This window comes from Algoriphagus sp. PAP.12 (assembly GCF_026652115.1).
Lineage (GTDB): Bacteria > Bacteroidota > Bacteroidia > Cytophagales > Cyclobacteriaceae > Algoriphagus.
Genome location: NZ_JAPPSQ010000001.1, coordinates 230687 through 346029 on the forward strand (window position 1 = coordinate 230687; position 115343 = coordinate 346029).

Annotated in this window: 104 protein-coding genes (2 of these 104 running past the window's edge); 42 read left to right on the forward strand and 62 right to left on the reverse strand. The window is 39.2% G+C overall.

The genetic code is table 11. The features are described from left to right. Both gltB and O0V13_RS00915 read left to right on the forward strand, forming a co-directional pair. A protein-coding gene (gene gltB / locus O0V13_RS00910) for a glutamate synthase large subunit (RefSeq protein WP_268033113.1) crosses the window boundary here: on the forward strand, positions 1 to 682 show its final stretch. The gene continues 3809 nt to the left of window position 1, outside the view; 682 of the gene's 4491 nt are visible here — the last part of the coding sequence; its start codon lies beyond the left edge, outside the window; it ends in the stop codon at positions 680 to 682. 1 nt (position 683) lies between these two features. Continuing rightward, positions 684 to 2162, forward strand: coding sequence for a glutamate synthase subunit beta (locus O0V13_RS00915; protein WP_268033114.1), 1479 nt, complete (start codon positions 684 to 686; stop codon positions 2160 to 2162). A 103-nt stretch (positions 2163 to 2265) separates the two neighbouring features. On the opposite strand, the gene O0V13_RS00920 is transcribed toward O0V13_RS00915, so the two are convergent. Next, on the reverse strand, positions 2266 to 2712 hold the full coding sequence (locus tag O0V13_RS00920) for a Spy/CpxP family protein refolding chaperone (protein WP_268033115.1): 447 nt from the start codon (positions 2710 to 2712) through the stop codon (positions 2266 to 2268). An 82-nt stretch (positions 2713 to 2794) separates the two neighbouring features. Continuing rightward, on the reverse strand, positions 2795 to 4123 hold the full coding sequence (locus tag O0V13_RS00925; RefSeq protein WP_268033116.1) for an NAD(P)/FAD-dependent oxidoreductase: 1329 nt from the start codon (positions 4121 to 4123) through the stop codon (positions 2795 to 2797). 145 nt (positions 4124 to 4268) lie between these two features. On the opposite strand from O0V13_RS00925, the gene O0V13_RS00930 reads away from it, so the two are divergent. Both O0V13_RS00930 and yjjX read left to right on the forward strand, forming a co-directional pair. Further along, positions 4269 to 4979, forward strand: coding sequence for a YebC/PmpR family DNA-binding transcriptional regulator (locus tag O0V13_RS00930; protein WP_268033117.1), 711 nt, complete (start codon positions 4269 to 4271; stop codon positions 4977 to 4979). A gap of 25 nt (positions 4980 to 5004) precedes the next feature. Beyond that, positions 5005 to 5571, forward strand: a complete 567-nt coding sequence (gene yjjX / locus O0V13_RS00935) for an inosine/xanthosine triphosphatase (RefSeq protein WP_268033118.1) — start codon at positions 5005 to 5007, stop codon at positions 5569 to 5571. A 204-nt stretch (positions 5572 to 5775) separates the two neighbouring features. On the opposite strand, the gene O0V13_RS00940 is transcribed toward yjjX, so the two are convergent. Next, a complete protein-coding gene (locus O0V13_RS00940) occupies positions 5776 to 6759 on the reverse strand; it encodes an NTPase (RefSeq protein WP_268033119.1) in 984 nt (327 codons plus the stop codon). A gap of 68 nt (positions 6760 to 6827) precedes the next feature. Here O0V13_RS00940 and O0V13_RS00945 point away from each other — a divergent pair, with 68 nt between their 5' ends. Continuing rightward, a complete protein-coding gene (locus O0V13_RS00945) occupies positions 6828 to 7754 on the forward strand; it encodes a M28 family peptidase (RefSeq protein ID WP_268033120.1) in 927 nt (308 codons plus the stop codon). Positions 7755 to 7868: 114 nt separating this feature from the next. Beyond that, complete coding sequence (locus O0V13_RS00950; protein WP_268033121.1) at positions 7869 to 9596, forward strand: chloride channel protein; 1728 nt, start codon at positions 7869 to 7871, stop codon at positions 9594 to 9596. Between the two features lie 426 nt (positions 9597 to 10022). On the opposite strand, the gene mtgA is transcribed toward O0V13_RS00950, so the two are convergent. From mtgA to O0V13_RS00975, 5 genes are all read right to left on the reverse strand, one after another. Next, positions 10023 to 10718: a monofunctional biosynthetic peptidoglycan transglycosylase gene (gene mtgA / locus O0V13_RS00955; RefSeq protein WP_268033582.1), complete on the reverse strand. Its 696-nt coding sequence runs from the start codon at positions 10716 to 10718 to the stop codon at positions 10023 to 10025. Further along, positions 10718 to 11518, reverse strand: coding sequence for a class I SAM-dependent methyltransferase (locus O0V13_RS00960; RefSeq protein ID WP_268033122.1), 801 nt, complete (start codon positions 11516 to 11518; stop codon positions 10718 to 10720). Before O0V13_RS00960 ends, mtgA begins: the two co-directional genes overlap by 1 nt. Before the next feature lie 67 nt (positions 11519 to 11585). After that, positions 11586 to 13511 (reverse strand): DUF3857 domain-containing protein, encoded by a 1926-nt coding sequence (locus O0V13_RS00965; protein WP_268033123.1) that lies wholly within the window; start codon positions 13509 to 13511, stop codon positions 11586 to 11588. Positions 13512 to 13517: 6 nt separating this feature from the next. Then, positions 13518 to 15455, reverse strand: coding sequence for a DUF3857 domain-containing protein (locus tag O0V13_RS00970; RefSeq protein ID WP_268033124.1), 1938 nt, complete (start codon positions 15453 to 15455; stop codon positions 13518 to 13520). 4 nt (positions 15456 to 15459) lie between these two features. After that, complete coding sequence (locus tag O0V13_RS00975) at positions 15460 to 17292, reverse strand: transglutaminase domain-containing protein (protein ID WP_268033125.1); 1833 nt, start codon at positions 17290 to 17292, stop codon at positions 15460 to 15462. Positions 17293 to 17517: 225 nt separating this feature from the next. On the opposite strand from O0V13_RS00975, the gene O0V13_RS00980 reads away from it, so the two are divergent. Next, complete coding sequence (locus O0V13_RS00980) at positions 17518 to 17982, forward strand: MaoC family dehydratase (RefSeq protein ID WP_268033126.1); 465 nt, start codon at positions 17518 to 17520, stop codon at positions 17980 to 17982. Here O0V13_RS00980 and O0V13_RS00985 read toward each other — a convergent pair. Both O0V13_RS00985 and O0V13_RS00990 read right to left on the reverse strand, forming a co-directional pair. Next, positions 17979 to 18707, reverse strand: coding sequence for a tRNA threonylcarbamoyladenosine dehydratase (locus O0V13_RS00985; RefSeq protein ID WP_268033127.1), 729 nt, complete (start codon positions 18705 to 18707; stop codon positions 17979 to 17981). The genes O0V13_RS00980 and O0V13_RS00985 overlap by 4 nt on opposite strands. After that, the gene (locus O0V13_RS00990) at positions 18704 to 19351 is read right to left on the reverse strand and encodes a TatD family hydrolase (protein WP_268033128.1); all 648 of its coding nucleotides are present in this window, start codon (positions 19349 to 19351) and stop codon (positions 18704 to 18706) included. Before O0V13_RS00990 ends, O0V13_RS00985 begins: the two co-directional genes overlap by 4 nt. Before the next feature lie 160 nt (positions 19352 to 19511). On the opposite strand from O0V13_RS00990, the gene O0V13_RS00995 reads away from it, so the two are divergent. Beyond that, a complete protein-coding gene (locus O0V13_RS00995) occupies positions 19512 to 20669 on the forward strand; it encodes a hypothetical protein (protein ID WP_268033129.1) in 1158 nt (385 codons plus the stop codon). An 806-nt stretch (positions 20670 to 21475) separates the two neighbouring features. Here the strand turns inward: O0V13_RS00995 and O0V13_RS01000 are convergent. From O0V13_RS01000 to O0V13_RS01015, 4 genes are all read right to left on the reverse strand, one after another. Further along, the gene (locus tag O0V13_RS01000) at positions 21476 to 23914 is read right to left on the reverse strand and encodes an outer membrane beta-barrel protein (protein WP_268033130.1); all 2439 of its coding nucleotides are present in this window, start codon (positions 23912 to 23914) and stop codon (positions 21476 to 21478) included. Between the two features lie 258 nt (positions 23915 to 24172). Then, positions 24173 to 24799, reverse strand: coding sequence for a superoxide dismutase (locus tag O0V13_RS01005; protein ID WP_268033131.1), 627 nt, complete (start codon positions 24797 to 24799; stop codon positions 24173 to 24175). A gap of 103 nt (positions 24800 to 24902) precedes the next feature. Further along, positions 24903 to 25346 (reverse strand): nucleoside deaminase, encoded by a 444-nt coding sequence (locus O0V13_RS01010; protein WP_268033132.1) that lies wholly within the window; start codon positions 25344 to 25346, stop codon positions 24903 to 24905. A 70-nt stretch (positions 25347 to 25416) separates the two neighbouring features. Then, positions 25417 to 26550, reverse strand: coding sequence for a hypothetical protein (locus O0V13_RS01015; protein ID WP_268033133.1), 1134 nt, complete (start codon positions 26548 to 26550; stop codon positions 25417 to 25419). Positions 26551 to 26788: 238 nt separating this feature from the next. Between O0V13_RS01015 and O0V13_RS01020 the strand changes: the two genes are divergently transcribed. Continuing rightward, positions 26789 to 27898 (forward strand): Na/Pi symporter, encoded by a 1110-nt coding sequence (locus O0V13_RS01020; protein WP_268033134.1) that lies wholly within the window; start codon positions 26789 to 26791, stop codon positions 27896 to 27898. Between the two features lie 4 nt (positions 27899 to 27902). On the opposite strand, the gene deoC is transcribed toward O0V13_RS01020, so the two are convergent. Together deoC and O0V13_RS01030 are read right to left on the reverse strand one after the other, a co-directional pair. Then, complete coding sequence (deoC, locus tag O0V13_RS01025; protein WP_268033135.1) at positions 27903 to 28565, reverse strand: deoxyribose-phosphate aldolase; 663 nt, start codon at positions 28563 to 28565, stop codon at positions 27903 to 27905. Next, complete coding sequence (locus tag O0V13_RS01030) at positions 28558 to 29766, reverse strand: NAD(P)-dependent oxidoreductase (RefSeq protein WP_268033136.1); 1209 nt, start codon at positions 29764 to 29766, stop codon at positions 28558 to 28560. The genes deoC and O0V13_RS01030 overlap by 8 nt, the downstream gene beginning before the upstream one ends. Positions 29767 to 29795: 29 nt before the next feature. Between O0V13_RS01030 and O0V13_RS01035 the strand changes: the two genes are divergently transcribed. After that, entirely contained in the window at positions 29796 to 30377 is a 582-nt protein-coding gene (locus O0V13_RS01035) for a methyltransferase family protein (RefSeq protein ID WP_268033137.1), read from the forward strand. A gap of 43 nt (positions 30378 to 30420) precedes the next feature. Here the strand turns inward: O0V13_RS01035 and O0V13_RS01040 are convergent, their stop codons facing one another. From O0V13_RS01040 to O0V13_RS01070, 7 genes are all read right to left on the reverse strand, one after another. After that, complete coding sequence (locus tag O0V13_RS01040; protein WP_326492693.1) at positions 30421 to 30978, reverse strand: FKBP-type peptidyl-prolyl cis-trans isomerase; 558 nt, start codon at positions 30976 to 30978, stop codon at positions 30421 to 30423. Further along, positions 30978 to 31532, reverse strand: a complete 555-nt coding sequence (locus tag O0V13_RS01045) for an FKBP-type peptidyl-prolyl cis-trans isomerase (RefSeq protein ID WP_268033138.1) — start codon at positions 31530 to 31532, stop codon at positions 30978 to 30980. Before O0V13_RS01045 ends, O0V13_RS01040 begins: the two co-directional genes overlap by 1 nt. A 20-nt stretch (positions 31533 to 31552) precedes the next feature. Next, complete coding sequence (locus tag O0V13_RS01050) at positions 31553 to 32479, reverse strand: FKBP-type peptidyl-prolyl cis-trans isomerase (protein WP_268033139.1); 927 nt, start codon at positions 32477 to 32479, stop codon at positions 31553 to 31555. A 40-nt stretch (positions 32480 to 32519) separates the two neighbouring features. Further along, positions 32520 to 33554 (reverse strand): DHH family phosphoesterase, encoded by a 1035-nt coding sequence (locus tag O0V13_RS01055; protein WP_268033140.1) that lies wholly within the window; start codon positions 33552 to 33554, stop codon positions 32520 to 32522. Positions 33555 to 33720: 166 nt separating this feature from the next. Then, complete coding sequence (locus O0V13_RS01060; protein ID WP_268033141.1) at positions 33721 to 34152, reverse strand: c-type cytochrome; 432 nt, start codon at positions 34150 to 34152, stop codon at positions 33721 to 33723. Between the two features lie 41 nt (positions 34153 to 34193). Next, complete coding sequence (locus O0V13_RS01065; protein WP_268033142.1) at positions 34194 to 35123, reverse strand: carbon-nitrogen hydrolase family protein; 930 nt, start codon at positions 35121 to 35123, stop codon at positions 34194 to 34196. A 325-nt stretch (positions 35124 to 35448) separates the two neighbouring features. Beyond that, positions 35449 to 35769, reverse strand: a complete 321-nt coding sequence (locus O0V13_RS01070) for an MmcQ/YjbR family DNA-binding protein (protein ID WP_268033143.1) — start codon at positions 35767 to 35769, stop codon at positions 35449 to 35451. Positions 35770 to 35937: 168 nt separating this feature from the next. Between O0V13_RS01070 and O0V13_RS01075 the strand changes: the two genes are divergently transcribed. After that, complete coding sequence (locus O0V13_RS01075; protein ID WP_268033144.1) at positions 35938 to 36360, forward strand: nucleoside-diphosphate kinase; 423 nt, start codon at positions 35938 to 35940, stop codon at positions 36358 to 36360. 120 nt (positions 36361 to 36480) lie between these two features. Next, positions 36481 to 37383 carry a sugar phosphate isomerase/epimerase family protein gene (locus tag O0V13_RS01080; protein ID WP_268033145.1) on the forward strand — a complete coding sequence of 301 codons (903 nt, stop codon included), beginning with the start codon at positions 36481 to 36483 and terminating at the stop codon, positions 37381 to 37383. A gap of 474 nt (positions 37384 to 37857) precedes the next feature. Here O0V13_RS01080 and moaA read toward each other — a convergent pair whose 3' ends face one another. From moaA to O0V13_RS01135, 11 genes are all read right to left on the reverse strand, one after another. After that, positions 37858 to 38874, reverse strand: coding sequence for a GTP 3',8-cyclase MoaA (gene moaA / locus O0V13_RS01085; protein WP_268033146.1), 1017 nt, complete (start codon positions 38872 to 38874; stop codon positions 37858 to 37860). After that, the gene (gene moaCB / locus O0V13_RS01090) at positions 38858 to 39775 is read right to left on the reverse strand and encodes a bifunctional molybdenum cofactor biosynthesis protein MoaC/MoaB (protein WP_268033147.1); all 918 of its coding nucleotides are present in this window, start codon (positions 39773 to 39775) and stop codon (positions 38858 to 38860) included. Before moaCB ends, moaA begins: the two co-directional genes overlap by 17 nt. Before the next feature lie 115 nt (positions 39776 to 39890). Next, positions 39891 to 40319, reverse strand: coding sequence for a molybdenum cofactor biosynthesis protein MoaE (locus O0V13_RS01095; RefSeq protein WP_026956224.1), 429 nt, complete (start codon positions 40317 to 40319; stop codon positions 39891 to 39893). Beyond that, positions 40300 to 41331 carry a HesA/MoeB/ThiF family protein gene (locus tag O0V13_RS01100; RefSeq protein ID WP_268033148.1) on the reverse strand — a complete coding sequence of 344 codons (1032 nt, stop codon included), beginning with the start codon at positions 41329 to 41331 and terminating at the stop codon, positions 40300 to 40302. Before O0V13_RS01100 ends, O0V13_RS01095 begins: the two co-directional genes overlap by 20 nt. Next, on the reverse strand, positions 41332 to 41568 hold the full coding sequence (locus O0V13_RS01105) for a MoaD/ThiS family protein (protein ID WP_268033149.1): 237 nt from the start codon (positions 41566 to 41568) through the stop codon (positions 41332 to 41334). Between the two features lie 79 nt (positions 41569 to 41647). Continuing rightward, on the reverse strand, positions 41648 to 42319 hold the full coding sequence (gene mobA, locus O0V13_RS01110) for a molybdenum cofactor guanylyltransferase (protein WP_326492695.1): 672 nt from the start codon (positions 42317 to 42319) through the stop codon (positions 41648 to 41650). Next, positions 42240 to 43412, reverse strand: coding sequence for a molybdopterin molybdotransferase MoeA (locus tag O0V13_RS01115; RefSeq protein WP_268033150.1), 1173 nt, complete (start codon positions 43410 to 43412; stop codon positions 42240 to 42242). Before O0V13_RS01115 ends, mobA begins: the two co-directional genes overlap by 80 nt. A 140-nt stretch (positions 43413 to 43552) precedes the next feature. Further along, positions 43553 to 44374 carry a TPM domain-containing protein gene (locus O0V13_RS01120; protein WP_268033151.1) on the reverse strand — a complete coding sequence of 274 codons (822 nt, stop codon included), beginning with the start codon at positions 44372 to 44374 and terminating at the stop codon, positions 43553 to 43555. Then, positions 44352 to 44789, reverse strand: coding sequence for a TPM domain-containing protein (locus O0V13_RS01125; RefSeq protein WP_268033152.1), 438 nt, complete (start codon positions 44787 to 44789; stop codon positions 44352 to 44354). Before O0V13_RS01125 ends, O0V13_RS01120 begins: the two co-directional genes overlap by 23 nt. A gap of 5 nt (positions 44790 to 44794) precedes the next feature. Then, positions 44795 to 45385, reverse strand: a complete 591-nt coding sequence (locus O0V13_RS01130; protein ID WP_268033153.1) for a LemA family protein — start codon at positions 45383 to 45385, stop codon at positions 44795 to 44797. Between the two features lie 108 nt (positions 45386 to 45493). Continuing rightward, on the reverse strand, positions 45494 to 46747 hold the full coding sequence (locus O0V13_RS01135) for an aspartyl protease family protein (protein WP_268033154.1): 1254 nt from the start codon (positions 46745 to 46747) through the stop codon (positions 45494 to 45496). Positions 46748 to 46954: 207 nt separating this feature from the next. On the opposite strand from O0V13_RS01135, the gene O0V13_RS01140 reads away from it, so the two are divergent. After that, on the forward strand, positions 46955 to 47425 hold the full coding sequence (locus O0V13_RS01140; RefSeq protein WP_073571278.1) for a Fur family transcriptional regulator: 471 nt from the start codon (positions 46955 to 46957) through the stop codon (positions 47423 to 47425). A 1-nt stretch (position 47426) separates the two neighbouring features. On the opposite strand, the gene O0V13_RS01145 is transcribed toward O0V13_RS01140, so the two are convergent. Continuing rightward, positions 47427 to 47861: an SRPBCC family protein gene (locus O0V13_RS01145; RefSeq protein ID WP_268033155.1), complete on the reverse strand. Its 435-nt coding sequence runs from the start codon at positions 47859 to 47861 to the stop codon at positions 47427 to 47429. A gap of 2 nt (positions 47862 to 47863) precedes the next feature. Next, entirely contained in the window at positions 47864 to 48478 is a 615-nt protein-coding gene (locus tag O0V13_RS01150; RefSeq protein ID WP_268033156.1) for a cytochrome c oxidase subunit 3, read from the reverse strand. A gap of 117 nt (positions 48479 to 48595) precedes the next feature. On the opposite strand from O0V13_RS01150, the gene mfd reads away from it, so the two are divergent. Further along, on the forward strand, positions 48596 to 51949 hold the full coding sequence (gene mfd, locus O0V13_RS01155; RefSeq protein ID WP_268033157.1) for a transcription-repair coupling factor: 3354 nt from the start codon (positions 48596 to 48598) through the stop codon (positions 51947 to 51949). A gap of 178 nt (positions 51950 to 52127) precedes the next feature. Beyond that, positions 52128 to 53351 (forward strand): gliding motility lipoprotein GldJ, encoded by a 1224-nt coding sequence (gene gldJ / locus O0V13_RS01160; RefSeq protein ID WP_268033158.1) that lies wholly within the window; start codon positions 52128 to 52130, stop codon positions 53349 to 53351. Between the two features lie 230 nt (positions 53352 to 53581). Here gldJ and O0V13_RS01165 read toward each other — a convergent pair whose 3' ends face one another. Next, the gene (locus tag O0V13_RS01165) at positions 53582 to 54151 is read right to left on the reverse strand and encodes an outer membrane beta-barrel protein (protein WP_268033159.1); all 570 of its coding nucleotides are present in this window, start codon (positions 54149 to 54151) and stop codon (positions 53582 to 53584) included. 272 nt (positions 54152 to 54423) lie between these two features. Between O0V13_RS01165 and O0V13_RS01170 the strand changes: the two genes are divergently transcribed. Further along, positions 54424 to 56859: a S9 family peptidase gene (locus tag O0V13_RS01170; protein ID WP_268033160.1), complete on the forward strand. Its 2436-nt coding sequence runs from the start codon at positions 54424 to 54426 to the stop codon at positions 56857 to 56859. Between the two features lie 46 nt (positions 56860 to 56905). Here the strand turns inward: O0V13_RS01170 and O0V13_RS01175 are convergent, their stop codons facing one another. Then, complete coding sequence (locus tag O0V13_RS01175; RefSeq protein WP_268033161.1) at positions 56906 to 58099, reverse strand: AAA family ATPase; 1194 nt, start codon at positions 58097 to 58099, stop codon at positions 56906 to 56908. 145 nt (positions 58100 to 58244) lie between these two features. Then, positions 58245 to 59027: an undecaprenyl-diphosphate phosphatase gene (locus O0V13_RS01180; RefSeq protein ID WP_268033162.1), complete on the reverse strand. Its 783-nt coding sequence runs from the start codon at positions 59025 to 59027 to the stop codon at positions 58245 to 58247. 284 nt (positions 59028 to 59311) lie between these two features. Between O0V13_RS01180 and O0V13_RS01185 the strand changes: the two genes are divergently transcribed. Both O0V13_RS01185 and O0V13_RS01190 read left to right on the forward strand, forming a co-directional pair. Beyond that, positions 59312 to 61207: a mucoidy inhibitor MuiA family protein gene (locus O0V13_RS01185; RefSeq protein ID WP_268033163.1), complete on the forward strand. Its 1896-nt coding sequence runs from the start codon at positions 59312 to 59314 to the stop codon at positions 61205 to 61207. Between the two features lie 9 nt (positions 61208 to 61216). Beyond that, positions 61217 to 61927, forward strand: a complete 711-nt coding sequence (locus O0V13_RS01190; RefSeq protein WP_268033164.1) for a DUF4328 domain-containing protein — start codon at positions 61217 to 61219, stop codon at positions 61925 to 61927. 38 nt (positions 61928 to 61965) lie between these two features. Here O0V13_RS01190 and O0V13_RS01195 read toward each other — a convergent pair whose 3' ends face one another. From O0V13_RS01195 to O0V13_RS01205, 3 genes are read right to left on the reverse strand one after another with little or no spacing between them, the layout of a single operon-like run. Then, positions 61966 to 62487, reverse strand: a complete 522-nt coding sequence (locus O0V13_RS01195) for a hypothetical protein (protein WP_268033165.1) — start codon at positions 62485 to 62487, stop codon at positions 61966 to 61968. 44 nt (positions 62488 to 62531) lie between these two features. Next, the gene (locus O0V13_RS01200) at positions 62532 to 62819 is read right to left on the reverse strand and encodes a winged helix-turn-helix domain-containing protein (RefSeq protein ID WP_268033166.1); all 288 of its coding nucleotides are present in this window, start codon (positions 62817 to 62819) and stop codon (positions 62532 to 62534) included. Further along, positions 62806 to 63381, reverse strand: a complete 576-nt coding sequence (locus O0V13_RS01205) for a hypothetical protein (RefSeq protein ID WP_268033167.1) — start codon at positions 63379 to 63381, stop codon at positions 62806 to 62808. The genes O0V13_RS01200 and O0V13_RS01205 overlap by 14 nt, the downstream gene beginning before the upstream one ends. A 130-nt stretch (positions 63382 to 63511) precedes the next feature. On the opposite strand from O0V13_RS01205, the gene O0V13_RS01210 reads away from it, so the two are divergent. Together O0V13_RS01210 and O0V13_RS01215 are read left to right on the forward strand one after the other, a co-directional pair. After that, a complete protein-coding gene (locus O0V13_RS01210; RefSeq protein ID WP_268033168.1) occupies positions 63512 to 64120 on the forward strand; it encodes an energy transducer TonB in 609 nt (202 codons plus the stop codon). 250 nt (positions 64121 to 64370) lie between these two features. After that, a complete protein-coding gene (locus tag O0V13_RS01215) occupies positions 64371 to 65861 on the forward strand; it encodes a BCCT family transporter (protein WP_268033585.1) in 1491 nt (496 codons plus the stop codon). 71 nt (positions 65862 to 65932) lie between these two features. Here O0V13_RS01215 and betA read toward each other — a convergent pair whose 3' ends face one another. From betA to O0V13_RS01240, 5 genes are all read right to left on the reverse strand, one after another. After that, positions 65933 to 67573, reverse strand: coding sequence for a choline dehydrogenase (gene betA / locus O0V13_RS01220; RefSeq protein WP_268033169.1), 1641 nt, complete (start codon positions 67571 to 67573; stop codon positions 65933 to 65935). A gap of 63 nt (positions 67574 to 67636) precedes the next feature. Further along, complete coding sequence (locus O0V13_RS01225; protein WP_268033170.1) at positions 67637 to 68887, reverse strand: alkaline phosphatase family protein; 1251 nt, start codon at positions 68885 to 68887, stop codon at positions 67637 to 67639. A 67-nt stretch (positions 68888 to 68954) separates the two neighbouring features. Next, a complete protein-coding gene (locus O0V13_RS01230) occupies positions 68955 to 70745 on the reverse strand; it encodes a RagB/SusD family nutrient uptake outer membrane protein (protein WP_268033171.1) in 1791 nt (596 codons plus the stop codon). Between the two features lie 17 nt (positions 70746 to 70762). Further along, positions 70763 to 73996: a SusC/RagA family TonB-linked outer membrane protein gene (locus O0V13_RS01235; protein ID WP_268033172.1), complete on the reverse strand. Its 3234-nt coding sequence runs from the start codon at positions 73994 to 73996 to the stop codon at positions 70763 to 70765. A 365-nt stretch (positions 73997 to 74361) separates the two neighbouring features. Then, entirely contained in the window at positions 74362 to 75258 is an 897-nt protein-coding gene (locus O0V13_RS01240; protein WP_268033173.1) for a metallophosphoesterase family protein, read from the reverse strand. Between the two features lie 161 nt (positions 75259 to 75419). Here O0V13_RS01240 and O0V13_RS01245 point away from each other — a divergent pair, with 161 nt between their 5' ends. The 5 genes from O0V13_RS01245 to O0V13_RS01265 all read left to right on the forward strand — a co-directional run bounded on the left by O0V13_RS01245 (position 75420) and on the right by O0V13_RS01265 (position 78278). Beyond that, a complete protein-coding gene (locus O0V13_RS01245) occupies positions 75420 to 76004 on the forward strand; it encodes a TetR family transcriptional regulator (RefSeq protein ID WP_268033174.1) in 585 nt (194 codons plus the stop codon). A gap of 122 nt (positions 76005 to 76126) precedes the next feature. Beyond that, the gene (locus O0V13_RS01250; RefSeq protein WP_268033175.1) at positions 76127 to 76579 is read left to right on the forward strand and encodes a DUF1569 domain-containing protein; all 453 of its coding nucleotides are present in this window, start codon (positions 76127 to 76129) and stop codon (positions 76577 to 76579) included. Beyond that, positions 76576 to 76944 (forward strand): glyoxalase, encoded by a 369-nt coding sequence (locus tag O0V13_RS01255; RefSeq protein ID WP_268033176.1) that lies wholly within the window; start codon positions 76576 to 76578, stop codon positions 76942 to 76944. Before O0V13_RS01250 ends, O0V13_RS01255 begins: the two co-directional genes overlap by 4 nt. Positions 76945 to 77047: 103 nt before the next feature. Further along, the gene (locus O0V13_RS01260; protein WP_268033177.1) at positions 77048 to 77659 is read left to right on the forward strand and encodes a hypothetical protein; all 612 of its coding nucleotides are present in this window, start codon (positions 77048 to 77050) and stop codon (positions 77657 to 77659) included. Positions 77660 to 77777: 118 nt separating this feature from the next. Further along, complete coding sequence (locus O0V13_RS01265) at positions 77778 to 78278, forward strand: copper resistance protein NlpE (protein WP_268033178.1); 501 nt, start codon at positions 77778 to 77780, stop codon at positions 78276 to 78278. Here the strand turns inward: O0V13_RS01265 and O0V13_RS01270 are convergent, their stop codons facing one another. Further along, on the reverse strand, positions 78279 to 79211 hold the full coding sequence (locus O0V13_RS01270; RefSeq protein WP_268033179.1) for a hydrogen peroxide-inducible genes activator: 933 nt from the start codon (positions 79209 to 79211) through the stop codon (positions 78279 to 78281). A gap of 188 nt (positions 79212 to 79399) precedes the next feature. Between O0V13_RS01270 and O0V13_RS01275 the strand changes: the two genes are divergently transcribed. Both O0V13_RS01275 and O0V13_RS01280 read left to right on the forward strand, forming a co-directional pair. Continuing rightward, entirely contained in the window at positions 79400 to 80701 is a 1302-nt protein-coding gene (locus O0V13_RS01275) for a Gfo/Idh/MocA family protein (protein WP_268033180.1), read from the forward strand. Between the two features lie 93 nt (positions 80702 to 80794). Next, a complete protein-coding gene (locus tag O0V13_RS01280; RefSeq protein ID WP_268033181.1) occupies positions 80795 to 81238 on the forward strand; it encodes a MarR family winged helix-turn-helix transcriptional regulator in 444 nt (147 codons plus the stop codon). On the opposite strand, the gene O0V13_RS01285 is transcribed toward O0V13_RS01280, so the two are convergent. Beyond that, the gene (locus tag O0V13_RS01285; RefSeq protein ID WP_268033182.1) at positions 81239 to 82213 is read right to left on the reverse strand and encodes an NADPH:quinone oxidoreductase family protein; all 975 of its coding nucleotides are present in this window, start codon (positions 82211 to 82213) and stop codon (positions 81239 to 81241) included. A gap of 99 nt (positions 82214 to 82312) precedes the next feature. On the opposite strand from O0V13_RS01285, the gene O0V13_RS01290 reads away from it, so the two are divergent. Together O0V13_RS01290 and O0V13_RS01295 are read left to right on the forward strand one after the other, a co-directional pair. Further along, positions 82313 to 83701, forward strand: a complete 1389-nt coding sequence (locus tag O0V13_RS01290) for a dipeptidase (RefSeq protein WP_268033183.1) — start codon at positions 82313 to 82315, stop codon at positions 83699 to 83701. A gap of 92 nt (positions 83702 to 83793) precedes the next feature. Continuing rightward, positions 83794 to 85890: a protein-disulfide reductase DsbD family protein gene (locus O0V13_RS01295; RefSeq protein WP_268033184.1), complete on the forward strand. Its 2097-nt coding sequence runs from the start codon at positions 83794 to 83796 to the stop codon at positions 85888 to 85890. Here O0V13_RS01295 and O0V13_RS01300 read toward each other — a convergent pair. The 3 genes from O0V13_RS01300 to O0V13_RS01310 are packed head-to-tail and all read right to left on the reverse strand — an operon-like array spanning position 85887 to position 88667. Next, positions 85887 to 86915 (reverse strand): serine hydrolase domain-containing protein, encoded by a 1029-nt coding sequence (locus O0V13_RS01300; protein ID WP_268033185.1) that lies wholly within the window; start codon positions 86913 to 86915, stop codon positions 85887 to 85889. The two genes, O0V13_RS01295 and O0V13_RS01300, sit on opposite strands and share 4 nt — an antisense overlap. Positions 86916 to 86970: 55 nt before the next feature. After that, positions 86971 to 88068 (reverse strand): acyltransferase family protein, encoded by a 1098-nt coding sequence (locus tag O0V13_RS01305; RefSeq protein ID WP_268033186.1) that lies wholly within the window; start codon positions 88066 to 88068, stop codon positions 86971 to 86973. A gap of 26 nt (positions 88069 to 88094) precedes the next feature. Beyond that, the gene (locus tag O0V13_RS01310; protein ID WP_268033187.1) at positions 88095 to 88667 is read right to left on the reverse strand and encodes an ankyrin repeat domain-containing protein; all 573 of its coding nucleotides are present in this window, start codon (positions 88665 to 88667) and stop codon (positions 88095 to 88097) included. Between the two features lie 236 nt (positions 88668 to 88903). Here O0V13_RS01310 and O0V13_RS01315 point away from each other — a divergent pair, with 236 nt between their 5' ends. After that, positions 88904 to 90970, forward strand: a complete 2067-nt coding sequence (locus O0V13_RS01315) for a helix-turn-helix domain-containing protein (protein ID WP_268033188.1) — start codon at positions 88904 to 88906, stop codon at positions 90968 to 90970. Positions 90971 to 91031: 61 nt separating this feature from the next. On the opposite strand, the gene O0V13_RS01320 is transcribed toward O0V13_RS01315, so the two are convergent. From O0V13_RS01320 to O0V13_RS01335, 4 genes are all read right to left on the reverse strand, one after another. Next, positions 91032 to 91787 carry a COG4705 family protein gene (locus O0V13_RS01320; RefSeq protein WP_268033189.1) on the reverse strand — a complete coding sequence of 252 codons (756 nt, stop codon included), beginning with the start codon at positions 91785 to 91787 and terminating at the stop codon, positions 91032 to 91034. A gap of 115 nt (positions 91788 to 91902) precedes the next feature. Next, entirely contained in the window at positions 91903 to 93120 is a 1218-nt protein-coding gene (locus O0V13_RS01325) for a glycoside hydrolase family 18 protein (RefSeq protein WP_268033190.1), read from the reverse strand. Between the two features lie 172 nt (positions 93121 to 93292). Continuing rightward, entirely contained in the window at positions 93293 to 94051 is a 759-nt protein-coding gene (locus O0V13_RS01330) for a TMEM175 family protein (protein WP_268033191.1), read from the reverse strand. Between the two features lie 26 nt (positions 94052 to 94077). Next, a complete protein-coding gene (locus O0V13_RS01335; protein WP_268033192.1) occupies positions 94078 to 94500 on the reverse strand; it encodes a hypothetical protein in 423 nt (140 codons plus the stop codon). Between the two features lie 212 nt (positions 94501 to 94712). Between O0V13_RS01335 and O0V13_RS01340 the strand changes: the two genes are divergently transcribed. Beyond that, positions 94713 to 95804, forward strand: a complete 1092-nt coding sequence (locus O0V13_RS01340; protein ID WP_268033193.1) for a sensor histidine kinase — start codon at positions 94713 to 94715, stop codon at positions 95802 to 95804. Continuing rightward, on the forward strand, positions 95801 to 96490 hold the full coding sequence (locus O0V13_RS01345; protein WP_268033194.1) for a LytR/AlgR family response regulator transcription factor: 690 nt from the start codon (positions 95801 to 95803) through the stop codon (positions 96488 to 96490). Before O0V13_RS01340 ends, O0V13_RS01345 begins: the two co-directional genes overlap by 4 nt. 138 nt (positions 96491 to 96628) lie before the next feature. On the opposite strand, the gene O0V13_RS01350 is transcribed toward O0V13_RS01345, so the two are convergent. Then, entirely contained in the window at positions 96629 to 97867 is a 1239-nt protein-coding gene (locus tag O0V13_RS01350; protein WP_268033195.1) for a M20/M25/M40 family metallo-hydrolase, read from the reverse strand. Positions 97868 to 97939: 72 nt separating this feature from the next. On the opposite strand from O0V13_RS01350, the gene O0V13_RS01355 reads away from it, so the two are divergent. From O0V13_RS01355 to O0V13_RS01400, 10 genes are all read left to right on the forward strand, one after another. Continuing rightward, entirely contained in the window at positions 97940 to 99052 is a 1113-nt protein-coding gene (locus tag O0V13_RS01355) for a TolB family protein (RefSeq protein ID WP_268033196.1), read from the forward strand. A gap of 177 nt (positions 99053 to 99229) precedes the next feature. Beyond that, complete coding sequence (locus O0V13_RS01360) at positions 99230 to 99832, forward strand: TetR/AcrR family transcriptional regulator (RefSeq protein ID WP_268033197.1); 603 nt, start codon at positions 99230 to 99232, stop codon at positions 99830 to 99832. Positions 99833 to 99868: 36 nt separating this feature from the next. Next, on the forward strand, positions 99869 to 101161 hold the full coding sequence (locus O0V13_RS01365) for a TolC family protein (RefSeq protein ID WP_268033198.1): 1293 nt from the start codon (positions 99869 to 99871) through the stop codon (positions 101159 to 101161). 12 nt (positions 101162 to 101173) lie between these two features. Beyond that, positions 101174 to 102073, forward strand: a complete 900-nt coding sequence (locus O0V13_RS01370; protein ID WP_268033199.1) for an HlyD family secretion protein — start codon at positions 101174 to 101176, stop codon at positions 102071 to 102073. Between the two features lie 2 nt (positions 102074 to 102075). Further along, entirely contained in the window at positions 102076 to 102996 is a 921-nt protein-coding gene (locus O0V13_RS01375; RefSeq protein WP_268033200.1) for an ABC transporter ATP-binding protein, read from the forward strand. After that, the gene (locus O0V13_RS01380) at positions 102989 to 103732 is read left to right on the forward strand and encodes an ABC transporter ATP-binding protein (protein ID WP_268033201.1); all 744 of its coding nucleotides are present in this window, start codon (positions 102989 to 102991) and stop codon (positions 103730 to 103732) included. Before O0V13_RS01375 ends, O0V13_RS01380 begins: the two co-directional genes overlap by 8 nt. Before the next feature lies 1 nt (position 103733). Continuing rightward, the gene (locus O0V13_RS01385; protein ID WP_268033202.1) at positions 103734 to 104840 is read left to right on the forward strand and encodes an ABC transporter permease; all 1107 of its coding nucleotides are present in this window, start codon (positions 103734 to 103736) and stop codon (positions 104838 to 104840) included. Continuing rightward, positions 104837 to 105958 carry an ABC transporter permease gene (locus O0V13_RS01390; protein WP_268033203.1) on the forward strand — a complete coding sequence of 374 codons (1122 nt, stop codon included), beginning with the start codon at positions 104837 to 104839 and terminating at the stop codon, positions 105956 to 105958. The genes O0V13_RS01385 and O0V13_RS01390 overlap by 4 nt, the downstream gene beginning before the upstream one ends. 116 nt (positions 105959 to 106074) lie before the next feature. Beyond that, a complete protein-coding gene (locus tag O0V13_RS01395) occupies positions 106075 to 106998 on the forward strand; it encodes a mechanosensitive ion channel family protein (RefSeq protein ID WP_268033204.1) in 924 nt (307 codons plus the stop codon). Next, a complete protein-coding gene (locus O0V13_RS01400; RefSeq protein WP_268033205.1) occupies positions 106995 to 108074 on the forward strand; it encodes a porin in 1080 nt (359 codons plus the stop codon). The genes O0V13_RS01395 and O0V13_RS01400 overlap by 4 nt, the downstream gene beginning before the upstream one ends. Here O0V13_RS01400 and O0V13_RS01405 read toward each other — a convergent pair. The 5 genes from O0V13_RS01405 to lysA form a co-directional block, all read right to left on the reverse strand. Next, positions 108071 to 109600 (reverse strand): cryptochrome/photolyase family protein, encoded by a 1530-nt coding sequence (locus O0V13_RS01405; RefSeq protein WP_268033206.1) that lies wholly within the window; start codon positions 109598 to 109600, stop codon positions 108071 to 108073. The two genes, O0V13_RS01400 and O0V13_RS01405, sit on opposite strands and share 4 nt — an antisense overlap. A 48-nt stretch (positions 109601 to 109648) precedes the next feature. Next, complete coding sequence (locus O0V13_RS01410; protein WP_268033207.1) at positions 109649 to 110674, reverse strand: PorP/SprF family type IX secretion system membrane protein; 1026 nt, start codon at positions 110672 to 110674, stop codon at positions 109649 to 109651. Positions 110675 to 110677: 3 nt separating this feature from the next. Beyond that, positions 110678 to 112726: a gliding motility-associated C-terminal domain-containing protein gene (locus O0V13_RS01415; protein WP_268033208.1), complete on the reverse strand. Its 2049-nt coding sequence runs from the start codon at positions 112724 to 112726 to the stop codon at positions 110678 to 110680. A gap of 402 nt (positions 112727 to 113128) precedes the next feature. Beyond that, the gene (locus tag O0V13_RS01420) at positions 113129 to 114163 is read right to left on the reverse strand and encodes a PorP/SprF family type IX secretion system membrane protein (protein ID WP_268033209.1); all 1035 of its coding nucleotides are present in this window, start codon (positions 114161 to 114163) and stop codon (positions 113129 to 113131) included. Positions 114164 to 114374: 211 nt separating this feature from the next. Beyond that, positions 114375 to 115343, reverse strand: the 3' portion of a protein-coding gene (gene lysA / locus O0V13_RS01425; protein WP_268033210.1) for a diaminopimelate decarboxylase. It continues 264 nt past the right edge of the window; only the last 969 of its 1233 coding nucleotides appear in the window; its start codon lies off the right edge, out of view — the gene reads right to left on this strand; the stop codon is at positions 114375 to 114377.

Sequence of the window (115343 nt, forward strand, 5' to 3'; positions counted from 1 at the left end):
TGAAATCTCCAAGATTTATGGAAGTATAGGTCTTCCTGATGATACAGTCAAATTCAAATTCAACGGATCCGCAGGCCAAACTTTTGGTGGATTCTTGACCAAAGGTGTTAGCTTCGAATTGGAAGGTGAGGCAAATGATTACTTCGGAAAAGGCCTTTCTGGCGGTAGACTTTCCATCTACCCTAGTAGAAATGCCAAGTTTAAACCAGAAGAAAACATCATCATCGGTAACGTAGCATTCTACGGAGCTACTTCTGGTGAGGCCTATATCAATGGTAAAGGTGGTGAAAGATTCTGCGTGAGAAACTCAGGTGTACAAACTGTAGTCGAGGGTATCGGAGACCATGGTTGTGAATACATGACTGGAGGAATGGTAGTCAATTTGGGAGAAATCGGAAGAAACTTCGCAGCCGGTATGAGCGGTGGTATCGCATATATTTTGAATGACTTTATCACCGAAATCAACCCTGAACTAGTGGATGTAGATCCTCTGACAGAGGAAGATTACTCCACCATCAAATCTTTCATTAAGCGACATGTGAAGCTAACTGAAAGTAAACTCGGTCAGGAATATTTGAATGACTGGGAAAAAGCAAAACTCAAATTCATCAAAGTAATCCCAAGAGATTACAAGGCAGTTTTGAAGAAAAGAGCGTTAGAACAATCTAAATCATTGGTGTAAGATGGGAGCGAAAGAAGGATTTATTCAATTTAAAAGAGAAACTCCGGTAAGTCGAGATCCAAAACAAAGAGTTGGAGATTACCAAGAGATATATGAACCGTTTGGTGACGAGAAATTAAACAATCAGGCAGCTAGATGCATGGATTGTGGTATTCCTTTTTGCCACAATGGATGCCCTTTGGGAAATGTGATCCCTGAATTCAATGATGCGGTCTATCAAAAAGACTGGATTCAGGCAATTCAGATATTGAGAAGCACCAACAACTTCCCTGAATTCACTGGTAGGATTTGTCCTGCTCCATGTGAGGCAAGTTGCGTCTTAGGTATCAACAAAGATCCTGTTGCGATTGAGTTGATTGAGAAAAACATTGCTGAAAAAGCTTATGAATTAGGCTTGATTGCTCCAAATCCTCCAAAAACAAGAACTAATAAGTCTGTGGCGGTCATCGGTGCAGGTCCTGCAGGATTGGCAGCAGCGGACCAATTGAACCAAGCCGGACATGAGGTGACTGTCTTTGAAAAGGACGCTAAACCAGGAGGGCTTCTTCGCTATGGAATCCCTGATTTCAAATTGGAAAAATGGGTAATTGATAGAAGATTAGACTTGATGAAGCAAGAAGGTGTCATCTTCTCTTGCGGAACCGAGATTGGATTCAATATCAAAGCTGAGAATATTCTTAAAAACTTCGATGCTGTGGTCCTTTCTACAGGTGCTCAACAGCCTAGAGGCCTGAATATCAAAGGAGCTGACTTGAAAGGGGTTCATTTTGCGATGGAATTCCTAGGAAAGCAGAACCAGGTAGTAAGTGGTGAAATCGAAGAAAACCCCATTTCAGCAAAAGGAAAGCATGTAATTGTAATTGGTGGTGGTGATACAGGTAGTGACTGTATTGGAACTTCTAACCGTCACGGGGCAAGTTCAATCACTCAATTGGAGTTGTTGCCAAAACCTCCAAAACAAAGAACTACTCTTAATCCTTGGCCTGAATGGCCAATGACATTGAAGACATCCAGCTCTCACGAAGAAGGAGCAGAAAGAATGTTCTCAATTTTAACAAAAGAGTTTATTGGAAATGAAGCCGGAGAAGTAACCGGTTTGAAGTTGGTCGATATCGAGTGGAAAGCAAATGAGGGTCGAATGACCTTCGAAGAAGTTGCGGGAACAGAAAGAGTAGTTCCTTGTGACTTAGCCTTCCTAGCAATTGGATATTTAGGGCCAGCACAAAATGGATTACTGGAAGCATTTGGTGCAGAAACTATGGAAAACTCTCTTCCAAAGTCTAAAAATTACCAAAGCACAAATTCCAAGGTATTTCTAGCAGGAGATATGCGGAGAGGACAATCGCTGGTAGTATGGGCAATATCTGAAGGCCGTGAGGCTGCAGTTAAGGTGGATGAATTCCTGATGGGATCCTCTACTTTACCTCAAAAAGATGAGTCCTTCTATCATGTGGAGGAGCATATCGCGGGTATTGAGTGAGCTATTGCTCAGCAAAATCCAATAGTATCCCTGTTTAGTTGAAAAGCCTGCGATAAACGGAAAGCCATCCCTCTCGGGGGATGGTTTTCTCATTTATTGTGGTTTAGTTTCCTCCTCTTCTCTTACGGAAATCTTCTCTGCTGTGCACCTCTCCTCTTGGGCCTCTTCTAGATCTTCCTTGATCTTTCAATTCCACCCATTTTTCTTTTTGTTCAGGAGTCAATATTTCAGCAATTTTTGAATCTTGTTCTTTCATTTCAGCTCTACGAGCATCCATTTCTGCCTTTCTGGCTTCCATCTCTGCTTTTTTAGCTTCCATCTCTGCTTTTTTAGCTTCCATTTCCGCTTCTCTTTTTTTGGCATACTCCAAATTGATTGCAAGAATTTTTGCCTTTTGCTCTTCATTCAATTCAAGTTTCTCAGCCATCCTATCAGTCATCATTTTGGCTCTTGTTTCCGGATCTGGTTTTTCTTTAGTCTTCATATCTTGTGCAAAGGCACCCATACCCACAAACACCAATAAAGCGGCAGTTACCATCCATTTTTTCATAGTCATTTCGTTTTAGTTTACTGTTATTAGACCTAGATCGACTATGAGAGTTTAAAAGAAGCTTGTTAACAAAGCTTAATTTTTATTTCTCTTCAATGAGCTCTTTCCTTTCGGATTCCCTGACATATTTAGGTTTGATCAGCAATCTCAAGCTTGGATCAAAACTTAGGTAGTTCCAAGACCAATCCATAAAAATGAAGACCTTGTTTTTCACTCCCAAAATCGCCATCAAGTGAACAAATAACCAGGTCAACCAAGCGAAGAATCCTTGAAACTTGAAAAACGGAAGATCTACTACTGCCAACTTCCTTCCGATTGTAGCCATAGAACCTAAATCTTTATATTTAAATGGCTTCGGAGCTCGTCCATTATGAATTTCAACCAAGTTTTTCCCTAGATTTTTAGCTTGCTGTAGCGCCACCTGAGCCACTTGAGGATGACCTCTGGGATGTTCTTCATCCTCAATGAGACTTATATCACCCAAAGCGTAAACATGTTTTAAACTACGGATTTCAGAAAATTCATTTACATAAATTCGACCATTTCGAGCATAAAGATCTTCACTGAATCCTTCAATACGATTGGGTTTGATACCAGCAGCCCAAAGCAAGGTCTCCGTTTCAATCGGTTCTTTTCCTTCCAAAAACACCTGTTTCCCATCGTAATCACTCACTTTGGTATTTAGCATCACTTCCACACCTAAATCCTCCAAATATTTCAAAGAATGAGATCTTGCCTCATCCGACATAGGAGCTAAAACAGCTGGCCCTGCTTCTATCAGAACTATTTTCATGTTTTTGAAACTTAACTCAGGATAGTCTTTCGGAAGTACCGTATTTCTCAAATCAGCCATTGCACCTGCCAATTCTACACCTGTTGGACCACCACCAACGATCACCACATTCATCAATGCCCTCCTATTTTCAGGCTTTTCAATGTTAATCGCCTTTTCATAATTATGGATAATCTTATTTCGGATATACAAGGCTTCCGAAACAGTCTTCATCGGAGAAGCGAAATATTCAATGTTTTTAGCCCCAAAATAATTAGTGTCAGCTCCCATCGCTAAAACCAGATAGTCATAGTCCAAGTAGCCCGCCTCAGTAAAAATCTTCTTTCTATCCGTATCCACTGATTGTACTTCGGTCATCCTGAAAATGACATTTTTCGAATTATGGAAAATTTTCCTCAGTGGAAAACTGATAGCGCTTGGTTCCAAACCAGCAGTTGCGACTTGATAAAATAGGGGCTGAAATTGATGGTAATTGTTTTTGTCCAAGAGTATAACCTGAAAAGGCTTCTTATTGAGATCTCTGGCAAGTTTTAATCCTCCAAAGCCTCCACCAATTATTATAACTCTAGGAAGATTGGATTCTGGAATATTAGGAATTGATTTGAGGGACTGGTCCATGATAGAAAAGTTTTTTATTAGAACACGAATTCCAAATCAAAAGGTCCATAAAACTTTTATAAAACTCCACCTGCAACTCAAATAATTGTCCTCTCCCTAAAACCAAAAGATTTCTTATTTTTACAGCCTTAAATAGAGTAGATCCATGGGAAGAGCATTTGAATTCAGAAAAGAGCGAAAATTCAAAAGATGGGACAAGATGTCCAAGGTCTTTACCAAACTAGGTAAGGAAATCGTAATGGCAGTGAAAGCAGGAGGACCCGATCCTACTTCAAATGCCAAACTGAGAACCATCATCCAAAATGCGAAAGGTGCTCAAATGCCGAAGGATCGTATTGAAGCGGCTATCAAAAGGGCATCAAATAAAGATGAGAAAGACTATGAAGAGATCGTTTATGAGGGATATGGCCCAAATGGAATCGCAGTGATCGTAGAAACCTCCACTGATAATATCAACAGAACTGTAGCCAATGTAAGATCCTATTTCACCAAAGCTGGTGGATCTTTGGGAACTTCTGGCTCAGTAAGTTTCATGTTCGACCACAAAGCAGTTTTTAGATTTACAAAAGGTGAAGGGCATGATTTGGAAGAATTAGAGTTGGAACTGATAGATTTCGGATTGACAGATATCGATGAAAACGAGGGAGAAATTTTCGTTTACACCGAATTTGAAGATTTCGGAACCATGCAAAAAGCTTTGGAAGAAATGGGCATTGAAGTGATCTCTGCTGACTTTCAAAGATTCCCAACAACTCTTACCGAGCTTACTGAAGAGCAAGAAGAAGTCATCAACAAGATGGTAGAGAAGATGGAGGAGGATGATGACGTAAACAACGTATATACCAATATGGCCTAAGCTTTAGCTTAGGCTCTTTTTTTTCATGAATTTTAGAAAACGACAAAATTTTACTGACTCTGAAAAAGAGTTGATTATCGTAGGTAGCAAAAATCCTGTTAAAATAAATAGTACAGAAGATGCATTTACTTTAGCATTCACTAAAGGTTTTCATATCAATGGTGTATCTGCAGCCTCCGGAGTCCCAGATCAACCTATGGGAGATACGGAAACGCTTGAAGGTGCTAAAAACAGAGCTATTAATGCAAAAAAAACATTCCCAGAGGCCAATTATTGGGTAGGTATTGAGGGTGGTTTGGAAGAAGACTCAAATGGCATGACTGCATTTGCATGGATCTATATTTTAGATCAAAACAACTTTTTTGGACAGGCTAAAACCGGGTCATTTTATATCCCAAAACCCATAGCTGAGCTAGTAAAATCAGGAATGGAGCTTGGACATGCTGATGATCATTTCTATTCTCAAGAAAACTCTAAACAACAAGGTGGTTCGGTGGGAATTCTCACCGGAGGCAAGCTTGACCGAAGAGATTATTATTCACAGGCAATTTTGCTTGCTTTGATCCCATTTTTGAACAAAAAGCATTATTGAATGAGATTATTTTAATATTATTTTTAATTAAGCACATTTTATTTGAAAAAATTTTTGAAAGTATTGGATAATTCAAAAAAAGTCGACTTTTTACGAAATATTTATTTCACAGACAAAAAACTGTAGATCATATAAGAAAAAAGTAAAAGTTGCTATAATCACCCCTAATTTTAAATAGTGACTAAACCTCCCCAAAAGGGAGGTTTACTTTTTTAAATTTGTGATAAAATTTCTCAAAGAAACTCTCCAATCCGGATCTGCATCCCACTCAGGTCCAATATATAATTCATCCCTGACAATCAGCCGAATGTAGTACTTTACAACAGTCTGATTTTCAGACGGATTTGCTTCCACCCCCATGCTTCTTTTCAAATCTGCTTCTCTTCCTTCCACCTTGACGAGAAGAAATTGAACTTTGTCTTTAATCAATTCCTCATCTGATCTTGCCTCTGTAAGCCACGCAACATCATTTGGGTAGTTTCCATTCAAAATACTCTCAATTTGACTTTTCTGTGCTTTCTGCTCAGCTAAAATCGCCTCGGCTGATTTTCCATATAAATCATATCTGAAATAACTGATCAAACCAGTTTGAGCGCTAGATCCTTCGATAGGAACCCCCAACTTAAACATTTCTAAATTCAGAGGATTTCTCGGTAGAAATCGATTTGCGGAGGCATTTTGGGCGGCCTCATTTGCCACATTACCGGGAAATTCAGGCACATCAATTACCAAAAGATTTTGGCTTGGCCGGCTCTCCCCCAAAGCTGCAAACTGATCCGCTGCTTCTTCAATTGAACTGCCCTGAATACCATATAGTGAGGTAGAATTGATCAGCTTACCTGTTCCTGAAAATTCTCCCACATGAATACCTCCCCCATTTCTTTGTCTTGTTACAAAAATGATATTCTTAATCAGTCTTTGTGAGAATGCTTTGGCATAGCTAGTCTGAACTTCCTCTGATAAAGCTACTTGTTCTAGTTCGTAATATGCCACAGGATCGGCTCCAGCTGCTACCAAATCCAAATGAACAGAGTCTGCAACAGCCTTCCAATCCATAACTGGTCTAGCTCCAGGATCAGCAGATACCAGAACAATTGATTTCCCATTGAAAAAGGATTCTGGCAACCCTCCTTGAGAAAATCCAAATACTGGAACTACTAGAATGACTATTAAAAAGAAATATTTCATAGATGAAATGAACGAAAGAAGCTTACTTAGTAAATTCAGACTTTAAATAACGAAATTTTCATCAGCTCATGCATCTAAGAATCAAACTTCTGACAGCATTCCTATTCATCATTGTCACTTTTCAAGCTTTTTCTCAATCTGTTGATGATAGAAAACTAATCAAACACATCGCTTATCTCTCTGCTGATGAATTGAAAGGAAGAAAGACCGGAACCGAAGAAAACGAGATAGCACGAAAATATATCGTAGAGGAATTTAAGAATATGGGCTTAAATACTTTTTACCCAGAATTTACTGAAGAGTTTAGATTTCAAAGCCGAAGAGAAGGAAAGACTTTGATTGGAAAAAATGTAATTGGCTTTGTTCCTGGAACAGAATCCAAAAAAATCATCGTGGTTACAGCGCATTTTGACCATGTGGGTATCGGAAAAGCCAATGCCGAAGGTGATTCTATTTTCAATGGTGCTGATGACAATGCCTCAGGAACCGCAGCATTACTTGAAATGGCAAAATACTTTTCCCAAAATCCATCCAAACACAGCATCCTATTCGCCGCTTTAGATGGAGAAGAGATGGGCCTACAGGGTGCAAAAGCTTTGGTTTCAGATTTTCCCTTTGAACTGGATCAAATTGCCTTGAACATCAATATGGATATGATTTCCCGAAATGAAAAGGGCGAGCTTTATGTGTCTGGCACCTATCATCACCCCGAATTGAGAGCGATACTAGAAGAAGCATCAAAAGGGAAGAAACCTCATTTAAAATTTGGGCATGATCTACCTGGCACTGGAAGTGATGATTGGACAAAATCCTCAGACCATGGGGCATTTTTTGAAAAAGGAATTCCTCATATCTACTTTGGTGTCGAGGATCATGAAGATTACCACAAGCAATCAGATGAATTTAAAAATATTGATCCCGAGTTTTTAATTGATGCGACCAACCTAATTCTTTCCTGTATCCTAAGAATTGACGAAGTTCTTCTAAAAGAATAGGATATTCTTTTTCCTTTGAGTAAGAGCTTATTTACTTTGTAAATAATTGAGAAACCACAGGCTTTGGGAAAAAACGACTTCATAACACGGATCCTTATCTGGAGATTAAGACACATGAGCAATCAAGCGTTTATTTTGATTCTCAGTGGGATTATAGGAGTTCTTTCTGGGCTAGCAGCTGTCATTCTCAAGCAGGGAGTCCATGCAATCCAAAAATTCCTGACAGAGGGGTTTTATGTGGAGTATGCTAACTTCATGTACATTATCTATCCCATCATAGGGATATCAGCTGCCTATTTAATTGGAAAATTCGTTTTTAAAGACATCGGAGGTCACGGTATTCCTGATATATTATTTAATATTTCCAAAAAGCAAAGCATTATTGCTAGGGTAAAAACCTATAGCCGGGTATTCACCTCGGCTTTGACAGTTGGGTTTGGAGGATCTGTAGGTTTGGAAGCACCAATGCTTGTAACTGGTTCCGCCATTGGCTCGAACATGGGGCTTTTAGTCCATCTTAATTCCAAAAAAAGAACTTTGCTAATAGGATGTGGTGCAGCTGGTGCTATTTCGGCGATTTTTGGAGCACCTATTGGAGCAGTGATATTCGCAGTCGAAGTTATCCTGATGGAGGTTAGCACAGCGAGCTTTATCCCTCTGCTCATGGCTTCTGTTACAGGCTCCATGACATCGATGATTTTGATCGGAAATGATTCTGTTTTCAATTTCGAATTGGTAGATAAATTCAGAGCAGCACATATGCCTTATTATTTGATTTTAGGTATATTTTGTGGGATTGTATCGCTATATTTCAGTAAGGCGGTCATGTTTACCGAAAAAATCATGGAAGGTCTGGAGAGTCAAACTATCCGGATTTTATACGGTGGGGCACTGCTTGGTTTTATGCTCTTTTTTTTCCCGCCTATTTATGGAGAAGGTTACGATACACTAAATCTGTTGATTGAAGGAAACTCCAGTCAGTTATTGGACAAAAGCCCATTTTTTTCTGCAATAGAAAACCCGTATCTGATTCTGATATTTTTAGGCCTTATCATTCTTTTTAAACCTGTAGCTTCAGCTTTAACTTTAAGTGCAGGTGGTTCGGGCGGTATTTTTGCACCATCTCTTTACGTGGGAGGTATCGTAGGATTCTTGTTTGCCTATGCAAAGAATATGTTCGGTTTCCACATTCCTCTTCCATTGGCTCACTTCACTTTGGTAGCCATGTGCGGAGTCATGTCTGGGGTTCAACATTCACCATTGTCTGCCATATTCTTAATTGCTGAAATTACAGGTGGGTACGAGCTTTTTGTCCCTTTGATGTTTGTTTCAGCTATTTCCTTTTCTACCAAATCCTATTACCAAAAAGACAGCTTGTACATGATGCAGCTAAAAGAAAAAGGAAAACAGCTGCCAGAAACAAAAGACCAAGAGCTTTTAGATCTTATCAGCATTTCACATGTGATCGAAAGGGATCTGCTTCCTATTCATCCTGATTCCAAATTGAAAGACTTGATTGACTTGGTGAAAATCTCAAAAAGAAACATCTTTCCAGTGGTGGATGAAAATAAAGCCCTCCGGGGGATTATCACCTTGGATGACATTCGGGATATCATGTTTGATCCAGAGAAGCAAGATACAGTTACAATTCGAAGCTTGATGCACAGCCCTCCAGAAATCCTATTTTCCACAGAAAATATGCAAAAGGCTATGGAGAAGTTTGAAAAATCCGGAGCCTGGAATCTCCCAGTTGTGGAAGATGGACACTATTTAGGCTTCGTATCTAAGTCTCGGATCTTCAATTCTTACCGCAAAAGATTGATCCGTCAAAAGCAAGATTAGGTGATTTTAAAAGAAAATTTGGAATTTGAAATTATCCACTTTTTCCCACAGATTTTTTGATAAATAATTTAAGTTAGCCACAATTATCCACAAATCTACACTTTACAATTTTATGATAACCAGTTGATTTACTGCTATTTAAATGATGTGAAAAAAATAATGTGGATAAATAATTGATTTTGTGGATAAAAAAATCTTGCATTTTTTAATCCTCATTTAGAGCCAAAAAACAGCGATTTTTAACTTTTAGGTAATCTTCGATAAAGATTTAATAACATCAATTTTAAACGGGTTTTATCAACCGAGAACAAATATTATTTGGACACCGGCATTTCTTACAGGATTTTCACAAAATAGAAAAGGAGAAAACTTAGGATTATGCCCTAAAATTGAAAATAATCCTATTTCACATAAAAAAATCACATACTAATTACCCCATTCCAAAGGACTTAGATTATTCATCTGCTTCATAATCCAAGCTTGTCTTTGCCTATTATAGTTTGTAGGACGAGTTGGCGACCATCGAATTGGATTTGGGAGAACTGCAGCAATCATGGCAGCCTCTGCTCGTGAAAGATTTGCAGCTGGCTTTTTATAAAACTCCTGGGAAGCGGCTTCAATTCCATAAATCCCATCCCCCATCTCAATGACATTGAGATAAACTTCCATAATCCTTTCCTTAGACCAAATAAGCTCAACTAGAACAGTAAAATAGGCTTCCAGACCTTTTCTTAAATAATTTCTCCCTTGCCATAGGAAGACATTTTTCACAGTTTGCTGAGTGATTGTACTAGCCCCCTTTATATTTTTGCCCTGTTGGTTACCTTCCCAGGCCTTTTTCATGGCCTCAAAATCAAAACCACTATGCTCAAGAAATTTCTGGTCTTCTGAAGCATAGACTGCCTGAGGTGCATTCTTCGAAATTTCTTCCATGGACACCCAATCCTTCTTCAACTTAATCTTTCGATCCTCATCTGCCGCTTGCTCAACCAATCTAATGACCATCAAAGGCGTAATTGGAACCGGTACAAAACGATATATAATGACCAAACCAATTGAAAGAGCAAAAAACCAAAGAAGAACTTTCAGTAAAAATCGAAAAATCCGACGAACGAATTTCATCATGGTTTTTTAGCTTTAGCTTGAATGAATTGATAGTACAAAACTCCCTCAGGGTGTTTTGTTATCTTGTCCAAATCCTGTTCCATTTCCAAAACTTCCTCTCTGGAGATCAAACCTTCTTCAATAATAGCTTCTGCTCCACTTTTCATTAACCCTTTCCAATAGGTACAAATTTTCTGCAATTCATGTGGTTGAGTTTGGTCTAAATGAAATCCACCTCTGTGAAGTTCAATATTTGAAAATCCAGCTTCCTTCAAAAGATTCCCCAATTTAAGCCCCACATCAGGATCTCCCCCTAGACTACGCTGGTAGTCATTAAATACTTTATAATATTTACTTAATCCCGGTAGTTGCGGATAGTAGTGGAAGCTAGAATTGAAAACTTCAGTAAGGAAAATCACTCCTTCTCTCGACAAATTTTCAAAGGCTTTGGATAGGACCGCCAGTGGATCGCTCAAGTGCTCCAATACCCAACAGACAAATACCCCATCCACCTCTTTCTTCAATTCAAGCTTTGAGGCATCCTGATTTAAAAAATGAATTTTTCGATCTATGAATTGGGTTAGATTATGCTTAGCTTTTTTGACCTGCTTCTTTTCTATTTCGACACAGGACAACTCGATATCCGGGTAAAGAGAAAGAAGAATATGGCTTTGAGCACCTACACCGGAGCCTATTTCGAGCACATGGTTGCATTCAGAAAAATCAATCCATGGATAAATCAAGGGAGCCAAAACTCCGGCTTGGTCCAAAAGCCTCTCTTGCTCCTCAGGGATATATCCATGAATGTATTTAGCCATCTTTTTTGCTTCTAAATTATCACAAAAAAAGGGACAATAATGCCAAGGTGTAAAAATGTGAGGTATTTCATGGATTAGTATCTTTCCGCAGGATAACCGGTAAGTTAAGCTGGACCGAAATAGACTCCATAATAAACTTCAAGTCTTGATATTCTGAAGCAGAAAATGTAAATGCCGTCATCTCTATCCTCGAGGAGAATTTAAGCTCTTTTTCCCCCAAGATAGACTGATAAGTAAACTTAACTTTCTTGGAAGGGATAGTCAATGTCATGGGTTCGGGATAATCATCCACAACAAAACCCTCTGGAATGGGAATCGTCACATTAATATTTTCAAATGACGGGAATTCATAATCCACAGGCAGCAGCCTAGATTCTTGTGTAAATGGATTTGTGATATATTCAGAATATTGAAATGGCCTGACGGAAATCAGGTTGGGTTCTTCTGAGATAAGTTTAGAATTAAAGCTTAAAGTGACACTTCTTTTAGAGGAAAGTTCATCCACTAGCGAGAAATTTTCAATTTCTCCATATTCTATTCTGTTATCTTTTTTCCAAACCACTTCATCAGCTTTTAGGCCTTCTAATAACTTTCCAAATTTTAATGCCTCATGATCAAAAAGCTTAATCTGATTTTTATACGAGAATCCAGATGAGTCATTCCAATCCAAATTGATATTTTGGATGCTTCCCGATCGGAATTGATGCTGAAGCGCTTCTAATCGACCCTTGTCTTTTTCCAGAATAAATCCTCTGTCGACAAGTTTATTGTGAGACAAAAGCCCAAAAGGTGTGATCGAGTCACTAGCGTCCAACAAATAATCTTTGCCCTCAATTTTAGCTTTTACAATGCCTGACTGAAATTGGTTTATAAAAGGCACCTCTATTAGTTGGCTTCTCCCTCTGAATCTATCATTGATCAAGACCAAATAAGCCGCTATTCCTTGCCTTCTGAGTAAATAGACGAGCAATAAGTTTTTGTCAATCGAATTCCCTTCTTTCTTCTGGAGAAGCGCATTTATTGAATAAAATGGTTCGAGCCAATATGATCTTATCAATTCGATATTGTTTGAAACGTATTCGAAAATGGTTTTTGCCTGATCTAATTTGGAAAGTGAATCCAATTCCAAATTTGGAAATTCCGGGATAGTTTCTGGATCATTATGAATATAGCTATCCACTTCTTCAATCTCAAACCAACGGTTTGCCAGCTGATTCCAGTTGGAATAAACCATCTCAGACTCTTCCAATTTGTCAGGATTGACATACTCACTCGAGTATAGATATCCATCCACACGTTCTTGATAGTTTACTAAATTCCCCACAAACGGTTCATTAGGCAAAGAGGGCACCTCCTCCCTTTCCCATGAAAAAAGATTTTTTTTAGCGTTAACTTGAGCTGCATCGGCTACCTTTTTTCCTTGTTGGATCATTTGATATTGAAAAAAGTCTGGAGCTTTAAAAGTAAATTTACTTACCAAAGCAGGGTAGGTGCCTTGAAAACTCCAACCTTCCAGAATCCCATATTGGTGGTCAATTTTCTTATAGGTATATTCTATGATACTTCCTTTTTTTACATGTGGGAAGATCAATCGAATTTCAAATTGGCCATTTCCAAGGTTTACTTCTTTAATATTCTCCTTGGTTAGCAACTCAGAAATCCTTCGGCCATTTTCAAGATAGGAAACCTGAGCTACTACCTTCACGATGTCCTCTACGAGGGATTTTCCGCGATAAAAAGGAATGATAATATCTCCAAAGTTTTCTACATTATCATCTAAAACTTTATATCTGAAATGGAAATTTGTATGAAGACCATTAACCATAAAGTAACTATTGGCCTCTTCCCATAAAGTCACGATCCGGGCATCAGGCTCAAAATGCACCTGCTCCAACTCAAGCTCCTCGTTTGAATAGTGCCCAAATTCAACTTGGGCTGAAAGCTCCAGATTCCAAAATCCGAATAAAACAAAAGCAAAAATTACCTTTTGCATCTCCCTTTAAGGTTTAGCATTTTTTTTGAAAATCACCGGAGCATTTAATTTGGAAGCAATTGATTCCATTAGAAACTTCAGGTCCCCATACAATTTGGGATCGATAATTGGATCTTTGACCTCTATCCTTGCAATAATATTCAACGATCCATCGATTACTGTAGGACTATAGCTAAAACTTATCTGGCCACTTGAAATGGTCATCTTTTCTTCCAGTGGATAATCATCTATTTCATATCCAGGGGGAGTTTTTATTTTGGCATTGTAAGTTTCAACAAATGCAAAATCAAAATCTACCGGAAACACTCGGTATTCTTGAGTAAAAGGATTCTGGGCAAATGAAGAAAAGGAAAACGGAGAAACCTGAATCCATTCATCTTTTACCTTTTCTTTACTGGTAACCGTGAATTCGGTAGACAGGTAGTTTTTTTCTTTCAGAGCATTGTCAATTTTCACATTTGAATAAAGAAAATCATCGTCTTTTCCAAAGAGATTTTCCAAAGGCTCATTCCTATCAATCAATGGTTTACTCGCTCTGGCTATTTTAAGTCCTTCATAAAAATAGGTTCGCATCGTATTTCTAATCTCCAATTTTCCCTCCTCTGATAGTTGTACATCAGACATCAAAATGGAATTAGAGTTATGTTTTATTTTTATGGCAACCAGCTCACTATTATCCTTGGCTAAAAGTAATCCCCCTTTGACGTGCTTTTCCAATCCTACATATCCAAAAGGAGCTAGGGGATCACTCAGATCAAGGTAAACTGGTTCTCCATCCAATTGAGCTAAAAGTATAATTTCATTGAATTGATTCATGAATGGAAAGGGAACCAGCTCATTTCGGCCATTCCCTTTGGAACCAATCAATAGAGGAGAACATTCAATCCCAATGGATTTTAGAACGCCCATTAAGGCCAAGTTCAATTCTTCAGGTGTCCCTTTTTTGGTTTTTAAAAGTTGAGAGATGGTTTGCTCTGGCCAGAAACCTTGAAAATCACTGATGCTGAAATTATTCTGAAAAAAGTAATACGCTTTTTTTGCTTTTTCTTTTTCTGAAGCTCCTGAGAGATCCAAGTCCAAGGTTTCTTTTTCCAATGGATTAGATCTAAAGAATCCCATTTCCTGAAAATCTTCAAGCACTCTATTTCCCACTTCTTGCCAAGTGCTCAATACATCGATCCACTCACTCCCACTAGTATAAGCGCCCGAAGAATATTTTTGATATCGAGAAAGTTGAAACTCTACTCTTTCGCGATAATCAATATAATTCTTCATAAAAGGCTCACCACATAAGGAATGAAGATCTCGCAAAACCCATCCGTAAGTCCCATTGTTGGCTGTTTTCTCAGCAGTTGTGAAATATTTGACTCCTTGGCCGATCAATTTATAATCATAATAGGGAACCATTGTGATTTCGTAGGAACTTCCCAATGTTGGGATATCATTTTGGAAACTCCATCCATCTAAAATCCCAATATTTTTGTCTGTTTTCTTATAGGAATATTCCAAAATGGTCCCTACCTGGACATTTGGGAACGTGATCCTAATTTCTTTCCAACCATTTGGCAAGTCAACTTCGAAAATATTTTCCTTCGCAACTTCTTCAATTGAAGGTGTTCCTGAAGGAAAGTTGATTGAAAAGGCTTTGATCCCATTGATGTTTTCTGTCCGATCTGTGCCTACGTAAAATGGAATTTTTATAGTCCCTTGAGATTTTCCAGATTCTTTTAGAATTTTAATTCGGCTAAAAATTGTAGTCTCTAATAGATTACTATTGAAGCGGGATTGCCCTTGCTCCCAAAGGATAACTGCATCAGCTTCTTTTTCAAAAGAGACTTCAGTCAGGTTGATTTCTTCTTTGGAAAAAACTCCCATTTTCACCTTTTGTCCAAAAACAGATCCCAGTGTGAAAAAAAACAGGACAGGTAAAAAGCGCAATTTCATAGATTTATTTAGTTAGGGAGTTGGACTTATTGAAATAATAACTTCTCTGGGTTGTTTGATTGATCCTTTTTAAAAATTCTTGCTTCGATTCCTCACTCAATTCCTCCCTTATCAAAAATTTGATTGATCGATTTACTTCTAATTTCCCCTCTTTGAGTTGGTGGGTGAGCTGAATATCAAAATCAGGATCAGTCACATGGATATCACCAGTTTCTAGTTCGGGAACTACTCCTGGAGGCAAGGAGATCACATAGGTTTCTTCCAAGTCCAAGGTCCTATTATCCACCATCTGTTCTGTGATTTTTTCAAAGAATGGCTTTAATAGCATTCTTTTGGCTGTGGACTGGGCAAACCTAGAAATATGCCCTTGCAGCTCTAATCGAGACACAGGAATAGAATCTAAGCTTTCCACATTCAATTCAAAATCTTCTATGATCAGACCTGAGATTGGTAAATTTTTATTAAAAAAATCCTTTTGCTGACGACTATCCCGAGAAGATTGAAGGAGTAACATCTCCTCCACAAAATTCCCTTTCATCTCCCTCACGGAATGGAGTGTAGCATTGCCTTGGGGATCTAAGTCAATTCTATTCAAACTTGCTATTTTATTCCACTGATCGGAATTGTATGCGGGAGTTTGTGTGATATATGCTCCCCCTTCCTGGATCACCAAAACATCTCTACCTTTGGTGAATTCTCCCAAATACCCCGCTGGCAAAATGTTGGAGGTACATTCTAACCAAATCGGACTTACCTCTGTTGGGACCTGAAGAATCACATGATTAAATTGATTACTCGGAAAGTCAACTTGCATTTCACTTTTGCTTTCCCCTGCCAATACAAGAGTGTAATTGGCTGGAATCCCAACTACCTCGAGCATACTTTTCATCAGGTTAGTCAGAGCCTTACAATCTCCATAAGAATATTTAAGTACTTCCTCTGCCGTCATCGTTTGCCAGCCACCTATTCCTAGTTGAATACTTACATAGCGATAGTTTTGTTGGAGATAGGAATAAAGGATGGAAACTCTTTCATACAAATCATCTACACCTTCAACCAATTGGAGCACTTGATTCTTAAACTCTTCAGGCAATTCACCTCTCCCCTGGTTGATAGCAGATTGCCAGGCTCCAAATCCTGCCCAATTATCCATAGTCCCACGGAATCCTTCCATAGAGAACTCCCTTGGTGCGATTAATAGCCGATGAACATCCTTGATATCAAATCCACTTCCCAGAATAGGAAGATCTCTTTCTGTCCAAGATAGTTTGGTAAAGCCATCGGAGAGCTCTTCCTTTTCACTTTTCCCAAGTAGGTTTATTTCTTTGAATCGGATCCCGGCAGATTTTGGATATATTACCTCTAATGTAGACTCTTCTACCTTCTGATATAAATAATGAACGGGAACCCATTCTGGAAAGTAATAATTACTCTTATGATAGGATTCTGACCGAATTTTTATTAAAACTGGAAATTGCTGGGTTTTCACCCGATAGTATTTGCGGCGATTATCTTCAAAAACAGAGGTGTTCGATACTATAGCAACATCCGACATGTCCCGCATTCTTGCCTTTTCAAGAGTCTTTCCTGAGACCGGATCTATGACCTGCAAATTAAAATCTTTGACCTCAATTAATTTATCATAAGACAAAGAGGTGAAAGCATGATCCAAACCTTCTTTATTGAGGATTTGAAGTTGTTTTTCGACTTGAATCGTATATCCAAAATCCTCTTTGACAGCGTAGATAATTTTTTCTTTGAGAACGGAATGATGGGGTAATACTGGCTCTTTATTAATAGTATCCGGATGGACAAAAACCTCAAAAAAAAGTAACACAGCGAGCAGGGAATTTACCATGTAAAAGAGTCGATATTTTCGAACGAATGTAGATATAAGTTTTATGAAACCTAATGATTTCGAAAAAATAATTTTTTAGGAATTTCAAGTGCAAATCCCTGCATTTCAAAGAGCTGAGAAAATGAAAAATAGAGGCTAGTTATTTTATTTGTATATCCAAAATAAACTTCCCTATTTGAAATCTTAAAAAAAAACCCAAATCTAATGAACCCCGTAGTCATCAGAAGTTTCGAGGATTTCGAAAAATACAATGGAAAGGAAATTGGCACTTCCGATTATTTTAATATCTCCCAAGATAGAATCAATCTTTTTGGTGATGCGACCAATGATCACCAATGGATACATACTGATCCCGAGCGTGCAAAATCCGAAGGTGCATTCGGAAACACCATCGCACATGGCTATTTGACTTTGAGTATTGTCCCCTTCCTTTGGGAGCAAATCGTCAAGGTGGAAAACCTAAAAATGATGATCAATTATGGCATCGAATCCTTACGCTTTGCACAAGCTGTCACAGTAGACAGTGAAGTTCGTCTGCATGCTAAACTTAAGAACATTGCAAACTTAAGAGGAACCGTGAAGGCTGAAGTTGAAGTGAAACTTGAAATCAAAGACCAAAGGAAACCGGCTTTCGCCGGCGTCCTGGTATTTCTATACCACTTCAATTAATTAGAAGCCAGCAAGTCATTGACCACAGTCGCAGCACAAGAGCATCCAAATGCTGCTGGCAAAAAGGACATCGTCCCGTAGGCTGACTTCTTAAAATTTGACCCATCAGTCATCATCAAGCTTTCTTTGATGATTCTCTCTGAAGAAAATACAGCTTTGAATCCGGAATAGATTTTTCGGTTTCGAAGCCTCTTTCTTATCAACCTAGCCAACTTACATTCATAGGTTTCCGAGATATCTACCACTTTTATTTGAGTAGGATCGACTTTTCCTCCCGCACCCATCGAACTCACCAATGGGAAATTTCTCTTATAGGCTCCCTCAATCAAATGTAGCTTTGGTGAAAAGCTATCGATGCAATCCACGACATAATCAAACTCGTTGCCCTCTAATAATTCAGTCATGGCACCGGGATCCAAAAATTGCTTAATCGTATGGACTTTCAGATTCGGATTGATGGATAGCAATCTTTCCTCCATCCATTCTGCTTTCGACTGCCCTACATTTTTCTGAGTTGCAGGAAGCTGCCTATTGCAATTGGTCACATCAACAATATCTCCATCGATGATGGTCATTTCACCCACTCCAGACCTGCAGATAAATTCTGATGCAAAGGATCCTACTCCCCCTAATCCAACTACCAAAACATGTTTTTTGGAAAGCTTTTCCAACCCTTCCCTTCCAGTAATCAATTCAGTCCTACTAAGCCAAGCAAATTCACTCATTCTATTTTTCTACTTGATATTTTGTTCCAATTATTTCTAACCTGCAGAGTCAATTCCTCTTCAGAAAGCTGCAAAATTACGGAAGCAGATTTATAAATGGAATCAATAGATAGTTGTGAATCATCAGTTTCAAAAAAAACACGATCGATTGGACATTTTTTAAGCCAATGGGAAGCATTGGAATCTGATTTTAAAATTGCTTTACCAAAAGAAAAACTAATCGGAAAATCTAAAACCTGCTCAGCCATGTGAGATTTCAAATTGAATCCATGCCAAATGATTTGAGGTACTCTTACTTCTGATTTTAAATATTCCAATAGGAGATCGTGACCTTTTACTAGATGAAGAATCAAAGGAATCTGGAGCTCGTATGCCAACTTTGCGTGCTCGTAAAAAACCTTCCTTTGAAGATCTAAATCTGGCCCCCAAAGCCTATCAAATCCCGATTCACCAATAGCAAGGCAGTTTGAAAGTGAAGAAAACTCTTTTACCCGCACAAATTCTTTCTCCCATTCCTCATTCAAGTTCCACGGGTGAATCCCTACTGAAAAATAAGAATCGGGTTTTGGATCTTCCTGTTCAGCAAGATTGTGAATGGATCTTTTAAGAAGGCTATGATGGGTATGAAAATCGAAAAATGTCATATGCAAATATGTGAAAAATGAATTCCCTATATTCATTGATCAATTGAATTTACTTTAGTTAAAGCTCTTTTAGGACGTCCTATATTTTTCAATTCTTGCGACTAACAAATAGAGCTTTAATTAATTTTTGAATTTCTTTTTTAATCCTAAACCAACGAACATGAAATCAAGAATCTTCTTCCTGTTATCATTACTTATCGCTGCTTCCTGCTCTTCTCCCGAGTCTAATCAAGAAAATGTGCTCCCTGATCTGGAATTACAAATTCAAGATTCGATCCGAGTGGATTACATAGGCCTTCTCAATTTGATGGATGTCAGCCCTAATCAAAAGAAAATTCTCCTTTTTGATCCACAAAAGATGCAGTTTGTTATTTCGGATTTTGAAGGGAAAATCACTTCTGAATTCAAAAAAGAAAGAGATGCGCCGGATGGCTTTGGCTTTTATCCAATGGCTGCTGGCAAATTCAATGACTCTGGAAATATTGACATTGTCTCCCCTCAAGGAGTTTTTGAATATGATTTTGAAGGAAATCTAATCTCTAGCAGTAAAGTCCCACGAGACGAGCAACTTCCTTTTAGCGGAAGGTTTGATGCTATGAAGGAGATCCAGTTTGTCGATGATAAAATCCTTCTTTCCGGATTGATTGCAAGAGGTGAATTCAACAAAACTGAGCCTGAGTTTTATGATAATTTCCTTCAGTTGGTGTGGGCTGATCCTGCAACTGGAAAGTTTCAACAGTTTTTGCATTTGGATTCTGCCAGTATTTTCCAAAACAATATGTCCCATGAACCGGGGACACTCTCAGCTAATTTTGCTGTAAATGGTGATCAACTTTTTGTAATTACAGGCTCGGATCCATTTTTGAATATCCATGAAATCGATTCTCCCTACCAAAAGCGGGCTAGAATCCCTCTTGATCTTCCTGATTACAAACTCAACACAGGTGAGGACCCAAAAAAGGCTGATCCACAGGCTATCTCCTTTGATCCAAGTTTTGGAATTATCAATAAAATGACAAAGCTGGACAACATGCTTTTCATATCATATGAAAATGGCTATGACGACTTGGATGCTTTAGCTTATCAGGAAATCAAATCCCAAGATGAGTGGCGAGAATTCAATGAACGAATTGGCAAAAAATATAAAACACACTTTCTCATTCTAGATCTGGAAGGCAACAAATTGGCAGATTTTGAATCTCCTGATCAATTGAATAAGGTATTTGTAAGTAGAGAGGGCAGCTTATGGTTTATTTCCAAACCAAATCCTGATGTCGAGGAGGACTTTGTGGAGGTTTATAAAGTGGATGTAAATTAGTTTTTATCAGCTTTTCCAACGCCGTCCTAATTCCCTTTGTTTATCAGTGCCGGATGACCGATGAACGATGACCGAAGTTCGCATGCCCAGAACTTCAGCCAATGATAAATAATTTTGAGGAGTAGTTAATTCAGGAAATCCTGAAATAACCCAATTATAGAAATAGGACTACATCGTTTTTTTATTTCCGCCCTTTTTCCTTTAGGTGAAAAAGGACCATTCCCGACAGCTGCCTTAGGGACCACCGCTGTCCATTTTTGGGTTAAAATCAATTTTCTCCCCACACGTCGGCAAACTCCTCAATTTTGCATAGATTCTTGTCTAAACATGAAGTTTGTGGAAGCAAAATTTTCGTCAGACAAGCCTCCTAATTGCCATTACTCACAATTGTTTTCATAACACGCAAAATTGGAAGGTGGGTCCAGACTAAAATTGATGTTCTTTCCTTTATTTAAAGTAGCCTGTTCTTCCATAATCTGAAATTTTCCCAAGACTTCAAAAGGCCTATTTACTTTGAAGTGGCTGGTGCCGGATTGAGGTCAACAAGCGTAAAGAAAATCGGCTAGTTCCAAACTTGTTCGGAAATCCGGCGATTTTTAGCGTTTGACCCAAACCGGCAGAAAATGTCCGAAGGCATTTTCAAGCCAATTCAGGCAAAAGATCCCGATTTTTATCGCGGATTTGGGACTTTTGGTCTTTCAAAAGTCCCACAATAAATTAAACAGGTTATCTCATTTTATAGTCGAAGAATATTTAGTAATCAAACTAACAAATGAGTGTCTTTAATGAGGCCTCTTTTTGCCTTTTTAGTTTAATCTATCTCTTTCTTCAGTACTTCCGGTATTCTTACTAACTCGGAAGCTTTCTCCTTTGGAGAACCTGTATCGAAGTGTGAATCGAACTCCTTGATTACTTCTATATTGTCTAAAGGATGTATCTATATCTGCAAAATCAACTTTTGCACGAATCACCTGAGTTCTGAAAAGATCAGTTCCATTCACTGCGATAGTCAATTTATCCTTCATAATAGACTTGGTCACACCTGCATCTACCCATCCAAAACCTTCGATTTCTCCCTGACCCCAAATTTGAGGTCCTAGGTACATACCGATCAATTCCAATTTGAAGCCTTTTGGAAGGTTAATGTTATGCTGAGTTCTGACCATAAAAGAAGTCTGAGCATTATCTAGATAATCATCCCCAATTTGAGACTTGTATCTGTTATAATTCACTTGAAGCATGTTGGTTGTTCCCCACCATTCTCTCAACTGAACTGGCACGATCGCTCTGAAATTGGCATTTCTGGTTTTATCAAAATTATCTGTAAAGGTAGTAGTAGTCCTTTCTTCATCATCCTGGATGAATACTTGCATAAAGGCGTCAGTGGTCTCACTATAACCCAAAGTGAATTGATACATCCCTTTCACCACATGATTCATCTCAAAATTGTTGGAATATTGAGGAGTCAAATTCGGGTTACCAGTTTCAGTCGTCAATGGATCGATGTAATACACAAATGGATTCAACAATCTATAATTAGGACGGGTGATTCTTCTATTCGCATTGTATACGATCTGGTAGTTATCGCTTACTTTTTGTTGTATGAAAGCACTCGGGAAAAGATTGAAATACTTTTGAGTATTGATCTGATCCAAAGTCACAGAGTTTCCTTCAATATTGGAATGCTCACCTCTAAAACCTGCTTGGTAGCTCAATTTGTCAGAAATTTTTCCTTTATAAGAAACATATCCAGCCAATACATTTTCATGGTAAATAAAGTGATTGCTATTTGGTGTTGGCTCAAAAGGTCCATCCTCTACTGCCAAAGTCAAATCCAGGTTATTGTCTGACTTCACCCAAGAACCTTTCACACCTGTTTCCAAAGTTCCCTTGCCGATAGGTTTTACCAAGTCTACTTTCGCAGTAAAGATGTTGTAATACATATCATTGAGGGTATTTAACTTTTCACGTTGGAGATCGGCCTGATTTTCTCCATTCCAATTTTTAGTAGTGAGCAGGGACTCACTATTGGAATTCATTCTGGTAAAGTCAAAATCCGAAGTCAGTTTGGTCCCCAATGTATCCAAATTCCCTCCGTAGTGAAGGTTTGCAAAGAATCTGTTTCCACCCCCTTTGGAATCATTATATGAGTCCAAATAGGATGTCCCTACTACTCCCGGAGTAGTAATCTCGGTAAAAGATGGATTCGTGGTTTTATTATCAAAGTCAGAAGCCTGCACATTCAAACCAATGTTGTGATTTTCATTGATTTCGTAATTGGTCGCTCCATTGAAGAATAAGTTTTTATTTCTCTGTTTGATATCGGATTCCTGCATGAAATTGGACACCCCTTCAGCCACATCAAAATTTCTCTCGATTTCAAGTTCATTCAAGTTAGCGTAATGATTGTAGTTCAAATCCGCATTGCTAGACCATTTTCCTTTTTTCACATTCAATGAAACTCCTGCAATTGGAGCCCAGAAACCATTATACTGACCACCGGCCTGTACGTTTCCAAACATGCCATCAACCGTATTTTTCTTCAATCTGATATTGATCACACCTGCAGAACCTTCCGCATCAAATCTGGCAGATGGATTATTGATCACTTCGATGCTTTTGATATTTTCTGCAGGCATTGCACGTAGGAAATTAGCCAAATCATTTGCAGACATGTAGGTCTGACGATCATTGATCATCACAACGACTCCAGCTCTTCCATTCAGGTTGATGATTCCATCCTGGTCTACATAGATTCCTGGAGATCTACCGATCACATCCAAAGCATTGGATCCTTCAGCCATCACGGTTCCTTCCACATTAACCACAGTCTTATCAGGTTCGATGATGATCTCAGGACGGGTTGATTTGACAGTGACTTCATCCAAGCCAGTCATTTCATCTTCTACCTGAACAGACCCCATGTCTTTGATAGTCCCAGGGGTCAATTCAAATGAGTCAGATGTGAAAGTGGAGAAACCAATAGAGGAAACAACCAACTGGACTTTGGCAGTTTTCACGGATTCGATCACAAATGCTCCATCCTCATCAGATACGGCTCCATCAACCAGACCGCTTCCTTCAACAGCGATCAAAGCCACATTGGCAAAAGGAACAGGTGTACCAGATTGGTCCACTACTTTTCCTGATATTCGGCTCACTTCCTTGGGAGCTCCAATCGCAAGGTTACTTAAGCCAAGCAAGTAGATGAATAGGGTTAAAAATAAATAGTTGGCAGTTCTCATTTCTTAATTGCGTGTTTATCTGTGCCACCTAAAGAAAATGAAATGCCATGAATCGAAAAGCCCTCAAAAAAGCACTAAAAGGGCATTTTTCATCAATGCCAAAAAAGGATGTGTCCATCAATGGACACTTTTTGACTTAGGAACGGACATCAATTTTTTGAAATATTTCTATTCAAACATCAAATATGTCCGATTCCATTTTGGATTAAACACAAAAAAACCCGGACAATTGCCCGGGTTCATTTATCGAAGTTTTATTTAAACATCCAAATCGAAATGCTTGATAGCTTCTTGATATCTTCTCTCTACTTCTGTCCAGTTTACCACGTTCCAGAAAGCAGAAATATAGTCAGGTCTTCTGTTTTGGTAATGCAGGTAGTATGCATGCTCCCAAACATCCAATCCTAATACAGGAATACCTTTTATTTCAGAAATATCCATCATAGGGTTATCTTGGTTTGCAGAAGAAACTACTTCTAAAGTACCCGCTGCAGTCACTAATAGCCAAGCCCAACCAGAACCGAATCTAGTTGCAGCAGCTTGATTGAAGACATCCTTGAAAGCATCAAAATTGCCGAATTTATTATCAATAGCACCTAAGATATCTCCTACCGGAGCTCCGCCGCCATTTGGAGACAAAATTGTCCAGAACAAGCTATGGTTGTAATGTCCACCACCGTTGTTTCTTACAGCTACATTTTTACCAGCTACTTGCAACAACTCGGTAAGAGATTTGCCTGCTAGGTCAGTTCCTTCAATAGCCTTATTTAGGTTATTTACATAGCCTTGATGGTGCTTAGTATAGTGGATTTCCATTGTACGAGCATCAAAGTTCGGCTCTAATGCATCAAAAGCATAAGGTAAGGATGGGAGTTCAAAAGCCATCGTTTATAAAATTTATAGGTTAAACATTGAATTAAAATTCCTACTCAATCTTTCATCAAAACCATAGGAAGATCGAAAAGGTTCTTGAAAACCCAATTTCCTATTATTTTCTTAATTTTTTAAAAAACTCATTCAAAAGCTCTTCGGATTGTTGAGCCAAAACCCCAGTTTGAAGCTGGGTCTTGGGATGAAGAATTGAAGAGTCAAGTTGTCTAAACCCACGTCTGGGATCCGAAGCTCCAAAAATAACAGTTCCAATTTGAGACCAAAAAAGAGCCCCACCACACATGGTACAGGGCTCCAAAGTCACGTATAATTTACAATCTGGAAGATATTTGGCTCCCATGTAATTAGCCGCTGCAGTGATCGCGATCATTTCTGCATGTGCCGTCACATCATTGAGCTTCTCTGTTTGATTATAGGCTCTTGCGATGATTCTGTTTTTGGAAACGATCACGGCCCCAACAGGAATTTCACCCTCTTCAAAAGCAATCCTAGCCTGCTTGAGGGCTTCGTTCATAAAATATTCGTCAGAGAAAAGCTCCATTCAATCGTATTTGTAAAAAGGCTTGAAATTGTATTTTCAAGCCTTTTCATTTTTATTAAATATTCTGGGATTACCTGAAGTAATCCAAAATCTCGTTTCTGACTCCCTCATTGATAATGACTGCCAAAACCAAAGAAACTACCAAACCAATGGTGGCTTTGAAGACATCATTTCTCGCCAAAACAAATGCTCTGTATCTCCAAGCACCTTTTTTCTTGGCTTTACCATGCTTACCAATAGCAATCGCCAGCTCTCTACCCCCTAGCAAACCGATAAATACCCAGGTGGTACTCATAGGAACATGGCTGTAAAGTTTGAAATAGAACAGAATGATAGCGTATACAAAATCTACAATCGTGGCAGCTCTTACGTCTGTTACATTGGATTTTTCATTAACAATACCTTGAATTCTATCACCCTTTAAATAGAAAAGGAATCCTAATCCAATAAAGACGAATCCAGCGTAAACGATAAATTCGACAAGGTCCAATTGACGTGGAAGGAAAACGGCGATGTTTGCTGCATCCTGCATGATCCATACAGACCATAGAGTTCCAGATGTGATCCACTGCAATACAATCCAGTATGGTTTGGCTTTACCTTTTAGGTAATTTTGAACAAATCGCTCCAATACAAACCATACCACCATTGCAATTCCAAATGCAAGCAAATAGCCTACAAAACTTTTGAACATCACATCTACGATAGTTCCTGCTTTGTAGGTGAAAACATTAAGCAAAAGGAAAGTCGTAGAAACAGGCATTCTCAGCCTGGTCATGATCAACAATACGATCGGAGCAGCCAACTGAAGGAAAACAAAGCTTTCTGGGGCCTTTTCAAGACCCTTGGTAGTCAATCTCTGATAACTAACATCTCCATCTAAGGTCATCCAGCTGTAGGTAACTGTACCTACAAAGATCAACCCCATGAATAACCACAACCAATACCATTTCCTATTTTGATTGGAAGCAATGAAAGTACCGATTGTCTGAATACTATCATTAGCAATAGCAGAGTAGGCAGCCAAGGCAAACCCAAACCACATCGCGGCATAAGTATAAGGAGTAACGATTGCGGCAATGGAAATTAGGACGCAGATAATAATGAGAAATGATTTCTCTTTTTTGGTAAAGTCAAACAGGGAATAGGCTGTTTTTGAAAGCTTTTCCTGGTTGATATTTTGGTCTATATTTTTCTTAGCCATGAATTTAGACTTATGGGCAACGCGACAAAATTAAATAAGTTATTCGGCCTTCTATGTTAAGAAATTGTTAACTCAATACAAAAGATTCTTTTTAAGCATAATCCCCTCTTGTATTTCGTAAAAAAATTTCAAATTTTGCCCAATTATTGCATTAAAATTTGGATTCTCTGAAAAAATTAATCACCAAAAGTCCAGTTAAAAGGCTTTAAAAGTCCAAATACAATACGTTTATTCATTTATGGAGAGTCTGGTACAAGAATCTAAACAGCCGAATAAGACCAAAAGCTATCTTTTGATGCTTTTTGCCCTATTCCTGTTTATTTTTTCTATTGACCTCCTTACAGTCTCGTTGAGTCATATGAATAATTCTGTGGCTCAAGATCTTTTTCAAGCAACTAGGAATCCATTCATATCCCTGTTCATCGGCTTGTTGATGACAGCTCTCATCCAAAGTAGCTCCACTGTAACTGCCAGTGTAGTGGCAGTGGTAGCAGCAGGGAATATGAGCTTGGATCAAGCAGTTCCTATGGTCATGGGTGCAAACATCGGTACGACCTTGACCAGTACATTGGTGTCATTCTCCTATATCATGAAGAAAAAGGAGTTTAAGCGAGCCCTTTCTGCAGGTGTGGTTCATGATATTTTCAATATTATGACTGTATTGATCTTATTGCCACTGGAATTGAACTTCCGCCTTTTGTCGGGATCAGCGATCAAGTTGGCACACTTCTTTGCCCCAGACGATAACTTTACAGGACCAGTTGTATACAATAAAGTATTTACCAGGCCTTTTACGGAATGGATTAGTGATACCATCAATATTCCATTTGTCACCACTATCCTTGCTGTATTCATAGTTTTTGCGGCCATCAAGATTCTTGCAACATCGGTTTACAAAGCATTTGTATCTGATAGCTTCAAAGAGATCAGCAATATGATCTTTAAGAAAACCTGGCTTTCTTTTATTTATGGGGTCTTCTTCACCGCGGCAGTACAATCAAGTACAGTGACCACCTCTTTAGTAGTACCATTGGTCGCTACCAAAAAAGTTACTCTGAAGAAAGCATTTCCTTTTATTGTTGGAGCAAATATAGGTACCACAATCACAGCTGCATTGGCGGCTATTTATAAAAGTGAAGCTGCCATTGCATTAGCTATTGCTCATTTCCTTTTCAATACGATTGGTGCCTTAATAATTCTCTCCTTTCCTCAATTGAGAATTTTGCCTGTAAGGCTTGCGATCTATATGGGTAAAAAATCTGTCAAATCAAGATTTTTGGGATTTGCTTATATCCTCTTGACCTTCTTCATTATCCCTTTCTTACTGATCTATTTCACCCAGGATTAAAAGCTTATTGGCTATTTCTCCAAGCATCCATCAGGGCTTTTGCCGAACTTGTTCCGATTCGATCTGCTCCAGCACGAATCAGCTCAATAGCAAAATCCAATGTCTTGATCCCTCCACTTGCCTTGATTCCAGTCTGAGAACTCAAGGTTTTTCTCATTAATTGAATATCCTCTACTTTCGCTCCGCTAGGTGCGTAGCCTGTGGATGTTTTTACAAAATCAGCTCCAGCATCCTGACAGATTAAGCAAGCTTCCTGGATTTGCTTAGGACTCAAATAGGCTGTTTCAATAATAACTTTCAGAATTCTTTCCTCTTCGTGGCATAGTTTGGCGATTTGTGCAATTTCAATCTTGGGCCAATTCATACCTGAATGGTAGGCCGTTTGGGACCAAACTAAGTCCAATTCATCAGCTCCATTTTTGATCGCCTCTTTCGTCTCAGCTACTTTGCAGGCAGTATCCTCAAAACCAAAAGGAAAACCTATAACAGTCACTGTCTGGATATCCTCATCTTTAAGCTCTCTAGCCACTTTTTTGACCCAAAAAGAAGGAACACATACTCCAATGAACTGCTCCATGATCGCATCTTTCACAAGCTGATCGACATCCTCACCAGTCATGGTTGGTCTCAAAACAGTAGATTCCAAATATCTATTGAAATTATTCATGAGGATAAACGTAGTCTGTTAAATGCATAAACTCCAAAGTCAAATCTCCATCTCTTGCAATGGTAGCCCTTTCCAAAATTGGTGCCGGCTCCTCCAATAGTGCCGGAATCACCCATTGGATTAATTGGTTTCCAAAGTCTTTGCTGGCCTCCCTCGGAAGTTCACATGGCAAATTATCTATCGCCATTACCGAAATGCTGCTTTGCATTCCAAAGGCATCAATTTCAGTCAAGGTTTGCCTATCAACATCATATACTGGTGACAAAATAGTCGAAGCTCTTGAAGTAGTCGGTACAGACCCATTGATATCACAAGTCACATCAGCTATGACTGAAATCCCAAAATCATCCGATTGAATATCTTTTAATTCAAACAAACGAGGTGCATTCGGATCCCAATAGGCTGCAGCAATCAACATCTCACCTTCCTCGGCAAATTTGAGAAAATGACTTTCATATTTTTCAGGACTTGCATAAAACTCATCTTTATCAAAGCCTCCGTCGGTTTTCCTTCTATTGAAATCTTCAGACTTCAGCTGCACAAAAACCGGCTCATCAAAATACTGATGGAGAAAATCCTCTTTCCCAACTTCCTTTATGCCTAATGCTTGAAGAATTTCCTTTGCTCCATTTCCTACTCTTCCAGATCCATTCAGGATAATTTTGATCGGAGGAAGTTGAACTTTCTGAAGTTCATGCTTCATTTCAGCCAAATCGAAGCATTCATTGGCTCTTTTCAATTCAAATAGTCCTGTTTTTTGACCATAGGTCCACATGGCATTATAAGCTCCAACCACTCCGGCCCAGCGCCCAAAGGCTACAACTCGTGAACCTGAATCATTTTTCAGGACTTCGTAGTCGATCAATCGGATATTCTTTTCCAAGACAGATTGCAAAAGCCCTCTATTATACGCTTGTCTTTTGATCGTATGAGAAAAGAAAAAATAGGTTTTTTCTGGAATCAAGTTGGAAATAGGCACTTCTTTTACCCCAAAGAGGATATCGCATCCCGAAATATCAGAAATCACTTCTATTCCTTTTTCTTCATATTCTTCATCACTGAAACAACGAATAGGACTGGACTCTACATAAAACTTCAATTGGCCTTCAAATTTTTGATTCAAAGCCTGCAATTGATCAGGTGTAAATGGGCTTCTTTTGTCAGGTGGATTTTTTCCTTCGCGGATAATTCCGATTTTCATAAAAATTCCTCGCTTCAGGGTTTCAAAACATGAACGATTACATCATTCTCGCACTATGCTGGTCCTTATTTTACGCAGTTCATAGCGCAATGGCTGCCTCCAAGTTAAAAAGAATTTTGAAGGGGAAATTAGGTCAACGCATGAAATGGTACAGACTTTTTTACAGTTTGTTATCAATTCTGCTTTTAATGGGAATAGGGCTAGTTTCTTTAAAAATCCCAACTCAAAAGATTCTTTCAGAAAGTCAATTTCTTCTGTACTTCGGATACTTGTTTGCCACTTTTGGGACCATCATTATGGTAAAAAGTTCCAAAGGATGGTCTTTGAAAAGCTTTTTGGGAATTAAACCGACTGACAAAAACAAATCATTGTTTCAATCAGGATGGTACGCCAGAGTAAGGCATCCTTTATACCTAGGATTAGCAATGATATTCTTAGGATACTTCCTCGTATCAGGCACAGGTGCAGCATTGACCCATTTTGTTTGTTTGGTACTTTATCTACCAATTGGGATTTATTTCGAAGAGCAGAATCTAGTAGATCAATTCGGTCATGATTATTTAAAATACCAAAAGAAAGTGCCTACATTTTTTCCAAAGCTTAAAAAATAAAAAAAGGGCCGAAGCCCTTTTTTTATTTCTCAGAATTTGAAGATCAATCGATTCCTCTAAACTCCACATCAAATCGGAGGACCGAATTGGCAGGAATTTTAGCATTACTTGTTTGATCTCTATAAGCATAAGGTGATGGAATCAAAAGAACAGCCTTCGATCCCGGTCTCAACCTTCTGAATCCTATATTCCATCCTTGAATGACTGAGCTTATGTCAAGAGTAAACTGGTAAATCGAATAATTTCTTCCTTCCACATAAATATCATTCTCTCTAGCTACTTGCTCATAAGAAGTATCAAATACAGAACCATCCGAAATCAAAGAACCAGTATAGTCTGTATAAATAACAGTACCATAAGTAGGTCTTGATCCTGCTCCTTCTTCCTGAACAATCACCACGATGCCGCTAGGATCATGGATTCGATACAATGAATCGATTTCGGCAACTGCCAAATAATCAGCAATCTTCACACTATCCTCAGCCAAATGACCTACTGCATCGTAAGTTGGCCCCACATTGTAAGGATTGTTGGGTTCGCATGCAGCAAAAACTACAGCAATTCCCAAAAAGAATAGAAGGTATTTCGTCAAATTCATCATTATTGGGTTGCTTTTTTCAGCTCGACAAAATCTATTTTAAATATAATAGGTGAATTGGAAGGAACGCTACCATCATTGCTTCCGCCTGTGCCATAGGCAAATGCAGATGGCATAATCACGGTGGCAACATCACCTTCAGCCATCATGGAAACTCCAAGCTGAAAACCATAAATCAGCGAATTATTTCCTTGAAGAAATTGAATTGGAACGTAATTTCTATTTGAGTTGTAAATATCATTTGCTATTGCCACTGAATCTATTGAGGTATCGAATACCTTATTAGTCAACAGCATGCCAATGTAATCCGTCTTTAGGGTATCCAAATATTGAGCTGTATCTCCACTATTTGAAACACTCTCCCAAAATATATGAAACCCGGCATCATCATCATGAAACTCTTGAACTGCATCAATTGGATTTTCTGCAATATAAGCATCAATGGCCTCTATATCACGAAGCAAAATAGATTGATAAGTTGAGTCCTCATCTATACATGCAAAAAGGGATACGGATGCAAAAAGGACTAAGAATAAAGATGATAATCTGGATTTCATGTTGGTTTAGTATTTAGTTATTATTTCTGAACGTCTGTGACTTCCACATCAAAGATCAGAATGGCATTAGGACCGATCAATCCGCCTGCTCCATTCTCACCATAACCCAAAGGTGAAGGAATCAAGAATTTAGCTTTGGATCCTTTTTTCAATAGCATCAAGCCTTCATCCCATCCAGGAATCACCTGACCCATTCCTACATTTACAGGAAGTGGCTCATAAGGTCTCTGTGGATTATATCTATCATTGTCTTTTGCAATCTGCTCATAGGATGTGTCGAATAAAGTCCCGTCGATCAAGTAACCAGCATAGTTTACATTCATGGTGGTTCCTGGAGTCACTGCATCGCCAGTTCCTGGCTCTTCGATCACGTAATACAATCCGTTTTCTGTTTTCTGAACATCCAAGCCATTAGCAGCTGCATATTCTTCAATTTTCTTCCCGTCTTCTACTAGAAGAGCTTTTGCTCTTTCTGCTCTTTTAGCATTTTCAGCCTCTTCAGCCTTAGAGAAATAGTCCATCAAAGCTTCCTGAGTCATGATGTCAATTGCTCCGATTCTGATTTTCAACTGATCCTCAGCATTTAAGAATGGTGGGAAGTTTGGACCGAAAATCACTTGAGCAGTAGATTCAAAATTGATGGAATCGCCTTTTCTCAAAGCCATGAAAATCTCATCCATGCCATTATTGACCGGAGTAGAATCATTAGCCATCAAATAACCTGGCACAGGTTGAGTTGATGTAGAGTATATCACTGAGTCATCAGCATTGATGATGTCCAAATGATAAAGCAAAAACTCTCCATTGGCAGGCTTTTCTGAGCCTTCTTTGATATAGGTGTACTCGATACCGTCCTTTTCAGTGACTTTGGTCTTGTTACAAGAAGACAATACACTTGCTCCAGCGAGCACTACAAGGGCGGCCAAAAGGCTTTTTTTATTTTTCATAAAGGTTAGGTGGTTTTACTTCTATTGTGAATGCTTGAAATCAATCTGCAGAAACTGCTTCTCCCACGAACAATTCATCTTGATGCTCCTCAACCAACGATTCAAATCGCTCGATCGTATCCTTCAAAGTTTGCTCGGATTTACCGCCAGCGGCATTCTTGTGTCCACCTCCGTTGAAGTAGGACGCAGCGAATTTATTAACCGCTACTTCGCTGGAGGATCTAAATGAAATTTTTATTCCATCTTCACGCTCAGAGAAGAGTGCAGCCAGTTTGATACCGTCCAAAGATAGTGCATAATTGACCAATCCTTCGGTATCCCCGGTGCGGCTTTGATATTTTTTAAGATCTTTTTTGCTGATGGCAAAATAGGCTGTGTGCAGGTCTTCCAAGACTACCAGTCTACGGCTAATGGCGAAGCCAATAAACTTCAATCTATTGACAGAATTGGAATCATAAATCCAGTTGGCGATCTGAGAAGGGTTGGCTCCGATCTCGATCAATTCTGCTACTACCAAGTGAACATTTTTGGTGGTATTAGGATGTCTAAATCCACCTGTATCAGTCATGATTCCAGCGTAAAGGCACTCTGCAATATCCTTGTCGATTAAATCCTTGTCGCCGAGCTTGACGATCAATTCATAAATCAATTCACATGTCGCGGCAGCTTCAGTACTCCAGTATAGGAAGTCAGCAAAATTCTCTGGATCTTGGTGGTGATCAATGTTGACAATGTAGGCATCCGACTCGCGGATCATTTCACCCAATTCATTGACCCTACTCAGACCTGAAAAGTCCAAACAGAAAATCACATCTGCCTCATTCAATGCGGCGCTTGCTTTTTTCCGTTGATCTTCTCTGCTAAAGTCTAATACAGAATCATTTCCTTCCATCCAGTTTAAGAATGAAGGATAATCGGTAGGAGTTACCACTGTCACCTCATGGCCTTTTTTGATCAGATAATTAGCTAGTCCTAGTGAGGACCCCAAAGCATCTGCATCAGGCTTTACATGGGTAGTGATAAATATTTTTTTGGGTGAAGAGAGTTCTTTTTTAAATGTGGCTATTGCTTCCATTCTTAATTTTCAACGGCTCAATGGCTCTAGTAGTCCGCAAAGGTCAGGATTTTTTTTACAATTCCCAACTTGTGCATTTCCTTGAAAATGAATGAAATAGCTGAATCATCCAAGAATCTTAGTTGATAAGTCCCAAAGAAATCCATCTACGGAAAGTATCAATGACCTATCTCACGTCCAATGAAAGGATATAAATAATCATTTTCTCTGCATCAATTTGGCGAAGTTTGGGATGAGCTCTCATCACGGGTGTACCCCAAGTTCCTGATCCTCCACTGATTATTTTTCTGGCTAAAAATTCCACATAGATTTGATTCGATGGATACCTCCTTGCAATGTCCAAAAATGAGGGCCCAGTGGCATCCTGATCCACTTCATGGCATTCATAACAATCAGAGTAGGATATCAAGACTTTCCCTTTCTTGATCTTTGCAGAATCCAATGGTTCATTCTCTCCAGGGACAATAAAAAACTCCTCAACGGACTCCTTTTCATTGTCTGCAACCCTTTCTTCTTTGGGAGATGACTTACAACAAACAAAAAGTCCCAAAGGAATCAAAAAAACTATGCAACTCTTCAGTTTTAATCTAAAATCCACTGACCCCAAGCTTTAAAATGAATGAACGATTTTGACATTTCTCAAAGCTTTATAGTAGATGGTTGGTCTATGACTTCCAGTTTGAACACATCCTTTCTGGCATAGTGCCCCACCACATCAAAGTCTAATTTGCTTTTTGCCAAGTCAGAAAAGTCCAGGTCCGCCACTAAAAGCCCTTCCTCATTCCAAAGAGGTCCTGCCAATATTTCCCCCAATGGAGAAATTATCACACTTCCTCCAGCACACATCACTTCGGGTTCTGATTCGAGGTCTGATTGATACTTTTCGGGGTAATCCGACTTTCGCACAAATTGGTTGGATGCCAAAACAAAGCACCTTCCCTCCAAGGCAATGTGCTGCATGGTGCTTTGCCAAGATTCTCTGGAATCTGCAGTGGGAGCCAAATAGATCTCCACTCCTTTTTGATACATGGCCATCCTTGCCAATGGCATATAATTCTCCCAACAAATCAACCCTCCGATCTTTCCGATTTTCGTATCAAAGCTTACCAAAGTACTTCCGTCACTTTCTGCCCAGACATATCTCTCCAAGCCAGTTGGCTTCAGCTTTCGATGCTTTCCAATCAATTCTCCATTTTCATTGAAATAAAGTAAGGTGCAATACAATGATCCTCCAATCGACTCCTTCTCTGTTACTCCCAAAGCAACCATCAAATTTGCTTTTTTTATCGCTTCGCCGATCTTCTGAATATGTGGAGAAGATGTTTCGATACTGTTTTCCCAATAGTCTAGCCACTGTTCACGACTTTTATCGGATCTTTTCCCCACTACCGCATCAAAATCAATCCCTCTGGGATAGCATGGAATAAATGACTCGGGAAACAAAAGCATTTCACAACCTACCTTAGCTGCCTTTTCTATCCAAGAGATGATGATTTCCACTGTATTTTCAATGTCAAAAAGGGCCGGAGTAGCCTGAACAACCCCTACCTTAATTTTTTGCAGACTCATAATAATCTGATTTGGGAACAAGCTGAATATAATCAATGATTCTGTTATTCAATTCTGGTCAATCATACATTTCCTCAATACAATTGGGAAATAAACACTCATCACCCTCCATAGTTTTTACATTCCTTCTCTAGCTTTTTTTTTAGTATTATTCAGAAATTTTCTGAATTAACTATGAATAAACCCTGTATTAACCCTAAAGAAAGCTAAGAAAAACCTAAGCTTTGCTATGGATTTTATTTTATCGAAAGCAGCTTAAAACCTAATTTTCTTTTGTCAAAAATTATAAAATCAATTAGAGTTCAAAGGGAGGCTTGGGACGAATTCACTTCTTCCCAATCACTGCTTCATAAGCTGAAAGCAATGCTTCTTGAAGTATCTCTTTTTCCAAAAAACTTAACTCAAAAGTGGTAGCTCCTTTTTCACCCCATTTATTGGGAACAGGATAAATATGGACAGAATCCAGGGAACAGAACTCCTGTTGTTCTTCAGGACTGAGAAAAATATTGCAGGTATGGTCCTTCTCCAGATAGGTGGCAAACATTCTTTTCCCAGTGACTTTGAAACCTGTCCGGTCAAAATGAGGCTTTTGCTCTGCACCTAGAAAAGAAAGTGCCATATGAAAAAATGTGCCTTTTGAGATCATTATTGCTTTGGAATTGGATTCATCAAATTAGAAGGAAAAGTCCTTAAAATCTTAAATATCAAACTGAAAATGAATCAAATACCAGTTAATTCTTAATAATTCCTCGGAATAGAGCAGGGTTTACTCTATTTTTGCGGCCGAATTTAAATCAGTGTAAACTCAATTAACATGGCAGGAAACAGAACATTCACCATGATCAAGCCTGATGCTTTCGAAGCGGGCAACTCTGGAGCAATCCTAAAAATGATCGAAGAAGCAGGCTTCAAAATCGTAGCAATGAAGGCTACTCAATTGACTCCTGAATTGGCAGGAAAATTCTATGAAGTACATAAAGAGAGACCTTTCTACAAAGATCTTTGTGCTTACATGTCTTCTGGACCTATCATCGCTGCTATCTTGGAAAAAGATAACGCAGTAGAAGATTTCAGAACTTTGATCGGTGCTACCAACCCTGAAAATGCAGCTGAAGGTACAATCCGTAAAATCTTCGCTAAGTCTATCGAAGCAAATGCTGTTCACGGATCTGATTCTGACGAAAATGCAGCTATCGAAGGAAGCTTCTACTTCTCTCAAACTGAAAGAGTAAGATAATTTTCTTCAATTTAATATTATGAAAGCACTCCAATTGGGGTGCTTTTTTTGTTTTAAATCTTCCTTCCAGTATTTTGATTTCAGATAATAACCTAGAGCACACCCAAAATCGACGCAAACATGGATATGAAAAGAAGGGATTTATTACGGGGTCTTAGCCTAGCTTCAATTTTTCTAGGATCCAGCAAGCTTATCGCAAGCACTTTTGAAAAACCATTTACTTCCCCTCGACTCCAGTTTAGCGTCAATGCCTATTCTTTCAATTCATTGCTTAGCAGTGGTGAAATGACATTTTTTGATATGATGGACTTTGCGGCCGACTTAGGGTTAAATGCGGTAGACTTGACAGGTTATTATTTTGCTGACTATCCAAAAGTCCCAGATGATCAAACGCTATTTCAGCTAAAGAAGAAGGCTTTGGAATTGGGCTTGAATATTCCATGGACTGGGATTCGGAACAACTTTGTAAGTCCAGATAAGGCCTCCCGAAAAGCGGATATCGAAATGATCAGCAATTGGCTGCAGGTGTCGTCCAAATTGGGAGCATCTATTATGCGGATTTATCCAGGAAGAGGAGAGCATGAAGGCTTTTCCAGAGAAGAGGTAAAAAAATGGATGGTGGAAGACTTTAAGAAATGTGCTGAAAATGCTCAAGAACTAGGTGTGATTGCAGCGATGCAGCACCACAATGATTTTTTATTCGAAGCGGATGAGGTGATTGATATTTTGAAAAAAGTAGATTCCGAATGGTTTGGTTTAATTCTGGATATTGGGAGTTTGAGACAAGGAGATCCATATCAGGAAATCGCCAAATTGGCTCCCTACGCAAATTATTGGTTTATCAAGGAGCTGGTCTATGTGGATGAAGTCGCCGAACCGGTGAATATGAAAAAGATTGCTGCCATTTTAAAAGACATCAATTATACCGGATACATTTCCTTCGAAAGCTTAACTGAAGGAGATCCAAAACAAATAGTAAGTTCTATGTTCAATGAATTTAAGACTGCTTATGAGGAGCTTTAGACTGGTAATTCAGGATTTGAAATTTTGAGCTTATATCTTGGTTTGAAATCCAGGTTTTTGACTAGAGATAAAATATCTTCCGATCAAGCATTGAGATTACAAATCTCCAAAAACAAAGTGTCGGAACTTTAAGTGATAAATTAGTTCTGCATTTGTCAAATCGATGGGAAATACCAAATGACGTAGAAAAGTAAGTTTTAGCAGGAGATAAAAGCTGTGTTTATGGTAGAGAAAATTTTGAAAAAGAACACCTCTCCAGAAAAACAAATCCAACTTGGGAGCATATTGTCAATGATATTAGAATTAATGGAGTTGATAATATTGCTCTTTGTTGTACTTCATGTAATGCTAGTAAGGGTTCTAAACTACTAGAAATCTGGTTCGAAAGTTCCTATTGTAAGGGTAGGAATATTAATAAGGAAACCGTATCTGAAGTTGTAAGAAATGCAATTCTCAACCCTCCTACATTATAAATCACCCCCCAATCGCAATCATGCTACGATTATCAGAATGGAGTTCAGGATCAGCCAATTTTTCAAGATTATCCATACCCGCGCGAACAGCCTTTTTCTTGAAAATAGACTCCAAAATCAGCTTTTCCACATCTTCTCCTGCTCTCAAAGCCGTCAGCAAATCGGTTTCCTGATTGGAAAACAAACAGTTCTTGATACGACCATTGGCCGTCAAACGAATTCGATTGCAGGTCCCGCAAAATGGATTGGTCACAGAAGAGATCACCCCAAAGTCTCCCTGGAAGCCTTTGATCTTAAATTTTCGAGCAGTCAGATTATCCTCATCCGGAAGGGAAATCAAGTTCTCTGAGCCAAATTCTGACCCTACAGCACCCAACACTTCTTTTTCGGAAACCATCTTCGATCGATCCCATTTATTCCCATCAAAGGGCATGAACTCTATAAATCTGGCTGAAATAGGTAAGTCCTTCGTGAAATCCACAAAATCGACCACCTCATCATCATTGAGGCCTTTCATCAGAACGATATTCAGCTTGACATCAAATCCCTCACGGATAAATAGATCCAAATTATCCAAGGTCTTTTGATAGCCTGATCTTCTGGTGATTTCTTTGAATCTCTCCTCTTTGAGCGTATCCAGACTGAAATTGACTTTCCTCAGTCCATGTTTTTGAAAAATTGGTAAAAATCGATCTGCCAATATTCCATTGGTCGTGATGGACAAATCCACCCCCAATCCAGAAAGTTTCTCTAAAATATCCTCAAAATCCTTTCGTAATAAAGGCTCTCCTCCCGTCAATCGGATTTTCTTTACTCCCATATCCACGAAGGTTTTTGCCAAACTGCCAATCTCATCTGCACTCATCAAGAACTTGGAAGGAGTCAAAGGAATCCCCTCCTCCGGCATACAATACTTGCAGCGCAGATTGCATTTCTCAATCAGAGAAATCCGGAGATAGTCATGTTTCCTCCCAAATTGATCTTTGAGCACTTGAAGATTTTCAGTCTGTTGCTTCATGTCGGGCTCCTTTTAAGATTCTAAATACATGTAGCAAATGCGGGAATACCGCATCCATGGATTCTTTGGCGCCATTGGTTGAGCCTGGCAATGCCAAAACCAAACTATCTCCGATCGTACCGGCAACTGATCTGGAAAGCATGGCATAAGGCATAATTTTCTGACCATAGCTTCGGATGGCTTCCTCGATTCCCGGTATTCTTCTTTCCAATAAAGGTTCCAAAGCTTCCGGAGTCACATCCCGCATGGATAGACCCGTTCCTCCGGTAAATATCACCAGCTGATTGGAATCAATCAGACCCAAAGCCTTTTGACGAATCAGATCCAATTCGTCCGGAATGATTTCATAAGAAGAAACCTCCACGTCCATGGATTTCAACTTATCCACAATCGCCTTGCCTGCTGCATCTTCTTTGATTCCTTTGGAAACAGAATCCGAGCAAACCACAACGGCGGCTTGAATGCTTTTGGGATTCTGATTTTTGAAACTGCTTTTTCCACCTTTCTTCTCTACCAAACCCACTTCACGGATGACAATTCCCTTATCAATCGGCTTGAGCATATCATACATGGTCAAAGCAATCACAGATGCTCCATGCATAGCTTCTACCTCTACTCCAGTTTTGTAAACAGTTTTGACCGTAATAAAAATATGGATCTCCAAACCTTGGATATCATATTCCACAGCGGTGTATTCGATAGGGAGGGGATGGCAATCGGGGATGGTGATATGGGTGTTTTTGACGGCAAAAAGCCCAGCCACTTTCGCCATTTCGAAGACATTCCCTTTGGGAACCTGATTTTCGATGACAGCCGTAATGGTTTCAGGCTTACTGACCTGAACAATTGCCTTTGCCTTTGCAACTCGAAGCGTTGTTATTTTATGCGTAATATCTACCATTTCAAATTCTTAAAACTTTTCCTCCATCCTCACTCTTCTTCCATCTTTTTCAGCTTTCTACCTTTATCTTTCAGACTTCACTATCTTCCTACTGCGACTGATCCCTGACCACTTCCTAACTATTCACCTTCCACTGGCTTTCCTCATTTTCGAAAATCTCCTTTCCAAAAATCGGAACTTCGGTTTTCACCTGATTTACCAGCCATTCGGTCGCTTCGTAGACTTGCTTTCTTCTCGGCGCAGATACGAAAACAAAAATGCATACTCCACCAACGGCTACATTTCCCAAGCTATGATAAATATGAAGACAGGTTAAATCAAACTTTTCAAAAGCCGCCTCCCGGATTTCATGGGCTTTTTCAAGAGCCATTTCCTCATAGGCCGTAAATTCTATGGCACTGACTTTTTTGCCATCCACTTCGTCTGCACGCACCTGGCCCAAAAAAATATTATGGGCTCCAATGCTATGTTTGGATTGATGTTTGGCAATCGAATCAGCTATAAACTCAGAAGGAATCGCTCCTTCAAGAAAGATCTTCTTCATGATTTTGTAAATATTCTAAATCCTTGGCTCCTCCACTCATCAAGCTCAAGTTCTGAAAACCTTTTTCGAAAAGCAATTTCGCCGCCTTTCGAGCTCTCATTCCTGATTGACAAAATACCAAGATTGATTGTTTCGGATCCAGTTTTTCTAAGTCCTTTTCCAATCTGGAAAGCGGAATCTGGATATAATTTTCAAGTTTGATTTCAGGCTCCTCACCGATTTCCCGCACATCCAAAAGCATCATTTGCTTTTCCGGCACTTCCTCTGCGGAAAAAAACTCAAAGTCCGGTTCAATTTTAGCCTTTTGGGAAGCTTCTACCTTACTAAATTCAAATATTTGCTGTTCATTTCGAAGCAAATCATACAAGAGCAATTTACCAGAAAGGACTTCTCCAATTTCAAGGATAATTTTTATGGCTTCATTGGCCTGAATCATCCCGATCAAACCAACCGTCGTTCCCATCACTCCGGCCTCTTCGCAATTGGGAACTTTTTGGTCTTTCTCCGGGAATATATCCCGATAGGTCGGACCGCCTTTGTAATTGAAAACAGAAACTTGCCCCTGAAACTGATAGATCGACCCGTATATAAAGGGCTTGTCCAGTGCCACACAGGTATCATTGATGGTATAGCGCACAAAGAAATTGTCGGTAGCATCGATGATCAAATCATAGCCTGAGATGATTTCAACAGCATTTTTCTGAGTTAAATATTCTTCAAAAACCCGAATTTGAATGTGGGGATTATTTTGTTGAAGGATGGAAGCCGACTCTCTCGCTTTGCTATTCCCAATTTTATTGGAGGCATACAATACTTGCCGATGCAAATTACTCTCCTCAATCCGGTCGCCATCCACAATTCCAACTTCACCAATCCCTGCAGCCACCAAATAGGGTAAAACCGCACAACCCAATCCTCCTGCACCGATTACCAGCACTTTGCTTTTCAGCAGTTTCTCCTGCCCAATATTTCCAACTTGCGGAAGGGTGATTTGTCTGAGGTAACGATCCATTTATCCTCCGGAAAAAGGTGGTAAAAAGGCTACTTCATCTCCTTCCTCCAGCTGAAGCTTAGAAAAATCAGACACCAATTTTTTATTCACAGCCACCTGATAAGAAAGGTCTCCCAATTGGTATTTGGATGAAATTTCGCTCAAAATCTCAGAAAATGGTTTTTCACCCACATCGATTTTCTCCTCCTCTTTTGAGGTGGCCTCGGCGATCATTCCAAAATATTTGACTTGAATCATGATTTCTGATTTTTACTCAATTTACGAAAGGAATTACATCCAATGAAAATTGGAACTTCCTCAGACTTCGAAAAATAATTTACGAGTCCAATTGGTTTTTGTTAAGCACTTCCAAGTCAGAGGGAGTATTAACGTTAGACAGATAAATAACCTCCGAAGAAGAGGCTTGAATTTGTAAAGTATCCAATGAATCAACCAATTTTTTGAGTTTTAGTTTGTCTTCAATTACTGCCTTTTCAAAATGGATAGCAAGGCTTTTTCTATAACAGGCGATCAATGGAAAATCATTTTCTCCATCTGAAAAGAAAACCACGTCAGCTTTAGAGTTTCTGCTTTTTGAAATTAATTTATTCAATAATTCACGTCTGATCAAAGGAATATCACAGCTCAAAATCATCACCCATTCAGTGTCTGAATGACATAATGCAGTATATACTCCTCCAACAGGCCCTTTGTCTGGACTTAAATCTGGAATAAGAGTCCGCCCAAATTCCTGATAAATTTCTTTATCAGTTATCAAAAAAACAGGAGATGCATTGATGGGAATTTCATCCAAAATTCTGGACAAAAAGGACTTTCCTTTAAATTTTACAAGCCCCTTTTCCCTACCCATCCGAGAACTCTTTCCTCCACAGAGGATATAGGTCGATATTGAATTTTTCTTCAAGAAATTACAGGGAAAATGGAATATAAAATACCTCCTCTCCATCATGAACCTCTTTGACTTCATGCGGAACGAATAAGAATGCATTACTCTTTGTAAAGGATACCAGCATACTGGAGGCTTGCTTAGGATAGATTTCGAGAATTCCCCCAGACTCACGAGATTGAAGAAATAGAGCCTTTTCAAATTTATTGACAAACCCTCCTTTCAATTTCCCCTTTTTTAGTTTGATATCTATAGCGGAGGCACCGTTCATTTTACGAATGGCTGCTAAGACATAAATCAAAAAACAGGTTAATGAGGAGGCAGGATTTCCGGGCAAAGCAAAAACTTGAGTTTCGCCTTTTTTTCCATACCAAAGAGGTTTTCCAGGTTTTTGATTGACTTTATAGAAAATCTCTTTAGCTCCGTTTTTCTCCAAAGCCTCTTTGACAAAATCATAATCTCCAACAGAAATACCGCCGGATAACAAAAGCATATCAGATTCGAGCCCTTCTTTTACTGCTTGGAAGGTTTCTTCTCTGTCATCCACCACATGAAAATCAAAAATTAATTCTGCATTTTCTAACGCCAATGCAGCCTTGAGCATACTTCGGTTACTTTCATAAACCGATCCAGGCTTTAGAACTGATCCAGGTTCTTGAAGTTCATTTCCCGTTACAATCAATGAAATTTTTGGCTTCCGGATCACATTTACTTCTGATATTCCAAGACCAGCCAAGAAACCTACTATTGCTGCGTTGATTTGTGTACCTTTTTTCAACACGACTTCTCCCTCCTTTATTTGCTCCCCAATGGGTCTAACATTGGTTCCTTTTACAGGCATTTTGGTGATTTTGATCTGATCGCCAATTCTGTCTACATGCTCTTGCATGATCACAGTATCAGCTTGGTCTGGAACTCGAGAACCTGTAAATATTCGGATAGCTTCTTTTTCCTTTATGGAAAATTCCACGTTATCACCGGCTTTGCTTTCCCCGATTACATCCAAAACTTCTCCAAATCCATGACGAAAGGCATAACCATCCATGGCAGATTGACGAAAAGGTGGAAGAGAGATCGGTGCTTTTAAATCAAAGGCCAGAGTCATTCCATGTGATTCCAAAAGAGTGACTTTAATCGCCTCCAAAGGCGTCGTATTTTTATCTATGAGTGATAATGCGTTGAAAACTGAAATCATAAATAAGTATACATAGACCGAGGTAGAATTCCATATTAGTAGCCAACAGATTTTATCATAAACAAAAAAAGCCTGAAATCTTCTAGATCTCAGGCTCTTCTGTTTTCAGTTTTTTCACTTAAACTAAACGACTTTTTATTTTACCAGCTTCCGCCAGCTCCACCGCCTCCGAAGCTTCCGCCTCCAAAGCCGCCGAAACCACCTCCGCCGCCTCCACCGAAGCCGCCAAAACCTCCCCCACCGGAGAAGTCTCCGTATTTTCCTCGGCCACCGCCACCTTTCAGCATATTAGCGAGCATAATGGAGGTCCACAAATCAATCCCGCCACTGCGGCCTCCCATGTGGTTATCATTGTCATTTCGGTTTTTTAACAATGGCAAGATCACAAAGATGAAGATGAAGAGTAGGAAGATAAAAATAGCTCCTCCGCCATTTCCATCAGATTCAATATCCTCGGCTTTGTATTCACCAGAAGCCAATTTGATAATCATATCAGTGGCCTGATCCAAGCCTTGATAATAGGCCTCCATCTTGAAATTGGGAACGATGATGCTATTTACAATCCTATTTGCCAAAGCATCAGGAACCACACCTTCCATTCCATATCCCGTTGCGATAAAGACTTTTCGATCATTCATGGCAGCCAGGATCAAAATCCCATTGTCATTTTCTCCGCCACCGATTCCCCATTGATCTCCTAGTTGAAAGGCATAATCCGAAATATCATATTGTCCCACAGAGCGGATCAATACAACAGCGATCTGCGTGGATGTGCTATCATTATAGGCCACCAACTTTTGTTCCAATCTTGCTACTTCATTTGCGCTCAGAGTTTGCGAGAAGTCGTTGACCAATTTGGGGGGATTGGGTGCCGGCGGGAAGTCCTGCGCAAACAGAGAAGTCCCGATAAAGAAGAAGAATAGAAATATTGAAAGGATCTTAGGATCCGAATGAAATTTCATCTGGTAGTTCATTTTCGTCTGCTTCCCCTTGATAAGGAAAATGAGTTGATAAGGCCTCACCTGCTTGGTGAATCCCATCGATCAGACCTTGAGTGAATTTCCCCTCTTTGAAAAGGGAAGCCATATGGTTTTTGATATTTTCCCAGAAATCCTCAGGTACTACCCGATTGATCCCTCCATCTCCCAAAATGGCAAATTTCTTGTCTCCAACAGCGAGGTAAAATAAAACCCCATTTCGGTCTTTGGTTTGGTACATTTTCAGGGTTTCAAAAACCTCAGCGGCACGATCTAAAACGTCGATTTTGCATTGGTTTTCGATATGAACCTGAATTTCCCCAGAAGTAGTGACTTCGGCAGATTTGATCGCATTGACGATTTGATCTTTTTCTGCCGAAGTGAATAATTTCTCAGCCATAACTCTTAGAATTGAACCGAAGGAGCATTCTCTGCTCCTTCAGAAGCTTTGAAAGTTCCTTTCGTCTCAAAACCATACCAGCCCGCAAACAAGTTGTTAGGGAATGTCCTCAACTGAGTATTGTATGCTACAACTTCTTGGTTGAAGTTTCTTCTCGCTACCGCAATTCTGTTTTCAGTACCTTCCAATTGAGCTTGTAGGTCCAAGAAGTTTTGATTTGCCTTCAGATCAGGATATCTCTCCACAGTCACCAATAGTCTGCTCAATGCACCGGAAAGTTGGTCTTGCGCCTGTTGGAACTGCTCAATATTTTCAGGAGTCAAGTTGGTTGGATCAATCGTCATTGAAGTTGCTTTGGATCTAGCCTCAATCACACCTGTCAATGTCTCCTGCTCAAAATCAGCATATCCTTTCACCGTATTGACCAAGTTAGGGATCAAATCAGCTCTTCTTTGATATTGAGTCTCCACTTCTGCCCATTGGCCATTTACTTGCTCTTCGGATTGTACAAAAGTGTTGTAGGTTCCTACGGCTTTGGTATACACGAAAATGCCAAGTACTCCTAAAATTAAAATTGGGATAAGTAGTTTCTTCATTTTTTAAAATTGGTTTTCAAACTGAATTATTCACGGAATAAGTCCTGAATAGGTTTTCATTTCCGAAAAATCAAAAATAGGGAATTTTTAAGGAAGGGCCTTGCTGATTTAGATTTGCTTTTCAAGGAGGAGGCGGTATTTGAAATCCTCATATTTACTCAAATCATCATCGAAGTAACGCCGCACCTCCAGTTCAATCACCTTTCCTTCTTCGGACCGAAACAACTTGGCTATATCCGACAATTCCCAAATCAAAGTTGGAATTTTATTGATACTTAAGATTTCATCATTTACCTGAATCCCTACGAACTGGGCTGGAGAATCATCTCTAACTCCTGCGACATAAAACCTCTTTTCATCAGTTGGGATTTTCCGGATATTCAATCCACTCATATCATATTCGTATGGATTGTAAAAATTGTCGCCTTTTCGGATCATTACTCGTTTGCGGGGATAGTCCAAAATCAAGCGAGTCCTGCCCAAAACCTCAGACCCTAAACTTCCCATTCTACCAGTTTCTTTCAAAATGTAGCTAAAAGCAGTCTCCTCAGGATAAGAAGTCAAAACTTGTTGTTGTTTTAGGCTTCCCAATTTTAGCCAATCCACTCTCCCAATATATCCACGCAAAACACCTCCCAAACTTTGTCCCAATTCCGCCTCAATAAATAAAGGAGGCATTTCTATTTGATCACTGGTCTCTCTATTCAGCAAAAGACCATGATTCGCCCCAGTATCAATTAGAAGCTTTGACTCCAAAAGTGGCCCATCTTTTTGCTTTATTTTAGCATTGATATAAGGTTTATTTTCCTCCACAGACAACTCCAGCTTCTTAAAAAATGGAGGTCTCCACTTTAGCGCATCAGTTCTATAAAATTCAATTCTTTCATCATCATAATTGATTTTGATAGGATTGAATTTGAAGAATTCATGGCCTATGATTCCATAAATAGGTACACCTACCACTGCCTCCAGCTCTAAAAAATCTTCCTCCAACACCAATAAGGCTTGAGCGACTCCTTCGACCGGACCAAGATCCAAATGATTTATCGGTGAAACTGAAGCCATAATTTCCTCACTTCCATCTGCCCCCATCAAATTCAATCTTCGGGTATATTCCAGTCCCAAGGCGTCTCCCAAATCCTTGCTGAAAAGAATATTGGACCGCACGCCAGTATCTAAAAGAAAATTTATCGGGTAGGAGCCATTTACAGAGACAGGAACAATGATTAAGCTATTGGACGCAAAAAATGGGATAATTACCTTTCGCGAATCCTCCTTCATAAAAAAACCAGGCACTTGCCCGTGTGAAAAGGTGGTGAATAAAATGAAAATCAAGAAACACAAATACTGTCTTCTTAGCATTCCAAAGTTAGGTCGGGTGATGGTCTTATAATTTAAGTAAATTTTTATTTACTATTTCCAATTATAGTAACGGAAGCAACCACCCAAAATGTTTTCCCAAAAAGCTTAATGCTTAATTAGACTGATATCAAATTAGGTGTCCATAGGGGCTTCAGTTTGCCAAAAAATGAGGAAACCAGCATCTTTATTTTTTGAACATTTGAGGAAATGGCCGACAAAGCACTGATTGAAAAAGCGAAAAAAATCTTTGAGAACTTTCTTTCTAAACAAGGAAGCAGAAAGACGCCTGAAAGATTCTCTGTGATAGATGAATTATACTCTCTTCCAGAGGATGAACATATGGATGTGGAAGGGCTTTTTCTTAGCATGAGAAACAAAGGCTACACCATCAGTAGGGCCACGATATACAATACTTTGGATCTATTGGTCGAAAGTGGCCTAGCTGTCAAGCATCAGTTCAAAGATAAAGTAGCATTGTATGAACAAGCCTTGACCTACAAGCATCATGATCACCACGTATGTAATCAGTGTAGAAAAATCCGTGAGTTTTCAGATCCAAAAATTAATGAAATCAAGGATTTGATCGGAAAAGAGTTTAGCTCCTCTATCACCTCTCATTCGTTGGTTCTTTACGGAGATTGCAAAATTGAAAATTGCGAAAATCTCAACCAGATTTAACTTATCCAAATACCTTCTTATAAATTGGTTTCCGATATAAAAACTGCCCTTTCAAGATCGGGTAGAGCAAATTGGAGATTACGGAATTTGGACCTTCATAATCAATCTCATCACGGATGAGACAATGATTCCCACTTTTGATCAGGCGGTGTTTATGCATCCAAGATTTTAGAAAAAAAGGCAATTGAATGCCTTCATCCACAAAAAAATACTCCTTTTCTGTAAGTTGACTTTCGGTGATTTTACTAGTCCAATTTTGTTTGAAAAGTAAAAAATTAAGTTCCAAAGAAACCAAATCACCTGATTCAGATCCATCAAACCGAATCAATTTAACAGGGGGAAAAGGAGGGTTCAATTTTAAGAATAAGGACTCAGTAAAACCTTCTTTTACTTGGAGATAATCCTGAGCTACAACTGTCTCTACAATCAATTTCATAGTTAAAACGTGAGGACAAAAAGGAGAAACAGAATCAACCAAACGGCATCCATGAATTGCCAATAGATTGTAAAGAGACGGATTCTCATTTTCTCAAAGGGATTGGTCACCAAGATTAACTGACCAACGCCATCTTCCTGGGCTCTTTTCAACTGTACCCACAAAATGATAGCGAATATGATTGCTCCTAGTAAGTGAAAAATATGGATTCCAGATAATACGTAGAGAAAACTTCCGCTAGGAATTCCCTTAAAATCAATCCCCATTTGCTGCAATTCCATCCATCCCGAGAATTGTAAGATCGTAAAAACAAAACCCAAAACCATGGTATTCCTAAGTGAAGATACTACTCGATTGGTTCTTTCTTCTTGATAATAGACTCGCATCCTAGAGGCTGAATAGCCACTTAGGACCAGCAAAAACGTAGAGACCAAGAATGAAAGCGGAATTTTTTGATTCAATCCACCCAATTGATCCACACCTGAAAAAAGAAATGCCACAGTGAGAAACAGGAAAATCAATCCGCTCCCAATCATCCCGAGATACAACAAAGTCTCGTAGGGATGCAGACTTTCCAGTTTTTGGAACCAATTCTTGGTATTTTTGGTATCTCCCATTAGGTGCAAAACAAATTCATAAACCGAAGGTTCACAATTTGATGGAATCCTTTTGGAAAGCCTAAAAAAAATCGAAAAGCTATAAATTGCACGCTCAAATCTAAACCAACCTCCATTTTGGACAGTCAGGCATTTCTTACGATCTACAAATCGGATCCTTTTTTTCAGACATTTTCTGATTCCATTCACAAAAAAACTCAGAATACATTTCAGTTGAAGGGAGTTTCTGGAAGTTTGGACATGGTCCTTTTTTGCACTTATTTTCAAAAATATGGGGGAGTACATTTGATAATTGCCCAAGACAAAGAGGAGGCGGCCTATCTAAATTCAGATATACAAAACCTACTATCTATTGAGGATTATCTGATTTTCCCTTCCAGCTTTAAGAAAGCCTATCACTATGAGGAAGTGGACAATGCCAATGTTTTGTTGAGGTCAGAGGTCCTCAACCAAGTCCTGGAAGGAAAAGGAGACGACAAGATCATTATCACCTATCCCGAAGCTTTGTATGAAAAGGTTATCAATAAAAGATCCCTTCAGGAAAACACATTTATTGCCAAGGTCGGGGAGAAAGTGGATATGGAATTCGTTTCTGAGCTTTTGGTGAGTTACGATTTTGAAAGAACAGATTTCGTTTATGAGCCGGGACAATTCGCAATAAGAGGCGGGATCTTGGATGTATTCTCTTTTTCGAATGAGAACCCCTATAGGATCGAACTTTTTGGTCAAGAAATAGAAAGTATCCGGACTTTTGACGCAGAATCTCAGCTTTCTATTGCAGAAGTGCCTCAAATCTCTTTGATACCTAACACACAAACCAAACTACTTCAAGAGGTAAGACAATCATTTCTGGGTTTTCTTCCTGAAACCACCAAACTTTGGATCAAGGACTACCAGCTTACGGCTGATGTGATGACCGAATGCTTTCACAAAGCCGAGCAGGAATTTGACCAGATTTTATCAAAAACAAACAAGACTAAAACAGTCCTTCATCCAAAGGATCTTTTTGAATCTGGGAAAGATTTCGGGGATCAAGCCAAAAACTTCACCTTGATCGAATTTGGGAAGCAGTTTTATTTAAAAAATTCTGAAGTCCTTATTTGGGATTCTCAACCTCAGCCTTCTTTCAACAAAAACTTTGATTTGTTGGTCAGCAGCCTTTCAGAAAATGAAAAGAAAGGATTTACCAATATCATCACCGCTGAAAATGACAAACAGCTGGATCGATTGTTGGGTATTTTTACAGAATTAGACCCGACGCTTTTGGTACAAACCATGCGTCTGGGACTTAGGGAGGGGTTTGAGGACCGAAAAAGCAAACTCGTTTGCTATACAGATCATCAAATTTTTGAAAGATTTCATCGCTATAAAACCCGTAAAAAAGCCAGTAAATCAAAAGCTCTCACAATAAAAGAGCTAAAATCACTTCACCCCGGAGATTATATTGTTCACGTGGATTATGGGGTTGGGAGATTTGCTGGATTGGAAAAAGTCGAGGTTGGAGGAAAGATGCAGGAAGCTGTCAGATTAGTCTTCAGAGATGATGATTTGCTGTATGTAAACATCCATTCCCTCCACAAAATCTCGAAATATTCTGGACAAGAAGGACAAGCTCCATCCATGTCCAAATTGGGTTCACCTGATTGGGAAAACAAAAAGAGAAAAGCAAAGAAACAGGTAAAAGACATTGCCAAAGATTTGATTGCGCTCTATGCAAAAAGAAGAGGCGCTCCAGGATTTGCATTTGCTAGAGATTCGGTCCTTCAGGTAGAATTGGAAAGTTCCTTTATCTACGAAGATACTCCTGACCAAGCATTAGCCACTTCTGACATCAAATCCGATATGGAAAAATCTTACCCTATGGACCGCTTGGTTTGTGGGGATGTAGGCTTTGGAAAAACTGAGGTTGCGATTCGAGCCGCTTTTAAAGCAGTCAACGACAGGAAACAGGTGGCCATTTTGGTACCAACGACCATCTTGGCAATGCAGCATTATCAGACGATCAAAGAAAGATTATCCGCCTTTCCAGTCAATGTTGATTATATCAACCGGTTCAGAACTGCCAAGCAGGTTAGAGAGATTGTTGAAAAGGTCAAAACCGGTGAGATTGATATTTTAGTCGGCACCCATCGAATTGTCAATAAAGATGTCCAATTCAAAGATTTGGGACTTTTGATCATCGATGAGGAACAGAAATTCGGGGTAAAAGTCAAAGATCAGCTGAAGAATCTTCGGGTAAATGTAGATGTATTGACTTTGACGGCAACTCCAATACCAAGAACTCTCCATTTCTCATTGATGGGAGCTCGAGATCTTTCGGTTATAGCTACTCCCCCACCTAATAGACAACCTGTTACCACTGAAGTTCAGACTTTTGAAGAAGAAGTGATCCGAGATGCAGTAGCCTATGAGCTAAGAAGAGGAGGTCAGGCTTTCTTCGTTCACAACCGTGTAGGAGAAATCGATAGTATTGCCAATTTGATTATGAAATTGGTGCCAGATGCACGGGTCATTGGCGCACATGGACAGATGGATGGCAAAAAGCTGGAACAAATCATGGTTGATTTTATCAATCACGAATATGATGTCTTGGTTTCAACCAATATCATCGAATCAGGCTTGGACATTCCAAATGCGAATACCATCATGATTAACCGAGCGCATATGTTTGGGATGAGTGACTTGCATCAGATGAGAGGCCGAGTTGGTCGAAGTAATAAGAAAGCATTCTGTTATTTATTGACGCCTCCAATGTCTGGATTGACACCAGAATCAAGAAAAAGACTTCAAACTTTAGAGGAATTCTCCGACTTGGGAGATGGATTCAAGGTCGCCATGAAGGACTTGGATATTCGCGGTGCAGGAAATCTTTTAGGAGCTGAACAAAGCGGATTTATCACAGATTTAGGCTTTGAGATGTATCACAAAATTCTGGATGAGGCAGTTCAGGAATTGAAAGAAAATGAATTTGCTGCTTTGTTCGAGGTGGATCTGAAAGAAAAAGTCAAAGTATTGGTTCAGGATTGTACGATAGAAACAGACCTGGAATTATTGATCCCAGAGAATTATGTCAGCAATATTTCTGAGCGTTTAGGACTATATTCCAAATTGGATTCTATCAAAAATGAAGAAGAGTTGGAGAAATTTGGAACCATGCTGAATGATAGATTTGGACCTATTCCAGAGGCAGTGGTAGATCTGATGGAAACAGTGAGATTAAGGTGGAAGGCAGAGAAATTGGGAATCGAGAAATTAGTATTGAAAAGTGGTCAGATGAAGTGTTACTTGCTTCCGTCTTCCAGAGATGACTTCTATTCATCTCCTATCTTCCAGAAAATCATGCTTTTTGCACAATTGAATTCCAAATACTTTAAAATAAAAGAACACAAGAATCGTTTGATTCTTACGGTCAGCGAAGTTTCCGGGATTTCGAAGGCCCAAAATTGGCTAAAAAAGATGCTTGAGAGCTAATTTTTAAAAAATTTAACTGGCATAAATATTGCAGTTTTGCACAAAAATTTTGCAGGATTCTCCCGATTTAGGCCATTTTTGGCTTTTTCGAGAAAATATCAAAGTTAATAATCATTGGAAGTGCCTATGATTGACTTTATATTAGCACCTTAAAACTTGATCTAAACTCCTAGAATATATGCGTTTCAGTGACAAATCTTGGGGAATGTGGGCAGCAGCGTTGATGATCGTCGGCGGCTCCGTACTTTCCTCCTGTAACAAAACTCCAGGTTATGGCAGAAGAACTGCTAACAAGCCCGGTAAAAAAAGTGCTACAACTGGAGCCGAGTTCTCATTTGATGAACAAGACACCACTCAATTTTTCGTAGCAAAAAATGCCGAGCAAATTCCTGGTCCCAACTTGAAGTTTATCCAAGGTGGTAGAGCTGTTTTGGGTTCTCAAGAAGAGGATGTAATGGCGCTTCGAGACAACTTGGAAAGAACTGTCACGGTTGCAAACTTCTACATGGATGAAACTGAAATCACGAACAATGATTATCGTGAATTCCTTTTTGACATGAAAAAGAAGGTAAGTGCTGACTCCCTTTTGAAATTAGAGCCATCTGAAGATGTATGGGGCGGGGCTTTGTCATTCAATGATATGTACCAATCCTACTATTTCAGGTTTCCGGGATTCAATTTCTATCCTGTTGCTGGAGTTTCATGGATTCAGGCAAATACTTATGCAAAATGGAGAACTGATTACGTTCAAGAATTAATCAGAGAAGAAAGAGGGATTGATTCTTCTTTTACAAAACCTCAATTGATCGAAAGAGGAGTAGCAATGGCTGATTACAGATTGCCAAGTGAAGCAGAATGGGAGTATGCTGCTAAAGCAATGATCGGAACGCAATATTTGGATGAAAACCAAGAATATGGTCGTATCTACCCTTGGGATGGTCGTGGTGTCAGAAACCCATACAATGTGAAACGTAAAGGTAAACAAGGTGATTTCTTAGCTAACTTCAAAAGAGGTCGTGGTGATTACGGTGGTATTTCTGGTAACCAAAGAAATGATGGTGAAATCCTCCCTACCAATGTATATGACATGGCTCCGAATGATTTCGGCTTGTATCACATGGCTGGAAACATGAATGAGTGGGTTTATGACGTCTATAGACCATTGACATACCAAGATGCTGATGACTTGAACCCATTGAGAAAAGATGGTTACGGGGATGAAATGGAAAACTATGAAGTTTCTGTGATTACTGATGAAATGAGAGTCTATAAAGGAGGAAGCTGGAGAGATGTAACTTACTGGCTAGCTCCTGGTACCAGAAGATTTATGCATCAAGATTCTGCTACCAATGACATTGGATTTAGATGTGCCATGATCTCCATCGGAGAGCCTGGTAAATAATCTTAAAGAACATATTAAATGAAAAAGCCCCGAATTCGGGGCTTTTTTCGTTAGTATCGGTGGGTTACTAAAGATTTCCTATCCCTAATCTTATCCAATTATTTGAGACCTCCTGAGAATGTTTCCTGAATAAAGGAATCTAATGGGTAAGTGATTTCGCATCACTTTTATTTCCACTGCTTTAAACAATTAAATAATGTTGAAGAGTATTTATCCATGATTAGATCATCTTAAAATCTTAAGCCTGCAGTTAAGAAAAGTCCTCTCGAATTTCCCAAATCAATATTCGTAACATCAGTTTGCAAATTGGTAGCTGACCATTGATATGATGCGTCAATGTAAACTATCCAAATATCTAGACCAACTCCAGCAAACACTCCCCATTGAGGTGATGATATTTCATCTTTGTCAAGAAATTCGCTGCTGGTTCCTGTTACAATAAAACTTGATGCCCCTCCAAAGGCTCTTAGCCCAAACGAAGATTCAGAATTCCCCAAAATATTTAATCCTAACGCCAATGGAATTCTAATTCCATGATAAGAGGCATCTGTAACCGGTCCTTCATCTACTGTAGTATATTCAAAGGAAGAATTTTGGTAAAATATTCCCGGTTCAGTATAAAACTTGTTGCCAAATGCAAAGCTTGCACCAACTTGCCATCCAGCCTGGCCAGTGGCATCTGCTCCATCTCCAGTCACATTCGTAAAATTTATTCCTGCTCCAGGTTTAATAGTTGTTTGGGCCATGAGGCTTGGAACGACAAAAAAGATGAAGCAACAAATAATCAAAAACCTTTTCATAGCTCTTTAATTAACAGTTAAAATAAAATTATTAGTGAATTTAACATTTTGTTTTTCAAAATGTTATCAGTTCGAAAGGTAAACTTCCCAACTATTTATTCCAGTGTTATTATATCTATTAGAATAGTGTTTTGAATTGCATTATTTCAAAAACTAAACAATATCACATACCCTCTTTATGCCTAACAAAGTCCCCTTTTAACCTCTTGTTTATTTTTCTTACCAATAACCTTTACCATTCTATAACTTGATCCAAAATCAAACATTAGAATATGAACCTAAAACTTAGACTACGCCAACTGATCTGTTTGGGGCTTTTGGGAATGGCCTTTCCAGCCTTTTCCCAGGTCACCTATCAGACACCTCCCAAAGCCATTGCGGATTTGGTTAATGCACCAAGTACTCCATCAGTTTCTTTTTCAAAAGATGGGGAATGGATGATGCTTTTGGAAAGAGCAGACAACCCTTCAATTGAAGAACTTTCTCAGCCTGAATTGAGAATTGCAGGTCTTCGAATCAATCCCGCCACTTCTGGTCCTAGTAGATCAACAGGGATAGAAAACATCAAAATCAGAAAGACCAAAAGCGGTGAAGAAATCCAAATCACTGGACTTCCTTCAAAAGCTTCTATGGGCAGCTTTTCCCTTTCAAAAGATGAAAAGTACTTAGCCTTTACGAATACTGAATCCAATGGAATCAGCCTTTGGGTAGCGGATTTATCCAAATATGAAGCAAAGAAATTGACTGATGCTATCTTGAATGATGTTATGGGTAATGTCTTGATATGGACTCCAGAAAATCAACTTTTGGTAAAAGCTGTAAACCCTTCTAGAAGTGCCATGCCTCAAGCTCCATCTGCGCCAGCAGGACCGGTTGTTCAAGAAACTTCAGGAAATGCTGCTCCATCTCGTACTTATCAAGATTTATTGAGCAATCCTTATGATGAGACTTTGTTTGCATATTTCATGGATTCTCAGCTTCAATTGATCTCTTTGGATGGCACTAGCAAAACTGTTGGTCCTAAAGCGATGATTAAGTCTTTTGATTTGTCTCCTGATGGATCATATATTTTGGTAGATATCATCAAAAGGCCTTTCTCCTATTTGGTACCTGCTTCTAGGTTTCCTTATGATGTGGAAATTTGGTCTAGCACAGGTCAAAAAGTAAAAACGTTGGCTCAAATTCCTTTGGATGAAGTAAGGCCAACAGGTTTTGATGCTACTGTAACTGGTCCTAGGAACATCAACTGGAGAGCTGATAAACCAGCGGTATTGTATTGGGCTGAAGCTCAAGATGGAGGAGATGGCAAAGTAGATATGGAAGAAAGAGAAATTGTCTATACGCTTGCTGCTCCATTCTCTGGTCAAAAACAGAAATTGGCTACCACTTCACTTCGATTCGGTGGTATTGCATGGTCCACAGATGATTTTGCCATTTTGAATGAAAGATGGTTTGGTGCAAGAAGAGAAATCCGATCTGTGATCAATCCTTCAAACCCAAGCGCTGGCAAAAAGGTAATCATCGATCGTTCTTATGATGACATCTACAATGATCCAGGAGATCCGATGTTTACTGAAAATGAGTACGGTAGAAATGTATTGATCAGAAAAGGAGATGTTCTTTTTATGGCTTCTGAAGGTGGAAGTCCAGAAGGAAGTATGCCTTTCTTATCCACTTTTGACACCAAAACAAAAGAGCAGGAAATCTTATGGAGATCTCAAGCTCCTTACTATGAAAGAGCTGTCAAATTGTTGAGTGATGATGGGAGTGAGTTTATCACTATCAAAGAAAGCACTGATATCCAACCAAACTATTGGTTAGTAAACACGAAAAAGAGAATCGCTCCTCAACAAATCACCAACTTTACTCACCCTTTTGAGTCTATCAAAAATATCAACAAGCAATTGGTGAAATACAAGAGAAATGATGGATTGGATCTTTCTGCGGTGATTTATACACCTGAAGGTTATGATCCTAAATCAGATGGACCACTTCCTGTTTTGATGTGGGCATACCCAAGAGAGTACAAATCTGCTGAAATCGCCGCTCAAGTTAGAGGCTCTAAATACAGATTCACAAGATTGAGCTGGGGTTCTCCGATCTATTGGGTGACTCAAGGATACGCGATCATGGACCAAACAGAAATGCCAATCGTAGGTGAAGGCGACAAAGAGCCAAATGATTATTTCATCGAACAATTGGTTGCCAATGCTGAAGCTGCAATCGACCATATTGTCGAATTGGGAATCGGTGATCGAAATAGAATCGCTGTAGGAGGACACTCTTACGGTGCATTTATGACAGCAAACTTGCTTTCTCACACTGATTTGTTTGCTGCAGGTATCGCAAGAAGCGGTGCTTACAATCGTACTTTGACTCCTTTTGGATTCCAATACGAGCAAAGAACATATTGGGAAGCTCCAGAGGTATATTTCAACATGTCTCCTTTCTCTTTTGCTCACAAAGTGAAAACTCCAATCCTATTGATTCATGGACAGGCAGACAACAACTCAGGTACATTCCCTATCCAGTCTGAGCGATATTACAATGCCTTGAAAGGTCATGGAGCTACTGCTAGACTGGTATTTCTACCAAATGAAAGTCATGGTTATGCCGCGAAAGAATCCATTTTGCACACCTTGTATGAAATGGACAGCTGGTTAGATAAATATGTGAAAAACAAGAATAAAATCGATACTTCTAAGTAAGTAGATTAAACTGAAAAAGCCCTTCCAGAGTATTGGAAGGGCTTTTTTAATACAAGAAACCGAACAACCAAAGTGGAATAATATTCCCTACTCCCATCTCGATATCATCTTTTACTAAATAAGAATCTGGAATTCCATGAATCTGGGCTTGATCTTTATTTTTTCCTCCAACCTCAAAAACCCACTTTTCATCTAAAACGAAGTCTCCTCTTTCTGCTAGGTTTACCTTGCTGACTATAGCGGTTTGATTAGCGAAAAATGTTTCACGGATTGTCCCTATTTGGGCATTGTTTCCAGCTAAGGCATAAAAGAGCGAGGAATTATTTAAATAAATTTTCTCTGGTTTTGTCAGCGCTCCAATTCCAGAATTGCTTTTATGGAGATTTTGGATGATTCTGGCTCTATCCAATAGATCCAAAGCCCTCAATAAACTAGGTCGGGAAATCCCAGATTTCCGTGCCAACTCTGAAACATTTGGTGTGAATGGAACTGAGGTGCTGATTAAGTTTATCAACTTTTTTAATTTGAAAATCATCTCAAAATCCATGTTTTCAACCGCATTGATATCTACTTCCAATGTCAGTTGAAGGGTTTTTTGAAGCTTTTCAGGAAAAGAATCTATCCCTTCTATATAATAAGGATAAGCCCCATACGGGAGATAGTTTTGAAATAATGGAATTGGTTTGATTTCAGATAAAATCTCTGAGGTAATTTCGACGTGACTTTTTAATAAGTCTTGAATTTTAAAGGATTTAAAAACCTGACCAGTTTCTAATTGAATAAATTCACGAAAGGATAATTCTGGAAGTAAATAGGTAACTAGCCTCCGGCTCAGATCCGATTCACCTTTATAAATTTCCAAAATAGAAGAAGAGGTAAATACTATCTTCAGCTCAGGTAAATTATCATAGATCAACTTCAATTCCCGAGACCAAGAAGGATACTTATGGATTTCATCCAACAGGAGATATCGCCCACCTTTCAAATTGAATTCTTCCGCAAAATCAAATAAGCGGTGATCTGAGAAATAAAAATCATCCAAACTTGCGTATAAAGAAGTTCCATCCTTTGGCAAGTCTCTTTTCAAATGCTGAAGAAGCAAAGTAGTTTTTCCGGCTCCCCTAGCTCCCAAGATCCCGATCATTCTTTCTTCCCATCGGATTTGATCGATCAAAAATCGCTGAAAATCAAGCGATACCAAACGTACCTTATTTTGGGAGCGAAGGAGTAAAGATTCCATATTGTAAAATCTATTTTACATAAAGTTACCAATTGTGTTAAACAAAACTAACATTTCTAACACATTTTTTGTAAAATACATTTTACAAAAAAAGCCTTTCCAATATTAATTGAAAAGGCTTTTTTTACTATTTAACTATTGAAAATCAACCCAAATCTGTTCCCCACATAAAGATCAGGAACAAAATTCCGATAACAATTCGGTACCAGCCGAATGCTGTAAAACCATTTTTTGAAACATATTTCAAGAACAATTTCACTGCAACCCAAGCTGAAATAAAAGCTACTAAAGATCCAACAGCTAACATCATAATTTGAGCCTGAGTAAAGGCTAAATCTGATTTAATCAAGTCATATCCTCCCGCAGCCATCATAGTCGGAACAGCCAACAAGAAGGAAAACTCTGTTGCTTGTTTTTTGTCCAAACCATTGAAAACCCCACCGATGATGGTAGCCGCTGCTCTGGAAGTACCTGGGACCATGGAAAGACATTGGAACAGTCCGATGAAGAAGGCATTCTTGTAGGAAATATCCTCTACTTCAGCCAATTCAGATTCCTTGCTGACCACTTTTTTATCGATCAAAATCAATATAACCCCACCAATAATAAGTGAAATTGATACTACTACTGGATTGAAAAGATATCCCTTGATGATGTCATATGCCAAAAGCCCAACAATCGCTGTGGGGACAAATGCTGCAAATAGTTTGTAATAAATCTGTAGTCCTCTGAAAAATCGCTTGATATACATCAGCGCGATCGCCAAAATCGCTCCCAACTGGATAAAAACCTCAAATGTTTTCACGAACTCATCATCGTGAATCCCCATGGCTGCTGAAGCCAAAATCATATGTCCTGTGGATGAAACTGGCAAAAATTCTGTTAGCCCCTCTACGATGGCTATGATAATTGATTGAAATAAAGTCATGCTTGGTGATTAGGAATACTTACGGCCCATGATTTCAATTCAAGCCAGTTGCCCATTGATTAAAAGGTAGGGTGTCCGATAACCGAAGACGGAAACCGCCGAATTTTGAACCTCCAAGCCTATTTTTAGCCTGTTGAGCAATTTGATTGATTGAATTAGGGTTGTCAATTTTTTAAAATATGTGCAAAAATAAGAAACCCAGTTTCTATGACTAGTTAATTTTTATAAAGGTCTTTCAAGATCTGAGGATTTTTCATTTCTTACCATAAACTAACGTTGTCATCATGAGAAATTACATTTTTGGTTTATTCTGTTTCTTAATAAACTTTTCTAGCTTTTCCCAAGATCTACCAGAGCAAAAAACCCAATCCAAAATACAGGAAATCACCCTCTTTTTGAATGGTGCACAGGTTTTTGAAAAAGCTGAAACCAATATTCCAACCGGGGAGTCTACTGTGGTGATCAAAGGACTATCTCCATACCTCGAAGAAAAAAGTATCCAAGTAAAAGCCTTGGGCAATTTCACCATTCAGGCAGTGAACAAGCGGATGGATTACCTCACAGAGGATGCGATGAGTGAATCCACCCAAAAGATTGAAAACCAGATCAAAACTTTAGAAAAGGATATCCAAAAAGAGGAATTGAGATTATCTGTTTTGGCTGAAAAAGTCAGTCTTTTAGATGTTAACAAAAAATTAGGTGGAAATCAAAGTCTAACTTCAGCTGAATTTAGACAGACATTGGAACTCTATGATACGGAGTTGATGAAGATCAAAACCGAACAATTTACTATTCAGGATAAAATAGCAGAAAGCTCCAAAGAAATCAGAAAACTGGAAAATCAAATCAATGCCATTCGAGAAAGCAACAGAGATTCCAAAGCCGAAATCCGAATCCGAATTAAAGCGCCTTCGGCTGGCAAAGCCCAATTTGAATTCAATTATTTGGTTGCCAATGCAGGTTGGTTCCCCAAATACGACGTGAGGGTCAAAGATGTCAATAGCCCACTGACAATTAATTACAAAGCAGAAGTTTATCAGAATACTGGAGTGGACTGGAAGGATGTCAAACTTCGTTTTTCCAATGGAAATCCCAATCAAAGTGGAGTAGCTCCCAATCTGGACAAATGGAATCTGAATTATGCCAGATTGACGGTTTTCGAACCTCGAAACACCCAACCATTTAATGGGACTGGCAGTGGGGTAGTAGTTAGCGCAACCGACGGAGCTCCTATTCCGGGTGTCACCATTTTAGTAAAAGGTACTTCTATTGGAACTGTGACAGATGTGGACGGTAGATATAATATTACGATTCCTACCAATGGAACAACCTTGGCCTATTCATTTATTGGATACGAACTCCAAGAAACTCCTATTCGAGGAAGATCTTCCATCAATATTTCCCTTTCTGAAGATATGCAAGCATTGAATGAAGTGGTGACAACAGGGTATGGTGACAAAACAAATTACGAAGAATTACAAGGTAGAGTCCCTGGTGTTACCATACGAGGCTCTTCAAAAATGAAAGTTGCGATGGAGGCACCAATTCTAGAAACCACTTTCCAAGAAAACCAGACCACAGTGGAAATTGAAGTTACCGAACCCTACTCCATCCAAACCAATGGTGAACGAACTCTGGTAGACTTGAAAGCCTATGAAATACCAGCCAATTACCAATATAAAGCCATTCCGAAGCTCGACAATGATGCATTCCTAATCGCTCAAATCAATGATTGGAACCAGTATAGTCTGCTCGAGGGAGAAAGCAATCTATATTTCGAAGATGGTTTTGTGGGGAGATCAATCTTGAATGCAGCCTCTCTGGAAGATACACTTTCCGTTTCCATGGGACGGGATAGAAGTATCGTGATCCAACGGGAAAAAGTAGATGAATTCGCCAGAAAACGAACGATTGGCTCCAATATCACAGAAAATCGAGGATATGAAATCACAGTAAGAAACAATAAATCCCAAGCGGTCAATCTTCAGATTATTGATCAGATTCCTGTCTCCGTGAATTCAAATATCACCGTTGAAGTGGGAAATATTTCTGGTGGAAAACTGAATGAAGAAACCGGGATCATCACTTGGAATATCACCATTCCACCGGGTTCTCAAGAAAAATTGACTTTTCAATATGAAGTGAAGTACCCAAAAAATGAACGAGTAGTTTTAGACTAATTCCACCTAATGAAAAAATTCCGCAATAATGTAAGTCGGGCAAAATGGACCAAGACTTTTCTAATCCTGACTATGATATTTACAGGGGCCTTGATGGTTTCAAATTATTTCCAGCTTAGGCTTATCCAATCATGGATTAGAGGAGAAGATGTATATATGCTGGATGCAGAAATGAATGATACAATACAGGGTTTGATTAGTATTTCCACATTAGTTTGCATGATTGCCTTGCTAATATTTTTTATTTCGTGGTTTAGAAGAGCCTATTTTAATTTGCATCAAAAACTAAAACATCTCAACCATTCCGAAGGATGGGCTGCTGGTGCTTGGTTTGTCCCTTTTTTAAATTTGTACAGGCCGTACCAAATAGCAAAAGAGATTTTTGAGGAAAGCATTTTCTACCTAAGGACAAAAGGGATCCAAATTTCTGACAATAAAAACGGCCTTCTTATATCTTGGTGGATTTTGCATTTAATTACCAATTTCCTTGGAAGGATTCTCTGGAAAATGCCTGAGGAGACCTTGGAGCAAATTGAAGAATATACCCAATTTGCATTGGTCAGCGGAGCTTTAAACCTAGTGTTTTTTGGCTTTTCACTGTATTTGTTGAATACCTATGTGGAAAGGGAGAAATTAATGATGGAAGCTGAAAGAAATGAAAGTCCAGCATCTGAAAACCTAGATCCATTACCCCCAAACCCTGAACTATCTTTAACCTAAAAAAAGCGGCTTTGCCGCTTTTTTTACTCTTTAAATCATCAATCCACTTGATCTAAAATCATTTCGAAAAATTGAACCCAGCGCTCTCCCATATTATACTCCCCTATTTCATGCCACTGCCCTAAGTCATTGATTCGAATTACATAGCGCACCTGCCCAGTGGGATACCAGTACAAAACCCTTTCTTTCAATTCTGCCTTGAAGGCTCCATTGCTTCCGCTTTGAAGAAATGAAGTAAAAGAAAATTGGCCACCTTCTTCTTTAGGAGAAATAATTGCCAAAGCATTGTGGACAACTTTTCCATTTGAAATTCCCTTTCCTTCAATCATCAAATGGGTTCCGCTCAGTCGCATTTCCACCTTTTCACTCTGTTCGAAAGTGTGACGTTGCTGATCTGGTGTGATCATCCACCCACTTCCTTTCCAGTTTCCAATCAGAAAAGATAAGGCCTCCATTTTTTCCTGAGCTTCAGGATTCAAATCATAACTCTGTCCATGGGCAAGATTTAAAAAAACCATCATACAGGCTGCAAACAGATAAATTTTGAATAATATTTTCATGATATAAAATGGTTTATATTATAAACTATATTTAGAAATTTTTTTTATGTGATGTATTTTTTGAGGTTTTCTACATAGGATTCGAAGGCTTTCACACCGATTTGGGTGATTTTACAGGTAGTCAAAGGTCTTTTACCTCGAAAAGACTTTTCGATTTTGATATACCTTGCTTTTTCCAACTTATCCAACTGAACAGAAAGGTTCCCTGCTGTTGATTCTGTTTTCTCTTTAATAAAGGTAAATTCTGCCTCATCCACACTCAGGAGCAATGACATCACTGCCAACCGCAACTGAGAATGTAAAAGAGGATCTAATGGTTTAAACTCGCTCACGATACTTCTTTTTCATGTAATAGCCGGGTACAAGATAACCCAAAATGACAGCAATTCCGGACAGCAAAAACTGTTGAGAAACCGGTAATAGAAAAGCTATCACTGCTGCTGCCAGCAATAAAACACCTCCATTTCTGACTATTGAAACTTGAATCAAAGCTCCTGTTACAAACATCCCAATACCTGTGATTATCAGAATAACAGGGTTTTGATTAAATCCCAATACTGGCATAAAAGCCAAAGTGATCATGATTCCGGCAAATACCACCAGCCACAATTGATTGACTACTTGGCTAATGTGGGACTTGATTCTTTCCTTTTTAGAATTTTTGAATCCATGCCAAAAGCTTACAAAAACTGCCGGCACTACCAGCCACCAAATCATGTAAGGTCTTTCATATCCTAGAATCCCTAAAGCATAATGTCCCAAATTGCAGACAGCAATTACCCAGCCCCAAAGGAGCAACTGAAAACCGCCGTCTCCGGCAGTATCTTTTTTCGCCTTGCTTATCATCTCTGTGATGATACTCAGCGACTCTTCACTGGTTAATGATTTTTCCATAATGTTTCGTTTCTAAAGACATAACGAGCCAAATATAAATAGGTTTATGTTATAAACTATTTTATTTATGGAAATTTTCGAGAATTCTTCAATTCTATCTATACTTAAATTTATAATTCAAACCTATAAAATGGTAAAACCTCTTTTTTCTACGCTATTCATCTTATTTTCAAGCATTTCTATTACATTTTCACAAGCTGAATTTAAGGCTGATTACCCTCAAAAAATCAATGAAATTCTCAGAAAAAATTTAAAATTCCCTGCTGAATCTCGCCAAAAGGGAGAAGGAGGGAACATACTTCTTTCCATAAAAATAAATTCAAAAGGGATGCTGGATAGCGTCTTTGTTTTGGAAGAAAGTCATACACCATTGATGAATGAAGTGATGAAATCTGTTGCAATTTTAAAAGAAAACTGGGAGCCCGAATACCTAGAAGGACGTGAAATTGACACTAAATATTTGTTGAATTTTAACTTCAAACCTGAGTTGGCCCTGGGAAGGCCAATTAGGTATAAAACTGCGGTTTCAAAATTAATTGAAAAGGAAAAATACCAAGAAGCAATGGGAGAAATAGAGCGCTTGATAGCAGAAAATCCTTATGACCCAGAACTCTATTTTTTAAGATCTCAAGTCTATAAAAATACTGGAGAGACTACAAAATTTCAAGAGGATTTTATGAAGACTCGGTACCTAAAAAAAGAGATGCTTAGTGAAGTAATTATTCAAGCAGTAAGGTAGCTTTAAGTAAGGTATTGAGTGACCAAACCCCATCCTATTTCACCTCTTTTTAGAGAAAATTAAACTGTATTTTTAGACTATATTTTTTCACTATAAAGTGATCCAAAAAACAGAAGCATTTTATCCTGTAAAAAGCAATTTTTAATGCCGGGTATTCCTTTCTTAAGGGCCAAAAAAGCCTTAAATTAGCCAAAAAACCGACATTATTATCGAAAGTTCAAAAAGCACCCAACCTTCCTTTTTCAAAAGCATCCAACCTTGGGTTTTCTACCCTTCCGCTGCTCTAATTCTCATCTTTGTAACCCTTACATTAATCTTCCAAGAATCGGTAGGTTCATTGTTTGCTTCACTCCAAGCTCTGATCTCAAAAGACTTTGGCTGGCTCTATGTAATTGCAGTCAATGTTATCCTGGTTTTCTGCATTTTCTTAGGTTTTGGCAAGTTCAAAACAATCCGACTTGGAGGTCCAAAAGCCAAACCTGAATTCAGCACTTTTGCCTGGCTCAGTATGCTTTTTAATGCAGGCATTGGATTGGTGTTGATGTTTTATGCGGTAGCGGAACCCATCAGCCATTTTTCAAATCCTCCTGTTGGTGAAGCCGGAACACTATTAGCCGCAAAAAATGCCCTAAACATTTCATACCTCCATTGGGGACTGCATGGATGGGGAGTCTATGCCCTAATGGGATTGGCCATTGCATTTTTCACTTACAATCGAGGTCTTCCCTTGGGTGTTCGATGGATTTTATACCCAATTTTAGGGGATCGACTCAAAGGCCCCATCGGACATTTTATCGATACGATGGCCGTTGTAGCCACCATGTTCGGATTAGCAACGACATTAGGATTGGGAATCCAGCATATCAATTCCGGTATGAATTACCTTTTTGGTATCACTGAAAGTCCGGAAGTTCAAGTAATTCTAATTGCAATCATTACTGTTTGCGCCACCATTTCTGTGGTATCGGGACTTCATAACGGCATCCAATTGCTTAGTAAAATTGCCTCATTCATGGCAATAATCTTGATGGCTTTTATGCTAATCGTAGGACCAACACTATTCATCATTGGGTCTACCGTTCAAAGTACCGGATTTTACATCCAAAGTTTGATTGGTACTGCCACTTGGATGGAAATCTTCCAAGGAACCCACTGGATGGATGGCTGGACTTACTTTTATTGGGGTTGGTGGTTTGCATGGGCTCCTTTTGTCGGTCTTTTTATTGCCAGAATTTCCCGTGGGAGGACCATCAAAGAATTCATTCTGGGAGTTTTACTAGGTCCAACGGCTGCGAGTATTGTATGGATTTCCATTTTTGGAAGTACCGCTTTCCACATTGAACTCTTTGGAGCTGGAGGTATTAGCGAAGCAGTCCAGGAAAATATCAATACAGGACTTTATACATTACTTCAAATGTTCCCAATGCCATATTTGAGCATCCTATTTGTAGTCATGGCAGGTGTGATTTTCTTTGTAACTTCCTCAGATAGTGGATCATTGGTTATTGATTTTATCACCAGTGGAGGAAGGGACGACACTCCGGTAAAACTTCGAATATTCTGGGCATTGACCGAAGGGGCAGTTGCAGCTGTTTTGGTTTTGGGAGGTGGATTAATAGCCTTGCAAACAGGGTCATTGGTAACTGGATTGCCTGTTTGTGTATTGATGCTTTTGGTTTGCTATTCAGTAAACAAAGCTTTGAAAAAATATATGGAAGAGAAAAAAGAAAGCCAGGAATAAGAAATCCCTGGCCTTTTATTACTCCTCAAAGCTCTTCAAAATTGAATTTAAAGAGCTTTTTTTATGCTTGTTTAATCTTGCGCTTTGTAATAAGGTACGTGCTCAGGTTCGAGCGGCTTATTACCCAAAATGATATCAGCTGCTTTTTCAGCGACCATCATTACAGGTGAATAAATATTCCCATTCGTCACGTAAGGAAAAACAGAAGCATCCACAACTCGAAGATTTTCCACCCCATGAACTTTTAACGTTTTCGGGTCAGTCACATCCATTGGTCCGACACCCATTCTACAGGTAGCACAGGGATGGTATGCGCTTTCTCCTTCTTTTGCTACGAAATCAAGAATCTCTTGATCCGTTTGAACATCTTTTCCCGGAGATAATTCCTCTCCTCTCAGTTCGCCCATCGCTTGAGTTTCGATGATTTTTCTGGAAAGTCGAATAGCTTCAATCCATTCTTTCTTTTCTTTCTCGGTAGAGAGGTAGTTGAAAAGGATACTTGGATATTCTGTAGGGTCAGCTGATTTGATTTTTACTCGACCTCTCACATCTGTATTCATCGGTCCGACATGAAGTTGGAAGCCATGTCCTTCTTTAGGAGCGGATCCATCATATCTAATCGCAATCGGCAAAAAGTGGAATTGAAGGTTTGGATATTCTACTTCATCATTCCCTCTAATAAAACCTCCTGCCTCAAAATGATTAGAAGCACCGACACCTTTCTTTCTAAACAACCAGTCAAATCCGATTTTAGGAGCTTTCCAAGGACTCAAAGAGGGGTACATACTCACAGGTTTTTTACAAGCCCATTGCACATAAACTTCCAAATGGTCTTGCAAATCTTCTCCTACTCCCGGCAAATCATGTACAACTGGAATTCCCAAGCTTTTCAAGTGCTCAGCATTTCCTACTCCGGAAACCTGCAAAAGCTGAGGTGAATTGATAGCCCCACCACAGGAAATGATCTCTTTCCCGTAGACTTGCTTGATTTTACCTCCCTGCTTGTATTCTACTCCAACTGCCTTTTTTCCTTCAAACAAAATCCTCAAAACAGTCGCCTGAGTTTCTACATGAAGGTTTTTGCGCTGATCCTTGATAGGGTGAATATATGCTCTAGCTGCATTTAACCTCCGCGAATTGTAAATCGTCTGGTCAAACTTGCCGAATCCTTCTTGCTGATATCCATTCACATCGTCGGTCAAAGGATAGCCAGCTTCTTGAACTGATTCAAAAAAGGCATCAAAAAGAGGGTTATCACATTCAGGAGTAGTCAATTTCAAGTTCCCTTTGTCACCTCTATAATCATCTCCTCCAATCAATCTTTCTTCTACTCTTTTGAAATAAGGAAGACAATGGGCATAATCCCAATCCTCCAATCCTTCATCCTTGGACCACTTTTCGAAATCCATGGCATTTCCACGAATCCAGATCATGCCATTGATACAGGAAGAGCCTCCCAAGACTTTTCCTCTCGGTTGAGCAATTCTTCGATTGTTCATATGAGGTTCTGGATCAGAGGAATACCCCCAATTGTAATTGGTTCCTGTCAAAAGGTAGGTCAACGCTGCCGGCATGTGGATTCGGAAATCCCACTTGTAATCAGGTCTACCGGCTTCCAAAACCAAGACTTGATTTGCTGGATTTTCACTTAGTCGATTGGTGAGAACGGCTCCAGCTGAACCTCCACCAACAATGATATAATCGTACGTCATCAATCGTATTTATTTCCATGAATAAGAAAGACAAGGCCTCCTTGCACAAGCATTAATCTAATCTTATTCTGTCTCTTCAATAATCCAATAATTCAAATAACCAGAAGGAGTTTCCAACACAATTTTGTAGAAATCAGATTCTAAACTTTCGGTTGAAAAAGAGAATTTACCATCTTTTAGGTTTACTTCTCCTATTGATTTGTAAGTGTCCTTTCCTCCAGTTTTAAATTCGTTTGTAGTACTCACCCAAACTTGGCCTTTTTCGGCTTGAGAAAGTGGATGCCAAGTCAAATCGATAGAATTTTCAGATTTGACAGCCTTCAATTGGCTAGCGTCTACCTCCCCGATGAAAGGAACCCCATCAAATTCCATTGCCTTTTCTTTAGGGATTTCAAGGTTTAGGAAATTAGCGATAGAAGGCAAAATATCTACTGTTTGTCCTCTCTCTGCAAAGTGAGCATTCAAATCTTCAGCATTTGTAGCGATCCAAATACTTCTTTCACGATCGCTCTGACCTCCATGTCCATAACCATCATCTCCTCTTCCATGATCAGTAGTGATCACAATCAGCCAATCTTCATTGAAGTTTGCTTCTCTTTCCTTGATGGCATCCCAGACTCTTCCAATTTGAACGTCAGCTTTTTCAACTGCGTCGACAAATTGAGGGCTATTTCCATGCATATGGGACATGTCATCAGTAAACTCCAGATACATCCAAGAAAGATCAGGTGCGTTTTCGGCGATTGACTTGGCTGCAGTTTTGGAAACTTCCTCGTCTATATTATGAATGAATATCCGTTGATCATCGTGAGGATATTGGATGGTATCCAATTCCAAACCATCAAAATGGTAGTCGAAAGTCAAGCCATCAGTTTGAGGAAGTTCGGCTCCTGCCAACTTGGTTCTGTTATCCAACCAAGTGGAGTAAATACCAATGGATTTATCAGGATGTTGGTCCTTGAAAAGCCTAAATATTGTTGGATAATGGTAGTTAGGGTCTTTGATGCTATTTCCCCAAACGTTGTGCTTATTTGCCCAAACACCCGTCAATACTGAATTGTATCCAACTGCAGAAATGGTTGGCGTCTGGCTGTAGCCATCCTTTTCTCCACCCATGGTCGCACGCATGAAACCACCTTCTGCAATGATTTTATCCAAATTTGGAGTAGCAACTGTATCAATGACATCATCCGGAATGCCATCAACTATTACGAATAATACTTTTTTATCACCTGGCTCATCCTGCTTTTCTGCTGTAGAACAAGCCTGAAAAAGCAACATGCCTGAGCAAATTGCCATTAAAACTCTCTTCATTTCCTTGTGTGTAGAACTTTAGAAAGCCCGGAGGAATTCTCCGGGCTATTTTGACTTCTAATTTAAATTAATCCCACCCAAAAATCTGGGTAAGATTTGGGTTCAAGGTTACCTGCTGAATTGGAACCGGACGATAATAATATTTAGGTTCTTCGAATATTCTAGCTTTGGTTTCTGTGACCATGTTTCCGCCATTTTCACCATTTTCCAAGAATACACCTACATTTTCTTCAATTGTACCGGCTTTGTAATAGATCAATTCTACTCCCAAGCTATTTTTCTCTTTATCATCACCTACAGGTATATCAACATCTTTACCAATCAAAATGATATCCTCAACTCCATCTCCCGTCATATCAAATTTTCCTAGGCCTGGAAAATACATTCCTTCAGGAATTTCTGCCAGAAGCTGACCCGCATTCCATCTCATCAAATCATCATAACGATACCCTTCCATCGCCATTTCGATTCTTCTTTCTCTTCTGATTTCCAACAAAACTCCTTGGTTGGAACCAGAAACTTGAGGATACTTTCCTACCAGAAATTGATCTGGATTTGCATTGGCCTCAGCCATGGTCAAGGCAGGCATGCCAGCTCTCGTTCTTAACACATTGATAGTCAAATCAAGATCCGATTGGGTAAGGGTATTCATCTCCGCTTTTGTCTCAGCCAAAGTCAAAAGAACCTCCGCATAGCGATAAACTGCAAAATCAACGCTCGCCACATCAATGTTATCCACTGTGTTTTTATAACCTTTGATTTGATGATATCCTGTAAAGTTTTTGTTCAAAGTTTGGATGTATGGAGTCGAGTTGGGAGCCAAAATCCATCCTGGATAAGCGACAGTTTGAGAAAGTCTCGGATCTCTATTTTGAAACTCCTCAACAAAAGTCATTTCTTTAAAACCTTCCATATCTGTGTATGGAGTACCATCTGCCATCAGGTAAGTCATTACCAAGTCACGAGAAGGAGATTGCTCGTAGTCACCGAAGATTCCACGGTTGTTATCACTACTTCTGTCCTTGTTGACATCATAGGCATTATTGAGAATCACTTCAGGATTTCCATTCAGGTTTGTGCTTGTGAAAAGGGTTCCATAGTCACTTTCTGGGTTTCCTGTGGTGTAAATAGAAAACATCCCTGATTCCATAATCTCTGTCGCCTGCTCTTCAGCCATTTGTAAGAATGAGTCAGCTGTATTCTCCAAACCAAGCTCAGAGTGGTATTTTCTATATGTTCCTTCATACAATGCCACTCTGGCAAAGAAGGTTTTCACGGCATAAAGATCCGGGGTACCTTGAGGAACTGACTCTCTCACATGAGCTACGGCATATTCCAAATCTTCAATCACATTTGCCATCACGACATCTCTCGGATCACGGGCTTTGTAAAGATCTTCATCACTTGGACTCAAAGTCTTATCATACCAAGGAACATCAGAATAACGCTGAACCATATCAAAATAGAAATAGGCTCTATAATATCTTGCCAATCCTACATAGTGGGCGATTACCTCGTCTGAAGTTTGCGCCTTCTCATAGTTGTCCAAGAAGTAATTGATGTTTCTAAGGCGACCCCAATTCCAACCACCGGTAATGGTTTGGGAAGATGGTGTACCTGTCATGATATTTTTTATCTCCACAGCTGCTGTGGTAGCCATATTATCACTGCTTTGATCATCTAAGAAACTCCCTCTACCAGGCATGGATAGCAAACCATTGACATAAAGCTCAAGATCCTGTTCTGTTTTGAAAAACTCTTCTGGAGCTACTGATGTCTGAGGATACCTGTCCAAGAAATCTTCTTGGCAAGAAGATAAGGCAAACATCGCCCCTATTATTACTATATATTTTTTCATGATTTTTCCCTTCTTGATTATAAATCGATATTAACCCCAAATGATAATTTGCGCTGGAATGGGTAAGCCCATCCGTAGCCATCATTGATTGCTTCAGGATCTATAAATTTCTTGATGGAAGAAAACTCAAATAAGTTTTCACCGGACACAAAAACTCTTACTCTATCCACTTTAATTCTATCTGTAAGTGCCTCTGGGAAGGTATATCCAAGAGTCACGTTTTTGATTCTCAAATAAGCTGCGCTTAGCAAGTATTTCGTCTGAGGAATATCCAATCCAGAACCGTAGTTATTATCAGCCAACCAAGACTGTAGCACTGGATATTCGGAATCCAAGTTAGCTTCAGCCAATCCAGCATCGATATAGGATTGGGAATGCTGGGCCATCAAAGCTTCGCTATCTGCCTGGCCTCTGTAGAAATCAAGATTCCAAGGGTAGATATTTGCATAAGGTTGCTGATAAGGTCCCCAGAATAAGTAGTGATGCGGGTAATAATCTCTTTTACCAACTCCCTGAACAAAAACTGAAAGATCGAATCCACTCCAGGCAACGTCGACATTGGCTCCATATCTGTACCTAGCTTGCGTATTTCCTATTACTTGCAAATCCTTCGGATCATCGGTAGAAAGGCCTTGTTCGATTTTACCGTCACCGTTTAAGTCAACATATTTTGGCCAGCCTGGCACAATGTCCAAAGCTCCCCAAGGAACGATAGCTGATTGATCCAACTGAGCAATTTCGTCTTCAGATTGGAACATACCATCATTGACTAATCCCCATAGCTCACCGATTTGTTGACCCACACGGTAATTGGAGAATAAATTCTGCTCATTTTGGAATTTGGTAATCTCGGATCTAGAATCTGAAAGTACCACTCTCATTCCGAAATTGACCGGATTAGCTGTGCTACCATAGGTATCTCTATATCCCAAAGTCAATTCAAATCCTTTGGTTCTCAAATCGGCTGCATTTTGCTTAGGAGGACTAGTTCCCAATACTCCTGGCAATTCTACCGGATCAGTCAACATGCCTTTGGTATCTCTCACGAAGTAATCAAAAGAACCCGTGATTCTATCTGCAAGCATTCCGAAATCCAAACCGAAGTTTGAGGTCACAACCTGCTCCCAGGTATAGTAATTCGGATCCACTGCCAAAGAAGGAGAAGAAGTGATAATGGTCTGTCTGTCTCCATTGATCAAGTAATTGGAAAGGCCAGTTGGCAAAGCTTGGATATAACCGAAGTCGCTTACATTTTGATTACCCAGGCTACCATAGGAAGCTCTAATCTTAAATGTGGAAACTGTATTAGTCAAGCCAGAAAAGAAGTCTTCATCCATCATCAACCAAGACCCGGAAATGGAAGGGAAGAAACCCCATCGGTTGGAAGAAGGAAATCTAGAGGATCCATCGTAACGACCGTTCAGCTCAAGGATATACTTATTTTTGAAGGAATAGTTCGCTCTACCAAAAACACTTCGAGTCCCATAGGTGCTATAAGTGGGGATAATGAATGCGTCTCCAGTTGTCAATCCGATATACGGAAGGGATGAGGAAATCAAAACTCTCTTTTCAGCTTGAATGGTGCTATAAGTATAGCTCTGCTGGTTATATCCTACCAGGACTCCAAAATTATGGTCTCCCAATGTTTTTTCGTACCGACCATATAGATCCAAAATGATATCTGAAAGATCTCCATTTCTCTCAATGACTGTTCCATCACCCCCTTCAGTTCTCACATCCTCAGGACCATATCCGATATTATAATTCGTTTGATTTCTATGATATTTCCATTGTTCTCTTTTGAAACTTGCATTGGCATTAACCGTCAAATCTCCATTCAAGAATGTCCCTGTAGTTCTCAGGATATTGTGGAAACCAAACATGTTCTCCTCGTTACGGCCACCGTCTGTGAGCCTTCCAGCCAATCTACCGGCACTGGTATTGGCCCAAGTACCATCAGGGTTTACTGCCACATCAGTTGGCTGTAGATAATAGATGTCTGTAATACTATTGGTCGGGTCTGCTCGCTTGGTTTGATAGATATTAAGGTTATTATCCACATTCAACCAAGACAGAGGATTGGCAGTCACTCTTGATCTCAAGGAATATCTATCCCAATAATCATCCGCCAATTTATTCAGGCCATTTTCATTGGTATAGTCTCCAGAAACATAGTAAGATACCGGAACTTTGCCTCCACTACTTCCACTGATGGAAAGGCTATGGTTTTGAGAGAAAGCAGAAGGACTGAAGAAGTAATCATACCAGTTGTTGTTACCCATATAGGCCCAAAGATTCGGGTTGTTCGGGTCTAATCGGGTATCTTCTACAGAAGGATCCTCAGATCTTTCTTTGGCCCACTGGTAATGCTGGTCAGAATAGTTTACATAATCCCAAGGAGTATTGTTGGTGGAAGTCTCTAAAACTCTGGAATAGATATAAGGATCTGTCACTGGCTCAACCAAAACAGTCGGCTTACCCCAGGAGAAGTAATTATTGTAGGTAATTTTTTGTTTACCTTCTTGTCCTTTTTTTGTAGTAATCAAAATCACCCCAAAAGCGGCTCTTGCACCATATATCGCCGCAGAAGCTGCATCTCTCAACACTGAGTAAGATTCAATATCAGAAGGATTCAATCGAAGCAAGTCACTGTTATTCCCTGCCACACCATCAATCACGATAAGTGGACCACCCCCATTGATGGAAGTAAAACCACGAATGTTAATGTTTGGAACAGAACCTGGACGACCTCCTTGGTAGGTAATATTCAACCCCGGGCTCATTCCTTGAAGTCCTTGAACCAAGTTAGCGATCGGTCTGTCAATAATATCCTCTCCGCTCACTTGATCCACCGCTCCAGTCACATTGACTTTTCGCTGTGTACCATAACCAACTACGACTACCTGATCAAGAAGTGTATCTTCTTCCTTTAAAGTAATGTTGATCGTGGACTGACCACCCACAGGCATCTCAATCGTTTGATAGCCTATAAATGAAAAAATCAAAACAGGATTTTCAGAGCTTGTAGAAATAGAGTATTCTCCATCCAAACCTGTGATAGTACCATTCTGGGTTCCTTTTTCCAATACAGAAACTCCTGGCATCCCCAAGCCTGTATTGTCGGTTACATTCCCTTTCACTTGGGACTGTGCAAGAGACTGAAATATCACAGCCAGCATGAATACAGCCCCTAGCCCCATCCCTCTAATGAAGGTGTGACGGACAGAGATTCTTTGTAAAACGTGTTTCATAAATTATTCTATTGATTTGATTCCTCGTCCAATATTTTATTCCAAAAACAAAACAGTATTCACCATTTTAAAAATGGATTTTATTGAATATTCATTCAATATTAAATATTGCAAATTACTTATCAAAGGAATTTAATTTCATTTCTTAATATCTTAACGAATAATTAATACTGGGAAAGGAAATTTTACACAGAAGAAAAAGCTCGATAATAACTTGCCTCATTTGGGCCTATCACCCATTAAAAAACGCCCTGACTCTCATGTGAAGAAGGATATTTGGATGGGAGGTTTCGAATTGAAAATTCGCCAAAAACCAAAAAAGCAGCCTATCTGGCTGCTTTCTGAGATTATTAGGAATCTGAAATCTACATTAATGGGAAATATTCATTTTCAACTTTTCCATCATCATGCAATTTTAATATGGCATACCCTGGAGGAGTTTCTAAGTAATACTGTTTGCCAGCAGACTCAGCATCTCCTTCACCCCACCAAAAGCCACTCAATGAACCATTACAGAAATAATGTACATCATTGTACCAAGTTCGATCCAATAAATGCTGATGTCCACTTAAGCAAACTCTGACTTTGTCCTTATGCTTGTAAAAAAGCTTTTTGAGTTCTTTATGATCCTTGTGCTGGCCTCCTACCAAAGCATTGGTGATGGATGTGATAGGAAAATGCGACATGACCAAGGTAGGTTTTCCAGCAGGCAAGCTTTCCAAGTCCTTTTCTAACCAGGCCATTTGCTCATCGCCCAAACTGATGCCTTCATGATTCCCGTCGATTATAATAAAATGCCAATTTCCCTTATCAAAACTATAATAGGCTGCTGGTATTCCCAATCTTTCCACTACATAAGGCTTTCCATACATAGGCTCCTTCTCTTTAGTGGGAACATCCCACCAAGGATCATGATTTCCAATACAGCTATAAACATCACTTTCTTTGATCTCATTTCGGAACAAATCCCAAACCTCCCACTGCTCAAGCACCCTTTCTCTACTCACACCATCATAGGACGCATCATGTATGCTATCACCTCCATTAAGATAAAAGTCAGGATGGTGATTCTTCACCAATTTTAGCCAAGCCAAAGCTCTAGCTGGGACATCCTCCTCTGGCCTTATATGAACATCAGTAATATGGGCCACAGTCAAATACGATTTTTCTGATTTTGTTTCCGTTTTGGCAGAAATCCCTTGCGTAACAGCCACACCCGCTGACATCAAGGCTGATTTAGTTATAAAACTTCTTCTTTTCATGGTAAATAGTTGGTCATCAATATTGCTTTTTAAGCCATTTGGGTCAATAATAAATGTATCTTTATTGAATGGTCATTCAATATTAAATGTTGTTATTTTTTAAACAAAAGAACAATGGTTAAAAAGAAAGTTGATTAACTTAGTTTTATTATTTATTTACCATGAGCACCAGAGTTTCCGCAGATAGGAAAAAAGAAATCATCCATGGCTTTTATGAGCTGGCAAAGGTCAATGGAATTGAAAACACTTCCATAGCTAAAATTGGAAAACATCTAGGAATGCCCCCCAGCTTGATTATGCATTATTTCCCGACTCGGGACATTCTGATTTCAAATCTTATCTCTTTTATTCTTAAGAGGATTCTTAAAATCTACACTCCGATTATCAAGGAGTTGAGAGCTCAGAATTATACCGATCCTGATACTTTCACGGACAGATTGTTTTCGAGAGATTGGAATTTGTTGGTCGATGATGGTGTGTTTTACAGTTGCTTCAGTTTGATTTTCAGGAATGAAATGATCAAAAAAGAGTTTCGAAATCTTCACCTCAAGCTCAGGGATGATTTAAAAGAAATCCTGGACCAAGATGAAAACCTAAGGAAAAAAAATACAGCCTTACTTTCAGAACAGATTTTTGTAATAGTAGAAGGAGCCTACTATTATCTTTCAATGGTGGAGGATCAGGAGGAATACCAAGAAAAAGTCAAAATTTTTAAAGATCAAGTTCATCAACTTTTGAAGCCTTAATAGTTTACAAGCCAATTAATTAGTTGGCATTTCATATTTTAAGTCTCTGAGGTTTATCTTCCACAAAGTCCTATCTTTTCATGGATTTTTCCGTTTAGTCCATCAAACCCGGTATTTACGAAATGAAAAACGTTTTTGAACCTGAAGTTACAGAAGAACTAATTGATAGAATTAATTCCCTAACACCAGAAACACAACCCAAATGGGGAAAAATGAGTGTAGATCAGATGTTGGCTCATTGCTCCGTAGCCTATGAAATGGCATTTACTAACAAACATCCCAAACCCAATGGGCTAATGCGATTTTTACTCAAGTCTTTTGTCAAAAATGGTGTCGTCAATGAAAAGCCCTATCCAAAAAACTCTCGGACTGCTCCTGCCTTCATCATTGCCGATCATAGAGATTTTGAAAAAGAAAAAGATCAATTGATCTCTTATCTGAATCATACTCAGAATTTGGGTTCTGATCATTTTGAAGGAAAAGAATCACTCTCTTTTGGCCCAATGACCTCATTGGAGTGGAATAATCTATTCTACAAGCACCTAGATCATCATTTGACTCAATTTGGAGTATGATCCAGCCAGGAAAATCCATCCGAACATTTATCGGTTCCAAAAATTTTGAAGAAAGTTGCCGGTTTTATCAGACTTTAGAATTCCAACTCAATCATCATGGAAAAGGCTTTGCCTATGTCTCTATAAGCCCTGAAATTGGTTTTTATCTTCAGGATTATTATGTGAAAACTTGGTGTGAAAATAGCATGGTCTTTTTAGAGGTAGAGGATCTTGAAAAATACCTGGAAAAAATCCTGAACTTGGACTTACCTGAAAAATTCCCCGGAGTTAAGGTTTCTCCTATTAGAAAAGACAGTTGGGGAGATGAGTTTTTTATACACGATCCTGCGGGAGTACTTTGGCATATCGGCCAATTTAAACACTAAAGTATCAACCAAATACAGAAACCTATCAATTAGTTATATTTCCTAAAAAGTCAGGATTTATAAGAATAATTGCCTAATTTTTAGGACACTAAACTCTATAACCATGAAAAAACTACTCGCGATTACACTTTTTGCTTTTTCTGTGGTCTTTTCCTCATTGGCTCAAGAAGGAACACCAATGCATGAATTCAATAAATTCATGGCCAAAAATTTGAAATATGGTACCGAATTGAGAAAGGAGAGCATAGAAGGACCTGTCACTATTTCATTGAATATTGACGAAAATGGGGAATTGAAAAACCAGCCAGAATTAGTAGCAGGAAATGAAAAATTAGCAGAGGAAGTCTTTGCAAGTTTTGACAAGATGGAAGAATCCGGATTTTCACAATATATCGACCAGGATTTATATGGAAAAGAAGTATTGGTCAGTGTAGAATTCTATTTAAGCAAAGGAAAAAAGACAGGCTTAAATATTCCAAAACCTCCTGTAAACGAAAAAACTGAGTTGGAAAAACTTAATAAAGCGATTGCTGAAAACCCGTATTTCCCAAACTACTACAAAAAAAGAGCTGAGTTTTATGAATTTATGGGCAAGAATGTTCAGGCCCAATTAGATACAGAATATGCGGAGTTATTAGACGAAAAAAATATTACAAACATCGTCGTTGTAGGCTATCAAGCCAATGACGTCCAACGAAAACTGAAAAGCGAATAATTACCCTCCTCTTTAAAACAAAGCACTTCGAAAAGGAATCGGAGTGCTTTTTTTGTTCTTGACTGTTTTTCCTTTGCTCAAAGGTTTCATAAGTTTATTCATTCAAACTATTTCAAAAATGAAGCAATCCTGTCATATTCATCTATTTCTATTGATCTTATCCTTTTCTTGTGCTGAAAAGCAGGAGGAAATTAAAGTAGAGGAATCTGTAGAATTTTTGGAAGAATCAGATGGGACTTCTTTGGATGAATTCCCTGAAACCATTGAAGTGCCAATTACCATTGGTGATAATTCGAGGACATCATTAGACTGGAATGGCACTTATTTGGGAAACTTACCTTGCGCCAGCTGTGAAGGAATTGAAACAAAACTCACCTTAAATACAGACGGAACCTATCATTATACCACCCACTACTTTGGGCTAAATGATGCGTTGGAGCATGAATTTTTAGGCAAATTCACTTGGGATGAAACAGGCTCCATTATCACCCTTCAAGGCGTGAATGGCATTCCAGGAAAATATAAAGTTGGAGAAAACCAGCTTTGGCATCTTGATATGAATGGAAACCGAATCACAGGTGATTTAGCAGATCGCTATATTTTGAAAAAGCAGTTTTGATTATTTAAATCTTACAACCTTCCCATGTGCTTTGGAAGTCATTTCTTGTGGAATTGACTCAGTGATCTCATTGAAAAGCAGCTCCACCAGTTTTTGCTTTAAGTAACTTCTATTCAAAATAATACTTACCTCTCGAGTTGGAGACTCACCTTCAAAAGGTCTTAGTCTGGTTTTTTCCTCTTCTGAAAGTTCATCAGTTGCGAGCTCAGGGAGCAAGGTCAAACCCTGATAGCGGTTCACCATGTTTTTCAAGCCTTCCAAAGAACCGCTTTCATAGTGGAAGTTTTGATGTCCACTATTGGTTTGGTCACAGAAATTGATCACCTGATCTCTGAAACAATGACCCTGCTGCATGATCCAAAGTTCATCCGACTTAATCTGATCCACCCGTACCGATTTCTGAGCCAACAAAGAATGGTTTTTTGAGAGGTAAACGTAGAATTTCTCGTAAAACATAGGTTTTTCGACAATACCCGGCTCTCCGACCGGAGTAACGATAATCCCCAAATCCAACTCGTCATTCTTGAGTTTTCGAATGACCTCCTCAGTCACCATTTCCTGAACTTCCAATTTGACATTGGGATAATTCTCCAAAAATTTCCTAACAAACCGATGCAGAAGATATGGTGCCAAAGTCGGAATAATCCCCAATTTAATAGTACCCGAAATGTCCCCTTTCAGTTGGGCAACTAATTCTAAAATCCCTTTGCTTTCAGAGACAACCTTTTTTGCCTGCGCAATAATCTGAACCCCAATCTCAGTAGGAATCACAGGCATTTTACTTCGATCAAACAAGATCACACCCAATTCTCGCTCCAATTTGCTCAATTGCGCACTCAATGTCGGCTGGGTTACAAAGCAAGATTCGGCTGCCTGGCCAAAATGTCGGTACTTATCTACTGCGATCAAATATTCTAGTTGCTGAATTGTCATTTCTTCGGGGTTACAATGCTAATTTAGAAAAAGCTAGATAGGTTCAACAGCCGAATTCTTTTTGCTTTCCGTCAATTCATCCATTTTTTTCTGTCCATCATCCCAATCGACTTCTCTTTCCTAAAGATTTCCAGTATTTTATGTTTTTGGATAGACCAAAAACAATCAAACCCAAAACCTTAATAAACATGTCAAAATCAAATTTTTCAAGGAGAAAATTTATCGGAACCAGTCTCCTTACTGGAGCCGGCTTAGGATTGGCTCCTCAGTTTTCATTTGCTTCTTCAGCCAAAAAAGCATCAGACTCCAGTATCAACCTAGGGTTTATCGGAGTAGGCAGACAAGCAATGGGCTTACTAAATCGCTTTATGGCATTACCGGAAATTGAAGTTCTGGCGGCTGCCGATGTCTATGAAGTGAAGCGAGAAAGATTTATCCAGAGAGTCAAAAAAAATTATGCAGATCGAGGTACTTCCGCTCCTGATCTCAAGGTATACGAAGACTACCAAGATCTTTTGGCAAACCCTGAAATAGACGCTGTTGTTATTGCTACACCGGATCATTGGCATGCCAAAATCGCTATAGATGCCTGCAAGGCCAAGAAGGATATTTATCTGGAAAAGCCATTGACATTTACAATTGTCGAAGGACAAGAATTGGTAAAAGCAGTGCGGGAAAATTCGATTGTCTTGGCTGTGGGAAGCATGCAAAGATCCGCTGTCAATTTTCAAACTGCAGTGGCACATGTACAAAAAGGAAAACTGGGTAATTTGAAGCAAGTTTTAGCTCATGTTGGAGAAAACCCATTTCCAAAACCTTACGATCTTCCTAAAGAAACGGTCCCTGCTGGATTGAATTGGGAAATGTGGACAGGCCCTCTTCCTAATATTTCATACAATCCTGAATTGGATCCACCAATTTCTTTAAACCCTGAAGAAAATGAAAAGTATTGGGGTGCTTGGAGATGGTATGAGGAAACAGGTGGCGGGCTGATGACTGACTGGGGAGCTCATATGATTGATGTGGCCCAATGGGGAATGGGAATGGATAGAAATGGTCCTGTCGAAATCATCCCTCCAGCTGGAGACAAGCCTTTGATTTATAAGTATGCGAATGGATTAGAACTCTGGATAACCGCATTTGATGAAGGTAGACAAGGAGTGAAGTTTATTGGTGAAAAAGGATGGATCAAGGTTTCCAGAGGCAATTATGACTCTTCTATCCCAGAACTTGCGTTGGAAGACAAGCCAGAAAACTTCAATTATGATCAGCATTACATAGATTTTGTAGAATCCATCAATCGAAGAAAAGACCCGATTGTACCTGTAGAAATCGGACATAGCTCCTGTTCAACTTGTACCCTAGGTAATATCGCCCATCAGTTAGGAAGACCTTTGAAGTGGGATCCTGTAGCTCAAAATTTTGGAGACGATTATGAGGCAAATACCAAATTGCATTACGTTTATCAACACGGAATATCGCTCACTTAGTCAGAAATAGCTGATTTAATAAAAAAAGAGATTAATCGAGGAGAGTTTTCTATTTCCATAGATTCAAATTAAATTGAGTCAAATTTAGATTTTATGGCAAACCTTAGAGAACTCTCCCTTTTACTTTATACCAATTCCAGACTTTTAATTCAAGCTATTCAGTCTCGGTTGAATGAATTTGAAATCACTTATCCACAGTACCTTACCTTGGCAGTTCTTTGGGAAGAAGACGGGCAATACGTCAACCAAATCGGACAAAAATTAGCCTTGGATTCTGGCACCCTTACTCCTTTGATAAAAAAGTTGGAATCTCACAATTATGTAAAAAGGGTCAGAAGCGAAGAGGATGAGCGTAAAGTGAAAGTAGAACTTACCTATCCCGGCAAAACCCTTCAATCCAAAATCAACGCCGCTTTGCATCGTTTGGAAATTGATTTTGGCGGGGAGGAAAATATCGAAGTGGGTACTTTTATCACTGCCATGGAATTGCTTCAAGGCAAAATCAAAGGCTTCCAGGAAGAGGAAAATAAGGATTGATTATATCATCACAACTGCTTTTCCCACCAATTTCCTATTCATCATAGCTTTCAAAGCAATTGGAGCTTCCTCTAAAGAATAAGTTGAAACCTCCGGCTTTTGGATCTTTCCTTCTACCATCCAGTTCATTAACTGATCTAAATTTTCTCCGTTCTTTTCTGATTCTTTTCTGGAAAAATTGCCCCAAAAAACCCCCACAATGGTGCAACCTTTTAGCAAAGGTAAGTTCATCGGAATTTTTGGGATTTCTCCCTGGGCAAATCCTACCACCAAATAGCTACCTCCCCAGGCCATTCCTCTCAAAGCTGATTCGGTGTACTTGCCGCCTACTGGATCCAAAACCACATCCACTCCTTTTCCTTCTGTTAATTCTTTGATTCGGCTCTTGAAATCCTCCTCATGGTAATTGATCGTCAAATCAGCTCCTTTTGCTTTAGCTGCTTCCAACTTATCCACAGAAGATGCAGCTGCAATTACTTTGGCTCCCATTATTTTCCCCAACTCAACAGCAGCCAAACCGATCCCTCCTCCGGCTCCCAATACCAGCAAGGTTTCTCCCTTTTGGAGATTAGCTCTATCCTTTAATGCATAATATGAAGTGGAATAAGTGTATAAAGTGGCAGCTGCAAATTCGGGAGAGATAGCTTTCGGTAGTTTAAAAATCCGATCTTCATCCACTAAGGCCTTTTCGGCCATACCACCCCATCCGCTCAAACCTAGCACATAATCTCCAACCTGAAATTTGGAATCCCCATTTCCACAGGCAATTACCTTTCCCACCAACTCTCCACCCGGTGAAAATGGCAATTTGGGTTTGAATTGATATTTATCTTGAATGATCAGAATATCTGGAAAATTCACTCCACAGGCCTGAACGTGGACAAGAACTTGATTTGAACTAGGAACGGGGTCAGGAATTTCACCTACGAAAAGAGATTCAGGCATTCCGAATTTTTCACAAATCAGGGCTTTCATAGAGTTTGGGTTTTGAGTCAGAGAAAAGTGGCTTGAAAGTAGGCATTTCCTATCGAAAGCGATAATTTTGAGGCCCTTAAACAAATAGAATACAAACCCATGGCTGTAAACGATTTTATCCAATCCAACAAAGATAGATTCCTAAACGAACTGATCGATCTTTTGAAAATCCCTTCTGTCAGCGCAGATCCTAAATTCAAAGATGATGTGTTCAAAGCTGCAGATTTTGTCAAAGAAAGTATGATCAAAGCAGGTGCTGATGTAGCAGAAATCTGCCAAACAGCAGGTTATCCGATTGTTTATGGAGAAAAAATCGTGGACCCTAGCCTTCCGACTGTTTTGGTATATGGGCACTATGATGTCCAGCCGGCAGACCCATACGAATTATGGGATTCTCCACCATTTGAGCCGGTCATCAAGAAAACCAAAATCCATCCTGAAGGGGCGATTTTTGCCCGTGGATCTGCTGATGATAAGGGACAATTTTACATGCACGTGAAGGCCTTTGAAGCGATGATGGCCTCTGGCGAACTTCCTTGCAATGTGAAGTTCATGATTGAAGGTGAAGAGGAAGTCGGTTCAGACAACCTGGATAAATTCGTCATCGAGAATAAAGAGAAGCTAAAATCGGATGTGATTTTGATTTCAGATACGCATATGATTTCCATGAAAGATCCATCTATCACAGTTGGCTTAAGAGGCATGGCCTATATGGAAGTCGAGGTAACCGGACCAAACCGTGACTTACATTCCGGAACTTATGGGGGCGCTGTTGCGAACCCAATCAATGTCCTTTGCAAAATGATTGCCTCTCTTAAAGATGAGAATGAGCATATCACGATCCCAGGTTTCTACGACAAAGTACAGGAATTGACAGCGGAGCAAAGAGGAAGATTGAATGAAGCTCCATTTGACTTGAAGGAGTACGAGGAAAAGCTCGACGTGGATACTGTTTTCGGTGAAAAAGGATATACCACCATCGAGCGTGTTGGAATCCGTCCAACCTTGGATGTCAACGGAATTTGGGGTGGATACATCGGTGAAGGTGCCAAAACTGTACTTCCTTCCAAAGCTTATGCAAAAATCTCCATGAGATTGGTTCCTGATCAGGATTGGCATGAAATCGCACAATTGTTCGAGGATCATTTCAAATCTATCGCTCCTGCGGGCGTAAAAGTGAAAGTGAAAAGCCATCATGGCGGTTCTCCTGCGGTAGTTTCCGACACATCGGTTGGGTATAAAGCAGCTGAAGCGGCAATGGAAGAAACTTTCGGCAAAAAGCCTATCCCTACACGTGAAGGGGGATCAATTCCTATTGTTGCCTTGTTCCAAAAAGAATTAGGCTCAGATCCTATTTTGTATGGATTTGGATTGGATACAGATGCGCTACACTCACCAAATGAGCATTATGGAGTTCAGAATTATTTTATGGGTATCGAAACCATAGCTGCCTTCTTCCGTCATTTCAAAGCCTTAAGTGACCAATAATACAGAACCATTCGCCCAGTTAAATCCGTTGTGATTTAATTCCCTATGAGTTTATGAGCTTCAAATCCATTCAAAAATTCGGCTTTTTCAGTATGCTTTTGCTACTGGTGAGCTTTTCCGCTTTTTCTCAAATCATTAAACCTCCAATTTGGACCAGCAGAATAGAACCTGCCAATCCGACCGTAGGTCAGGAAGTTACTTTGATTTTTGAAGCGGACATTCCTGCCGGCTGGTATGTGTATGGAACAAGCTTTGATCCAGATTTGGGGCCATTGTTGACTGAGTTGAAACTGGATCTCTCAGATCAGTATCAAATCGAGGGAAAACTCAATGAAGTTGGTGCCAAAACGAAATATGATGATACCTGGGAAGGGGACATCACTTATTTCATGAAGAAGGGTGTTTTTCAACAAAAGCTAATTCTCAAATCTACTTCTGGACAAGTAAAAGGAACTTTAGAGTACCAAATGTGTACAGACCTTACGGGGCAATGCATCAATTACGAAGAGGATATTCTGTTGGATTTTACGGCGAAAGCGAATGTCTCTACACCAGTTGAAAATGTAGTAGAATCTCCAAAAGTTGAAAGTCAAGAACCTGAAAAATCAGTTCAGGTGGAAGATCAAGAAAGCCCATTTACAAGTGTTGTCACTGAGAACCAAACTGATTTCGACTCTAATACTCTAGTTTCGGAAAATAACTCAGACGCAACTTCCTCAAAACCTACCAAATTTGAACTGACCAGTCCAGAAGAATCCAGTTTATTGGGGTTTATGGTCTTGGCATTTTTGGCGGGACTGGCGGCACTTTTGACTCCATGTGTATTTCCCATGATTCCGATGACAGTTAGCTTTTTCACTGGAAGAGCTTCATCGAAAGCAAGCGGAATCAGAAATGCCTTCATCTATGGGTTTTCAATTATCGCGATTTACACGATAGCAGGTACGGCAGTTGCAGCGATCCAAGGACCTGAGTTCGCCAATTGGCTAGCTACTCATTGGGTTCCCAACCTATTCTTCTTTGGCATCTTTATATTCTTTGCACTTGCATTCTTAGGCTTATTTGAGATCAATTTACCTTCTTCTTTTGTCAACAAAGTGGATGCGAAAGCAGAAAAGGGAGGTTTGATGGGTATCTTCTTTATGGCCTTTACCCTGGTTTTGGTATCGTTTTCTTGTACCGGACCGATTGTAGGTTCCATTTTGATTTCTTCCGCAGGTGGTGAGCTGCTCAAGCCAATTTTGGGGATGTTCTCTTTCTCATTAGCCTTTGCGATCCCATTTACCCTATTTGCCATTTTCCCTGAATGGATGAATAGACTTCCGAAGTCAGGTGGTTGGTTGAACTCAGTTAAGGTAGTTTTAGGATTCTTAGAATTGGCTTTAGCCTTCAAATTCCTGTCCATCGCAGACTTGGTATACCATTGGGGAATTTTGGATAGAGACATCTTCCTAGTCATTTGGATCGTAATTTTCTCAGCCTTGGGACTATATCTATTAGGGAAAATCAGACTTCCGCACGACTCCAAAATGGACAGCATTGGAGTACCTAGACTCCTTCTGGCCTTGGTCACTTTTATGTTTGTGGTTTATATGATTCCGGGCCTTTGGGGTGCACCATTGAAGTATCTAAGTGGCTACTTACCTCCATTGACTACCCAAAATTTTAAATTGGGAGAAAGCAGCTCTGAAGCCGATGGAGGCTATATTCTGGATGAACCTGTGAAGTATGGAGACATTTTGGAAATCCCACATGGAATCAAAGGATACTTCGATTATGATCAGGCGATGCGTGCTGCAAAAAAAGCCAATAAGCCACTTTTAATTGACTTCACCGGTCACGGTTGTGTCAACTGCCGTAAGATGGAGGAAAATGTCTGGGTAGATCCTGAGGTATTGAAAAGGTTGAAAGAGGACTTTGTGATGGTCGCTTTGTACATCGACGAAAGAACAGAGCTTCCAGAAAGTGAATGGTTTACTTCTGAATACGATGGCAAAGTCAAGAAGACCATCGGCAAGCAAAACGCAGATTATCAGATTACGGAATTTGAAAACAATGCTCAACCCTATTATGTAATCTTGGATCACGATGGGGAATTATTGGCTTCACCACGAGCTTATGATACAGATATCCAGGCTTTCATCGACTTTTTGGATGGTGCTAAAGATGAGTTTGGGAAGAGGAATTAATGTCCCTGTCTCCCCAAAATCTTTACCACTCGATTGTAAAGGATCTCCGATAGGTTCCAATTGTACCCCTCAAAATTGACGGTATTCGTAAACTGGATAACTACTGCATCCAAGTCGGGATGATATTCGGCGATGGTTTGGTAACCGGGAATCAGGCCTGTATGATTATAAACATAAATGGAAGAATAAATCTCCTGTTCGCCATTTTCAAACATAGACCCATCATTTAAGGCTCTCAGGAATATCCCCACATCCTCGGCCGTGGCAATGATTCCCCCAACATTATCTGTTTTCAGATCCTGATCCACTCCCACATAATAGCCACTCATCAGCCTATCCATATTGATTTCATCCAAAGACATGAAAGTATTTTTTAGCCCTAGAGGCTCAAAAATTCTGGTTTTGAAAAATTCGGCCTTACTTCCTGTGACTTTTTCGATCAACTCAGATATCAGCAAATAATTGGTGTTGGAATACTCGTATCCTCCATCAGGCGCAAAAGAAGCCGGTTGATCCAAGACCAAATCAAGAATGCCTTCCGTAGTTTGAGGAGGATTGCTCCAATAATTCGGATAATTGGTATAATTGGGGATCCCACTTCTATGCTGCACCATCATTCGAAGTGTGATTTGATCAGCAAATTCAATTCTATCTCTCAGCTCGGGAAAATACTCAGCTAGTGTCCCATCCAAAGAAAGCTTTCCATCCTTCACCAACTTAGCGATAGCCACGGCATGATACAACTTGCCCACACTGGCGATTTTGAATAAGGCATGAGGATCGGCAGGTATCTTTTTGTCCCGATCATGCCAGCCTGCGGCATAAAACTGAGGCTCTTTTCCTTTCTGATCGACGTAAACAATAATTCCTTCAAATCCATAATCCAATCCATCTTCTAATTGCTCCTCAATCGTATCTGGAACCGGAGGAAGCCAAGCCCAGATAATTGACCATGGTACATAGAACAAAGAGATAGCTGTACTTGTCAGTAAAATGATCTGGAAAATCCGTTTTTTATTTTTCATAAGTTATGATTCAAAATTATCGGTCCTGAATTAGGTGGAAAGTCCGGATTCAATTCTAAACCGATTTCTGCAAACTTTTTTCCTTTACACTAATTCTTTTAATCTTAATTCCCTCCCACTTTAAGCCAAACAATTGCCTTAAAACTCCAATTCTCCGAATGATAAACTCATAGATAAAAAAGCACCCCAAAAGAGTGAGGCAAACTATCAATACGAATTTTAAAAGAACAGGAATTGACATGGGTAAAACTACTATCGAGGCTAAGAACAACACAAACATGTGGATGATATAGACTGGATAGGCCGCTTGACTCAAATAAGTCAAACTCTTATTTGGCTTATTCAAATATTTAAAACCGAATCCGAAAATGGCAAAAATCCAGGTATTTGATTCAATCGCCATCAGATAATTGGGAGATTTCAAATTGAAAACCATCACGCGAACCAAATAAAACCCAATTGCCAAGCTTAGATACAACCATCTCCATTTCAAAACGGTATTCCAAAAGCATTTCCCAGAATAGACAAAAAGAAAACCACAGAAGAAAGCCAAAAAGCCCAAAAAAAATCCATGCCAAGACATAGCATACATTTCGAAAACCTGCGGTTTTACCAAAACAGCTTCTAATACGAAAACTGAGGAGATGGAAAGCACACCGATTGGATTTCCCAAAAGCTTTGAAAGCTTTTGTTGGAATACCTTCTCTTCGGACCTTTTCAAGTAGAAAAAGATGGGGAACAGAATTACAACGTAGCTGAAAATATTCCCCAAAAACCACAAATGTGCGGGATGAGAATAATACGATAAGGGCAGCTTATAATAGCTTTGAAACAAGTAGAATTGAAGAGGAACAATCGCCACGGTCCCAAAAACAAGCGGCAATAAAATCCGCTTGCTTCTTTCTAATAGCAATTGTTTCCAGCTTCTCTTCCGAATAGCGAAATACACTCCCATCCCAGAGACAAAGAATAAAAAAGGAATCCTCCACACATTAAGGATGGACATGATTTTCCATAAGCCCTCGATCAATTCATCACTTTTGATGAAGCCCAAAAACATAGCCCAAGGCTGAAATACTATGGCTATGTGATAGATGAGCAAAAGCCCAATTGCTATCACCCGAAGCCAGTCAATGTCATATCTGCGTTCCATGAATTAATCATTAAAAAAGAGAGAGATTATTGAAGCATCATGGCGATCACTGGACGGCTTTTTTCGAGCTCGGTCATATCCAATTGGAGACCCAGCGGTTCCAGCTGTTGTTTCATCATTTCATAGACAGGCTTGATTTCTTCAAAAGGCCCTGCGACTGTTTCTCTGGCCGTCGCACCATAATTATTGATGATGGACTTATCCGCATCGGCTTCTAAAAGGAGTTGAACAATCTCAACTCTTCCAAAAAAGGCTGCTGAATGAAGAGGTGTAGAACCATCCTGATTTTTAATCGAAAGATCAGCACCTGCATCGATTAAGGCTTTCGCAATTTCGATTTTGCCAAAAGTGGCAGCCGAGATCAAAGGAGTAGCTCCATTAAAGGGTTCTTTTGAATTGATATCGGTACCAGCCTCGATATGTTGTCTAACCACTTCTAAATTGTTTGCCAGGACTGCCGTATGGATATCCATTTCTGGAGCTTCTATCTTGGTACTTGCATCCTCAATTTTTTTATCCTCACTACAAGAAGTCGACAAGATAGAAATGAAAAACATCATCAGTGTTGCTGAAATTGTGTTGATTTTTGAAGCTTTCATGATTTTAGAATTTTGTTTTTGCTTGAATAAAATTTGAATATCACAAAGCTATGGAGAGGGTCTAGGCAGGGGTTATCAAGCATGTTTCGACATTTATCAACTATTGAAAAAGGATAAAAACTATGATGCAGGAATATAAATTATGAAGCATAACTCCATTTAAAGAGCCGATTTAGTGCGTTTTATGAAGTTTTGATCTTGATTATTTTTTCTAAATTCAAGCTCCTTAACACAGCATGTCAGAAAACCCAACACAGAGAGAAGATTTTTTAAGCCAGGCTACTTCGATCATTGTAGAAAATGCCACCAATGAGCAATTCGGAGTATCTGAATTAGCGGAAGCTATGAATATGAGCAGATCTAATTTGCTGAGGAAAATCAAAGCGGCAACGAATCTCTCTGCAAGTGTTTTTATCAGGCAAGTTCGTTTGGAGATTGCAATGGATTTGTTGAAAGAAGGAAACCAAACTATCTCCGAGATTTCTGATCGCGTAGGTTTTGGAAGTGTCTCTTATTTCATCAAATGCTTCCGAGAACTTTATGGCTTTTCTCCGGGAGAATTATCAAAACAAGAATCGAAGTCACCTCCAAAGGAAGTCCAAGACAACAAGGAAAAACCAAAAAAGCCCCTTTTTGTCAAGGCAATTATTGGCATACTCGCTTTAGCTGCATTTGCTTTTTTGATCTATCAATTTTTCCCGCAGGGAAATGAAAATCAATCTGATGTGGAAAAGTCCATCGCCGTTTTGCCTTTCAAAAATGAAAGTCTGGACTCTTCCAATTTATACTTTGTGAATGGTTTGATGGAGTCCACTCTCAACAACCTTCAAAAGATCAATGAGCTCCGGGTGGTCAGCAGATCTTCTGTGGAAAAATATAGAGACAGTAAGCTTTCAATTCCTGAAATCGCAGAGGAACTCGATGTCAGCTATTTTGTGACAGGAAGTGGTCAGAAAGTCGGGCAACAGGTATTGTTGAATATTCAATTGATAGATGTTGTCGGAGGAAGGCAAATCTGGGCAGAACAATACAAAAGAGAGTTTGCTGATATTTTTGATCTACAAAATGAGGTTGCAAGCCAAATAGCAGGAGCTATCAAGGTTATTGTGACTCCAAGTGAACTAGAACAGATTGAAAAAAGGCCAACCGAAAACCTCGTTGCTTACGACTATTACCTTCAAGGTTTGGATCCCTTTTTAGCCAGAACCAATGAAAGCCTTCAAAAGGCAATTGTACTTTTCAAAAAAGCCATTGACGAGGATCCAGAATTTTCCCTAGCCTATGCGAACGTGGCCATTTCCTATTACTTGCTGGAAATGTTCAAAGAAGAGAAGCAATTTACAGACGACATCAATTACTATGCTGACAAGGCTTTATTGTACGACTCCAAATCTGAGGAAGGTCTTTGTGCAAAAGCTTTTTATTACATTCAGAAAGAAGATTATACTCTAGCCCAGCCTTATTTAGAAAAGGCTATGGAGTACAATCCCAATTCAGCTTTAGCAATCCAAATGCTAGCTGATTTTTATTTCCGCCTTTCTCCAAACACCGAAAAATACATTGAGTACGCTTTAAAGGCTGTCAAGCTACAATTGGGCGCATCTGATTCTACCACACAAAGCTATACCTTTTTACAGCTCAGTAACGCCTTGGTTTCCGCTGGCTTTGTAGATGAAGCCTTGAGATATGTAAACAAATCATTGGCATATGATTCCACCAATTACTATTCGCCACATTTGAGGGCATTCATTCTTTATGCCAAAGACAGAGATCTTAAAAGAACTCAGCGGCTCTTAATTAGAGAATGGGAAAAAGACAAAAACAGACTCGATATTCTACAGGATATCGGCAAGCTATACTACCTAGAGGAGAATTATGATAGTGCCTATTTCTACCTAGACCAGTTTGTCGATGCACGTGAAATGGCCGGATTAAATTTTTTTATGGGGGAAAATGCCAAAATCGGAATGGTCTATGAAAAAGTTGGACAGACTGAAAAGGCAAAAAAAATGTTCGAGTCTTTTGATGAATTTGCCCGGAATGATAATTCCATTTACAAAAACTTAAACTTAGCAATAAGCTATATCCTCAAAGGCAAGATTGATGAGGCGATGGAAGAATTCAAAGCTTTTTCAAATGCAGAAAATTTCCAGTTTTGGTTTCTGATGCTGGAAGAGGAACCCATTTTTCAGCCTTTGAAACAGCATCCTGATTTTGACAAAACCATACAAAAAATCAGGGATCGGTTCTGGGAAAGAAATGCCAGAATCAAAAAATCTTTGGAGACTGAGGGATTGATTTAACTATGCCTTTTTAAAATGTAATTTCCTTTTGGTTTCAAGAATTGTATAAATTTTTAAAGAATTAATCTGAAATGGCACTTTTAGATTTTTGGTAGTTTCTATGCTCAAAAAATATCATCAAAATTATTAAAGCTATCGAAGCCATAGATGCATTTAATGTCCCTAAATCAAGTCCACCTTTAGCAGAAGGTTTGGTTAGAAAATCTCCAAAAGTAGCACCGAAAGGTCTTGTGAATATAAAAGCAATCCAAAATAGAAGCACATGATTGATTTTGGTAAAATAATGTAAATGTACCACCACAAAGATGATCAAGCCTGTCACCAATGCTCCATGAACATAACTTAAACCAATATTATCGCTCAAAAAATCACCAAATGCTGTTCCTAGACTATTGGAAAACAAAACTGCTACCCAGAAGTAAAACTCTTTGCTTCTTTCAAAAATTGGAAAAACCTCAATAGACTTATACTTTTTGAACCAAAGAGAAAGGGTAATCAAAAGACCAAAAACCAAAACCAAGCTACCCCATAAATATCCAAAATTGAGCGTTCGATCCATAAAATCAGAAATCTCTGTTCCCAAAGTAGTGGTACCGATAATGACCAACCAATACTTGTAAGGAGTATATCTATCCGCCCTTAATTGAAAAAATAGAACAGTGCAAAAAAGAGCAAGAGTGATCAAGATTCCGACAACATAGCCATAGTTCATTGTTTGAGAAATAAAATCTCCCAAGGTTTCCCCCAGTGTGGTTGCTACAATCTTCATCAACCAAAACAAAAGCGTGATGGGAGCAACTTTATTGAGCTGATTCATGGTCTTTTTTCTTCCAATGTAAAATCAGAATTGGAAGAAATTTAGAAGACAAAAAAATTGCATTTATAAAAAAGACCTTCGAGTTATTTTATCCCGAAGGTCTTTTAAGATTTTATTAGTGAGCTGCTTTGTAGATCGCGTCTAACAAAGAGCCTTCTTCCTTGGTGTCATTGCCCAATTCCCAGAACATGATTCCGCCTATGCCTTTTTCCATGGCATATTTGGTTTTCAAAGCCACTGAAACGGTATCATCATAAGAAACTAAGAGACTATCCTGAGCATTGTACATGTAAGGAGCTTGCGCTTTCTCATCCCAGAACCTCTTAAAATTGGAATCTGGCTCATATTGATCACGGATGCTGTGATAAGCCATCCAGCCAATATGCAAACCTCCACTTAGCTGATACAAGCCATTATTCTTTGGAGGAACTCCTTTCCATACTCTACCATAAAATGCGCCACCGATTACGATCTGCATTGGATCAACTCCCTCAGCGATTAAGAAATCAACAATTTTCTGCGCGGAACGAGGGTCTGCATCTAAGTTCTCACCACTTTGGTACAAGCTATCCATATGAGCGCCGAATGGAGTGCCTTCCACATCTGAACTTTTCATGTCTCCAAGAGGAGTGTGGTGACCTGTATAAATTGATACACCGGAAACTTGATCATAGGTCATTACATTGGTGTAATCAGCATACTTCATCACTTCCAAAGTCTCAATATGATCGTAATATTTTTTCCATCCCGCAGATGCAAAAGTCAAAACTTTAGGTGATTCAAACGTATCCAACATCTCTCTCAAGCCTTTCATCAATGCTGTGAAATTCTGAGTATCTTCTTCACGAGCCATAGTTCCGGCACCGGAGATTCCTGGATATTCCCAGTCCATGTCCATTCCATCAAGCTGATATTTCTCAATGAAATCATGAGCACTTTGGATGAATTTGGCTCTGCTCTCCTCTGTCAAAGCCATATCTGAAAATCCGTCTGCTCCCCATCCACCACAGGCAATCATCACTTTCAATTCAGGATTACGATCCTTTTGCTTCACCAAAGCTTCCAGTTTAGGACCGGCTACCTCAGGGTTTCTAAATTTCATTTCTCCATCAATCACATTGGTGAATGAAAAAATAATATGGGTCAATTCCTCAACAGGGATTGATTCAGGTTTATAATCTCGTTCTGGCACATAGTAGGCCATGATTACGGGATTTGGGTTTTTCACTTCACTCGAAGTTGTTTCTTTTGTTTCCTCTGTCGCCTGAGGAGAACAGCCCAAAACCAGCATAGTCAATGCTAAAAGGGAGCAATTTATTTTGGTTAAGTTCACAGGTAGGTTGGTTTAAACTTGCTATATATTTTCGATGAAGTTACAAAGACTTCATTTATTTTTTCGTATTCAGCATGTAAACATTCTTTTTATTTCCACCAAAGCATCAATTATTTGGATAAACCAAGGGAAAAAGAGGCGCTTTCCAAAAAGGACTAGTTAAAGGAGAAAATTAATCGGATTTGGAGGTGTCTTTTTCCTCATCAGATTTATTGAGATTTCCTTTGGGCCTCAAAAATTTCATGGCAAAAGGGATTACAAATAGGAACATTCTCCCTATGCCTGGCAAAAAAATCGTTAACAAAACGGAAATTGAAAATATAGCAGGAATCGCCAATGCCCTTCGCTTCGAAAACAAAATCTGATCCTTAGATGGAATATGTTCGGCCACTCCATTTTCAGGTTTAAAAATATAATTCAAAAGCACATAATTCATAATGCCCGTGAAGGAGATATTGGCAGCATAAATTGCAAATGGTAATACTAAATAGATATGCTCAGGTGTAGAATAACTGCTATAAACCGAGGTAGAAAAAGGCATCAAAACGATGGAAAGTAGAAAAATCAGATTCAACCAAAATAGCTTCGGGGTATAATTCACTACAAACCCAAACAGGGAATGGTGAACGAACCAGTATAATCCAATAATAAAAAAACTGACCAAAAAACCTGCAAATTTAGGTAATAGCTCAAGCATTGCATTCACAAACTCACCTTCTGATGCACCTGCTGGAACCATTGGAATATGAATCTCCAAGACCAACAAAGTAATGGCGATTGCAAAGAGGGCATCTGTAAAAAAGATCAATCTATCTACTTGAAAATTCTTTCTGTCTGGATGATGCTTGAGCTCCATTTCATTTTGGTATTTTCTTAGAATTAAATATATAGTAATTCTAACAAAAAAGCCCTCTGCAACCGCAGAAGGCATTTAAATTTTGTTTAGACCATAAGTATTTATTGGTCAGTCTCTAGCTCGGCCTTTCTCATCCAGGTCAACACAAAACTGGAGATATGCCCAATAATAAAGACCAGTAGACCAAATAGTGGAGATAGCAAAGTGATTTTTAAACCTCCTGCCAATACATCAGGAGCAATATCTCCCGCTGCTTCTATCGCATCAAATGCTCCAATCAATGCTAAAAGCGAATTCATAAAAGAGATCACCAATCCAAGTAAAGCCGCATGCTGAATCAGCTTTTTGTTCTTCGAAAATTCTGCCTCAGGCCCTGCTAAGCCAGTAAATGCTTTGAATGAAAAAAAAATCGCAATTAATAGACATAGTAGGACTAAGGTCATTCCGAGTGTGCCTCCTTCTTGGAATCGATCGATTATGTTAAATCCCAAAACCAAGCTCCAGCTAATAGAAAGTACGTTCATTTGATTTGTTGTTTTGTTGATGGGACAATACTACCCATATCAAATAGCTCATTTTAATTAATGCGACCAATGACCTTTGTGAGATTAGTTTCTACCAAATTTATCCGAAAATTGGGAAAGCGAGCCTTCTGAATGCAATCAGTCCTGCTAAAACAGTCATCTATCGCAATTTTTTTGGAAAAAGGAAATTTTCAAAGACCTTGTCCCATTCAATGAAGAATCGAAATTTCGTATTTAAACAAGTGGGCAAAGAACTAGGAAAGCAAATAGGTATTGCTGCTGGTTCTCTGTTGTTTTTTGCTTTTTACTTCGGTATCACCCTTTCCAATTTAGGGCCCGCCTTTACGTTTGGATTCTTTTTACTTCCAGTCACCATGGGAATGGTCAATGTCTTTAGCTTTCACTTGATCCCAGAGTACTTATTTAAACAGAAGTATGGACTTTTCGCACTATATACCTTTTACTCACTGGTAATCTCCATATTTCTCATCGGACTTTCTTCCTTTTATGGGGTGCTTTTTATAAATACGCTGGATCTTTTGGGAGGAGAATTCCTATTGACCAAAAACCTATACTTGATCATCATTGCTGTCTACATCGTGGTCTTAATGACTTCCGTATTTGCTGCCTATCAGGAAAATATCAAAACCCAAATCCGAAATCAGGAACTCCAGTACACTTTAATCAATGGGCAACTGCAATTGAAGCAGGAGGAACTTTCCTATCTTAAGATGCAGATCCATCCCCACTTTCTTTTCAATACACTGAATACTATTTATGGCTCGGCCATCGCAAAAAGTAATCAGACACCAGAATTGATTTTGAAGCTATCTAACCTGCTGGATTACATCCTATACCAAACCAAAAAGAGCATGGTCCCGCTGGCAGATGAAATAGCTCATTTGGAAGATTATTTGGCTTTGGAAAAGATGAGACATGGATCAAGAATTAATGTGAAAACTGATTTTCCTAAGAAAGCAGATCAAATAATGATCGCTCCGATGCTCTTCCTCCCATTAGTCGAAAATTGTTTCAAACACGGGAAATTCGACGAAAACAATCCATTTCTTGAATTGAAAATAGAAGTACAAAACGATCAAATTGAGTTCCGTTCCAAAAATAGACTAGATGAATCCCTGGCAAAAGTCAACTTGGAATCTTCCGGCATAGGGCTTCAAAATATCGCTAAAAGATTGGAACTACTTTACCCCAAAAAGCACCAGTTCATCGTCAATAATTCCGCTGATTTCTTTGAGGTAACTCTCAAACTTGAGTCCTTAACTCCAAATCCTGTTTCTGTATGAATTGCCTAATCGTAGATGACGAACCAATTGCTCAGGATATTTTAAAGGAATTTGTATCCAAAGTCAATTTCCTCAACCTCACGGGAGTTTGCAGTAATGCCCATGATGCTTTCAGTGAGATCCAAAAAAATCAAATCGATTTAGTTTTTTTAGATATCAATATGCCGGGGATTGACGGAATTGCCTTGGCCAAGATCTTACCTAAGGATGTTCAAGTTATTTTCACGACAGCCTATCGGGAATTCGCAGTAGAAGGCTTCAATTTGGAAGCGACTGATTACTTGTTGAAACCGATACCTTTCGAGCGCTTTCTTCAGGCTGTGAACAAAGTCAGAGAATCAAAAAGCATTTCAAACCCCATTAACGAAAGGCCAGACTTTATTTTCGTCAGGCAGGATAGGAAAATGGAAAAAATCGGGATTCAAGAAATCCTATTCGTTGAAAGCTATGCGGATTACATCAAAATCCACCTCCCTGATCGAGTTTCTATCGTAAGGGAAAGCATCAGCAATTTCGAGAAAAAACTTCCCGAAAAGCAGTTTATCCGCTTTCACCGGTCCTATATTGGAAATATTTCAAGAATTGATTCCTACACAAACGAATACCTGGAAATAGGAGGAAAAGCTTTGACTATCAGCAGATCCTTCAAGAAAGAGGTTTTGGAAAAGTTGGCGGAGTTTGAATAAGAATTAAGCTTCTATTTGATTAAAAAAGGGACTTTCAGTCATTCAAAAGTACCATAATTGGAAAAAAACCATTATAGCTTTTTTGGATTTGGAAGAGGAAAGTAGGGGATATGAATTCCCCAACTTTCTTCAAATTCCTTAAAACTTAACCTTAGCCTCTAATCTCTGCCCATCTCTTTCATAGGCAACCTGCGTTTCATCCCCTTTTTGGAAGGCACTCAATGCTCTCATATAGCTCATCATATCAAAGATCGTTGAATCTCCCAGTTGAACCACTACATCTCCTTTTTCCAAACCCGCCAATTTTGCGGGCTTGTCCTCAGATACACCGTCGATTCGCATTCCTTTTCCATCAAACAGGTAATCCGGAACCACACCAAGGGAAACTGTGAATCGAGGAGAATCTCCAGAATCATCTTTGGTCTTATTAAATGCCAACTTTGACTCGGTATCCAATTGATCGACCAATCGATCGATGTATCGAACCACCTTCAAAAGACCCTCATAATTTATTTTCTCCGCATCGTCACCTGGCTTATGATAATCCTCATGCTGACCGGTGAAGAAATGAAGTACCGGTAAATCCTGAAGATAAAAAGAAGTATGGTCGGATGGCCCAACTCCAGATTCTGAGGTTACTAATTTCAAACTGTCTCTATTAACCAAATCCAAAGCAGGAACGAAGCTTGGACTAGTTCCTACACCGTTGATCGCCAAGGTATTTTCATCATTCAATCGACCCACCATGTCCATATTGATCATATAATCCACCTTCTCAAGGTTGATGGTCGGATTTTTTACGAAATAATTTGATCCCCAAAGTCCATTTTCTTCACCAGAAAAAGCGATGAAAAGAAAATCATATGGATGCTCTTCAGAATTTAGAATCTCTGCCAAAGCAACCAAAGCTGCAGTTCCAGAAGCATTGTCATCCGCACCATTATGAATTGCAGAATCTCCTCTATGCAAAGAGCCGGAACCTCCCATACCCAAGTGATCAAAATGGGCTCCAATCACAATGATTTCGTCTGAGGCATTATCGATATAACCGATCACATTTCTACCAGTCACTCCTTCACCATCTGTCCCGATCACCGCTTCTTCATGAGGGTTGGTAGGTTTGGAAACAGTGAATTCCTGAAAAAAACCATCTGTTCCTTTCGGAGTCAAACCGATTTTTTGAAATCTTTCCGCTAAATATTTAGCTGCTTTTTCCTCACCTTGGGTTCCAATAGATCTTCCTTCCAAATTATCCGAAGCTAGGAAATAAACATCCGTTTTGAGATCGGCCAAAAGACTTGCGTCAGAAGGAGCTTTATTACATGAAACTGCTGCCAATAACAGAATGGCAGAAAAGTAGAGGTGGTGGATTTTCATATCTTTCTTTGGTTTAGACCAAAGATAATAATTGGTATCTTCGGCCTGCAATAATTTAAACTCGAATTACTCATGAGACTAAAATTACTGGCCTTGGTTGCATTGGCATTTGCCTGTGGACCAAAAGCAGTAGAAACTACTGAAGAAATCACCACTTCCAACCACACAGCTTTAGATTCTCTACTTCTTTCAGAAAACGAAATGAAATTTCTGAAAAACGTCAAGCAATTGACTTTCGGAGGAAATAATGCCGAGGCCTATTGGTCATTTGATGATAGCAAGTTGGTTTTCCAATCCGACTATGCAGAGTGGGGAAATGAGTGCGATCAGATTTTTTATACCAACTGGCAAACCGACGACCTGAAAAACAACACTCCTCAAAGACTTTCAACTGGCTTGGGAAGAACAACCTGTTCTTATTTTCTACCAGGTAATGAAACCATCGTCTATGCCTCTACCCATTTGGGAGGAGATGCTTGTCCTCCTGTACCGGAAAGGAGAACCGATGGAAAATATGTTTGGCCGATTTATGATAGCTATGATATTTTCACGGCGGACTTGGAAGGAAATATCATCAGCCAGCTGACTGGCGACCCTGGTTATGACGGGGAAGCGACTGTTTCTCCAAAAGGTGACAAAATTGTCTTCACTTCTATGAGAACAGGGGATTTGGAACTTTATACAATGAATATTGATGGCTCAGATATCAAGCAAATCACTTCAGATTTGGGCTATGACGGAGGAGCTTTTTTCTCTCCTGATGGAAGTAAACTGATCTGGAGAGCATCTAGACCTCAAACCGACGAGGAAATTGCAGAATACAAAGAATTGCTTGCCGAAGGATTGGTGAAACCTACTGAAATGGAGCTTTACGTTGCCAATGCAGATGGAACTGATATCCGAAAAATCACTGAATTGGGTCAGGCAAACTGGGCTCCATTCTTCCATCCATCAGGAGAAAAAATCATTTTCGCCTCCAATCATCATACTGAAAGGGGCTTCCCTTTCAACTTGTACATGATTAATTTGGATGGCACGGGGCTAGTCAGAATCACAGAAAATGACACCTTTGACGCCTTTCCAGTATTCTCAAATGATGGAAAATATTTGGTATTCTCCTCTAACAGAAACAATGGTGGTACTCGCGACACCAATCTTTTTGTCGCCGAATGGATAGGAGATTAATTGAAAATCAACCCTTTGATTTAAACCGCTCAAAAAGCGGTTTTTTTTATGAATTTAGAAAATCAAATCAGTTTTTTTAATCAATTGATTAAAAAAACTGATTAAACATTTTGTTTAAAAAAATTTATGATTTTCATTTGTATTGAAATATTCAACTAGTAATCACTCTAGACCCAAATGGATCAAAGCACAGAAGAGAAAATCAAAACAGCGGCCCGAAAAATCTTCCATGAAAAAGGCTATTCTGGAACTAGAACGAGAGATATTGCGGAAGAAGCAGGAATTAATCTGGCTCTATTGAACTACTATTTCAGAAATAAAAAGAGACTTTTTGAACTAGTCATGTCTGACAGCTTGGAAGATTTTTTCTCATCCATTCGCGGGGCTTTTGTAGATACATCTACTGATTTGGATCAAAAAATCCAAATAATAATTAATAACTACTTGGATCAATTGACGGCAAATCCCAACATTCCGATTTTCCTACTAAACGAATTGAGATCCAACCCTGATGCTCTAGTCAAAAAATCAGAACTCCGTGGAGTTTTGAATTCTTCCAGCTTCATGCAACAACTTGAAGAGAGACTGAAGGAAACAAAACAGACCGGCATCAATCCATTTCATCTCATTGTAAACATCTTGGGCTTGACGGTATTCCCATTTATGGCCAGCCCAATGATCAAGGAAATGAGGCAAATCAACGACGAACAATTTATGGCATTCATAGAGGAAAGAAGAACGCTGATTCCTCAGTGGATTCAATTAATGATCAAGAAATAAAAAAATTTACCCCGCAATTAAACAAATGATTAAATCATGTTATCAATTTTAATAACAAGACCTTGGATCAGAAAAGTCCCTCTGACTTCCTTGCTTCTTTTGTTTGCTGTTGTCCCCACATTATCCCAAACTCAGCATCTTTCTTTGGAAGAATGTCAGACATTGGCAAGAGAAAATTATCCAAAAATCCAGCAATTGGATCTAATCCAACAAAGCAGAGATTTCTCTCTGGAAAATGCTGGCAAAGGAAATCTGCCTCAGATTAATATCAATGGGCAAGCTACCTATCAATCGGATGTGACCCAGATTCCTGTGGAGATGCCTGGTACAGATATCGAAGTACTTTCTAAGGATCAATACAAGGTTTTTGGTGAAATAAGCCAACCGCTCACTGATATGGCTATCATCAAAAGCCAGAAAAAAGCGATTGAAATCCAATCAGAAACTAAGAATAATCAATTGGAAGTAGAGCTCTATCAATTAAAGGATCGAATCAACCAATTGTATTTTGGCATCCTTCTTTTGGAACAGCAAAAGGAGCAGGTGAATCTCCTGAAAAAGGACATTGAAACTGGAATTAAACAGGTAAGTGCCGCCATTGAAAATGGAGTTGCACTCCCAAGTGAGCTAGATTATTTCAAAGCTGAAATGCTTAATGCAGATCAGAAATCAATCGAATTGGAATCCCAAAGATCCGGAATGATTCAAATGCTGGAGCTTTTTATTAATCAATCTATCTCTAAAGACACCTATTTTGAGGTTCCTGCAATACTGAATCTTTCCGATCAAATCACCCGTCCTGAATTAGCTCTTTTCAAAAATCAAAAAGAGTCTATTCTCATTCAAAAAGATCTGATTTCAAATAAAAATACCCCAAGACTCAATCTATTTCTACAGGGAGGTTATGGCAGACCAGCATTAAATATGCTAAACAATGATTTTGACTTCTACTATTTGGGTGGCCTGAGAGTTAATTGGAGCATTTCTCGGTACTATACCAGCAATAAGGAAAAAAGCCTTTTGGACATTCAGACCTCCACTGTTGAGCTTCAACAAGAAACTTTCCTTTTGAATACTAAAGCGACTTTGACTCGACAAAAGGAAGAAATCAACAAGTACGATCTATTGATGGCATCAGATCAGCAAATCATCGATCTCCGCGAAAAGGTGAAATCATCAGCTCTTTCCCAACTTGAATATGGCACCTTGACAGGAAATGATTTCATGACCTATGTCAACGCAGTGGATCAGGCAAGGCAAAACCTGGTTCTCCACAAAATGCAATACCTATTTGCCCAACACACCTATCAATATACCTCAGGAAACTAAGCCTCAAATCTTATGAAATCTATAAATAAAATCACTTTGGGTCTCCTTTTTAGCATTAGTCTTTGGGGCTGTAAGGAATCAGAAACATACGACGCATCAGGATCTTTTGAAGCGGAAGAAACCATTATTTCCTCCCAAGCTGGAGGTGTTTTGAAAGAGTTTGGAATTGAGGAAGGCGATCAATTGGATCAAGGCCAATGGATTGGCTATGTGGACAGTGTTCAACTTTATTTAAAAAAACTCCAATTGAAATCTCAGGTAGTTGCCTTAAATGGTCGAAAACCCAATATTTCTCTTCAATTGGCAGCTCTTCAGGAAGAGCTTAAGGCGGCTGAAAAAGATGAAGAAAGGATTACAGGACTTGTCAAAGCCCAAGCTGCAACTGCCAAACAATTGGATGATATAAAAGCAAGAGTAGAGGTGATCCGAGCCCAAATTGATGCTCAAAAATCCAATCTAAATATCACAACCACCGGCATCTCTAACGATGCTAGTCCACTAGAAATCCAAATCGCTCAAATTGAGGATCTGTTAGAAAAAAGCAAAATCATCAATCCAGTCCAAGGAACCGTCTTGGTCAAATATGCAGAGGAAAATGAAATGACTGCTGTAGGAAAACCTCTGTACAAGATTGCAAATCTTCAATCCATCATACTAAGAGTTTATATCAGTGGAGATCAGCTTTCTCAGGTCAAAATCGGCCAAGAAGTGACTATTCATACTGATAATGGAGAAGGTGGATTTGATCAGGCAAAAGGTAAAGTAACCTGGATCAATGACAAGGCGGAGTTTACACCAAAAACCATCCAGACGAAAGAGGAACGTGCCAATATGGTCTATGCGATGAAGATTGAAGTTCCCAATGATGGAAAATATAAAATCGGGATGTACGGTGAGGTAAGCTTTGACTAAGAATGATTTCTTTAGAAAACATATCGATATCATACAATAAAGGCCAGATCAAGGCGGTTGATGGCGTATCACTGGAAATTCAAAAAGGAGAGCTATTTGGACTGATCGGTCCTGATGGGGCAGGTAAGACGAGCATTTTCAGAATTCTAACTACGTTGCTTTTACCTGATGAGGGTATTGCAACTGTTGATGGATGGGATGTGATCAAGGATTTTGAGAACATCCGAAAAGAAGTGGGTTACATGCCCGGCAAATTCTCGCTCTATCAAGATTTAAGCATTGAGGAAAACCTAAATTTCTTTGCCACTGTATTCAACACTTCTGTCGAAGAAAATATGGACTTGATCAAAGAAATCTATGACCAGATTGCTCCTTTCAAAACAAGAAGAGCGGGAAAGTTATCAGGTGGGATGAAGCAGAAATTGGCCCTTTGCTGCGCTCTAATACACAGACCCTCAGTTCTCTTTTTGGATGAGCCGACCACAGGTGTTGACACTGTTTCTCGAAAGGAATTTTGGGAAATGCTCAAAAGACTCAAAAGCCAAGGTATCACCATCATGGTATCTACCCCCTATATGGATGAAGCCACACTTTGTGAGCGAATCGCATTGATTCAAGATGGAAAAATCATGACTGTCAATAGTCCCGACAAGATAATTGAGGAGTTCCCCTATCCGCTCTTTGCCATCAAATCAGATCATATGATTCAATTACTCACAGATTTGAGAGAAAATCCAAGTATCAAAAGCTGTAATTCCTTTGGAGAAAATCATCATATCATATTCAAAAATTTCGATGAAGATTCTACATACCAGCTTTTGGAAAAGCTCAAGTCCAAAGGGCATCAGGGGCTGGTTATATCTAAAATCACTCCGACCATAGAAGATTGTTTCATCGCCTTAATGGATCAGAATCATGGATAAAATTGTGATAAAAACAGATAACCTAACCAAGAGATTTGGGGACTTCATCGCTGTAGATACCATCACATTTGATGTAAAGGAAGGGGAGATTTTTGGTTTCCTGGGGGCCAATGGAGCAGGAAAAACTACGGCGATGCGAATGTTATGTGGTCTGTCGATTCCTAGTTCAGGAGAAGCAAGCATCGGTGGATTTGATGTCTATCGTGAAAGAGAAAAGATCAAGAAAAACATCGGATACATGAGTCAAAAATTCTCTTTGTATGAAGATCTAACTGTGGCAGAAAACATCCGCTTTTTTGGTGGAATCTATGGTTTGGACTCCCAAAACCTAAAAATAAAGAGCCAAGAGATGATTCAGTCTTTAGGTCTGGAAAGTCAAAAAAATAAACTGGTTGCCTCTCTTCCTTTGGGCTGGAAGCAAAAACTAGCCTTTTCAGTATCCATTATCCACGAGCCTAAAATCGTATTTCTGGACGAACCTACTGGGGGTGTCGATCCGGTAACGAGACGTCAATTTTGGGATTTGATTTATACTGCATCGGAGCGTGGGATCACGATTTTCGTTACCACCCACTACATGGATGAGGCGGAGTATTGTAACCGAATATCTATGATGGTAGATGGTAAAATCAAGGCGATGGATTCTCCTGCCAACCTCAAGTCTCAGTTTTCAGCAGAGTCCATGGATGAAGTGTTTTTTGAATTAGCTCGTGGAGCACAACGAAAAGCAGATTGATATGAGACAGTTTTTCACATTTGTCAGCAAAGAGTTTCGCCATGTATTTCGTGATAGAAAAACCATGCTTATGCTATTTGGGCTTCCCATTGCTCAAATCTTATTATTTGGATTTGCACTAACTAATGAAATCAAAGATTCAAAAATCGCAATTTTGGATTTGGCAAAAGATCCAGCTTCCAGAGCTATCATTGAAAAAATTGCTTCCAGCGATCAATTTGAAATAGCATCTTCCTTACAGAGTCAGGCAGGAATCGAGGAAACCTTTAAAAAAGGATCCTCCAATTTGGTTTTGGTATTTCCTGTCAACTTTAATGAGGATTTATTAGGACAGAATTCTGTCCAAATCCAAGTGATTGCCGACGCTTCCGATCCCAATGAGGCAAATACCTTGACCAATTACATCAATTTCATAGTCGCCAGCTATCAACGAGAAGAACTGGTCACTGAAGCGATACCGCTTCAGATCATTACCGAAATCCGAATGCTATACAATCCTGAGCTCAAAGGAGCAACCAATTTTGTCCCGGGAGTGATGGCTTTGGTTTTGATGTTAGTCTGCACGCTAATGACCTCCGTTTCAATCGTGAGAGAAAAGGAAAATGGGACAATGGAAATTCTTCTGGTCTCGCCAATGAACCCGTTTTTGGTGATAGTTTCCAAGGCAATTCCTTATTTCATTTTGTCGCTTGTCAACTTGACAGTGATTCTCTTGTTATCCATTTTCCTTTTGGACATGCCTTTCAACGGCAGCTATTTCTTATTCTATTTCGAAAGCAGCTTACTGATTATCGCTGCCCTTTCTTTGGGACTATTAATTTCCACCAGCACTAATTCGCAACAAGCAGCTATGCTCATTTCATTGATGGGGATGCTAGTACCGACCATGCTTTTGACAGGGTTTATGTTTCCTCTGGAAAATATGCCTGTACCTCTTCAGTTGATATCCGATATCATCCCGAGTAGATGGTATTACATCATTGCAAAATCCATCATGATCAAAGGTTTGGGCTTTGCAGCAATCTGGAAAGAGACCTTGATTTTATTTTCAATGACCGTATTCTTTTTGACCATTAGTTTCAAAAAATTCAACATCCGACTCCAATGAGCAATTTAAAATTCCTTTTGCAAAAAGAGTTTAAGCAGATCTTTCGGAACAAATCTTTGCTACCGTTGATCTTTGTGATGCCGATTATTCAGCTTTTGGTCATGCCATTGGCTGCTGATTATGAAATCAAAAACATCAATATTTCCATAGTCGACCATGACAAAAGTCCATATTCCAGGCTGTTGATTTCCAAAATCACCTCATCCGGATATTTTAAACTTTCCGATTACGGAGAGTCATTCAAAGCTGCTTATGATCAGATAGAAAAAGATAAGTCCGATTTGATTTTGGAGATTCCGGTTGACTTTGAAAAAAATCTAGTCCGAGAAAACAGCGAAACGCTTTTTATAGCTGTCAATGCAATTAATGGTACCAAGGCAAATCTGGGTGGGGCATATCTTCAGCAAATTATCGGAGAATTTAATGCCGAAGTCTTACTTCAATGGATTTCTCCAACTCGGTACAATCCGAGTCCTCAAATCGATGTCGCTTCATCCAACTGGTTCAATCCTACGATGAACTATCGCTTTTTCATGGTTCCTGGGATCCTAGTTTTTTTAGTCACAATGGTTGGAGCCTATATGTGCTCCCTCAATATCGTCAAGGAAAAAGAAGTAGGAACGATTGAGCAAATCAACGTGACTCCGATCAAAAAACATGAATTCATATTAGGTAAGTTAATTCCATTTTGGGTAATCGGAATCGTCGTTTTCAGTATCGGGTTATTCTTCGTAGCGAGGCTGATTTATGGAATTGTCCCTGTGGGAAGCATTCTACTTTTGTACGGCTTTTTAGCCATTTATCTCATTGCTCTTCTTGGGGTGGGACTCCTGATTTCTACCTATAGTGAAACCCAGCAGCAGGCAATGTCAGTGGCATTTTTTGTCATGATGATTTTCTTGCTGATGAGCGGACTTTTTACACCGATTGAAAGTATGCCAACCTGGGCAAAAACCATCGCCGAATTCAACCCAGTTACCTATTTCATTGAAGTGATGCGAATGGTAATTTTGAAAGGCAGTGGATTCATGGATGTCACCAAACACTTCAAAATAATGGCAGCATTTGCATTATTCTTCAACACGTGGGCAATCTTGAATTATAGAAAAACATCCTAGCTAAATTCTAATTTTCAGATTTTCAACCCATTAATTCAAAACCGCTTTTTAGCGGTTTTTTTTGTATCCATTCAATCCTTGTTTAACTTCTCCCCTAACTCAAACCTACTATTCTTATGAAAATCTACAGAAGATTAATTTTTCCTCTTCTGGTGACTATCCTATTGGTGGCTGCCAAACTTTATTTTCGAGGGGAATCACAAAATTGGGAAGGAATTTTTGGTTGGCTTCCACATATCAATACAGTCCTGATAATAACTGGCTTTACTTGGTGTCTCTTAGTTTTAACGGGGATTCTCAAGCGAGTCTTTCTAAAACAATTTGATATCGGGAAGGAAGACAATCTGAGGGCTCGAAAAGTCTATACTCAACTCAATATTCTTCAGAAAATCGTAAATTTCGTCATCATAGTACTTGGAATCGGGTTAATCCTGATTTCTTTTGAGGAGATCAGAAAAATTGGTGTTGGGGTATTTGCATCAGCAGGATTGGCAGGTATCATCATTGGTTTCAGTGCACAAAAAGCCATAGGAACATTGGTTGCTGGGATTCAGATTGCCTTTGCACAGCCATTCCGATTAGACGATGCCGTGGTGGTTGAAAACGAGTGGGGATGGATTGAAGAAATCAACCTGACCTATGTGGTGGTGCGGATTTGGGACCAAAGGAGGCTCGTTTTGCCCACGACTTATTTTTTGGAAAAGCCTTTCCAAAACTGGACGAGAACCTCAGCAGATATCATCGGATCAGTGTTTTTATATACTGATTACAGAGTCTCATTTGAGGCATTAAGAGAAGAATTAGATAGAATATTGGAAAATACTCCTCTTTGGGACAAAAAAGTGAAAGTTTTACAAGTGACTGAAGCAAAGGAAAGAACTGTAGAAAGTCGTATTTTAGTTTCAGCGAAAAACTCTCCAACTGCCTGGGATCTGAGAGTACATGTTCGGGAAAAAATGATCGAATTTATTCAGAAGAATTTTCCTGAGTCACTCCCGAAAACTAGGATAGCCTTAGATCAAGAACCAACTGAAAAATGAAAATCGTAGCTTTCTTTCTTCTTTCACTTTTATGCATTTCAGCAATAGCTCAAGAGGGAGAAAAGAAAGCCTCACTGGAAGTTTCTGGTTTTTTAGACCTCTATTATGGTTCCGACTTCAAGGATGAGGCAGGGAGCCCAAAGCGATTGCCTTTCCTTTACAACCATGCCAGAGCCAATCGTTTTGCAGTCAACCTTGCCTTGATCACATTCAATGTAGAAGCGGATCGAATGAGAGCAAACTTAGGTTTGCACCAGGGAACCTATGCCCAAGATAATTATTCAGCTGAACCTAAAGCCCTTCGTTGGATCAATCAGGCAAATGTAGGCTATGCATTGAACACCGAAAAAACCATCTGGATAGATGCAGGTGTATTGCCTTCTCATATTGGGTTTGAAAGTGCAGTTTCTACGGATAATTTGACACTTTCAAGGTCCATTATTGCCGAAAACAGCCCCTATTTCGAAACAGGCGGACAATTGAGCTGGCAAAAAAGCGAAGATTGGTACTTTGCATTTTTGGTATTGAATGGCTGGCAGAGAGTTCAATTTATCCAAGGAAGAAACAAGCCTTCTTTTGGGACACAAGCTAAATTTACTCCTTCGGAAAAAACCACTTTCAATTGGTCTACTTTCTTGGGAACCGATCAGAGTAATGAAGCTGGAACCATGCTTTATTTCAGTAATCTATATGGAGAATTTGATTTGGGAGAAAAATGGAAGGTAAAAGCTGCTTTGGATGCTGGAAAAAGGACAATTCCTGATGGATTCAATCCTAATTGGTGGGGATTTGCATTAATCACCCACTATCAATTTACTGAGAATTTTGCCACGGCTTTCCGTGTAGAGCATTACGATGATGAATTTCAAGCTATCGCCACTAGCTATTCGAATTTGGGAATAAAAACTAGTGGATTATCTCTAAATGTGGATTACATTTTTGAAAATTTCGCGACCCTGAGAATAGAAGGAAGATATCTGGACGCCCCGGGAAGAGCTTACTTGGGATTTCAGGATGATATAGCCAATTCAAATATGTTTTTTGTGTTGACTTCCTTGGCTTTCAACTTTGATTAAAGCTCCTCGATCCGTCCTAAATATTCATCTGCCTGTTTCAGAATCTGGGCTTTATTTTTCATTCGATCTAGAGTTTTATATGCCATTCCAATTCGTGGATTTTTCTCCAAAAGCTCTCGATTTCTATCATAGAAATGCCAATACAAACTATTGAAAGGGCATGCCTTATCTCCAGTTTTTTGATTGGGGCTATAGGCACAATGAGAACAATAATTACCTTGCTTTTTGATGTAATTGGCTGAAGAAACATAGGGTTTGGTCCCCACAATTCCTCCATCTGCAAACTGGCTCATCCCCCGTGTATTGGTGATTTCCACCCAATCAATTGCATCGATATAAATCCCCAAATACCAAGTATCCACCTCGTCAGGATCAATTCCCGCCAATAAAGCAAAGTTTCCTATTACCATCAGCCTTTGAATATGGTGAGCATAAGCCAAATCCAAACTTTGATTGATGGACATTGAAAGGCATTTCATTTTGGTCTTCCCTGTCCAAAACCAGGAAGGCAAACTCCTCTCATGTCCAAAGAAATTCATTTTGGAGAATTCTGGCATTTTTGCCCAATAAATTCCCCTCATATATTCCCTCCAGCCAATAATCTGCCTGATAAATCCTTCTACTTGAGAAATGGAAATTTCATCCCTTTTCCTATGCCAGTGAGACTCCACTTTCTGTACAACTTCAAGTGGAGAAATCATTTTTGTATTGAGAGCAAAACTCAACCTTGAATGGAATAAATAAGGATCCCAGGTAGTCAATGCATCCTGATAGTCGCCAAAGTGAACCAATAATTTTTCACAAAAATGATCCAACATGTCAAAGGATTCGGCTCTGGAGATGGGCCATTGAAAATCTTCTGGATTTACATTACCAAAGGTTTTGATATTCTGATCCTGAATCATTTGAAAGATCCCACTCAAATCATGCTTGAATTCAAGATTCTTTCGGAGCAATCTCTTATCTATCAAAGCAGATCGATTATCGTGATCATAGTTCCATTTTCCACCCTCAGGCTTTTTTCCATCCATTAGGATTTCAAATTTCTTCCTGATTTCACGATAGAAAGACTCCATCAGGAAAGTCTTTTTTCCTTCAAAAAATTGAGCTAAAAAGGAGCGTTCAGTAAGGAAATGCTCTGTGTCAAAAGGCTCACTATCTATGGAAATCGACTTACAAATATCTTTAAGTTGCTGATCGAGCCTATATTCATCAGGAAGCTGGTATTCAAACTTTTCAATAGCTTCCTTTTGGATGAGTTGGTCAATGATTTTATCCAGTTTCTGAGGATTTTCTGGGTCATCCAATTTGTAGTATCTGACTTGCTTACCCTCATTTTTTAGTTGATCTGCAAAGCATCTCATTGCCGCAAAAAAAGCCATCATCTTTTGAATATGATGCATTACATAATCAGTCTCTTGCCGCATTTCCGCCATCAGATAAATGACATTTTCATCCGGAGACTCAAACCAAGAGTGAGTTGAATTCAGCTGATCTCCTAATATTAATCTGAGCGTTTTGGACATAAAAAAAGGCTTTCATTAGTAAGCCTTTTTATTGGTTGATTGTTTTAATTAATATTTAAAACAAGGCATGGAGGATTTTCTCCCTCTTCCTTTTGCAGAACCTGCCAGGAAGCTATAGCGCAATGAAATCTCATGTGCGCCTCCTGTATTCGCATTGCCGAGGGAGGAAAGTGTGAAATCATGGCTATAGCCTACATCTAATCCTCCACCCAATGAAATTCCTACTAGGGCTATGACTGACTCATGATTAGGTTGCGAGTTGTCTGAAACGGGAATTCCACGATACCAAACTCCCAAAACAAGGGGTTGAATATTAACTTGAGTCCCTAAATCCAATTGAGAAAAAGGGCCTTGATTTTTATAATTGAATGCAAAAGTTAGTTCTTTGGTACCGGTTCTATGAGTAAAGTATTCCTGAGAAGTCCCTCCGGATAGATCCAACTTCACACCACCATGAGCAGACATTTTTAAGGGAAGTTCGCTGATTTGATCATCTAAGAAAGAGATATTGGGCTGAGTTACGTGATGAGCAGAAACACCCAACCAGAAATTATCATTGTGAAATAAGGCACCGAAACTATAATCAACAAATTGGTGTCGGCTATCGGCTCCTAAATTTTCTCCTGAATAATCTCCAATGGAACCAGTCTGATCATCTATTTGACTTCCAAAGACCAAATCTCCGAAATAGGCATCTCTATCCATATAAGAAACTTGTCCACCAATTCTCAGGAAAGAACGGAAACCCAATCGAGCACGGTAAGAATAATTAGCACCAATTTCAGATACCTGAAGATTAGCCATGCTTTGTTCTGACTGATTGAATATCAAACCTACTCCACTATTCGCGCTGAATATATAATGATCTATATATGCTGAATAAGAAGTAAAAGACTGATCCAATCCTGGCCACTGATTTCTGTAGCTTACACCAATTCTTGTCATTTCCGAAGCTCCAGCCATTGCTGGATTTAGGTAAAGGGGATTGGCATAGAATTGAGAATATTGCACATCCTGAGCCTTCAGGCTCAGGCTGGCAATACTGAGGATGATAAACATGTAGATTTTTCTCATTATCTATCTGATTAGGGTGATACCGCCGGTTCGGACTGTTTGGGTTCCTTCCCGGTCGGTATAGGTGATTTTGTACAGATAGTTTCCAGCAGGAAGGGATTGTGCCTTGTAGGTACCGTCCCAGCCTTTGGATTCTAGCCCTGTTGTTGTGTATAATTTTTCTCCCCAAGTGTTGAAGACATCCATGGAGAATGAATTGATGCCTTTCATTTTTGGGATAAATGTGTCATTCAAACCATCTCCATTGGGCGTGAAAGCATTTGGAATGACCACTTGTGGGGTAATCGAGGTTACTTCAATTGCATTGGTCTCAAAAGAAGAACAACCATATATATCGAAACCTGTAAGTTTTACCTCGTAGGTTCCAGGGGATTCAAATACGTGAATGGGATCTTTGTCATTAGAAGTATTTCCATCTCCAAATTCCCATTGCCAAGCGATGAACTCTGGATCGATAACACTTTCAAATAGAATTTCTTCATCTGTCAATACTTCAGGTTCTGAGTTGATCTCTAGCTTTCTATAATTGAATTGCAATCTTCCATTTTGGGAAACTGCATTGGAAGGGAAGTCGACTTTAGCTTCTGCTTGAACCTTACAACCCAGAGCATCTTCTATTGTTACTATTAATGTGCTCGTTTTATTAAAGGTGATTTCACGCTTGTTTTCTTCACCTGTGCTCCAAGTGATTTGATAAGGTTCAATTCCTCCTTGAATAGATACCCAAGCATTTCCCATCACCGATCCTACTTCACAATTGACATCTAGCACACTTTCTATTCTAGCTTGAATTGCAGCGCTTTGTGTTAATTGAATAACTTGAGAAACAGTACAACCACTAGCATCTGAAACTTGTACTTCAAATTCTCCAGCGGCTAAGCCTTGGCGATGAGTTTCTCCCTCAACCCCATCGGACCAAAGAATTTTGGCATCACCTTTTGCCCCACTGATTGCTATCTCGATTTCTCCATCATTTTCTCCCGAGCAGCTGATTCCTTTGGATTGAACTAACTCCAGTTCTAATGGAGCGTCTGCTTGAATCGAGAATGTTTTTTGGAAGCTGCAGCCAGAGGCGTCAGAAATTGAAACTGAATATGTTCCAGCACCTAAATTTTCAATGGATTTTGTGTTTGCACCATTGCTCCATGTATATGAATAAGGCGCGGTGCCTCCACTTACCTGAAGGTCGATTTTACCATTCTCAGAACCTTCACAAGTTGGATTTGAAATTGCTTCCTGAATTTCGATTTCTTCCGGTTGATTTATTCTATAGGATCCTTGGAAGGAACAACCCTTACTATCCAAGATCAAAACATCATAGATTCCTGGCTTTACATTTAACAGGTCTTTTACAGTCGAACCGTTGCTCCAAGAATAACTATAAGGAGCAACTCCTCCAGAAACAGCAAGGGAAATATTCCCATCGGAATTTCCCCCACATGAAGCATCAGAAATACTTTCGTCGACTGAAATACCTTCTGCTGCAGCTTTAATCTCAAAACTTACTGTGATATCACAGTTATATTTATCAGCAACCCGAACTGTATAGGTACCAGGTTTTAGATTATCAGCTTCCCAGACATTCTCAAGACCATTGCTCCAATAAATTTTATATGGAACATTATCATCCTCGTATTCATTCCGGCCGAGTTTCACGGCGATTTTAGCATAGCCATCATTACCTGTTCCGCAGGTAGCATCTTTCAATTCGATATCTTCTAAGATGAGTGGAAAAGGAGGTTGAACTACAATACGCTCTACATATTTCAAGCCTTTAGAATCAGTAATTTCAACTGTATAAGTTCCCGCGAAAAGATTGGTCCTATTTTGGGTCGTCTCGTTTGTATTCCATAAGAAAGTGTAAGGGGCAGTGCCTCCTTTTACATCCAAAATAATATGGCCTCTCTCCTGATGAGAACAAAGGGCCAGCTTTCCAGATACCTCAACTTGAATACCATCATAGGAAAGAATTCTATCATTGGTCTCATTTGGGATTTCAAAAGAAAATTGGGCAAAGGCAGGAATCATCAATCCAATACTCAATATGAGCACGATTGCAATTTTCCTATATGTTTGAAGCCTTTTTTCCATTTGAATCTCTGAGAGACGATTTTATCCGGTAAAATTTGCCTTATAAATCTTATTTTGTGTATTTCATATTTTAGAATATTATTTTTTGTAAATCAAATACAACAAAATGATATTCTATTTTTTTGAATATTTCATGAAATAAGAATATAATAATTCGTTTATGCAAACGTTTCGTATGAAGTGCTAAAAATGAAATGTAGCTTTAAAAAGTATTATTTTTCTTCAAATTCTACCATTTTCAAAAAAGACAGGAAATGAAGCTTTTTTTAGGATATGAAATGAAAAAAGGCCTGAAGATCAGGCCTTAAAAATTTTTTGAATTTTTTTTAAATTTTTCCCCGGATCAAATAGAATTGCTGAAAATCAGTATCTAAAGCATGGAATTGTCCTTGCTCTTTGATTTCTACTTTTGGGATCTCCCCACAAAAATCGATAGGTTATGGAGATTTCATGGGCTCCTCCTGAGTTTTTCAAACCCAGTTTGGAAACCGTCACATCATAAGAATATCCTATGTCCAAACCACTTGGCAAGGATACGCCTACTAAGCCAATTACCGCTTCGTTGTTAGGAAGTGAGTTTTTGGTAGGAAGCCCTCTATACCATAATCCCAATACCAAAGGGTCCAAATACAGTTGTGTTCCAATATCTAACTGATTGAAGGGATCCTGTTGTTTGTAATTAAAGGCAAACGAAATTGCTCTCTCTTGATAGGCATGTGTAAAATAATCCCTTCTTCCACCAGTAAGGTCAAATTTGATCCCACCTTGAGCGGAAATCTTCATGGGAAGTTTGGAGATATTGCCTTCAACAAAAGAAACATTAGGCTCGCTCAAATGATGGGCAGATGCTCCCAACCAAATATTATTAGTATAGAACATACCTCCGAAAGCAAAATCAAAAAAGTTGTATCTACTATCGATGGGGATTCCATCAAGTTCATCGGTAATTCCTCCAATTGATCCATTGATGATGTCTATTTGAGTTCCAAAGACCAAGTCCGAGAAGAACGCATCTCTCTGCATGTAACTAGCCTGACCACCTAATCTGAAATAGGTATCCTCTCCCAGTTGCAATTTGTAGGCATAAGAAAGACCAATTTCATTGGTAGCCAAATTGGCCATACTTTCTCGATTTCCATTAAATATAAGACCAATACCGCTATTATAGTCAAAGATGTAATGATCGATGTAGAATGAATAAGAATTGAAATTTTGGTCTAGACCAGGCCATTGATTTCGGTAATTGACACCAATTCTTGTCAATTCGGATGCTCCTGTTAAAGCTGGATTCAAATAAAGAGGGGCAGCATAAAATTGGGAATACTGTACATCCTGGGCTTTAGTAATCAAACTAAGCCCCATCAAAAAAAGCATCCCAATTAATATCCTTTTCTTCATACCGATCCCCCAATTTCAAAAAAGGAAAGCTTCCTAACCTTCCCGTCGAAATCTAGATTCATTTAGGTTGTGAAACTACTAGGGCTTACGATTGGGGCGATCAATCATATTGTTTCAGACCTTGATATAATTATTTGTAGAACCCTACAAAAACTCCATCTCTTTACTCAATAACTATACCAAAGCCCTTAAAAAAACAATGAATGATTTTCTATAAATTCAGAATCACTTGATTATGAGTTAAATCCTTAAAGGTTTCTCGCTTCCTAATCAATTGTGCTTTCCCTTCCCAAACCAAAACCTCAGCAGGCCTTAACCTTGAATTATAATTCGAAGCCATACTAAATCCGTAGGCTCCTGCATTTTTAATTACTAAAATATCTCCGGGCTTCACCTCTCCCATTTGCCTTTCGGCTGCAATAGTGTCTGTCTCACAGATATAACCTACCACATTATAGGTAGCCTCATCTCCTTCCGGATTATTCAGTGCATATACATCATGATACGCGTCGTACATCATGGGTCTGATCAAGTGATTTAGACCTGAATCAACCCCAACGAATGTGATTGAAGGAGTTTCTTTGACTACATTGGCCTTAACCAAGAAATAGCCACTCTCACTTACCAAAAACTTCCCTGGCTCTAGCCAAAGCTCCAGCTCTTTCCCGTATCTATCGCAGAAATCTCTGAAAGCCTTACTTACTTTTTCTCCAACCTCTTCAATATCTGTGAACGGATCTCCCGCTTTATATGCTACTTTGAACCCTCCGCCACAATCAATAAATCTTAAATCAGGGAACTGTTTGGCAGCATCAAAAAGGACATTTGCACCTTTCAAGAAAATCTCGGCGTCCAAAATATCTGAGCCAGTATGAATATGAAGTCCAACAATTTTCAATTGCTGCTCATTCACAACATCCAAAATCTCGGGAAGCATATCTACTGATATCCCAAATTTGCTGGCTTTATGTCCTGTTGAAATTTTCAAATTGCCTCCCGCCATGATGTGCGGATTAATTCGAATACATGCAGGAACAGTCGAGCCATACTTTTCTCCGAATTGTCGCATCAATGGAATACTATCCAAATTGATCATTACTCCCAAAGCAACGGCTTCCTCAATCTCCTCAAACCCAACACCACTAGGTGTATACATGATTTCTTCGGCATTGAAACCCGC

Excerpts from the sequence above, each read along its gene's own strand:
- O0V13_RS01365 (WP_268033198.1), top strand. The coding sequence starts at position 99,869 with ATGTTATCAATTTTAATAACAAGACCTTGGATCAGAAAAGTCCCTCTG.
- O0V13_RS01150 (WP_268033156.1), bottom strand. The coding sequence starts at position 48,478 with ATGGGAGATACCAAAAATACCAAGAATTGGTTCCAAAAACTGGAAAGT.
- O0V13_RS01145 (WP_268033155.1), bottom strand. The coding sequence starts at position 47,861 with ATGAAATTGATTGTAGAGACAGTTGTAGCTCAGGATTATCTCCAAGTA.
- O0V13_RS01170 (WP_268033160.1), top strand. The coding sequence starts at position 54,424 with ATGAACCTAAAACTTAGACTACGCCAACTGATCTGTTTGGGGCTTTTG.
- O0V13_RS01185 (WP_268033163.1), top strand. The coding sequence starts at position 59,312 with ATGAGAAATTACATTTTTGGTTTATTCTGTTTCTTAATAAACTTTTCT.
- O0V13_RS01290 (WP_268033183.1), top strand. The coding sequence starts at position 82,313 with ATGGCTGTAAACGATTTTATCCAATCCAACAAAGATAGATTCCTAAAC.
- O0V13_RS01125 (WP_268033152.1), bottom strand. The coding sequence starts at position 44,789 with ATGGCTGAGAAATTATTCACTTCGGCAGAAAAAGATCAAATCGTCAAT.
- O0V13_RS01075 (WP_268033144.1), top strand. The coding sequence starts at position 35,938 with ATGGCAGGAAACAGAACATTCACCATGATCAAGCCTGATGCTTTCGAA.
- O0V13_RS01340 (WP_268033193.1), top strand. The coding sequence starts at position 94,713 with ATGAAGAATCGAAATTTCGTATTTAAACAAGTGGGCAAAGAACTAGGA.
- O0V13_RS01195 (WP_268033165.1), bottom strand. The coding sequence starts at position 62,487 with ATGAAAATATTATTCAAAATTTATCTGTTTGCAGCCTGTATGATGGTT.
- O0V13_RS00930 (WP_268033117.1), top strand. The coding sequence starts at position 4,269 with ATGGGAAGAGCATTTGAATTCAGAAAAGAGCGAAAATTCAAAAGATGG.
- O0V13_RS01280 (WP_268033181.1), top strand. The coding sequence starts at position 80,795 with ATGGCAAACCTTAGAGAACTCTCCCTTTTACTTTATACCAATTCCAGA.
- O0V13_RS01410 (WP_268033207.1), bottom strand. The coding sequence starts at position 110,674 with ATGAGAAAAATCTACATGTTTATCATCCTCAGTATTGCCAGCCTGAGC.
- O0V13_RS01095 (WP_026956224.1), bottom strand. The coding sequence starts at position 40,319 with ATGAAGAAGATCTTTCTTGAAGGAGCGATTCCTTCTGAGTTTATAGCT.
- O0V13_RS01310 (WP_268033187.1), bottom strand. The coding sequence starts at position 88,667 with ATGAAAGCTTCAAAAATCAACACAATTTCAGCAACACTGATGATGTTT.
- O0V13_RS00920 (WP_268033115.1), bottom strand. The coding sequence starts at position 2,712 with ATGAAAAAATGGATGGTAACTGCCGCTTTATTGGTGTTTGTGGGTATG.
- O0V13_RS01270 (WP_268033179.1), bottom strand. The coding sequence starts at position 79,211 with ATGACAATTCAGCAACTAGAATATTTGATCGCAGTAGATAAGTACCGA.
- O0V13_RS01205 (WP_268033167.1), bottom strand. The coding sequence starts at position 63,381 with ATGGAAAAATCATTAACCAGTGAAGAGTCGCTGAGTATCATCACAGAG.
- O0V13_RS01395 (WP_268033204.1), top strand. The coding sequence starts at position 106,075 with ATGAAAATCTACAGAAGATTAATTTTTCCTCTTCTGGTGACTATCCTA.
- O0V13_RS01100 (WP_268033148.1), bottom strand. The coding sequence starts at position 41,331 with ATGGATCGTTACCTCAGACAAATCACCCTTCCGCAAGTTGGAAATATT.
- O0V13_RS01320 (WP_268033189.1), bottom strand. The coding sequence starts at position 91,787 with ATGAATCAGCTCAATAAAGTTGCTCCCATCACGCTTTTGTTTTGGTTG.
- O0V13_RS01350 (WP_268033195.1), bottom strand. The coding sequence starts at position 97,867 with ATGAAAATCCACCACCTCTACTTTTCTGCCATTCTGTTATTGGCAGCA.
- deoC (WP_268033135.1), bottom strand. The coding sequence starts at position 28,565 with ATGAATAATTTCAATAGATATTTGGAATCTACTGTTTTGAGACCAACC.
- O0V13_RS01345 (WP_268033194.1), top strand. The coding sequence starts at position 95,801 with ATGAATTGCCTAATCGTAGATGACGAACCAATTGCTCAGGATATTTTA.
- O0V13_RS01080 (WP_268033145.1), top strand. The coding sequence starts at position 36,481 with ATGGATATGAAAAGAAGGGATTTATTACGGGGTCTTAGCCTAGCTTCA.
- O0V13_RS01370 (WP_268033199.1), top strand. The coding sequence starts at position 101,174 with ATGAAATCTATAAATAAAATCACTTTGGGTCTCCTTTTTAGCATTAGT.
- O0V13_RS01305 (WP_268033186.1), bottom strand. The coding sequence starts at position 88,068 with ATGGAACGCAGATATGACATTGACTGGCTTCGGGTGATAGCAATTGGG.
- O0V13_RS00950 (WP_268033121.1), top strand. The coding sequence starts at position 7,869 with ATGAGCAATCAAGCGTTTATTTTGATTCTCAGTGGGATTATAGGAGTT.
- O0V13_RS00940 (WP_268033119.1), bottom strand. The coding sequence starts at position 6,759 with ATGAAATATTTCTTTTTAATAGTCATTCTAGTAGTTCCAGTATTTGGA.
- O0V13_RS01175 (WP_268033161.1), bottom strand. The coding sequence starts at position 58,099 with ATGGAATCTTTACTCCTTCGCTCCCAAAATAAGGTACGTTTGGTATCG.
- O0V13_RS00985 (WP_268033127.1), bottom strand. The coding sequence starts at position 18,707 with ATGAGTGAATTTGCTTGGCTTAGTAGGACTGAATTGATTACTGGAAGG.
- O0V13_RS01130 (WP_268033153.1), bottom strand. The coding sequence starts at position 45,385 with ATGAAGAAACTACTTATCCCAATTTTAATTTTAGGAGTACTTGGCATT.
- mtgA (WP_268033582.1), bottom strand. The coding sequence starts at position 10,718 with ATGAAATTCGTTCGTCGGATTTTTCGATTTTTACTGAAAGTTCTTCTT.
- O0V13_RS01015 (WP_268033133.1), bottom strand. The coding sequence starts at position 26,550 with ATGGCTAAGAAAAATATAGACCAAAATATCAACCAGGAAAAGCTTTCA.
- O0V13_RS01020 (WP_268033134.1), top strand. The coding sequence starts at position 26,789 with ATGGAGAGTCTGGTACAAGAATCTAAACAGCCGAATAAGACCAAAAGC.
- O0V13_RS01245 (WP_268033174.1), top strand. The coding sequence starts at position 75,420 with ATGAGCACCAGAGTTTCCGCAGATAGGAAAAAAGAAATCATCCATGGC.
- O0V13_RS01050 (WP_268033139.1), bottom strand. The coding sequence starts at position 32,479 with ATGAAAAATAAAAAAAGCCTTTTGGCCGCCCTTGTAGTGCTCGCTGGA.
- O0V13_RS01420 (WP_268033209.1), bottom strand. The coding sequence starts at position 114,163 with ATGAAGAAAAGGATATTAATTGGGATGCTTTTTTTGATGGGGCTTAGT.
- O0V13_RS00995 (WP_268033129.1), top strand. The coding sequence starts at position 19,512 with ATGAAATCAAGAATCTTCTTCCTGTTATCATTACTTATCGCTGCTTCC.
- O0V13_RS01275 (WP_268033180.1), top strand. The coding sequence starts at position 79,400 with ATGTCAAAATCAAATTTTTCAAGGAGAAAATTTATCGGAACCAGTCTC.
- O0V13_RS01390 (WP_268033203.1), top strand. The coding sequence starts at position 104,837 with ATGAGCAATTTAAAATTCCTTTTGCAAAAAGAGTTTAAGCAGATCTTT.
- O0V13_RS01000 (WP_268033130.1), bottom strand. The coding sequence starts at position 23,914 with ATGAGAACTGCCAACTATTTATTTTTAACCCTATTCATCTACTTGCTT.
- O0V13_RS01065 (WP_268033142.1), bottom strand. The coding sequence starts at position 35,123 with ATGAGTCTGCAAAAAATTAAGGTAGGGGTTGTTCAGGCTACTCCGGCC.
- O0V13_RS01400 (WP_268033205.1), top strand. The coding sequence starts at position 106,995 with ATGAAAATCGTAGCTTTCTTTCTTCTTTCACTTTTATGCATTTCAGCA.
- O0V13_RS01120 (WP_268033151.1), bottom strand. The coding sequence starts at position 44,374 with ATGAAATTTCATTCGGATCCTAAGATCCTTTCAATATTTCTATTCTTC.
- O0V13_RS01040 (WP_326492693.1), bottom strand. The coding sequence starts at position 30,978 with ATGATGAATTTGACGAAATACCTTCTATTCTTTTTGGGAATTGCTGTA.
- O0V13_RS01335 (WP_268033192.1), bottom strand. The coding sequence starts at position 94,500 with ATGAACGTACTTTCTATTAGCTGGAGCTTGGTTTTGGGATTTAACATA.
- O0V13_RS01055 (WP_268033140.1), bottom strand. The coding sequence starts at position 33,554 with ATGGAAGCAATAGCCACATTTAAAAAAGAACTCTCTTCACCCAAAAAA.
- O0V13_RS01180 (WP_268033162.1), bottom strand. The coding sequence starts at position 59,027 with ATGACTTTATTTCAATCAATTATCATAGCCATCGTAGAGGGGCTAACA.
- O0V13_RS01115 (WP_268033150.1), bottom strand. The coding sequence starts at position 43,412 with ATGATTTCAGTTTTCAACGCATTATCACTCATAGATAAAAATACGACG.
- moaCB (WP_268033147.1), bottom strand. The coding sequence starts at position 39,775 with ATGGTAGATATTACGCATAAAATAACAACGCTTCGAGTTGCAAAGGCA.
- O0V13_RS01070 (WP_268033143.1), bottom strand. The coding sequence starts at position 35,769 with ATGATCTCAAAAGGCACATTTTTTCATATGGCACTTTCTTTTCTAGGT.
- yjjX (WP_268033118.1), top strand. The coding sequence starts at position 5,005 with ATGAATTTTAGAAAACGACAAAATTTTACTGACTCTGAAAAAGAGTTG.
- O0V13_RS01140 (WP_073571278.1), top strand. The coding sequence starts at position 46,955 with ATGGCCGACAAAGCACTGATTGAAAAAGCGAAAAAAATCTTTGAGAAC.
- O0V13_RS00945 (WP_268033120.1), top strand. The coding sequence starts at position 6,828 with ATGCATCTAAGAATCAAACTTCTGACAGCATTCCTATTCATCATTGTC.
- O0V13_RS01035 (WP_268033137.1), top strand. The coding sequence starts at position 29,796 with ATGAACGATTACATCATTCTCGCACTATGCTGGTCCTTATTTTACGCA.
- O0V13_RS01360 (WP_268033197.1), top strand. The coding sequence starts at position 99,230 with ATGGATCAAAGCACAGAAGAGAAAATCAAAACAGCGGCCCGAAAAATC.
- moaA (WP_268033146.1), bottom strand. The coding sequence starts at position 38,874 with ATGAAGCAACAGACTGAAAATCTTCAAGTGCTCAAAGATCAATTTGGG.
- O0V13_RS01355 (WP_268033196.1), top strand. The coding sequence starts at position 97,940 with ATGAGACTAAAATTACTGGCCTTGGTTGCATTGGCATTTGCCTGTGGA.
- O0V13_RS01300 (WP_268033185.1), bottom strand. The coding sequence starts at position 86,915 with ATGAAAAATAAAAAACGGATTTTCCAGATCATTTTACTGACAAGTACA.
- O0V13_RS01235 (WP_268033172.1), bottom strand. The coding sequence starts at position 73,996 with ATGAAACACGTTTTACAAAGAATCTCTGTCCGTCACACCTTCATTAGA.
- O0V13_RS00915 (WP_268033114.1), top strand. The coding sequence starts at position 684 with ATGGGAGCGAAAGAAGGATTTATTCAATTTAAAAGAGAAACTCCGGTA.
- O0V13_RS01295 (WP_268033184.1), top strand. The coding sequence starts at position 83,794 with ATGCTTTTGCTACTGGTGAGCTTTTCCGCTTTTTCTCAAATCATTAAA.
- O0V13_RS01315 (WP_268033188.1), top strand. The coding sequence starts at position 88,904 with ATGTCAGAAAACCCAACACAGAGAGAAGATTTTTTAAGCCAGGCTACT.
- O0V13_RS01380 (WP_268033201.1), top strand. The coding sequence starts at position 102,989 with ATGGATAAAATTGTGATAAAAACAGATAACCTAACCAAGAGATTTGGG.
- O0V13_RS01230 (WP_268033171.1), bottom strand. The coding sequence starts at position 70,745 with ATGAAAAAATATATAGTAATAATAGGGGCGATGTTTGCCTTATCTTCT.
- O0V13_RS01330 (WP_268033191.1), bottom strand. The coding sequence starts at position 94,051 with ATGCCTTCTGCGGTTGCAGAGGGCTTTTTTGTTAGAATTACTATATAT.
- O0V13_RS01045 (WP_268033138.1), bottom strand. The coding sequence starts at position 31,532 with ATGAAATCCAGATTATCATCTTTATTCTTAGTCCTTTTTGCATCCGTA.
- O0V13_RS00970 (WP_268033124.1), bottom strand. The coding sequence starts at position 15,455 with ATGAAATTGCGCTTTTTACCTGTCCTGTTTTTTTTCACACTGGGATCT.
- betA (WP_268033169.1), bottom strand. The coding sequence starts at position 67,573 with ATGACGTACGATTATATCATTGTTGGTGGAGGTTCAGCTGGAGCCGTT.
- gldJ (WP_268033158.1), top strand. The coding sequence starts at position 52,128 with ATGCGTTTCAGTGACAAATCTTGGGGAATGTGGGCAGCAGCGTTGATG.
- O0V13_RS01135 (WP_268033154.1), bottom strand. The coding sequence starts at position 46,747 with ATGCTAAGAAGACAGTATTTGTGTTTCTTGATTTTCATTTTATTCACC.
- O0V13_RS01375 (WP_268033200.1), top strand. The coding sequence starts at position 102,076 with ATGATTTCTTTAGAAAACATATCGATATCATACAATAAAGGCCAGATC.
- O0V13_RS01010 (WP_268033132.1), bottom strand. The coding sequence starts at position 25,346 with ATGGAGCTTTTCTCTGACGAATATTTTATGAACGAAGCCCTCAAGCAG.
- mobA (WP_326492695.1), bottom strand. The coding sequence starts at position 42,319 with ATGCATTCTTATTCGTTCCGCATGAAGTCAAAGAGGTTCATGATGGAG.
- O0V13_RS01260 (WP_268033177.1), top strand. The coding sequence starts at position 77,048 with ATGAAAAAACTACTCGCGATTACACTTTTTGCTTTTTCTGTGGTCTTT.
- O0V13_RS00960 (WP_268033122.1), bottom strand. The coding sequence starts at position 11,518 with ATGGCTAAATACATTCATGGATATATCCCTGAGGAGCAAGAGAGGCTT.
- O0V13_RS01285 (WP_268033182.1), bottom strand. The coding sequence starts at position 82,213 with ATGAAAGCCCTGATTTGTGAAAAATTCGGAATGCCTGAATCTCTTTTC.
- O0V13_RS01190 (WP_268033164.1), top strand. The coding sequence starts at position 61,217 with ATGAAAAAATTCCGCAATAATGTAAGTCGGGCAAAATGGACCAAGACT.
- O0V13_RS00990 (WP_268033128.1), bottom strand. The coding sequence starts at position 19,351 with ATGACATTTTTCGATTTTCATACCCATCATAGCCTTCTTAAAAGATCC.
- O0V13_RS01240 (WP_268033173.1), bottom strand. The coding sequence starts at position 75,258 with ATGAAAAGAAGAAGTTTTATAACTAAATCAGCCTTGATGTCAGCGGGT.
- O0V13_RS01255 (WP_268033176.1), top strand. The coding sequence starts at position 76,576 with ATGATCCAGCCAGGAAAATCCATCCGAACATTTATCGGTTCCAAAAAT.
- O0V13_RS01385 (WP_268033202.1), top strand. The coding sequence starts at position 103,734 with ATGAGACAGTTTTTCACATTTGTCAGCAAAGAGTTTCGCCATGTATTT.
- O0V13_RS01250 (WP_268033175.1), top strand. The coding sequence starts at position 76,127 with ATGAAAAACGTTTTTGAACCTGAAGTTACAGAAGAACTAATTGATAGA.
- O0V13_RS00980 (WP_268033126.1), top strand. The coding sequence starts at position 17,518 with ATGAACCCCGTAGTCATCAGAAGTTTCGAGGATTTCGAAAAATACAAT.
- O0V13_RS00925 (WP_268033116.1), bottom strand. The coding sequence starts at position 4,123 with ATGGACCAGTCCCTCAAATCAATTCCTAATATTCCAGAATCCAATCTT.
- O0V13_RS01030 (WP_268033136.1), bottom strand. The coding sequence starts at position 29,766 with ATGAAAATCGGAATTATCCGCGAAGGAAAAAATCCACCTGACAAAAGA.
- O0V13_RS01165 (WP_268033159.1), bottom strand. The coding sequence starts at position 54,151 with ATGAAAAGGTTTTTGATTATTTGTTGCTTCATCTTTTTTGTCGTTCCA.
- O0V13_RS01005 (WP_268033131.1), bottom strand. The coding sequence starts at position 24,799 with ATGGCTTTTGAACTCCCATCCTTACCTTATGCTTTTGATGCATTAGAG.
- O0V13_RS01265 (WP_268033178.1), top strand. The coding sequence starts at position 77,778 with ATGAAGCAATCCTGTCATATTCATCTATTTCTATTGATCTTATCCTTT.
- O0V13_RS01105 (WP_268033149.1), bottom strand. The coding sequence starts at position 41,568 with ATGATTCAAGTCAAATATTTTGGAATGATCGCCGAGGCCACCTCAAAA.
- O0V13_RS01210 (WP_268033168.1), top strand. The coding sequence starts at position 63,512 with ATGGTAAAACCTCTTTTTTCTACGCTATTCATCTTATTTTCAAGCATT.
- O0V13_RS00965 (WP_268033123.1), bottom strand. The coding sequence starts at position 13,511 with ATGCAAAAGGTAATTTTTGCTTTTGTTTTATTCGGATTTTGGAATCTG.
- O0V13_RS01225 (WP_268033170.1), bottom strand. The coding sequence starts at position 68,887 with ATGAAGAGAGTTTTAATGGCAATTTGCTCAGGCATGTTGCTTTTTCAG.
- O0V13_RS01405 (WP_268033206.1), bottom strand. The coding sequence starts at position 109,600 with ATGTCCAAAACGCTCAGATTAATATTAGGAGATCAGCTGAATTCAACT.